Consider the following 115343-nt stretch of genomic DNA (forward strand, 5'->3'; position numbering starts at 1 on the left):
TTGCCTGGGTATTCAGCGACGAAAGCTTTATGAAAGGCGATGCCTTTAAATGGCTTGACTATGGTAAATTACGTTTCAGCTACGGCGCAAACGGTAACCGTACCTCAACTACTACCGCCGATCCATCTATCTCATTAGCTGTATTAGGTGGTATTAAATATCCTACTGCAAACAACTCGGGTACCGTTACCAATAACAGTGGTATTTATGTAAGCACCTTACAAAATGCCCAGTTAAAATGGGAACGTACGGTAGGACCAAACATCGGTTTGGACTTCACCATACTGCACAACAGATTAAGCGGCTCGATAGATGTTTACGACCGTAAAACTACCGACCTGCTGGTAAAACGCAGTATCCTTGACGTTCAGGGTTACAATTCATCAGGTGATTTGGTTGGCGGCGCTAACAACTCAAACCCGTATACTAACATTGGCCAGGTTAACAACAAAGGTTTTGAAATTTCCTTGGATGGCAAGATCATGAAAAGTGAAAACTTTAACTGGAATGCAAGCGGTACTTTCTTTCTTAACCGCAACAAAATTGTTCACCTGTATGGCGCATTTCCGGTTACGGATGCCAATGGCGTTACCACCAATGTTGAAAAAGATGATATCGGTAACGGCTGGTTCATTGGGCATGACATCAACGCAGTTTGGGATTATAAAATCCAGGGCGTTTGGAAAACAACCGAGGCTGATCAGGCTGCTAAATACGGTGCTAAACCAGGCGATTTTAAACTTCAGGACGTAAACGGCGACTTTAAATTCACCAATGATGATAAGCAATTCCTGGGTTCACAAAACCCAAGCTTTAGCTGGTCGTTACGTAACGATTTCAATTTCCTTAAACACTTTGATGTATCGTTCCTGCTGGTATCGAGCATTGGTCAACTGAAACAGTATAACCAGGCTTTAAACAATCCAGGCAGCGTAGGTTTTGCACGTATGAACTCATACGTATTACCTTACTGGACACCTGACAACCAGATTGATGATTATGCCCGCTTAAATTCAGGCTCATCAGGCACTACCATTAACGTTTGGCGCAAAGCTTCGTTTGTAAGGTTGCAAACAGCTTCTATCGGTTACACTTTCAGTCCGCAACTGATCAAACGGCTGGGTATCTCAAGCGCCAAAATATTTGTGAACGCAAGCAATGCCGCTGTGTTTTCAAGCTGGCCGCTTTGGGATCCGCAAAATGGAGGTCCTACGCCAAGATATTTATCAGCCGGGTTTAACGTAGTTTTTTAAAGAAGGGATTTTAATACATGAACAAGATAAACAAAAACATCATGGCTGCGGCTTTAACAGCAGCAACCATATTTATAACCGGAGGCTGTACCAAGCGGGCCGATCTGTATCCGCAGGCACCTTCAAAATTTACACCCGACGTAACTTATACCTCGCCTGCTGCATTTAAGGCTGCTTTGGCTACGCTGAACGTAAGTGTAAGGTTTGAATATTTCGGCGATTCGGCCCCATTACTTACCGAATCGATATTTACTGATGCAGCCGTTGAGGGTACCACCGATAAAACCACACCGGCACAGGATTTGAACGCACGCATCACCCCTACTGCCAACCTAAACAGCGATGACTATAATAAAATTGGCCGCTACTGGAGCGCATGGTACCAGGGCATTCATGATTGTAACGTAATTTTATCGAGGTTAGATAACATCAAATGGCCTTCGGACGCTGACAAAAATTTGGTTAAAGCTACCGCGCTTTTCCACAGGGCGTACCGTTACTATCGTTTAGTGCATGAATTTGGCGATGTACCATTGTTGCTGAAAGAAGAAACTGCGGTAAACACAGGCTACTTCAGCACGCAACGTATAGTGATCCTGAAGCAAATGAAAACCGACCTGGAATTTGCTGTAGCTAACCTTACCGATGCAAATGCTAAAGGTGATATTTCAAAAGGCGGTGCGGCCCATCTTTTAGCTAAGGTTGATCTGGCCCTTGGTTTATTTGATGATGCTATCGCGGCATGTAACGTTGCAATCAATGGCCCGTATCATCTCATGACCAGTCGTTTCGGTATAGTAGCGAGCGACGCTTCAAAAAACATCATCTGGGACCTTCATCGGCCGGAAAACAAAGCATTGGGAACGAATGCCGAAGCTTTATACGTAGTGCTTGACCGCGAAACACTTGACGGTGCAACACCAAATGGATCACAGGTGATGAGGAACTGTGTGCCGATGTGGCATAATGGTACCATCCTTACTCCCGGTGCGCTTAAACCGGGTATCTCAGATAAAGTAACCGAAGAATTCCCGCTTACCTTGTGGTATGGTCGTGGTATTGGCCGTTTACGCGGTACGCCTTACGCTACCAAATACATCTGGACAGATAATACCGACTTAAGGCACGCGCCCGGAAACTGGATGAACATGACCGATCTGGTTTATAATAGCCCCGCTATCAAAACATCCGACCCTACCTGGTACGGCAAACACCTGGAGCAGTACACCGATGCCAATGTAAGCAAACGCTTCCTGAATGGTGCAAAAGATACTATCCGTGCATGGTTTGGTTGGCCGCATTATAAAGTGTTCATCGGCTCGGGCCCTATTGCGCTCGATAAATGGTGGAGCCCGCCACGTGGTACTAATACCGACTGGTACGTTTTCCGTTTAGCTGAAACCTACCTGCTGCGCGCCGAGGCATATGTATGGAAAGGCCAAAATGCACTTGCTATGGATGATATCAATAAGGTAAGGGCACGCGCCAACGCACAATTGTTAACCGATCCGGGTAGCGTAAACATAGGCACTATACTCGACGAGCGCCAAAGGGAACTGTACTGGGAAGAGCCACGTAAAACCGAGCTTACCCGTATAGCTTATATCTTTGCGCAAACAGGTATCCCTGCTTATAACGGAAAAAGCTACAATGTGGCCAATTTCTCAACAAGCAACTTCTTTTATGACAGGATCATGGAGAAGAACGACTTTTATAAAAACCCTAACGTTGTAACCAACTCTGGTAACCATTTCACTATTTCGCCGTACCACGTTTTATGGCCTATCCCGCAAAGCGAGATCGACCTGAACGTAAATGGACATATTAACCAAAGCAAAGGATATTCAGGTTCTGAAACCAATATCCCGCCGCTTGATAAGATCGTTCCTTAATTTAGTTGAATTTGTAACATTTGAGCCGGGCGTTAGTCAATTGACTAATGTCCGGTTTTTTGTTTTTTACGGATTTAAAAGCGTAAAATAATTAGCCGCCGGCACATTTGTGTATCTGATTTTTTCACATATTTAAACATTATTTAAACCTGATATCGAAAAATATGGGCCTGTTCAATATCCTTCGTAACGAACTTATCGACATCATAGAGTGGGTTGATACCACTCAAAACACCCTTGTATGGAAATTTCCGCGCCATGACAACGCCATTAAAATGGGCGCCCGACTGGTTGTGCGCGAGTCGCAGGCGGCCGTTTTCATGAATGAAGGCCGCATTGCCGATGTGTATGCTCCCGGCACCTACGAGCTTCAAACCCAGAACATGCCCCTGTTAACTACCTTAATGAGCTGGAAATATGGCTTTCAAAGCCCGTTTAAGGTTGATGTGTTCTTCGTGAGCCTTCGTCAGTTTACCAATCAAAAATGGGGTACCAAAAACCCGGTAATGATCCGCGACGCTGAGTTTGGCCCCGTACGTTTAAGGGCGTTCGGTTCTTTTAACTTTAAGGTTCAGGACCCAAAGAAATTCATCGCCGAAATCTCTGCTACCAATCCGGATTTCGTTATTGAAGATATCAATGAGCAATTGCGCAACACCGTTGTATCGCGCGGAATGGATGCCGTGGCCGAATCAAAAATAAACGTACTTGACCTGGCAGCCAACTATAACGAAATGGGTAAATTCATAACTGAATCTATCCAGCCCGATTTTGCTGACCTTGGTCTTACCCTGACCAAATTACTGGTTGAAAATATTTCGCTGCCGCCAGAAGTTGAGCAGATGCTTGATAAACGGAGCGAGATGGGCATATTAGGCAACCTTGGCGCTTATGCGCAATTTCAGGCTGCCAATGCCATTGAAAAATCTGCCGAAAATACTATAGGTGGCAACCTGGGTGCTGCCGGTATGGGCCTCGGTGTTGGCGCGGCCATGATGGGCCAGGTTGGTAATATTTTTCAGCAAAACCAGGTAACTCCTAATAACACTGGTGGTGATGTTCCCCCACCTCCTCCCCCTGTTGTTCAATATCATATTGTAAAAGAAGGCAAATCTGACGGGCCGCACTCTTTCAGCGACATCAATGCTATGATTGCCAGCGGAGCATTAAGCAGAGAGAGCATGGTTTGGAAAAAAGGTATGGCTGCCTGGGCTGCCGCATCATCTGTTGAAGAGATTGCAGAACTATTTAACAACGTACCTCCGCCAATTGCCTAACCTGCGATCATTCCTAATCCTATCTTTCTGAAATGAACAACGAGGTTAATCCATCAGCCATAAACAATTCCTTAAACTGTTCGGGCTGTGGCGCATTACTGCACTTTAATCCAGGCACACATAACTTGCTATGCGATTATTGCGGTGTGAGCAATGCCATTGAAAGTGCTCCCGATAGTCGCGACATTTTATCTTATGACTATGAGGAGTTTATTGCCGGTATCGATAACAATAAACAAAGCGCCGATCTTAAAGTAGTAAACTGCAAAAACTGCGGTTCGCAAACCATTCTGGATCAGTTTGTAACTTCAGATAAATGCCCGTTTTGTACTGCCCCACTGGTGTTGGACCTGGAAAGCGGGCAGCAATATGTACCGCCGCATTATATTTTACCCTTTGCCGTTACCCAACAACAAGGGATCGAATTTTTCAAAAAATGGCTTAAAAGCCTGTGGTGGGCTCCCAATGATCTGGCTAAAAAAGTAAGCGACGCATCATCGGCACTTAAAGGCGTTTATGTCCCGCACTGGACTTATGATACCTATACGATAACAGATTACAGCGGCGAGCGTGGCGATTACTACTACACCACCGAAACATATACTGAAACCGTTGACGGTAAATCTCAAACCAGAACCAGACAGGTACGCCATACGGACTGGTCATATGCTTCAGGAAGAGTGGAATGTGATTTTCGCGACCTGATGGTGCCGGCAAGCAAATCATTGCCCGAGAAAACGCTCGATAAACTTGGGCCCTGGAATTTTAATATGCTGGTTAAGTTTGATGAACGCTATATGAGCGGCTTCCGTTCCGAAACCTATCAGTTAGATCCGGAACAGGGTTTTGTTAAAGCTACAGAGCAAACTTCAGGGCCAATACACTCGGCAATTCGGGATGACATTGGCGGAGACGAACAAAGAATAGATAGTACAGACACTCAATATCTTGACAAAGCTATAAAATACCTGATGCTGCCTGTTTGGGTAAGTGCCTATAATTACAATAACAAGGTCTATCAGTTTACGGTTAACGCCAGCACGGGCGAAGTTATTGGCCAGCGACCGATAAGCGCTATTAAGATCATCCTTGCTGTATTGCTTTTAATTGTTTTGATAATAATCGGGGTGATTTTGTATCAGAATGCGCATCCTAACGGTTGATTATTGATTAAAAAAACGCTCATATAAAAAAATCGTCATTGCGAGGTACGAAGCAATCCCCAATTTGCAGGTCCGCTCTGTATAGTTCGCGATTGCTTCGTACCTCGCAATGACGATTCCTATTGAGTAACCAACTCCTTCTCAACCTTTCTAACCCGTTGTTGTTTTACAGCAGGTTTCTTATTCCGCTTTCCCCACCAGATATAAAACCCGGTGATAGGCAAGCTGGCAGATACCATGGCCAGGAAAAACGCTACAACTTTACCGGGGATACCCAGTATAGCCCCAACATGGATATCGTAATTCATACGCCTCAATTTATCGGCAGCACCGGCATCTGCATAACGCCCGGAGTAAGGCCCTGCCGATTTGACAGGCTTAAGCGTATACTGATCAAAATTGTAAATATTGGTCTTGTAATAAGTACCCGAACGCAGGTAAGTTATCACTTCCACCAGATCGGCTTTTTGGCCGGGTAAATTGATATAAAAACCTTCCGGCTTATCTTGCGCGGCAATCTGGTTCCATAGTTTATCAACAGAAGCCATATTGAATGACAGCTTCGAGGTCGTATCTGATACCATGGCGGTTTCTTCGGTCAATGATTTTCCGCCCGATGTAGCCCAGTATATTGATTTACTCACCCATTGAAAACTCCACACCAGGCCTGTTAAGGCTATGATAAGCAGCAACAGCATGCTGTAAAAACCAAACACGTTATGCAGGTCATAATTTACCCGTTTAAAGCTGGCGTTCCATTTTACTTTAAAGCTTTTATCGCGCGTGGCCTTAGTCCACTTTTTGGGCCACCACAATACCAGTCCGGATATTAAAAGCACCACAAATATCAATATGGCTACGCCAATTATCGGTCGACCTATGGGATATGGCAACCATAAGGCACGGTGCCCATGTAGTATAAATCTAAAAAAATCAAAGTCGCCCTTGTTACCCACAAAATCTGTAGTCGTTTTTTTCAATACGCGCCCGCTATAAGGATCTATAAAAACGGTTATCAGCAAACCCGTTTTACGGCTATAGGAAACCGCCGCGGCCGACTGATCGGGTAAACCATAGTTTAATGCAGTAGGTTTCATTCCCGGCACCATTTTAACGGCGATGCCTGTCAGCACTGAAGGCGGCAGCATTTTTTTATTTTGCGGCTGTACGTGTGTCCAGGGTTCAGTTACACTGCGGATCTCTTTTTCAAAAACATAAATGGCGCCTGTAATACTTACAATCACCACAATAATTCCCGAAAAAAGCCCAAGCCACAAATGCAGCCACGCAGAGATTCTTTTAAATAATGAATCGCCTTTCTTTTTTGATTTAACGGCTCGTGCCGGGGTAGCAGTTTTAAGCATATTGAACTAAAAAGGCAGGCCGGAATCCCGGCCTGCAGGTGAATAATTTTTTTAGAAACGATAGCTGATACCAAGACGGTAGTTACGTCCGGCCTCTGCCTGCCAGTAATAATAGGTTGCATATGCCGCGCCGCTGTACAGGTACTTATCAAGCAGGTTATACACGTTAGCGCTTATCTTTATGTGGTCTTTACCCCAAAACAAGCCGCCATCAAACTTGTAATAATCCGGCAATTGCAACTGACCGCTGCTGGCGTTCCATGTCCAGGTGGTACGGTCGCCCTGGTAGGTTGCACCGGCGTAGATACCGCTATTTTTCAGCGCGCCATTTTGTATGGTATAAGTTAATGAAGCATTTATGTTATGCTTGGCGTAGCCGGGCACTTTTGCACCAACAACAGCCGTAGCAGGCAGGTTGGCTGCACCACCGGTTTTAGAGATCTTTGAATCGGTATAAGCATAATTGGCTACTAATGAAAGACCGCTGAAGATCTGTCCGCGGGTATCAAATTCAATACCCTGGGTTTTGGTTTGGCCAACATCTATCACAAAACCTTCGGAGCCTTTGTTATCAGGGTCGGCAGTAAGGGTGTTGTTTTTAAGGATACGATAAGCAGATAAAGTGGTGCTCCAGCTGCCGTCAAACCAGTCGCGTTTAACACCGGCCTCCAGGTTATTGCCGGTAATAGGTTTTGGCAAACTGCCATCGCGGATCAAGGCGCTTTGCGGCACAAACGACTGATCATATAAACCGTAAACGGATGTTTGCCTATCGATATTTACACTTACGCCAAAACGTGGGGTAAATTTTTTCTGATTACGACCAGCAAGATAATTGATCTCTTTTACATAGGTATAACGGCCGGCAAGGGTTACACGTAGTACATTATCAAAAAAGCCGAGCTCATCCTGTCCGTATACACCGGTGTATGACTGGCTCGATAGGTTACCTGCCCCTCGTTGTGCCAAAGGTTTCGATCTGTCAAATACCGGTAAACCCAAAGCAGGCTGGTTATAAACCGGGTTATTGATGTTAAAAGGTTTAGTGTCGCTGTCAATAGCGCCACCTTGTCCCCAATCGGCAATGTATTGTTTGTTGCCCAGGTCAAGACCGCCCAATATGCGGTGACGTACAGCACCTGTCTGCACATCGCCATTTAAAAATACCTGGCCAAATTTCATCACGTTTGATGCATCCCAGATAGATACGCTCCTGATCAGATCGCCATTAGCTTTTACGCTATTTACCCAGGCCGAGCTGCCTTGTTGCTGGTAGTTGAAATAGGCCAACTGCCCGGTTAGTTTCCAGTGCTCATCTATCTGGTGGTTGAGATAAATAAAGGCGCTGTTATCTTTTATATAGGTAGGTGCTATGCCGGGTTCGGTTATGGTAAAATCGCGGGGTTTTATGGCGTAGCCCTGAGTTGCAAAAACATAGTATGACCCAAGGTTTGATAATTTGGCATGCTGATAAGTGTACTCAAATGTTAACGAAGTTTTATCATCAACTTTCCAGGTAAGCACCGGTGCTATGCTGAAGCGATCATTAAACTCGTAATTACGGAACGAGTTTTTGGTTTGATCCATCAGGTTTAATCGATACGAAAGGCTACCCGATTTAGTGGCTTTGCCATCCAGATCTAAAGTGGCGCGGTACAGGTCATAGCTACCCATGGTCATGGTGGCTTCACCGTTAAAATCTCTACCGGTAGGCTTTTTGGTGACCACGTTATAAATACCGCTTGGCTCGCCGTTACTCATCATAAAGCCGGCCGGGCCTTTTACAAATTCAATCCGGTCAACAAAGCTCATGTCTTCACTAAGCGGGCCCCAGTTTGATGTAACGTTCATGCCATTGCGAAATGCCGCAGCACGGCTGCCACGCATATTTACACGGGTATACAGATCGCCCCAGTGCTCCAGTCGGGTTGCACCGCTCACGTTGCGGGTAACACCGTCGCTCATGGAGATCACCTGCTGATCGGAAAGGGTTTGTGATGTAATTACCTGGATGTTTTGAGGCGCTTCCAGCAAAGGTTCGTTCAGCCTGATTGAGTTGGAAGGCACATCGGCCTTATAGCGGCTTTTAGCGCCTGTAATAGCTACCTCTTTTAATATACCGGCATTTTCTTTCAGCATAAAATCAAGGGTTTGAGTACTGCCGGAGGCCACGGTTACAGACTGCTCTTCGGGTGCAAGGCCCACCGCGGAAACCCGGATAATGTAACTGCCCGGTTTGATCTTACCGATGGCATAACGTCCGTCGGCATCAGTAAGGGCGCCATAAGTGGTATTTTTTAATGCTACGGTAATACCAATTGCAGGCTGGCCATCGGCTGTGGTAACCTTACCTTTTATGCTGCCGGCTGCACCATCATCAGCCTTAGCTGAAACGGTTGAAAAAGAAAATAGGATTAATAGAAAGTAAAAATGTTGAAATAATAGTGAAGTAAAGTTTGACCGTTTACTGCAGAGTAAAACAGATTTCATAAATTTGAGTGAAATGATTAATGGATTAAAAGGATCGGTTAACATTAACCCGATGTAAAGTTTGGCGACGGAGCATCGGGATTTTTGTTTTTATAAGAACCGTCAGGGGGGTACGTTGATGTTCATTGCTAACAGGATTTGGCGCAAAGAAACAATTTATTTAGAATTAGTCCAAATAAAATTAAGATTCTTATTGATATTAAACAGATTTACAAAGTCTTATGAACAATTTTACTTACGTGACTTTCATCTGTTAACCCAAACTCGGCAGCTATTTGTTTAAGATTATACCTGCCGCTGGCTATCCGCTGTTTAATTAATTCATTGCGATAGTCACGGATGTAATCACGCAAGGTAACACCGGTATTCCTTTTAAAATAAGGCCCCATATATTCGCCGGCAATATTAAAATTGGCGGCCATTACCGGTAGCTTAAGCAGGCTGGGGTCGTAAATATGTTTATGGATATAACAAAATATGGCCTGCATATCTTTACTGCCGTTACCAGGTTTCTTTAACTCAGGCATATTTCTTTGCAAAACAGCCGATAGCGCAATGATCTGCATCCAAATAAGCTGCTCATTTAAAAACATATCATGCTTTAAGGAAACTATTACATTAAAGATCATTTCAATAGTGTGCCTGTCAGCGTTATTCAATGCAAAGCCCGATAAATGGGTTTCTCTGCTTTTGATGAGGTATTCAAGGTTTTGGACACCATGGTTGGTCTTGTCGCCCGCCTGATGAATATACAGATCGGTAAATTTCAGGTAGATAAACCGCGTGGGCTCATCTATCTCAAAATAATGAGATTCTTCCGGCCCCAGTAAAAACACGTCCCCGGCTTGGTAACTAACAGTTAACCTGTTTATGATGTGCGAGCCTGCCCCTTTTTTGATATAGATTAATTCATAATGGTTATGATTATGTTCGGGATGAGGCCATTTTTCTGTCTCAAAATCAGAAATCAGCACAGGTTCAAATTGCCGGTAACGTTCCATAGCGGAAATATACCATATTATCACAGATAATTACAATTTCGATTTATAGCTTTTTACCCAATTTTGATCAATAAATATTTTTTATCAAACACAAAAAAATGAAAGCTATAAAAAACACAGCTCTTGTTGTCGGCGCTAACGGCGTGATAGGTACTAATCTGATAAATTATCTTGAAGGGCTTAATAATTGGAACATTATAGCATTATCCCGCCGCGGCGGATCAAACAATGAGGATATCCGCTACATAGCAGTGGATTTGCTGGATGAAAACGACTATAAGCAAAAACTCAGTGTATTAACTGACGTTACACACATATTTTACGCCGCCTATCAAGACAAACCCACATGGGCCGAACTGGTACAACCCAACCTTGCTATGCTGATGAATGTTGTTTTAGCAATTGAGCCCATTGCCCATAATCTACAGCACATCAGCCTTATGCAAGGATACAAAGTATATGGCGCACACCTTGGCCCATTCAAAACACCTGCGAAGGAAAGTGACGCAGGGCACATGCCACCCGAATTTAATGTAGATCAGCAAATTTTCCTGGAGAAACTGCAGCAAGGTAAAAAATGGTCATGGTCAGCCATTCGTCCGTCTGTAGTCGGTGGTACGGCCGTAGGTAATCCAATGAACCTGGCCCTGACGATAGCGGTTTATGCTACCATTTCAAAAGAGCTGGGCCTGCCGCTCCGCTTTCCGGGTAAACCGGGCGCTTATGATAAATTGATGGAAATGACGGATGCCGGTTTATTGGCTAAAGCTACCGTTTGGGCCGCCACTACCCCACAGACCGCTAACCAGGCATTTAATATTAACAATGGCGACTTATTTAGATGGAACGAGCTTTGGCCTAAAATTGCGGCCTACTTTAAAATGGAAGTTGCGCCGCCGCTCCAAATGCCCTTGCAAACTATTATGGCAGATAAAGAACCACAATGGAATGCGATCCGGGAAAAATACAACCTCTCGCCACATAGTTACCACCAGCTATCATCATGGGCATTTGGCGACTTTGTATTTTCATGGGATTATGATTTTTTTGCCGACGGCACCAAGGCAAGGCGCATGGGCTTTCATGAATTCATTGATACTGAACAGATGTTCTATAACTTGTTTAATGAACTCAGGGAGAAAAAGATCATACCCTGAATCATAATAAACCGAAGTTTCAAAGGATAATTTCTGCCGGATTAATAACATGTGATAAGTAGTGATGAAAAAAAATGAAAATAAATTTGCGTAACCCACAAGTTACACATACATTTGAGTAACTTAAAAGTTACCTATCATGGCAAAAATCATTCAACACCAATTATTTTACCCTCACCCTCCCGAAGTGGTTTGGGAATTTCTTACCAATCAGGAATTGATAACACAATGGCTCATGCCCGGCAATCTGAAGCCTATACCTGGCCATGAATTTCAACTAAGGGCTAAACCAATGCCGGAAATGGATTTCGACGGAATCTTTTATTGCAAGATCCTGGAAGTGGTGCCATTTGAAAAACTCTCCTATTCATGGAAATTCGGGCCGGGTAATGGTGAATTGAGCAATTCGACAGTAAACTGGATGCTGACTGAAAAAGACAACGGCACCGAGCTTTTACTGGTCCACCGTGATTTTGCAGACTCTGTAAATCCGTTGATGTTTAGCTCGATGGAAAAGGGCTGGTTGGTACTCATTACCAAAATGCTGCAGGTTATAAATACAGAAAAAGATGGAACAGCCCAGGCTTGATGTATTCCAGGTAATTGCCGATCCGAGCAGGAGGCAGATACTGCACCTGCTTTCAAAAGATAGTAGCACAATTAATGCACTGGCCGAAAACTTTGATATGAGCCGCCCGGCCGTTTCAAAGCATATTAAAGTACTTTACAACGCCGGCTTTATCTCCATCCAGGATATCGGCAGGGAAAGGCATTGTGTTTTAAAACAGGACGGCTTTAAAGAACTTAATGAATGGTTAGCCTATTATGATAAGTTCTGGGGCGATAAATTGGACAAACTGGGGGTTTTAATGAACGATAAAATGAATAAGAAATGAAAGATCAGGATTTAACGGTAACCATAACGGTAGACAAATCGCCAAAAGAAGCCTTTGACGCCATCAATAATGTCCGTGGATGGTGGTCGGAAGAAGTTAAAGGCGGTACAGAACAACTTAACGATGAGTTCACCTATAAAGCCCGCGACCTTCATCGCTGCAGCATGAAGTTAATAGAAGTTATCCCCAACCAAAAAGTGGTTTGGCTTGTGCTGGATAATTATTTCAGCTTTACCGAAGACCAAACCGAATGGAAAGGCACCAAAGTAGTTTTTGAAATTTCCGGGCAGAACGGCAAAACGCAAATCCGTTTTACCCATCAGGGTTTAGTTCCGCAGCATGAATGTTACGAGGTTTGTTCAAACGCCTGGACAGGTTATATTACCGGTAGTTTGTACAAACTGATCACCACCGGTAAAGGAGAGCCTAATCCTAAAGAGAGTTAGGTATTCGTTCTGATCCACAGCATTAGGCAGAAACCAGACTTACGAAGTTTCAGAAACTTCGTAAGTCTGCATTTGCTCTGCTATTACTTCTCCCATTTCATCAGATTTTATCGCTGCGGGATATCCAAAAATTCAGGAGATTTACGTTTAAGAAAATTTGCTTATGAATTTAGGATTAGATCAAAAGGTAGCCGTTGTATTGGCGGCAAGTAAAGGATTGGGGAAGGCATCGGCTTTGGCTTTATCTGCAGAAGGGGCTAAAGTCATCATCGGCTCCCGTAATATAACCGAATTGAATTCGGCCGCAGATGAGATCCGGACACAAACCGGCAATGAGGTGATCAGCTTTCCGGTGGATGTTACCGACAGTGGACAATTGACTTCATTTATTAACCAGGCGGGCGGCGTTTACGGCAGGATAGATATCCTTGTCAACAATGCAGGCGGGCCTCCATTTGCCAAGTTTGAGAGTTTTGACGATGTCCAGTGGCAGCAGGCCTATGAGCAAAATATGCTTAGTTTCGTCAGGACATCCAGGTTGGTTTTACCTTTTATGAAAACGGCCGGCTGCGGCCGGATAATCAACATTATTAGTGGCTCAGTAAAGTCTGTATTGGCCAACTCTGTGCTATCTACCGCCATGCGCATGGGTGTAGTAGGCATGGCGAAAATGCTGGCCGATGAATTAGGCCCTTATGAAATTACAGTCAATAATATAGCACCGGGCCTTATTTTAACCGACCGGATCAAACACACGCTACCTCAAAACGTAGATCCGGAGGAAGCAATCAAAGAAAAAACAAAGAGCATCCCGCTTGGACGTATCGGCAAGCCTGAAGAATTTGCAGCACTGGTAGCATTTCTTTCATCCGCCCAGGCAGCCTATATCAGCGGGACAACAATACAGGTAGATGGCGGAGCAAATCGTGCTATCATGTAAGTTTTTATCAGGTCTCTTAAAAGAGATTTAATAACATTTTGCTTTATGCATTTTACTTTCAGCTTCTCAAGACAGTATTATTGTTACATTAACAGTTAAAAACACTATTGCTTTTTAGTTCAATTCCTCGATATTTGGTTTAGCCGCGCATAAGCGCAGGCATTTAACCAGTTTACCTTTAAATCAACAAAAAGCACAGGCATCAACCCCTAATGGCACCTGCGTTTTTGATGAAAAATAACCTGCAAACCAAACTATACCATATGGAAAAATCACGCCGTACCTTTATTAAACAGGCAGCAATGGCCGGGGCCGGGATTATGCTTACGCCCAAAAGCTGGAGCGCCCAAAGTTATAAACGCATCATTGGGGCCAATGACCGGGTCAGGGTTGGCGTAATCGGCTTTTCAGACAGGCACAAAAGCTCGCACGTGCCCAGCTTCATGAACCATTATAAGGAACTCAATTTTGAAGTTGTAGCCGTATCTGATATCTGGAATAAACGGCGTGAGGAAGGTGCTGCCCTATGGAAAGATAAAATGCAGCATGACGTAAAGGCTTACCGCAATAATGAAGAATTGTATGACAGCAAAACGGTTGATGCCGTATTTGTAAGCACCGCTGATTTTCAGCACGCAAGGCATACCATTGAAGCAGTAAAGGCAGGCTGTGATGCCTATGTAGAAAAACCTTTTGCCGAAACCATGGAAGATAACCGGGCTGCGTTAAAGGCGGTAAAGGAAACAGGCAAGATTGTGCAAATTGGGTCGCAGCGCAGAAGTGGCGCTAACTATCATGCCGCCAATGAATTTATCAGCTCCGGAAAATTTGGCCCAATTACGATGGTTGAGCTTACCTGGAACGTGAACCAGCCCGGCCGCTGGCGCAGGCCCGAACTGTTAAGCCAATTGAAGGAGCAGGACACCGATTGGAAGCGTTTTATCATGAACCGCCCTTATGAGGAATTTGATCCGCGTAAATATCTGGAGTTTCGCTTGTTTTGGCCATATTCATCAGGCTTGGCCGGGCAGTGGATGAGCCATCAGATTGATACTGTACACTGGTTTACCGGCTTAAAGCACCCGCGCAGCGTGGTTGCCAATGGCGGTATTTATATGTGGAAAGACGGACGTCGCAATTGGGATACTATATTGGCTGCATTTGATTACGGTCCGCTTAATGATCCAACTACCGGCTTTCAGGTTACCTTTGGCTCGCGGATGCATAATGGCGATGAGCACCCGGCGGAAATTTACTACTCAAACGGTGGCGAGCTTAATCTCATTACCAACACGGTATCCCCCACCGGCGGACTTACCCAAAAAATGGCCGATGCCATGCATATGAAAGCCAACCTGCTGCCTGAGATTAGCCTTGCCAACACCGAAAAGGTAGTAGCATCGGCTAACACCGGCGGCGATATATTAACGTCAAACCACGTTCGCAACTGGATGGAATGCGTGCGCAGCCGTAAACAGCCCAATGCACCTGTCGAAGCCGGTTACAGCCACTCCATAGCCAATATTATGACCAATGCAGCTGTGCATACGGGCTATAAAGCTACTTTTGATGAGGCAACCCAGGAGGTAATGGCTAACGGGAAAGTGTTTAAATATTAAGGCTAAATAATAAAAATCCCCCTTTGAGATCTGTCGTGTGAACACATCTTTTAATCTTATTATTGATAGAAAAATGTCATTTCGACGAGCCAAGGGTGGGATTTGTGCGTTGAGCCGAGGAGAAATCTTCTACGCCCTGTTTTTACAGGTATAGTTGTAGAGCCTGATGTAGAAGATTTCTCTTTCGCTCCACCACTCAGTCCGCCGCTGCTCTATCGAAATGACATTTCTTTAAAGATGTGTCCATGCGATAGCCATTAAGAGTGGAATTGCACATTCCCCCCTCCTTATATAATTAATCTCATACACTAATCAACAAACATCACCCATACATGAAAATATTAAAAAATTGGGCTTGTATTTTTGCCGCTAACACCTTATTTGCTATGACAATACATGCTCAACAGGCCGAGCCGGTAAAATTGGTCAAATCAGCAGAAAATAAAATAGATATACTGATAGGTGGCAAACCTTTTACCACTTTCCTGTTTCCAGATACTTTGGAAAAACCAGTGCTATACCCTTTGCGGTCGGCAAACGGCGCGCTGGTAACCCGCGGCTTTCCACTGGCTCCGCGCCCGGGCGATCCTACCGATCATCCGCACCATATTGGCCTTTGGTTTAATTTTGAAAACCTGAACGGACTTGATTTCTGGAATAACTCCTATGCCATACCTGCCGCTAAAAAGAGCGGCTATGGATGGATCCGAACGGATAAAATTTTGGAGATGAAGGATGGCAAAAAAGGAGTACTGGCCTACCATGCTAACTGGACGGATCAGCAAAAACAGGTAATACTGGAAGAGCAAACCCGTTTTGAATTTAGCGGCAACGCTCAGGAACGAATCATTGATCGTGTAACTACACTTACCGCAGATAAGGATGCTCTTTTTAAAGATGCCAAAGATGGGATGCTTGGCCTGCGCCTGGCCCACGAGCTGCAAATCCCCGACCCTGCCGATCAGAAATTTACCGATGATAAAGGCAATGTAACAATAGTAAAAGGCGGCACCGATAAAGTAGCCAACGGCACCTACCTTACCAGTGAAGGCAAAACAGGTAACGATGCCTGGAGTACCCGCGGAGTTTGGTGCAAAGTATATGGTAAAATAGGGGCCGATTCGGTAAGCGTTGCTATTATTGATCATCCGCAGAACCCTAACTACCCTACTTTTTGGCATGCCCGCGGTTATGGTCTGTTTGCGGCTAATCCACTGGGCGAAAAAATTTTCACCAACGGCAAATCAGAAAAAAACCTTATGTTAAAGAAAGGTGAATCGGTAACATTCAGGTATCGGATCATCATACACAATGGCCCGCAAACCAACAGCGTTGCTCAGTTAAATCAGGCAGCAACGGATTTTCGTTCTTTCAAATAAATTTAATAGGTATTTGCCGGGATATTTCCCATTTTTTAATATCCCGGCAGGCGTCACAATTTTATGCTAAACAAAGGCTTGAGATTTAGATTCTTTCTGCATAATCAAGTAAAGTATCTATCTCAAGGCAGCGGAGGCTGTGTTTTACCTGGTGTTCAAATAGCCTTCGCGGGTTACAAAAAGCTTCAAATCTCCTTATTGTAGTCTGACAAAGATTCAGGCGCGTTACCGAATATATCAGCTATCAGGGTCTTCGCGGATGTAACGTATTTTTTTATAGCTTTGAATTTAATTGGCTAAAACATCCCTATTCTCTTAATAATAATCCAACTATTGTCGATATTCAACGTATACAAAGTTCACTGAAATTTTATATGATTTAAATATAAAAAAACTAATGCAGCCCAGGGACCGCATTACGGCTTAAATAAACAAAACACGGAGTTTTTATCCGTTTTTCAAGTGCTGCCGAACTATCATTTATGAAATCTACATTATTTACGCAAATCCTTAACCTTTCCATATTTTGCTTTTTACTTTCATCGTGTTACCAACCACAGCAGGTTAATCCTAAAAAAATTACAGTTTGCATTCAAAATATAAATGGGAAGTATAAATTGTACCGTAATGGAAAACCGTTTTTCATCAAAGGGGCTTCGGGCTCTACAAACCTGAAACAATTGGCAGCGGCAGGAGGCAATACTATAAGAGTTTGGGACACATTAAACTTAGGCAGCGTCCTGGACTCGGCTCAAGCCAATCATTTAGCAGTAGTAGTGGGTTTGCCAATGCCCTCAAGCGAAAGTCTTGAAGATTTTTATAATACCCCTAAGGCTAATGTTTATGCAGCTAAAATTGCCGGTATAGTTGAGCGGTTCAAAAATCACCCGGCGTTATTGAGTTGGTGCCTGGGTAACGAACTTGCATTTCCTAATAAACCAAAGTACAACCGATTTTATGCAACGTTCAATGGTATCGTCGATATGATTCACGAGAAGGATCCTAATCATCCGGTGACGACGACAATTATGAGCTTCCAAAAGAAAAATATCTTCAATATCAGGCTGCGTACAAAAATCGACTTTATATCATTCAATATTTTCGGTTCTATTCAAACATTGAAAGATGATCTCAAAAATTTCAAGTGGTTTTGGAGTGGACCATTCTTAATTACAGAATGGGGTATCGAAGGTCCCTGGCTTGCAGAAAACCGAAATGCATGGGGAGCTTATATTGAAAGTACAAGTACAAAAAAGGCAGAAGAATACCTTACTAATTACCAAAAGTATATGCCGGCAAATGATCCGGGATTTTTGGGATCGATGGTATTTTATTGGGGACAGAAACAGGAACTGACACCTACGTGGTTCAGTATGTTTGACGAAAACGGTGCCGAAACCGAAGCCGTTCAGGTTATGCGGTACATCTGGACCGGGAAGAAAACAACAAGCGACGCCCCTGCACTAAAATACATGCTGTTAGATGGAAAGGGCGCAAGGGACAATATTTTATTTCAACCTGCCATAACCGTTAACAGCAAAGTATATTTTGAAAGCACTGATACAGCCGGCTTAACATTTAAATGGAAAATATTTCATGAGGACTGGTTTAAACCCAACGGCACTTTTAATGAAAAAAAACCGAAAGAAATAGAGAATTTAATCATCAGGCAACATGGATCCGATTTAAGCTTTAAGGTACCCGGCAAAGAAGGGCCTTATCGGATATTGGTTTATGTGTATAATCAAAAGGGAGTTTTTGCCACTTCCAATACACCTTTTTATGTATTAAAAAATCCATGAAGAACAATTTAATTAAACCGCCCAGCAAATTACAGCTGCTTTATTTAAGGTTGATGATTCTCATCGGCGTGTTCTGCATGCTTTTTTTCACATACAGCCTGTTCAAAAAATCGGTTATTGGTTATAAGCCGCTTTACTGGCTGTTAATGTCGACCTTTATATACACGTTTTTCAAAATATTATATGAGTGGTACCATTACTGGTCAATAAGCGTTCCCACTACCCCGCCACTAACAAAACAATATACGGTAGATATATTTACTACTTTTTGCGCAGGTGAGCCATATGAAATGATTGTTGAAACGCTTACCGCTATTCAGGCTATACATTATCCGCATCAGGCATACCTATGTGACGAAGCCAATGATCCGTATTTAAAGTCAGTGTGTCAGGAACTGGGAGTTCACCATATTACGCGAACTAAAAAGATAAATGCAAAAGCCGGCAACATCAACAATGCATTGGCTCAGTCATCCGGAGAACTGTGCGTTATCCTTGACCCGGATCACGTACCGACACCCGATTTTCTTGATCCGATAGTCGCACATTTCGACAATCCAGAAATTGGTTATGTGCAAATAGTACAAGCTTACTATAACCAGCGAATCGGATGGATAGCTAAAGGCGCGGCACAACAAACCTACCAGTTTTACGGGCCCATGATGATGTGCATGAACAGCTATGGAACCGTTCAGGCCATAGGTGCCAATTGTACTTTCAGGCGCACGGCATTAGAGTCGATTGGCGGCCACGCCGCCGGGCTCGCAGAAGATATGCATACAGCAATGCAGCTGCATGCACACAAATGGAAATCCATTTATGTCCCGGCAGTATTGACAAGGGGGCTCGTTCCGGCTACTCTATCTGCCTATTATAAGCAGCAATTAAAATGGTCGAGAGGGGTTTTTGAGCTCCTGGTTACTTCCTATGTTCAGCTATTTAAAAAATTTACCTGGCGGCAAAAGCTCCACTATGGTCTTTTACCATTGTTTTACTTGTCAGGTTTTGTATTTCTTATTAATTTCCTGATTCCTGTAATATCCCTTTTTATGGATGTGTTTCCGTTAAGGATGGATTTTTCGGATTTTTTGGTTATTAGCGCCCCTTTTATAACCGCAGTTATCCTGATCAGACATTTTGTGCAGCAATGGGTAATGGAAGACAATGAGCGGGGATTTCACGTAGTTGGGGGATTATTGCTTATTGGTACCTGGTGGGTATTTATCTTGGGATTTATTTACACCCTCATCAGAAAGGATGTACCTTATATTGCAACCCCCAAGGATGTTAAGGATGAAAAAAACTTAAGATACAACCTTCCTAATATCGTAGTATTAGCAGTTTCCATTGCCGCTATTGCGTACGGCCTTAATGACGACTGGAGTCCGTTTACGCTTTTCATGGCCGGGATAGTCAGCCTCAATTGCTTGTTCATGATCTTTATGCTAATAGCAAGTTCGGAGCTAAAGTTCCAGGGATACGTGGGTAAGCACGCTACATTATTTAGTATGGTTTCGCAAGTGCAGAATGCCAAAAAACATTTTTGGTTGTTGCGACGAAGAATATACGGCGGTGTAAGGAAATTGAGCCTGATTCTTACAGTATTAGCAGTCTGTTTAAGCATATACGCCTCGCGAAATTCAGATGAAGATTCGGCCAGCGTGGTTAAAGGCCCTTCTTTAATATCTTATCATACTGCTCAAAAAGATCTTCTAACCGATACTGTAACCAATGTGGAAGATGAGGTAAAAGCTCAGGAACAAATATTGGCAAACCCTTCATTTTTCACATCTGTTAAAGGTGTGATCTATTCTAAAGGAAACCACTGGTACAAAAACATAACTCCGCTCACAAAAAAGATCATCATCAACGACTTTGATGACATGAGCCAAGCGGGAGTAAATACTATCAAAATATACGGGCCTAATATCTATGACCGCTCCATTTTTGAAGCTGCGGATAAAAAGAACTTAAAAATACACTATAGTTTCTGGATGCCGGACCCGCCAAACTTTCTAAATGATACCAGCTACTTAAAAGAGCAAACTGCCGTTATTCTTAAAATCGTAAACAAAAACAAATCAAATCCTCAAATTAGTGCCTGGAACCTGGGCAACAATAGCTATCAGCAACTGGCTCAATATTATAAAGGGGCACAACTGCGGCAGGCTCAACAGCATTATATTAGTTTTTTAAAACCTTTGGTAAAGGCAATCAAACAGGCTGACCCAACCAGGCCATTAACAGTCGATCTGTTCTCGTCGTCGTCACTTGGCGCAACTATGAGCTTATTACATGAGCAGATACCCCAAATCGACGCGTTTGGATTGATCATTAGTAATAAGCACGCATTAAAATTTGTTAAAGCAGATCTTAAAGTTCCTTTTTTCTTTAGCAGCGCCGATCCTACGGCCCTTGCGGGCAAAGAACCTTCCGGCGGGGCTTTTTATGCCAATTGGCAGGATCAACAAAGCGGCGTAGCTATTACACTTGACGGTTTAAAAGACATATGGGGCCGAAATAAACCCTACCTGTATAATATAAGCAAACGCTGGCACGGCAATGTGACCGACTATGATTTGCCTCATGTTAAAATATTAAAACCGGCATTAACAACCACTCCCGGCTCCTCGTTGACTTACAACGCCCTCATTTATTCATATAACAAATGGAATATAGCGGGTTATTTAAAAAACGACTTGAAATTTGAATGGTACCTGATCAAAACAGACAACTGGGGCAATGCTACCGACATGAAAAAGTTAGGGGACGGACCGAGTATAAATGTTATAATCCCACAAAACGACGACAGGTACAGAATATATCTCGTTGCTGCCAAAGGTAATAACATGACCGACGACTATACCACTTTAAATACACCTCTTCAAAATTAATTGTTAAGTGAAAAAGACAACCTCTAAAGTTTATATAGCAGTAGGCCTGGGCATATTATTCGCAGCTATACTGCTTCTAACCATGCGTTTTTCTTTTAAGAGTTATTTGGTGAATAGTTACTACCGTAGCAACGAGCAGGTATTAGCTGTATTTGATCCAACCAACTTAAACAAGTCCCAAGCTGTCAAACCTATCTCGTGTTACCGAGGGGTATTAACAAATACCGCGTTATGGTCAAACTATGGAGATTTAGAAACAGCGTTAACTAAGGGAGACGTATTGATCACTTTAGAAACCTGGCTTAAAGGTCCTGATTATGCAAACAATGTTTTAACGGAAGTACTTAAGGGCCGATTTGATAATCAGTTCAATAAATTGGCCGCTATAGTAGCTAAAAGCAACCACAAAGTATTTATTCGCTGGAATCCTGATATGGAAGTGCCTGCCGGTGTTTACCCATGGCAATTTAAATCTCCTGATGATTATATTAATTCATTCAATTATTTTTCAAGAAAAATAAAAACCTACGCTCCAGATGTGCAAATTGTTTGGGGGCCTTCAGGATATCCTGGTGATACTGAATATTGGCCGGGAAACAAAACTGTTGACTATGCGAGCATAACACTTGGCAGTTGGTCTGAACTCACTACTAACTTTTACCCGCATGACCAAACAACCGCTGCCATGTTAAAGCACAAGCTGCACCGCCTGCGATTTATTGGCAAGCCAGTGTTAATTATGGGTAGTGATAAGGGCAAAACGGATTTTCAATACAGTTGGCTAAATGAACAAAAGAATTTAGTTACAACCTACAGCAGTACTATTTATAGCAAAAGCAATTATACAGACAGCATTAAGGCAAAACCCAATCGAACCTCATTAAAGATCGGTGTGTTTGACCCAAACAAACGCCTGCTTAACCAACCGGAAATTAACGTAGAGCACATTTTTACCGATTGGGGCGAACTGGAACGGGGTGATTTTGAGAAAAAATTCACAGAGGCTATTAGTCGCCACCACGAGGTAATTGTAACCATGGAGCCCTGGCGGGATATAACCGGCAAACCCGACACTGCCGTTTTAGAGAGCATATTAAAGGGGCGCTATAACGAACAGATCAAAAAACTATTTGCCATAATTTCTGCTACCAACACCACAGTTTACCTGCGATGGATGCATGAGATGGAAATTCCGATACACCGGTATGCATGGCAAAGTCAGGAGCCGGTTACCTATATCAACGCCTTTAGATATTTTATGCAGTTTAATGGAGGTCCAGGTAAAAATGTCAAAAAGGTATGGGGACCTGCCGGCGATCGTGGTTCTGCTGATTTTTGGCCGGGGAGCGATGTCGTGGATTTTATCAGTATAGCCATTTATGGTTTGCCGGATAAAAACATTACCGACCCGGAGAAACAGGAAGCCTTTAGCACTATATTCAACAGAAAATATTTCAGGATGAGATTTCTTGATAAACCCTTATTTATAACCGAGTTTGGTGTAAAAGGATCAGAAAGCTTCCAGGACAAATGGCTTATTGACGCAGCAAAAACAATAAATGCCAATCCTCACGTATTTGGCGTTTGCTATTTTAATCTGTATGACAATCCTAAAGCCTGGGGCAATATTAAAGCTCCGGATTGGAGTATCAGCCAACAATCCATGATCAAATTTTGTAACCTTCTTAAAAAGTAAGGCATTTGTAAACATCAGGGTACTTTGCGAGTTTAAGTTAATCCACAAAAACATGTTACCGTTTAATTAGCATGGCGTGTTGTTTTGCCCCTCTGGGCAAAGGATATTTCTATAATTTTTCATGCTACAAACCTTTTGCACCTCTGGTGCACCTGTTCTGGGGTAGATCCCGATTAATGCCCATTTATTAAATAATAAAAATCCCCCAGAGGGGAAAAGGTTTGTAGAAATAACACGTTACCCCTTTCCTGAACCCCGGAGGGGTTCAACTCACGCGGATTACTCTGTTGGCAACAGCCATTTGACTACTATTTCGTGGGTTAACTTAAACTCGCAGAGGACCCTGATGGGACATACAAAAACAATTATCTCAAGGACTTAAACGAAGTACGAAGTTCTTCACTAAGCGCCTTAGGCTGCTCCCATGCTGCAAAGTGGCCGCCTTTTTCGAGTTTATTAAAATGTAGAAGATTAGGATAAGCCTTTTTTGTCCAGCTTTCCGGAGCGGCATAGATCTCATCGGGGAATACACTTACCGCAACAGGGATTTTGATACCTTTCGGGTCAAAGAAAACAAGCTTATTTTCCCAGTAAAGCCTGGCCGAAGAAATGGCGGTTTTGGTTAGCCAGTAAAGAGTGATATTATCAACAATATCTTCTTTCGTAAGTCCCTCAGACTGGCCGTTAAAAACACGGGCAATCAACATTTGACTGGCGGCATCGTGATCAAGCATCCATGCAGCAAGCCCAACCGGCGAATCTTCCAATGCATAAAGGGTTTGCGGACGGTTGGCCATTTCAATAGCGTAACCCAAACCATGTGCATAAAAGAAGCTTAACTGATCATAAGCACGTGATTCATCGGCCGAAAGACTGGATGGTTTCGGATCCCCAAATTTTAGTGCTTTTGCAATATCAGCGGGAACAGTAGCAGGCATATTAACATGAATAGCAAGCAATTCAGGCGGTGCTATCAATGCCATCTGCTCGGTAACAGCATCCCCCCAATCGCCACCCTGTGCAACATATTTGGCATACCCCAGTCTTTTCATTAACGTAACCCAGGCACGCGCAATCCTAACCGGGTCCCAACCTGTGCCTGTGGGTTTCCCTGAAAAACCATGACCGGGTAAAGAAGGTATAATTACATCAAAGGCGTCTTCAGCCTTCCCGCCAAAAGCAGTAGGATCGGTAAGCGGGCCTATAACTTTCAGTTGTTCAATAACAGATCCGGGCCAACCGTGAGTAATAATGACTGGCAGGGCATTTTTTTGTTTCGAACGCACGTGAATAAAGTGGATATCTACGCCATCGATATTAGTGATAAACATAGGCAGGGCGTTCAGTTTTGCCTCTATCTTGCGCCAGTCATATTCGTTGGCCCAATAATCGGCGAGTTTATGCATGGTTGATAATTGCACACCCTGCGTTTCATCAGCTACAGTTTCTTTGTCGGGCCACCTGGTAGCTTTAATGCGTTGCTTAAGGTCTGCCAGATCGGCATCAGGAAAATTTACATGAAACGGGCGAACAGCTTCAGAGCCCTGCGTGTTTGCAGAGGCAGTACTTTGGCCCGAAACAGGTGCTGCAAATAAAACCATTGCTGCAATAATGATAGTACCGGCGGTTAGTTCTTTTTTCTTTTCCATGGTGTAGTTTTTAGTGTTATCAGGTTATTGATTCATTTTGAGAAGGAGCACTCAATTCATAATCAACACTTTACTGTAGTAAAACACTGATCTGCCAGTTTTAGCTAACTACCGTGCCATTTAATTAACACACTAATTATCAATCAGTTAAAAACAACCCAGCAGCGTAAAATCACGAAATATCGTAACTATGAAGAAAATCGCGACTTGTCAATCTCCATAAAAGAGCAGTGACACTGATGCAGTGTTTATCGAAGACGAATTTGAAATACTTTGGTAAAAAGAACAGATGATCTAAAAATGAAGGATACTGTAGTTATTTGACAATAAACAAAAAGGCGCTTATGTAAACCCTGTCGGTAGTATAGCCAGCATAGGCCAGGGTTTGGACAAAGTGAACATTAATTAATATGCCTGCTGTCCATAGAATGGCAAAGTATAAATCAGCTATATCACATTAGACGGCGTTAATTCAAATCAGGCAACCTGTGCTTTGCGCGATAGGCATTGGGTGAGCAATTGTAAACCCGCTTAAACTCCCTGAAAAAATAGGTTTTGTTATTGAAGCCTGTCCGGTAAAAGACCTCGGATACTGTAAGATCAGATGTTGTTAGCAGTACGGCACTTTTTTGCAGCCGTACATGCCTGATCAGCTCTGTAGGGCTCATATTGGAGAGCGTTTTTATTTTCCTGTACAACTGAATCTTACTCAGGTTTAATGCGTTTTCCAAAAAGGCGCCGTCAAGCTCCTCCAACAGATTATCTTCTATTATACCTACAACCTTCTCTATAAAATGCTTATCGCTATCCTTAATATCATTAATATCCAATTGGTTAGCCAGTTTGCTGTTGTTAAAAAACAGGTGCAGTTTTTCCCTGTATTCAAGCAGTTTTTGAACCCGCACCAGCAAATGCTCTGTTTGGAAAGGTTTAGGAATATAAGCATCGGCACCCAATTCGTAGCCTTCGGTCTGTTGCTCAACGGTTCCCCTTGCCGATAGGATCACAAATGGAATATGGCAGGATTCGGGCGTGCTTTTAATTACACCGCAAAGCTGCAGACCATCAAAATCGGGCATCATGATATCGCTGATGATCAGGTCGGGCGTAATGCGTTTGATCACCTCCAATGCTTCCTTGCCGGTTGCAGCTTCATATACAATATACTGCTCCTGCAAAATATCTTTAAGCAGGTAACGGATACGCTGCTCATCCTCAACCACCAGGATCATTTTTTTATCTTCCTGCTCAAAGCTTTTAACAAGTGCCTTTTTATTATTCTCGGCTACAGTAACCTGCCTGTCCTTTGCCTGTGCAGGAGTTATCGACTGGAATATATACGACGGCTTTTCAACCTTATCCCCAATCTCGGTTACCAGTTCGTGTTTGCCGGGTATAAAGCTTAACGGCAAGTGCACCTTAAAGGCTATCCACCCGTTATGGCATTGCGCATCAATAGTACCATTGAGCAATGACACCAACTGCCGGGTAAAGGCAAGCCCTACCCCCGAGCTGATCTTGCTTTGCTGACTTCCATCGGCCACAAAAAACCTGTCGAAAAGACGCTGCATTTCATCCCCGGTTAAAGTACAGCCCGAGTTGGCCACTACCATCTCCAATTGATCTGATCCGGCAAGCCTGTTTACAGAAAATATTACTGACTGCCCATCGGTACTGTGCTTAAACGCATTGGACAGCAGGTTGAAAATAATTTTTTCAAGCTTGTCCTTATCAATCCATAAACTAATGTCGGGTTCGATGTAACATGAAAAATCAAGCCTTTTAGGTTCAGAAAGTGGCTCAAACAATTTGGCAATATTGTTAAGTAACCCGGAAACATTCAGGTATGAAAAATGATTTTTTAAAAAGCCTGATTCAGCCTTGCGAAACTCCAGCAATTGCAAAACCAGGTAATGTAACCGCGATGCTTCCTGTTTTACCACTGATAAAAAATAGTTATCCTGCATCGGTTCATCCTGTTTATTTTTATACAGGTACCTTTCAAGCGATCCTAAAATAAGTGTTAGCGGCGTTTGCAGTTCATGGGCTATATTGGTAAAAAAATTGAGCTGCTCCTGGTGCAATTTTTCATCTTTTTGATGCAGCATATGTTCCATATGGAGTTGCTGCCTCATCATGAATTTATTTTTACGGTACCTGAAATACAGGTAGCCGGAACCTGCCAGCACAAGCGCATACAACAGATAAGCCCATGTAGTAAGCCAAAAATATTGCTTTACAGTAATACTGAATGCAGGGATACCCTCCGTCCAGATGCCTTCACCGTTTGTCCATTTAATTAATAACCTGTAGTTCCCGGCTGCTATATTATTGTAAATGATCTTTTCATTATTCCCCATATAATGCCATTCCTTGTCGCTGTTCTCCAAAAAATAAGCATATTGGCATTTTTGCGGGTGCAGGTATGTTATAGGCTGAATATTGAGTTCGAAATAATTATCCTGGGGAGCCAGCTCGTAATGCTGGTTCACTGCCGAACCATTTTTGGTAAGCACGGTGAGCCCGCGTTCGGTTGCAAACTTGCCTGCAAACTGCAACTCAGACAGTAACAGGTGCGGCTGTTCATTATTAATGACAATGCCTCCCGGCAAAAAATAATTAAACCCGTAAATCCCTCCAAAAAACAACATCCCGGCAGGATCTTTCCAAACCGCGTTATCGCTAAACTCATCGCTCTGCAACCCGTCCGACTCTTTAAACTGTACAATCTTTAAACTTTGCGGATTGATCCGGGCCAGTCCTTTGTTGGTACTAATCCAGATATTACCTGCATTGTCTTCGTTAATAGCATGAACGGTGTTATTAGGCAGCCCATCATCAATATACAATTTGTTAAATACCGGTTTTAATTGCTTTGCTGCAAGTTCTTCATCAACCCAGTTTAAACCAAAGCTGGTACCTATCCACAGCTTTTTATGGCTATCCATGTAAAGCGAAAGCACATCATTGTTGGACAGGCTTTTATCATAAGAGAATGCCTTTATAGTCTTAAATTTCCTGAGCTTTTTATCAAACACGCTCAGGCCACCATAACGGCACCCTATCCAGATCCGGTTGTTACTACCTTCGGCAAGACTATAAATTACGTAACTGCCAGGACCTGCATTAGTGCCATCATAGATAAACTTTTCAAGATAACTTAAAGAAACGTGGCCCGCCTTATCAATTTCCAGCTTGAGGTGAACTAATCCTCCTTCGTTTAACCCCAGCCACGCCGATCCGTCCTGGTCATGCAGCACACAATGTACCGAGCCAAATGAAGGATATTTTTGACTGCCTCCTATTTCTTCCCATTTGATAAATCTTTTTAATCGTTGATCATACAGCGTGATGCCCGGCGCATCAGAACCGATGTAAACCATACCGGTTTTATCTTTGGTAATAGAATACACGCAATTATCCAAAAGATCGACATTGGTATGAAAGGATTTGATTGTAGAAAAAGACACGTCGCCTTTGCCAAAGTTTTTGATAGTGACAATGCCGTTGCCTTTAGTGCCCACCCACAATTCATTATCAACCGCACAAAAAGCACGTACCGGGATGTGAAACGACTGCCCGTTATTCTGCTTTTGAATGATGCCAAAATAATTTTCCTTTGGCGTTACTTTTAAAATCCCGTTACCGTCGGTACCTATCCACAATAAATTGGCACCGGCATCCTGTAATGAAGTAATCCTTATATTTTGCAGTACAGGGATTTCGGCCGATAAAAAAGAACATGGTTTAAAATCCGCGTCATATTCGCCAATGCCCTTTGATGCCCAGGCAAAAACATAATGCTGACGGTAATAACTCATAGAACGCACCTCGTGAGGCAGCTTCATTATTTTTTGAGCAGTGAAATTATCCTCAACCCTAAACAAGTCGCCGGTTTTGGACGAATAAAATACCTTCCCGTTAACAAAAAATACGTTATCAATATTATTGATCGATGGAAATTCAACCTGCTTTACAAAACCGGCGGCTGTTTTATTAAAAACCTCAAGAATACCATCGTCCTTCAGGAGCCACAGATTGTTGTGCGTATCAAAAAAGATCTTTATCAGCAAAAAGTTATGTAACCCTTTAATATCAACCTTGCTGAACTTATCCAGCTGCTGATTGTACAGGTCTATCTCATTACCATTGCGACGGGCGGTGTACACAAGCCCATTATTATCAACCGCAATGGTATATCCGTTTGATACCACCTTTTTGCGATTGTAAAAGTAATTGCTGAAATCGCCGGTGCTTTTGTTGAATTTGGAGATGCCTTCAACAGTACCTATCCAAATATTGCGGCTGTTATCGCCGGTTACCTGGTAAATGATGTTACTGGCTATTGAATTTTTGCCGGGCCTGGTGCGTTCATAGTTGAACACGTGAATATTTTTACCATCGTAAAAGTTAAGGCCATCCCAGGTACCAAACCAAATGAGTTGTTCGCTGTCCTGGTAAATAGTGTTGATGCAACTGTTGGAAAGACCGCTGCTATTATCAATCTGCTGATACAAATATTGCGCCTTGCCGGTAATGGCAAATAAAACACAACACCAAAACACTAAAAAAGAGTAAAGTTTCTTCATGCGCAAACACCTTTCAATTCAACCTGCTTAAAAGAAAAACATATTATGAAGTCGCGGGGTATCATAATGGCGACTATTACAATTGGTAAAACAAACTTAACTATTACACAGGCTTTGGAGTAATACTATTTTAACATTAACGCGTGGCATATAAAAAAAACGGCCACTTTTTTGTTACATCAGCACCATCAAAACGGCCACTCAATAAACCACAACCCTATTTCCGTTATACTTATCCCTGAATTGCTTAGGGGTGCATTTTTTCTTCAGCTTAAAGATGCGGTTAAAATTTGCCAGATTGCTGAAACCACAACGGTAGGCTATTTCTCCCACCGAATAACTATTTTCGATCAGCAACCGCGATACATGTCCAAGCCTGATCTGGGTGAGGCAATCCTTAAATGTTAACCCGGTACGCCTTTTCAATATCCTGCTAAAAAGTTTGCCAGGCACTTTAACAGTCTGGGCTGTTTCATTTAGGCTGATTGCCTGCTGATAATTGGCGTTCATGAACGAAAAAACCCGTTCAACAAAATCATCTTCCTGAATTTTTTCTTTAAATAGATTTATTTCGACAGTATTCTGATCGAGCAGGCATTGATACGGAGACAAAGAAAGTTCATGAAGAATTTTCAGCAAGGCAATCACCGAATCAAATCCGCTTTTACCGGATAGTGCCGAAATCATAGGGACGAGTTTGCTAATCGTCTCCGCGCCGAAAACTATACCTTTTGCCGAAGCTTTAAACATAGTTTTTAACATTTGCATCTGTTCCCGGTCAAACATTCCACCGCTTAAAATATCATGCTGAAACTGTATGGTTATCTCCCGGATGTTTTCGCCTCTGCAATTGTGGTTTAGCCAGCCATGCTCCAGGTTAGGCCCAAGCAATACCAACTCGGTATTAGTAATTTCTACCGAATGATTACCAACAACGCGTTTGGCACCGCCAGCGTTTAAGATCAGATTAAGTTCCATTTCATGGTGCCGGTGCACCGGAAAGTCGAACCGCTTTTTATTCCTATCGAAAAGCAGGAAACAATCGCCCGGGGTAAGCGGGGTTATTTCCCTGAAAACTTCATTTGCTTTCATCATTTACGATTAAGATCCGAGCTTCTTTTGATTGCAATCCCAAAGTGCTGATCGTTATATTTTTGCCTGATGACCTGCCGCCGCCTTCTGTTCTGTACTTCCCCGTTTCGGGTGAAAATGACCGGACTGAGAACTTATTAATTGTCGCCGGGATAACCACCTGTGTTGAAATTACCTGATCCGTATTATTGAGCAGGTAAATGAAATATTTATTACCGCATTTCATCCCGTAAGCTTCGGCCTTGCCGGCAGTAACAGGGATTTGTACAAATGAGCCATTACCGGCCTTAAGCATGGCATCACTTATCTCCCGTACACCTTTGAAATAACAGGCCATTTTCTCATCATCAAACAACTCCCACCACCAGCTCATAGGTAATAAAGGGGTTTGGCTGAATAAACCATACCATAAGCCCCGTTTGAAATCAAAATCGGCCTCTTTTGCGTATTTAGGATCAGCATCCTCCCAACGGTATCCGAACTCGCCAACTACACAGGGCTTACCATAGGTTTGAATATAATCAGGGTAGATTGCCGGGATTTTTTCCGTATGCTTATAAATGTGTTTCTGGTTAAAATCAAGATAAGCTAAGGAATTAAGTCCCTGAATATCCCGGTGCGAAATACTTGTTGTAACCATATGATGATAAGGGTCAACATCTTTCAGGTACCGGCTCATATCATCATGCCATTGGGTGATGTATTGATGCGGGATTAAAATACTATCCTCCTTGTTGAAAGCTGCATTATCGACTTCGTTAAAAAACTCGAACGCGGCGATACTGGTGCTATATCCCCAGCGGGCAATCACGTACCTGAGCTTATCTTTATACTTTTCCTTAGCTTTTTGAAGACTAAAGAACTCTGCGGGAGTTTTTGCCGGGCCGCCGTTAATTACGTTATAAGGACTGTTTTTCCAGCCCCCGGCTTCCATCAAATGACCATGCCAATCCAGCGTGAGCATAAAGTACAGGCCTAAAGAATCGGTCATCTGTACCAGTTCATCCATGCGTTTAAGGGCACCTGGATTAAAGTACTCATTGGTATTGCTGTAATGTTTGGTTGAAGAAACCTTTTTCCACTCCAGCGGCAGGTTCCAGTAGCACATCCAGGTGCGGAAAAAGTTAGCCCCGTTTTTTGAAAGCGTAGGTAACAAATGATCATAGGTCCATTTGTCGTTTTCAAACTTTCGTGATTCCCAGGCCACGTTTTCGCCTATTCCCCTAAACAACCTGCCATTGTCAAACTTAAAAGTCCAGGTATTATTTTTATGCAGGAAGCCGGGCTTTGCGGATGCCTGTACATTGAAATTCCCCTCATCTGATTTTAATTCGCCAGCTTTACTTCTGAGATTAAAATGGTAAGTGTATTCACCTGTTTCCTGTGCCGCAAAACGGGCTTTCCAGTTCGACCTTGTGCTATCGCCCTTTTCAAAATAACATGGCAGCACAACAGGCCTTCCTGACGGGCTAACCATTTCCAGATCAACACTAATATCCTGCTGATCATATGGGTTTACAAAAGGAGCAGATAAGCTAATATCCCACTCCGTTTTTTCAAACTCAATAACCTTAGTATTCAGCAAATGATACTGTATTTGCTGCGACTGGGCGGCGCAAGCAAAAAACAACAGCAGGGGGGTTAATATTTTATAATGTAGTTTCATTTATAACATGGGCTTATTTCCAGCCTGGCATTTTATCAAGGGTGATCACATTGGGCGCAGTATGCAGATTTTTGATATCGGCATCGCTATTGTTGCTAAATTCCAGTTCGCTCCAGCCCATAAAAAATGTCCATTTAGGCTGGGCGGTAAGCTGGGCTACGGTGGGTAGTTTCTGGCATTCGCCAATAGCAATGGGTTTCCCGGCTGCAACAGTTACCATGGTGTTGTATTTAGCCTGTGTGTATCCGCTGCCATCGTAAACATCAAGCGCGGCAACGTCATAATAATCAGCACCAGGGTTGTAGGCGTTAACATCATCATTGAGACTGCCAAAATCCTGTACATCCCAAACCCAGATGAGGTTGGTGAGCCCTTTGGTTTTTACCATGTAGTCATGCAACATCTGGTAAAGTTTGCGGGTGCCGGTTGGGCCGGACCTGCCTGCCCACCAAAAGCTGCCCTGGTTCATTTCATGCATGGGCCGCCAAAGCACTTCCACGTTTTTATCTTTTAGTTGCTGCAGGTAAAAGCACACTTCATCAACCAAAGCCTTCCATTTATTGTTCATAGCCGAGCCATCGGTGGTGAGTTCTGTCCATTGGTCGTTGGTAAGTTTGCTGAGTACACCGTTGGCGTCAAAACCGCAGGGCTCGGCAAGGGCCGGATTACAGGAATGCCACATAATGTTAACCAGCGCTCCTTTATTCCACTGGTCGATAGCTTCGTTGATCATCGTTTGCCTGTCGTTAATATTATCCTGCTGAAACAGGAAATCACCGCTCCAAAGGCCGGGGTACTTACCGGTTACACTGTAAACCTTATCCGTCCACACCGCGGGGGTTGCGTTGGGCTCACGGTTATGAATGCCGGCCACCGTTTTGGTACCGGATATTTTATACAGGTAATTAAGCGATTTATATGGTGTAGTAGGGATGGTGACCACAGGCGTATCAACCGGTGGTTTTGTGCCGCCATCACCACCTCCGGGTGTCGCGTCGGTCTTTTTTCCACCGCAGGCAAAGAAAGCGGCCGTAGCAGCCGTGATCAGGATTAAAGATATTTGCATTTTTTTCATAAGGGTTTATATTCAACTCGCGTTTCAATAGTAGTATAGCCCACAGCCATTTACATAGGCCAACAGAGGGGGGTTAACAGGGTTAACATAAATCAGGGCTATTTTAATACAAGTAGTTGACGATCAATTAAATAACACAAAATCAGTGTTAACCCCTAAAACATCTTAAAAGCCGCCGCTCGGCTCCTGCCGAGTGGTTATTATTTCCAGGCCTCTGGCCTGTTTACGGCGGCCAGAGGTCGCTGATTAGTTGCCACTCGGCAGGAGCCGAGCGGCGGCATCTTAGTTTTTGTTTTCTTGGGGATGGTCGATTTTTACTGCTTCTTCACATCAATCCAGAAAACCCTTGGACGTTTCACAAACTTGTCGTAATCCGAATAAATATTATTCCAGTCGTCAACGCCATTTAAAGTAAACTTGAACGCGTTATCGGTTATGGTTTTACTTAGGCCGTTACCCAGGCTGGTTGTACCGGCGCTTTCAAACGTCCCAGTTGATGTAGAACCATCCGCAAAAGTGAACGTGATGGTATTAGCCGAATAATTGTGCAGCCAGGTGCCTTCACCTTTCGGGATTTTGCGGTAAAAACTATTTACATCGGTAACCGGGTTTTGTATGTATTGAAAATTGGCATACTTACCATCTGCACCGGCATCGTTCACTATTTTACCATAGGTATTACCATCGGCAGTTACACCAGTATAGGTGAAGGTAAGCGAGTTATCCAGCTCTGCCGAAGGGCCATCAGTAGCAGGCCAATCCCAGGGTTTATCATCAAGTTTTAAAACCGCACCGCCGCCATACTCGGGGCCGGTACCGCCGTAAACTACCAGGCCATTTATTTTAAACGTACCCAGTAACACTTCTGAAAAAGGTTGCAGAATTACTTTCCATTCCTTCTTTTCGCCGGTTTCGGAGGTTACGGTATAAGTGGCAGTGTTGCCGCTGCCCGAAAAATCAACCTGCGCTCCGGATGCAGGCTGCAGGTTTGATTTGTATGAGGAGATCACCGTTGGTTTTACCTTGCTGAAATCATTGGTTGGTTGTACTAATACACGCACGGTTACCGTCGACGCATCGCGATCTATAACTGCAGGGCCTATTTGTACCAGCCCTGCCCCTACGCTGAATGATTCGATTGCCCGTTCATGGCTTTTGATGCCATTCATCGGGTCTTTTTGGCAGGATGTTGCAAAAAACACCGCCAGTAAAATGATATATGTTAGTTTTTTCATTTTCAGTTTTATTTGATCACTTACCTAAATTGGGGTTCTTGTTTACCTCGGCCTGCGGAATTGGGAAATAGTACGGATCGCCGGTGATGGTTTTACCATAGGTATCCTTCAACACCGATTCCATTTTATGACTGCGGCGAAGATCAAACAGACGATTGCCCTCAAAGCACAGTTCCCATTTACGCTCCTGGATCACCGCGTCCCTAAATTGTGCTACCGACAGCCCCGGCGGCAGATTACCCAAACCGGCCCGGGTACGGATCCGGTTTACAGCAGCATACCCCTCAGCAGTTGGGCCACACGCTTCGGCATAGATCAGCAGCACATCCGAAAAGCGGATAATAGGCGTATTGGCGCTGGTTTGCTGCCCGGTTTGCCAGCCAGAGTCATTGAACTTGTTGCTGAACGGACGGTAATATGAATCGGTAATGCTGAGGTTTTGGGTTGGGCCTTTATTGCCACCTGCATCACCCACATCATAAATTGTGGAGATGATCAGCTGGCTTTTGCGTTTATCATTGGCGTCAAAACTATCGTAAATACCGCTTTCGGTCAGGAATTCGTTAAAGCCACCGGGTACATAAGTGCCATTAGGTAAACGGAAATTAAGGTTAGGCATAAAAAACAGCGGCAGTTTAGAGTACTGGCCCTCATCGGCGCCGCTCCTGTCAACCGAGGCATCAAATAAATGCTCGGGGCCAAGCTTTTTGTTTACATCGTAAATAGCCACCAGATCGGGATCAAGACTGTAAACCGATTGCCCTGTAACAACTTTTGCAGCCCAGGTTTTGGCGTTGTTGTACATATCATCGGCATTGCTTACAAAATCATAGCCCGGCGAACTGCTTGCTTTGGCCGATGCAAGCGTAAGATAAACCTTGGCTAAAATACCTTCGGCACCTACCTGGTTTACGCGGCCAAGCCTTACCGTTTGATCCATCATACCAGCGGCTTTTGTTAAGTCGGCAATGATGAGATCATAAATATCCTTCATGCTTGATTTGGGCAGATTGGTTTGACTGATATCATCAACCGGATCGGTATGCATCGGCACAGCGCCGAATAATCGCACCAGGTTGAAGTAATGCAGTGCCCTCAGTGTATAAGCCTCGCCCAGGATCTCATTTTTGGCGGCATCCGTCATGCCGGTAATAGCAGGCACATATTTGATAACCAGGTTGGCACGGTTAATCCCTACATATGGAAACTGGTAGGCAGGCGCCAGTACGCCGTTGGTTGGTGTAACAGTCAATTGGTCAAGCAGCATTTCGTCGGCACTTTTACCGCTGGCCGCGGCAACATCCTCGGTAGGCAACTCAGTTAGTACAATAAAGTTGCGCGAATAATAGCCCAGATCGGGTAGGATGGAATAAGCGTAAATAAGCGCCGAATTTGCATCCGACTCAGTTTTGTAAAAGTTGGTGGTGGATAAAAAGCCATATGGTTTTTCTTCCAGCTGCTTTTTGCAGGACAACGTCATTGTTGTTGCTGCTAAAGCTATAATGGTGTATTTAAATTTGTTCATGTTGATGATGGCTGTTTAATTAAAAACTAACATTTAACCCCAGCGAATACTGGCGTGGCTTGCGGTAATTACCACCAAACTGTCCGTTTTCGCCTACTTCAGGATCAAAGCTTGGGCTGAAATTGGTGAACGTATACAGGTTGGTACCCGAGAAATAAACCCGCAGATTAGTGATCCCTTTAATTAAATTGGGTTTCAGCGTATAACCTATGTTCAGGTTTTGCAGGCGCAGGTAAGTTCCTTTTTGTACATACCAGTTTGAAGCATAGTAAACACGTGTTGCGTTTACACTTGGATAAAGATTAGTGTGGTTATCAGGAGTCCAGGCTTGCAGTTGCGCACTTGGTGTAAAGGTTTGAAAATTGAATATGTCGTTACCGCTTACGCCGTAAAATTGTGCATACAAATCAAACTGACCGTATTTTAACGAGGTATTAAAGCCATAATAAAACTTAGGATTAGGGTTACCGATAATGTACTCGCCCTGCCCTACCGGGATAGGACCGCCGGCTAAATATTTAATATCGCCTACGGTTGCCGCCGTACCATCAACAGGGTTGGTGCCGCCTGCTGTTTGCACAATGCCATCAAATTTATACCCCAGGAAAACATTGGCAGGCTGCCCGTTAATATAGTAGTTTAATGGTGCACGGATGGCTTCAATGTCCTGCCCGTTAGCTTCTATCTGGTTGCCGCCGCCAATGGCTATTACTTTATTCCTGTTCAGTGCAAAGTTGCCGCCTACGCTCCACGAAAATTTATTCCCCTGAAAGATCTGCGCATTGGCAGCTAACTCCACACCGCGATTATCAATAGTACCGTCATTTACTTCAATCACTGAAAAACCTGATGATAAGGCAACCTGGTTTTGACGAAGCAGGTCGGTAGTGTGTTTGTAGTAGTAATCGGCAGTTAAGGTAAAGCGCTGGTTAAACAAGCCTAAATCCAAACCAATATCCAGCTGCCGGGTGGTTTCCCATTTCAAACTTTTGTTTTGCAAACCGTTAAATACCTTGCTGTTGGTGTTTGAGCCATCGTTATAATACGGCGGACCATAACCTGTTTGGAAACCGCCATCGGTATAATATTTGTAACTGCCCAACGTAGCCAGCGACTGGTACGGGCTGATACCCTGATTACCGGTTAAACCATAGCTGGCGCGGATCTTTAACTCCGAGATCTGGCTGATGTTTTTGATAAAGGCCTCGTCGTTAGCCCTCCAGGCAATTGCTCCCGAAGGGAAGAACGCCCATTTATGGTTTTCACCAAATACCGATGAACCATCGGCCCTCCCAGTGAATGTAAACAGGTATCTATCCAGAAAAGTATAATTTGCCCTGCCTATAAATGATTGCAAAGCTGTTTTGGTAAGTCCGTTGCTGATAAACTGCGTAGTGGCCGATTTCAGGTTTTCGTTTTCCAGTACATCGTTTACAAAACCGTGGCCCTGCAAATCAGATGTGCGTACAGTATTGGTTTCCTGCGTATAACCTGCTACAACATTAATATGATGTTGTTTTCCAATATTCCTGTCGTAGGTTAAATAGTTTTCGTTAATGAGGTGATCGCCATTATAGTTGTTGATATCACCATAACCCTGAAACAGGTAACCGGTTGAGGTGGCATCTCTTGGCTGGTAATTATCATTAACAGCGTTGCCATGGGTATAGCTTAATTGTGTTTTTACATTAAGCCCTTTGATGATTTCCCAGTTAATATAGGCTGTACCCAGCAGATCGATGGTTTTGCTTTTGTTAAGTACCTCGTTGGCTATTTGCAGCGGGTTACCAAAATCATTACTGCCGATATGAAAATAGGTACCATCCGGATTAAATGCCGGGAAAACAATGCTCCTGTCTACAGATAATCCTTGCCCGTAGTTTTGGGTTGAAGTAACAATAAGGTTAGTACCCAGCGTAACGGTGGGTTTAAGCTTTTGCTCCAGGTTTACACGACCGGTATATTTTTTATATCCGTTCTGGATAGCCAGGCCCTGCTCGTTATAATAATTACCGGATATCGAATACCTTGTTTTGTCGTTCCCGCCATCGGCCGAAAGGGTATAATTTTGCGATACCGGGTTACGGTAAACGAGTTTGGCCCAATCAGTATTGTAAGCCCATTTGGGTTTATTAGGATCTATGCCCCTAAGCTCGGCCAATGAAGGATAATACGTACCTCCATAAACCTGACCTATAAACAGCGGGGCAATACCGGCGTTAATGCGGGCCTGGTTGTCAATAGTAGCAGCTTCAACAGGGTCATGAAAAACATCGAGCTTATTGCCCAGGGTTGATACCGTGGTAAGTGTACTTAGGGTGATATGTGCCTGCCCTGTTTTACCTCTTTTGGTAGTTACCAGGATAACACCGTTAGCTCCCCTTGAGCCATAGATAGCTGCCGAAGAGGCATCCTTCAATACATCTATTGATTCGATATCGTCCGGGTTAATTTGTTTCAGGTTACCGGCATCGCCCAAAGGTAATCCGTCAACTACAACCAGCGGATTAGCATCTGCCCTTGAACCCAACCCCCGGATACGGATGGTTGAGCCCGATCCCGGCTGCCCCGATGTGGTCAATACCTGTAAACCCGGTACCTTGCCCTGCAATAATGCGTCAACTGAGGCTGCCGGGGTTTTGATAAGATCACTGCCCTTCAATGATCCTACCGAACCAGTAACATCGCGCTTTTTAGCTGTACCGTAACCAACAACCACAACCTCATTCAGGTCGCGGCGGGCGTTAAGCAGGCTTACATTGATCTTACTTTTTCCTGCCTCAACTTTCACCTCCTGGGTTTGCATCCCCAGAAATTTAAAAATCAGGATATTTCCGTTACCGGATATACTGATCTTAAAGCTCCCCTTTGCATCGGTAGCGGTTTGCGCAGTGCTGCCTTTAACAGCCACTGAAACACCGGGCAGGGTAAAACCCTCCTGATCGGTGACTACACCTGTAACCTCTCTTTGTTTAGCCATGGCCGTAAAGGCGCAAAGCAAAACCATGAGTATACAGGCAAATTTTGCGTAAATAATTTTCCTCATAAAATTTCAATTGGTTTATGAGGCAATGTTAGTTTACAGCATTTTTTAAGCGATACAGTATTGTTTCATAGTAATACACTAATGGCTTAATGAGGAAATAAAGCCGTTTTAATGAGCGCTAAAAGCAGAATGCATAAAGGTGAAAGCCTTTTTGCCCCTGCACAGATGCTTTAGGGGGACGTTCAACAAATCGAAAATCTTCCGGAGCTGTGTCATTATATTAAGAAAATCCCCCAGAGGGAGAACAGGTTTGTAGCACATAATATACCGAGAATAACCGTGCCAGAGGTACGAAACACCGGAGCTGTGTACCTCTGGCACACTAAAAAGTCCAATCTGTGTTTATTTCTACAAACCTTTTGCACCTCTGGTGCAGCCTCTAAAACTCTTAACTTAATGTCATTGCAAGCTGAGCCATCACCCAGTCATTCTTTAAGCACTCTTTATACTAATTTTTGATTGGAGCACCTTAATACCCTAATCCGGTTAAATTGCTGCAGTAAGATGGGAAAGACATTGTAGACCACATTGCCTATCACAATTAATAATGCCAACAGATAATGCCCCTGTACAATCGCAATACCGCTTGTGAGCAGGAAAAATATAAAGCAAATAAAATGAAACCGTTCATACATCATAATGGTGCCGAGATACCTTTGAGGGTCTACGCTTTTTAGCATGCCCCGGTAGGCGGGATTGTTCTTTCTTCCTATGCGGTTTGCGAAATCTCCATGCTGAACAAACTTACGAATAACCCTCACCCCTAAACGCTCATAAATTTTTGTATTATGGCTTAACTGGATCCTGTAGAAAAAACGTTGAGAGAGAAACGCCGGGATAATGCTTAAACCTATAAACAGGTAAAACCAAACAGATAAGCCGTTTGCAACCCAATAAAAAAGCACTGCTGCAAAGCCAAGTATCGTCCAGAAGAAATTAATAAACTGGTTCATTGTTTAATTAGCCCGTATACTAAGATCGTTATTCTAAACTTCAATTTAAACTGTAAGCTTTATAGACAGCTCTACTAATCATTTAAAATGCCCCCGGCCATTTAACTACATAACAAAGTCGTTACAAAAATTCGCTATTTTTCTCTCCCACCTCCAAAACCCTAAGGTTATATTTGTACTACCTGAATTAGAGAGCTTTAATACCCCTACGGACCCTACGTCTGCCAAAGCCTGTCATCGATGGGCTTTTGTATTTTTTATATTACAATTTATTTTTTTGTTAAGATCAATTTAACTTTGAGGCATAAGTTATTTTAATAGGGGTATTAAATAACTAATATTGCGGCCATGCTTCAACAGGAGCATGGCTTTTTTTATGAACTATCTCCTGAAGCCATACTAAGCAATAAACGCAGTATACCTACTTCATTTCCAGCAATCAAAAGAAAAAGCGTAAAAAAACAAAAGCCCCAAAGCGCTCGCCGCCGGGACTTTTTCCTAAACCTTATCACAATGAGACTTAGGAAGTCTCAGATGCGCAAATATGCGGATTTAATCTTTAATTAAACCATTTCTAAACTAAAAAGAACAAGGAAATTACAATAAGCGAAGCGCGGAATAACCAGAAAGTATAAACTGATACCATAACAAAAACAACAATAGGCTTCCTAAAAAAGGCAGCCTATTGTTGTTTGGGGTTATATACAGTTCAGTTACAAAGGATTATTTCAACTCCAATATAATTTGCCTAACTATTTATAATCCGGGTTCTGAATAAGTACCCCGCCGCTCTTGTCAATTTCGGTTTGCGGAAGCGGCCAATGGTAAAACTTATCCTCAAAATGATAATTGATAAGGGAAGATACCACAGCGTTAAGTACCGGCCCTGCAATGTGCCACCTTAACAGGTCGTAATGGCGCAGGCCTTCAAAAGCAAGCTCAACGCGGCGCTCGTGCCTGATACGTGCGCGCATCTGGTCTTTGGTATATCCGGCCGGATAAGCAGGCATGTTTACGCGTGCGCGCAAATCGGCCATTGCTTTATAAACTGTTGCGTCCGGCCCTGAAATTTCATTTTGAGCTTCGGCATACATCAGCATTACCTCGCCTAAACGTAAAATAACTGCATCCTGCTGACTAAGCGTTGAAAAGCCGTAAGGTATGTTATTAGGTTCGAGGAATTTGATAATTCCGTAGCCTGTAGGCCTCAGGTTTGAAGGATGGTGAACCTTGCCGGGGCCAAAATATACCGAATCGGCATATACTGTTTTGGCCAACCTTGGGTCGCGGTTTTTGAACTGATTTTTGGTATCAGTTAGTGGCGAAGTACCATATGGCTGTCCATCAGTACACTCATAGGCGTCTACCATATTTTGCATTGGTGCACAGGCATCCCAGTCACCATAATACATATCCCATGGGGCTGTGTTGTTTGGCGCCAAAAAGTTAACCGAAAACATGATCTCGGTATTGTTTTTCTGGGTAACATCCCTGAAAATATCCTCAAAATTGGTGCTTAGTTTGTACTGGCCCATTAAATCCAAACAAAGGTCCCTTACCTGGGTGAGCATGGTAGCATCAGGGGTGCCGGTGCTTCCAAATGCGGCAAACAATAAAACCCTTGCTTTTAGCGCTTTTGCAGATGACGCGGCCGCATGACCACCATTGGCGTAATAAGCATTGGTGCTCAAGTTAGCAATACCATAATCCAGATCGGCAGTGATTTGGGCAAGTACCTGCGCCGCAGGCACTTTAGGTTGTTTTTGATTACTCAAATCAAGTGGTTGTGTTACCAATGGAACATCGCCGTAAATGCTATATAACTGAAAATAAAGAAAGGCGCGGATAAACCTTACTTCGCCTTCATAAATTTTACGCTGGCTGTCAGAAATATCGGAGCCTTTGTAGTTACCTAAATTTTGCAGAAAAAGGTTTACCCTTGTAATACCCACATAACTATCGTTATAAATAGCGGTTTCGTAACCACCGGTGGTAGGGTTAAAGTTACCTTGCACAAAATCTTTAGCTGCACCCGAATTGAATTGGTTATAGCCATTATCGGTAAACCCGTCCCTAAAGCCCATACCGTAAGAAAATTCTTCGGTTTGAAGCGAGGCGTAAACAGCTGCCAAAGCCGCGTCAAAATCGGCCTTCGTTTTATAGAATGTTGAAGTGGCAATCTGATCGTTAGGGTTAAGATCAAGCGCCTTTTTACATGCGCCTAAAAACAGCGATGTAATTAATATGATGGTTAATATAATTCGATTTTTCATGTGGCTAATTAAAAGGAAACGTTCAAACCAAAAGAGTAGATTTTATTTTGCGGATATTGCACCTGGTCGCCGCTGCCATAACGTTCAGGATCAAGACCTTTAAATTTGGTTATGGTTAACAGGTTATCGCCTGCGAAATAAACCCTTAACCGGTTGATACCTACTTTTTTGGTAAGTTGCGAAGGCAGAGTATAACCAAACACAAGGTTTTTAAGCCTCAAATACGATGCATCCTGCAGGAAGTATGATGACCTGCGACCAATTTTATCGGGTGCGCTTTGGCCAAAATAAAGACGCGGCATAGTAGTAGAAGGGTGCTCAGGTGTCCAGGCATTCAACCAATCGGTTGTTGGCGACGAGCCTTGTACAAATGGAATGGTACCCCAGCCTGACACATAAGATTTAACGCCGTAAACGCCCTGCATCATGGCCGATAAGTCAAAGCCTTTAAAGCTGGCCGATAAGTTAAATGAGTAATTTAATTTAGGGTAAACACCACCAATCACGGTTTTATCATTCTGATCTATTTTACCGTCGCCGTTTACATCTTTATATTTTAAATCGCCCGGTAGTGTGGAGTCAGAAAATTGTTTTGGAGAATTGGCTACCTCTTGTGCCGACTGGAATATGCCGACAACCTGCAGCATATAGAACGAGTTCCATGGGAGCCCATTTTGGTTGATGGTATAATCACCTATTTCGGTTTGACCAAATTTCACCAGCTTGTTGCGGTTATGGTCAACGTTTGCACCTACGTTAAAGGCCAGGCCTCTTAAAGCGCCATCGGTTATTACATTATTGTATGATACACCAAGCTCAATACCCCTGTTGTTAACCGAGCCATCATTGATAGACGGAGCGCCTAAACCTACGGCCGCGGTAACCTGGGCTGTTCTTAAAATATCAGATGTTGTTTTGTTATACCAATCGGCAGTTAAGTTAAAGTTTTTGAAAACCGTTACATCCAAACCAATATCGGTCATGGTAGTGGTTTCCCATTTAATGGCCGGATTGTTCAGGCTTTGCTGGGCTACACCGGTTAACAATGTAGAATTATCAAAAGAATAGTTACCGGTAAAATTCAGCAATGCCTGATAAGGATAATTAACGCCATATCCGTTTATTACTACGTTTTGATTTCCTAACTGTCCCCATGAACCTCTTACTTTGAAATTATCCAGCCAGGTTAAATTCATGGCTTTTACAAAAGGCTCTTCGGTAACGCGCCAGCCCGCTGAAAACGACGGGAATACCCCCCATTTATTTTTACCGGCAAACTTTGAACTTCCGTCATCACGAATATTGCCCTCTAAAAGATAACGTCCTTTATAATCGTAATTTACACGACCGAAATAAGACATCAAGGCCCATTGATTACTGGTTCCGTTTGCGTTTTGAATGTCAGAACCGCCTGCGTTTAACTCCTGCAGATCCAGGTCGGCAAAGTTTTTACGATATCCTGATAGGTATTGATATTTACTTTGTTCAATGCTGTAACCAAATTGCGCTTTAATGTTATGACCATGAAAGTTGTGCGCGTAGTTCAGGTAGCTGAACAGGTTGGTATATACGGTTTGCTCGTCCTGGTCCGTTAAACCTTTACCCAGGTCAAGAGATGTTGCAAATTGATTTGTCCTGAAGTTATACTCATCAAGTGTGGCTTTAAAATCTTTGTACTTGTCCATGTTAAAGTTCACCGCACCTTTGGTATACCACGAGATGTCTTTAGTAAACTGAACCTCAAACCAACCCTGGGCGTTTACAGCATAATCATTAGTAACCCTTCTGAAGTTTTGATCAAGTACAGCTATAGGGTTTTTATTATTGTATTCAAAATCATAAGCCTTATAGGTATACCTTCCGCTGCCATCAGATAAGTAAGGGCCATACGTTGGCGCCTGAGACATAGCTGAAAGGAAGAGATCCATTGAAGAGCCGTCCCATTGTGTTGGTGACGAAGGGTTACCGGCTACAGCACCCCTGGTACCTGATTTTAACAATACGTTGGTACCAAATTTTATATGATCATTGATCTTTGAAGTTAAGTTGATACGTCCGCTATATCGTTTATAATCGAAGCCTCTTTCAATACCATCCTGGTTAACATAGCCAAATGATACATTATAGGTAGTTTTCTCTGTACCGCCGCTAAATGTCAGGTTATGATTTTGTGTTACAGCAGTTCTGAATATCAGGCTTAGCCAATCGGTATTAGGATACTTTACCCTGTCTGTGGCATTACGGTACAGATCGATCTGGTCTTGCGGATAAAGCGACCCCGGGTCTGTTGTTCCGCTATTGATGCGCGCCTGGTTAAACATCTCCATATATTGAGCCGAGTTGGTCACCAGTTTAAACATCTTGGTCGGGCTGTTGTATCCTAAATTACCATCATAAGTAACAGACATTTGCCCGGCTTTACCCTGTTTGGTTGTTACCAATACAACGCCATTAGCTGCCCTTGAACCATATATAGATGCGGATGCGGCGTCTTTCAAAACTGATACATTATCGATATCAGTTGGGTTAAGATCGCTGAAGTTCCCGGGAACACCATCAATCAACACTAACGGATCGGAACCAGCACCACTGAATGTACTGTTACCACGAATACGGATAGATACAGCCTCATTTCCCGGCTCGCCCGAACCTGTGTTGATCTGAACACCTGGTGCCAGGCCTTCGAGCATAGAAGCCGTATTAACAACAGGGCGCTTATTCAATGTTTCGCCGGATACCGATGATACCGCACCTGTAAGGTTCGCTTTCTTTTGCGTACCGTAACCAACCACTACAATTTCATTAAGTGCAGATGTTTGCTCTTTAAGCGTTACATCAATTTTGGTTTGATTACCTACCGGTACCTCCTGGCTAACAAAACCCACAAAGCTGAATACCAATACCGCATTATTGTCATTTACGGTAACGGTATAATTACCATCAATATTGGTTTGTACGCCTGTGTTGGTGCCCTTAACCTTTACTGTAACACCCGGTAAAGACACACCTTTCTGATCTTTTACCGTACCGGTGATGGTTATTGCCTGTACCGGTTTCTTTTCGGCGGGTTTGGGTGTAACTACAATAGTGGTATTATTAATTACATAACTAAAAGGCTGATCACGGAAGCATTGCTGCAATGCTTCTTCCAACCCGGCATCTTTAAGGTCGACATTTACAGGCTGGGCCTTTTTCAGCATTTTGGAATTGTATAACACGCTGTATCCGCTTTGCCTGTGGATATCTTTCAGCGTTTCCACAAGCGAAGCGTTATTTTTATTAAGGCTAATCTTTTGTGCAAAAGTGGTTGAGGCACTTACCTGAAGTATCGAAACCAGACACAAAAAGAACGACAATTTCATGATCAGAAATAATTTTGATACGGCACGGGGTATCTGCCCGCGCTTTAATGCAGTAGAATTTTTGTACATTTGAATGTTAGGTTAAATAACTGGTTGTGAGAAAAATGATCGTTAACTGACCTGATTGCTACCCGTAGCATTGAACCAGGGGCGGTGCGAACGCTCCTGGTTACTTCTTTTTGGGGATAGCATTATATAAGTATGAGGTTACTTCATAATGATAACCCTCCTTCCTTCAATTTTATAGTGGATACTACCGGTAAGCTTGATATTATCAAGCAATTCTTTAATATCTTTATATTTTGATATGGTGCCGCCAAATTCATTTTCCTGAACCTGGGTGTCCTGATATTCAATATCCACGTCATACCAGCGGCTTACCTGCTTCATTATATTTATTATGCTTTGATCATGAAATATAAAAAAGCCGTTTATCCAGGCCATATTGGCTTCTACATCGGCCTTTTGTACTTTTATCGATGAGCCGTTTTGACTTACGGTTCCCTCCTGTCCGGGTAAAAGCATCACAGCAGCACTGCCTTTACTCATTTTAACCGAACCTTCAAGCAAGGTGGTGGTTATGTCGGGATTATCGGTATAAGCATTAATATTGAAATGGGTGCCGAATACCTGCACCTGCGTACCATTAGCCTTAACAATAAATGGGTGGGCTTTATCTTTGGCTACCTCAAAATACGCCTCACCGTTTAATTCAATTTCGCGGTTGGCCCCTGTAAAATACTCAGGGAATTTGATTGACGACGCTGCATTGAGCTGTACTTTGGTGCCATCTTCCAACACTACCTGGTATTGGCCCCCCCGCGGTGTGGTTATGGTATTGATTTGGGGGATGGCTGCCTGCCCCTGTTCGTTTGGCTTTCTGTCAAATTTATAAACCACTAAACCGTTGGCGGCCTTGCTTACTTTTACACCCGCCCCTGCTGCCAGCTGACCGTTTTTCGCGTCGTCAAGCACTATCTTATTGCCGTTTGCCAATGTGAGGTAAGCCTTATTACTTCCGGGTAGTATTTTAGTTCCGTTTTTTGAACTGACGACATCGGCTATATTATTCGTTTTAGCAGGCTGCATGAAAAGTAAACCTGCAAGCACCGCTATACCGACCAGTGCAGCAGCAGCCCACAACCACCTGTAGCTGGTACGCTTAGGCATTAAAACAGTGGTTTCCTGCCTGCTTTCACTTAGCTTTTGCCAGATCCGTGTGCGTACCTCCAGAGGGTCGGTATCATCCTCCGTCCATACGTCATCGGGCAGTTGCATATCGTCACGGTATGCAGCCAGCAATTCTTTCTCGGCAGGAGAACATTCACCATCGAGATACTTTTGGTATAGCGCCAAAAACTCTTCTTTGCTTATCATTAAATATTATGATCTGAGGTTTACAAAAGGTAAGTGTAGATTCTACCACAGTACACACATACTTTTTTGAACTTTCTGTCACTTTCTTTAAAATTTTAAAAATTAGCGCCTCTTTTTATACATTTACCTAACCAATTATATGCTTTACACGTCCTTAACAGATGCCGAGTTGTGGAATGCCGTACGTAATAACGACGAGGTGGCATTTACTGCCCTGTTTGACAGGTACTGGGTAAGGTTGTATAAGCTGGCAAAAGGTTACCTCAAAAACCAGGACACAAGCGAGGAACTGGTGCACGATATTTTCCTGAATATCTGGAACAGGCGCCAAACGCTTGAAATAGAGTCATTCCCAACGTTCATGCTTACGGCTGCACGTTACCAGGTATATAACCGTACGCGGGCTGCAAAACCGCTTACTTTAGTTTTGGGCGATACCCATCCGAAAAACGAACCTTTTCATAACAACGAAGGCGAAGACCATTTAATTGAAATGGAGCTTCAACAGGAATTACAGCAATATTTGATACAGCTGCCAAAGCGATGCCAGGAAATTTTTTATCTGAGCCGGGTGAAAAACCTGTCGAACCAGGAAATAGCCGACAGCTTTGGCGTTTCTAAACGCACCGTCGAAAATCAGATCACGGTAGCATTGAAACACCTGAGAAGTTGTTTAAAATATACTTCTACAGCCGTTATTTTTTTCCGTTTGCTTCTTTTTCGTCACTAAAGCAGCCACCTACAAATGAGGTGGTAGCCGCCTAACTAAAACTCGCGGTCATTCAACTCGCTGCCCGGTAATTTCAGTTTACTCACAAAACGATTGAGATTGAAGCTAAGATTGATCAACAACACGTTGGTTTCGTAGATATAATTGGTGGTAGTATAAAAATCAACACCCGAAGTGGTAATGCGCTGCCTGGCCGAATTAAATATGCCCATATTTTGCCACAGCACAGAGGCCGACAACCTGCCATTCATAAACGTTTTCTTTACAGAAGTATTTGGAATAAAATATTGGGAATCTTCTCCTTGAGCGGTTGGTCGTTTGGATAGATAATTAAAATTAGCTTGCGTGCTCCAGGTTTTACTTAACTGAAAAGCCGTGTTCATGTTCAATGTGTAAGCCCAGCGGCGGTTGTTGACACCAACTGGCTGCCCCAGGATGCGGATATCCCCGCTGATGTGATAGTTAAAGGCATTGCCCCCTACATATAGGTTCCACCATTTTTTTAGCTGAAGATTAGTACCCATTTCAGCACCAATCTGGTTGGCCGAACCTGCATTGGTATAAACACGGTTCAGAATGGTATCTGCATAAACACTGTTAAGGCGTTGGATTGGATTTTTAATATGCTGATAATAGCCCGTAACAAAAAAAGAACCGGCACTAAAACTATGGGTTATCCCCAGCTCAGCCTGATCGATAAATTCGGGAAGCAAATCGGGGTCGCCTTCCTCAAGCGTCTCCGAGTGCTCACGTTCGGGTATGGGATTTAGCTCCAGGTTGGTGGTACGGTTAATCCGTTTACTGTAATCGGCCTTTAGTTTCCAATTGTTATTCAGGCTGTATTGCAGCAATACCGATGGAAACAAATTGGACAGGTTAAGCCGGTGAGGGTTCGCATCATATGAAAGGTTCACTAACCGTGTGGCGTATTCATAGCGCAGGCCACCATTATACTCCCATTGGCCCGATTTACCGGAATACTGACTGTAAACCGAGTTGATAATATTTTTTGCATGCAAACTACCCTGAAATTTGTTTGCATCAGGTTGCGAAGCTGGCGGTGTTACCAAATAATCAAACTTCCCATCCTGCGTATCATAGCGCAGCTGGTAGCCGCTTTCCAGTTTGCCTTTACCTATTGGTACACTATGATCAAGCCTGAAACGGTAGCTGGTAATGGGCCGTTTATAAGGATTGTAAACATATTGAATAGTATCAGCAGTATTTGGATAATACAGGTTACGGTTTTTGGTATTTCCGTACAGATCGGCATGTTCGTAAACCATCCCGGCAGCCAGTGTAGACTTATCGCCAAAAGTATGGGTATAATCAAAATTGGCCAATGCAAAACTTCCCTCCTTGGTTTGCAGGTTTGAGTTATAATATGTGGTATTTTTAATCAGCGCATTGTTGCCCAGGTTTGATGTGGTATTATGATACAGTAGATCGGCTACGCGGTCCTGATAACGGCGCCCCAGGAACAGGCCACCCGAAAAGACATCAGCGGCATTTGGCGTAAAGCTGATGGAAGCCCGGCCAGCATAATTATATTTCTTAAAACTGCGTTCGCCTGTCGATGGAAACCTCGTGATGGTACCTGCTGTAACGTTTTTGGTATAAGCATCTCCCTCACGGTAACCGGCGTTATCGTTCCGGTTATAATTGCCGCTAACAGATGCATCCCATTTACCTTTCCTGTAGTTTAGCGTAATGTCGCTGCCAAAACGTACAGGCTCGCGCGTATTCCCGAAATCGCCGGTACTGGGTAGGCCGCCCTGGGCATTCACTGTTAAAGTTACGCCATCTATGGCTCCTTTTTTTGTGATGATATTGAGCATCCCTCCCCGTCCGTCGGGATCATATTTGGCCGAGGGCGACGTCAGCACCTCGATATTCTCAACTGAATTGGCCGGTATTTGTGATAATACAGTTTGTGCGTCGGTAATAACGGGTTTGCCGTTTACGAGTACCATAAAACTTTCAGATCCGCGCATGCTGATGTTGCCCTCTCCGTTAACTGATACTGAGGGCAAATTTTTGATCACATCAATAGCCGACCCTCCTTTGGCCGCTTCAAACTGCCCGGCCCGGTAAACCTGTTTATCTATCTTGTTAACGGCGTTCGCCTGCTTTCCTTTTACACTCACTTCATTCAGTTGTGTATTTGCCGGTTGCAATTTAAAATCGCCCAGGTTGAGTTGCTGTTCTTCATTTAACCTGAGGTCCGTTTTGATGACATCATGATAACCTATAAAAGCTATTTTTAAACGATAAGCCCCCGCCCTGATCTTATCAATTTCAAAACCTCCGTTGGTTAGGGAAAGTGTTCCTGCAACCAAAACAGAATCGCTCAAACGAAATACTGCCACGCTTGCATACGCTACAGGCCGCAGGGTCTGGCCGTCAATTACCCGCCCCCTAATTCGGGCGGTTTGCGCAGAAAGAAAAATTGTGTAACAAAGCAGTACGGTAAGCAGCAGCAGTTTTTTCATATTTACTGCTGTAAAATTAAAGAGGGTGGCTGCCGCAATACGGTACTATTGCCTCGATATACGGTATATTTAACCTTTAGCAACGAGCAGGTCGCGGTAAACGCCGGGTGTCAGGTTGGTAGCCGCCTTAAAAAACTTAACAAAGTGGGAAGTATCGGTAAACTGAAGGGTATGCGCTATCTCCTTTATCGACCCGTTGGTTGAGGTGAGCAGCGTTTTTGCTTCCAGCAGCAGACGTTCGTTGAGCATGGCTGACGGGCTTTTTCCACAAGCCTCCCGGCAAATCAGGTTAAGCCTGTTGGAGGATATGCCAAGCGTATCGGCATATTCCTGTACCCTGGTTAAACGGATACTATTGGTATACAAGAGGCTCTTAAACTTATAGTACAAAGCATGGGCCGGTGGTCGTGGTGCTTGCCTTGCAAGTGCATCTGTTTTTTCGAGCAATAAACGCAGATAGGCCGTTAAAATCTTAACATCCGCTCCGCGGCGATATTCTTCATTAAATAAAGTTAACAGCGATAGATACCCGGAATCACCGGAGAGATGGATCTGCGTATTCAACTGGTAAATGATAGGCAGAAGATCAGCCGACAATAATTCCTCTTTAAAAAGCAATACAAATCCTTTAGGTATGCGCGTAAAATCCCAGCAATGTGTTTGCCCGGGCTTAAGAAAAAAAATCACCGGATGGCTTACTTCGTAAACGATATCATCTATCAGATGCTCTCCCGCGCCGTCGCTCAAAACAATCAGCTCAAAGTAGCCGGCATGTTTATGAGGCACCGTAGGCTTTATCACCTCTTTAAAAGGACTGATCTTCAATACCTGATCGGCACTGATCTTTGATTTAACCGGTAATATGCTCATATCTGCTCAAAGATAAGCATCATAATTACAGCTATAAGCGAATTTGTAATACAAAACCTGGAATATTGACTATATGATAACCCTCCAGCCTACTCTTAAAAATTTCAGTTCAATGACCATAACTAATATTTTTTCTTATTTTTAAATTCAAAACCGCTAAACCTTTCACAGTGAAAAAAACAATACCCATTTTTTTTATACTATTCGCATTATTTACGGGCTGCACAAAAGAACATTCAGTAAATCCGGCACCCCAAAAATTAGTAACGGTATCACTACATCCTAACTACTTAGTATTGCCACCAAGTAATTGGCAGCAGGTTTTGGGTGGCTCAGCGACATTAAAATTAACGCCACAAAACAGTGACTCTGTAACACTCTCGTCAATATCAACTACTGTAAATTTAAAAGATGTGGCCTCGTATAAGCAACAGGTAGTTGTCGGTACCTATGATGTTACACTTAATACCCAAAGTACAGCAGCAGTTGATACTTTTATAAGGTTTACATCAAAAGCAGATCATGTGCCTATCAATAAAGATGAAACCATAAATCTGGCGGCAACAACAACAGATGCCGTAATTACAATCAGTACTAAACTGATCGACAGCACAGTAACACCAACCTTTAAATCGGGCAACCAAACAACACATAATTTAGCGAAGGCTAATGGTTATTACTTTTTATATGCCAGGGACGCGACGAGCGGCACAATAACTTTTAGCTTAAGCAATGGCTATCAATACATGAAAGACCTCACTGTTAGGGCAATGAACCAGTACGATCTTATACCGGTATCCAATTCATACGGAGAGTTATCGATTAAATCATACCCTTTCAACATAGCTTCATCAACCCAAATCCGCATTAATTAGCCTTATCACATGAAAAAATATTTACTGCCACTTTTTGCCGGATTAATGCTGATCCTGAACAGTTGTAAAAAAAGCCAGGATAACGCCCCTCAAAATGTAGATGTACCCCAAATCTCTATTCAAAGCGTTAACTGCCCTTCATTTGTAAACAGCACCTGGGTTAATGTTTTTGGCGGAAAAGGATTATTCAGGTTTGAACTTTTGAATTCAGATAACACAGTATCCTCAACTGTAAAAGATAGTATAGATTTAACACAGTTAAGTACCTACACTAAGGACTTACCCAAAGGAACTTATAACATCTATCTATCGTCAAAAAACCAAACAAGCGTTGCTGATACGTTTATACGTTTTAACGCCCAAATTACCCGGTTAACGCTTGCCCAAAAACAGACTGCTTCATTAACCGGCACCACAAATGATGCACTCATTACTATCAATAAAAACCTGGTTGCAGCCAATAACACACCTTCGTTTAAGGCAGATTCAATAACATCGCCATTTAAATTTGCACTTATCAATGGCTATTACTACCTGTATGTTAAAGGTGGTATTGCCGGTGCAGTTACTTTTAGCGATAACGCAACCGGGCAAACCGTAACCAAAAGGCTATCAACAATTACGCTGAACCAATATAACCTTGGGGTACAGCATAATAATGGCACATTGCAGGTAATTTTCACTCCCTTTGCGTATAACAGCGTTAACGCCAGCTCAAGCACACTTTTAACGCTGAATATCAATACCAATGATTATTATTTTATAAACAGCAATGTTTATTTCATAGCTACAGACCAAAACGGCAAAGTACTTAATGCAGTAAAATATATAAATGGTACCTCAACCTTCAAATTGCCGTCCTTAACCGCTTTTGAACAGGATAGGTTTAACTTTTTCATTGTAATTAATCCGATAATCAGCGGTTTTAACCCAAGCATAACAGGATACCTTCAGGTAAAAAAAGGAAGTGTTTATACTAACATTACTCAAGGGCTTCCTCAAAAAAACTTTACAATTCTTAAACCTCATTTAAAAAATGTTCCGGTGTTTGATAATATAGCTATGAGCACGGCAACTATTGATCGTTACATAAACAAGCTTTCGGACACGGCCTATCTTCAGCAACTCGTATACCAGGAGGGAAGTAAGCTATGGGTACAAATGCTAAGCAACAACCAGTATTCTTATAATTTTTTAACGATACCCAAAGGCACGGCCGATTTAGATGTAGACCTGCATCAGCTGACACAAACACCACTCGTAAAGCATGTTACAGCACCCGGAAATTACTTCTTTTACAGTATCAATGCTAAACCCGATACTGATTATGCACAAGGCTACAGATTTTATACCATGAGCACTATTGCCAATAGCGGCGACATTTATTATCCGAGGGAAACATTTCCGGAGTACGATATTTATACCGGTTACACAATCGGGCAGTTTCAATACTCCTTTGTTTTGACAGGAAAAACCATCCCCGATCAGGCACCTGGTTTTGATGCATCATTTAGTGTAAGCGGCAATAACCTTACGAATTTTTCATCGACTTGCTCGGGGAAATTTGATTATTACCACGCCAGCTTTTTAAATGTACATGCAGGTGGCAATTTAAATGTTGAACTCTATTCACCATCGGCAGGTAATTGCAACAGCTTTGTACTTCCGGACTTTTCCCAATACCTGAATATGCCAACTTTTAATCCGGCTGCTGAAATATTAACCAATTTTGAACTTGAACAGTACAGCGGGTTTAACGAACAAAACTTCACTTATAAAAATGTGAACCGGATTTTTAGCTTTCGCAATTTTAATTGCAAGTCAGTTTCGAAAGCTTTCAATTAAAAATGAGGGCAAAAAAGCGAAAGAGGAGTGCCGGCACTCCTCTTTCGCTTTTTTTTATACTAATCATCGTCGTCAGCTTTTTGGACAGCTTTTACAAATGCTGCCCGAACCGGCGTTGGTACAATTGCATTTTCGCCTTTAATGGCTCTCCATACCATGTTGTTCATGATCTCGTCGGGTACGCGGTCAACGGCCGAAAAGTCAAGCCCCTTAGCCATTCCGGCAAGCTTGGTACCCTTGGGGTTAAGCTCGTTAAGGTTAATATTGGAGCGGATGCTGTTGAAAGGAGTAGTATCAGCCGTTTTATTAAAACAACGCCACATAGCCGTAGCCGATGCATCATACTGTGTCATAGGCGGTAAACCGAGGATCAGCTCGATGGTACGCAGCATTGACGAGGTAGAATACATGGTATGATCAACAAAGTTGCGTTTTACAAATCCCCCGGCAATGTATGCAGGCGAACGGTGCGCATCAACATGATCGGGGCCGTTCTGGGCATCATCTTCCAGTATAAAAATCACGCTGTTTCCCCAGATAGGGCTTTTGCTGATATGCTCTACTAACCTGCCAACCGCAACGTCATTATCTGCAACATGGGCAAAAGGTGTAGGCCTGCCCGGGCTGGTGCCTTCGGTATGGTCAGACAGCATGCGGATGGTATTTAGCCGTGGCAAGGCATTGTTGTGCATCAGCGAATCAAAGTCATGTTCCCAGGCCTGGTACCGCAGGGTGTCAGGGTCACGCAAATCATGGGTTGGATAGGCCTTTGTAAAATGATCTTTTAATATAGGGATCTGCGGCGTGTTATCGGCATTGATAAACTCGCCGTAGGTGCGAAAGGTCACATTAAACCGGTTGGCCTGATCCCAAATGTATAATTTATTTTTTGCCGTGAGGCCAACTGCACCCGGACCACGGTTGCCATAACTGGTTGGCCAGTTTTTCTCCATGTAATCGGTAGCGTAGGCACCCAGGCTCCAGTTATGACCATCGGCGCTAACTTCGCCATCTACGTAAAAATTGTCGAGCAGCACAAATTTTTCGGCTAATGCGTGGTGGTTGGGCGTAATGCGTTTGCCAAACAATAGCAGGCTGGTGTCACCATTGCCCTTCGGCATATCTGACAGTACCTGATCATACGTCCGGTTTTCCTGGATAACATAAAAAACATATTTTATGGGCGAGGCCGCTCCTACTTTAGCCGGAATGGGATTACCATCTTCACTGCTTGCTGTTGTTTCCTGTTCGCGATGGTAAGGTGTGTTGTGAACTACAGCCTGCGAATAAACCGGCAGTTGTTTGGCTGTTGGTGTCGGGATGATGCTCAAAGTCCCCATTAGTAAGCCGCCGCCAATGTATTCTGTACGTGCAGGCCTGAACGGATCGCCCCCATGTAGTACCACTGTTTGGTTTTTGGCTGCCGGGTTAGGCCCATGCGGATTAGGCAGCGACGAAAAACCTTTGGCATTGGCAACATATAATTTATCATCTATAACGCGCACAACACTCGGGAACCAGCCTGTAGGCACAAAACCAAGCGACTGACTGGCACCCGGCTTTGTAACATCAAATACAGCCAGGCAGTTATTATCGGCATTGGCTATATACAGTGTTTTTCCATCATTGCTCAGCGCTACCGAGTTACTGGTAGTGCCGCTAAGCGGCGTTGGTGATACTGCAGTATTTAGCGTTTCCAGCACCTTTGCTTTGCGCACATCAATTACAGATACCGTATTGTCATTGGCGTTAGCTACGTACAAGTATTTCCCATTGCGCGAAATACACAGGTCATTAGGGTTATCGCCAACCGCAATGGCATTCGTTAGCTTATTTTCTTTGGTATCAAATATGGCCACCTTATCACCTCCCCAAAGACTTATGTACAGCTTTGACATATCAGGCGATAGCAGACAGGTATAAGCCTCAGTACCTAATTTAACCTGCTGAAGGATGTTTTTTGTTTTAAGATCGATAAGGTACAAACTATTATCAAGTTTGGTAACAACGTATAAAATTCCACGTTTATCATCAATAGCCAGGCCGGTAGGCGAAATAGATGCCGAATTGGGCTTTTTACTCCATGCTTCACCCAGTTTTATGGTATCAGCAGCAAGCAGCTTATCATTTGTGATAGCATAACGGATAATCCAGTTATTATCACCACCGGAGGCGTAGAGCGATTGCTCGTCTGCACTGAAAACCAGGCCACCCCAGGCTTTACTGATCAATACTTTATCAAGCTCACGATCTGTACGGGCATCTAACAGTTGAATAGTTTGAACACTCTGGCCGTTATTGGTGACGGCTGCATAATGGTGGCTTTTGCTTACTGCGATATTTAAAGGCAGGTCGCCGAGAGGTAAACTCTTACCTACGGGTGTTAACGACCATCCGTTTGGCAATTTCACCCGCTTATTTTCGATAGTAGCAAGATCCTGAGCCCGAACAAACCTGCTGCAAATAAGTAACAGGGCAATCAGACATAATATTTTTTTTAGCGACATAACTTTTAATTAATTTTTTTCAATTGTCAATACTTGATAAACATATCATACAATTGATGTGCGGGTAAAAGTAGACCACCAATATTAACCTATTATTAAATCATGCCCCCGTACCACCTGCTCTATTGTAACAAAGTCATTGGAATCGGCCGGTACTATCAAATATCGAATTTTTACATTCCAGGCTTATATTATTCCCGGTGATTTTGAAACTGATATAACCTATTTTATTCAATAAACTTTTAGGCTGCAGGCCTGCGATCCGGTTAATTAAAAAAAATTTGCAAAATCAATTTTTATTAGTAAGTTTATACTTACGGTAAGCAAATACTTACTATTTAAACTATGAACAGCAATCTGGCTTTTAACGCATTAGGCGATCCGACCCGGAGGTCGATTTTTGAAAAGTTACAACAAGGTCCTTTATCAGTGGTACATATTGCTGAAGGGATGAGTGTGAGCCGCCCTGCGGTATCACAGCACCTGAAAGTACTGAAAGAAGCAAAGCTGATCAGCCTGAAAACGGTTGGCAATAACAATATTTATGAACTTAATCGTGAAGGGATCATTGCTATGAGAAATTATCTGGATAAGTTCTGGGATGATGCTTTGGCGAATTTCAAGGCACTGGCCGAAAAAACCGAAAAAGAAAACGAACACCTAAACTAATATGATACCCAATATTAAAAAAGAACTATTAATTGCCGCCGGTCAGGAAAGCTGTTTTAAGGTTTTCACCCAAAAAATGGATTTGTGGTGGCCTAAAACACATCATGTGGGAAAATGCGCCATGATAGAAATGGTGCTGGAGCAGGAACAAGGCGGGCGCTGGTACAGCAAACATGAAGACGGCAGCGAAGTAAATGTCGGTACGGTACTAAGCTGGAACCCTTATGATCTGTTGGTACTCAACTGGCAAATTAATGCCAATTTTCAATATGACCCGGGCGTCACAACAGAGGTCGAAGTTCAATTTATTGCTGAAGGCCCTAAAACTACCCGCGTATTGATGGAACACAAAGACCTCCACCGTTTGGGAGAGGGAGGCAAAGCTGTGGAAAGCATGGATGAAGGATGGGGAATGATACTGAACCTTTATAAAAACACTGTTGAATATGAAGCCTAAAATCGCTTTACGTATTGCCGCCATTTTAATGCTGCTGCACACACTGGGCCATACCATAGGTGCGTTGACCTGGAAACAAGCGCCAAATGCCACCATACAGCGCGTGGTTGACGGAATGAACAATAACCATTTCCCCTTTATGGGCAGCTCCGTTAGCCTTGGGCTTTTCTTTGATGGTTACGGTTTCATCATGATTGGCGTATTGCTGTTGCTCACCGCACTGCTTTGGCTTCTTTCGGCCGAACCCAATCGCAGGTTCATCCTGCCCGTCGGTTTATTTCTGCTTTCTATGGGTACTATCGAACTGATCTATTTCTTTCCCTTTGCCGCAGCGTTTTCGCTGCTGGCAGGATTATCAACCATATATGCTTACTTTAAATCACCATTATGGAAACGCTCGAATTAAACACCATCCGAAAAGAAATTATCGTTTCGGCGGCGCAACAGACCGCCTTTGAAGTATTTGTAAACCAAATGGGGCTTTGGTGGCCGGCTTCGGGCCATACCGATGACTGCCCAATGATAAGGGTTGGCCTGGAGCCCAAAGCCGGCGGGCGCTGGGTCGGGTATAACAGAGACGGTGATGAAAGCGAATTGGGCAAAGTTTTGATCTTCGATCCTTACGCCTTGTTTGCGCTTGATTGGCAAACCGATGCCGATCTGCGGTTTGATCCCGATCTGCACACCGAAGTAAGGGTAGAGTTTATCCCGGAAGGCGATAAACAAACGCGCGTAAAACTAACCCACTTTAATGTGGAACGCCTGGGCGAAGCGGCTCGCAGCATTAATGAAGGATGGGGAGGCATTATGGAAGTTTATCAAAACTTCATCACCAACAGTTTCAGCACCACGATTAATATTACCATCAGCCCCGAAGCTGCGCTACAAAAAATAAGCGAGGTGACAAACTGGTGGGGTGTTAACTTTGAAGGCAGTGCAAACAAACAGGGAGACCACTTTGTGATTAAAATGGGGCCGGAGGCCTGGTTTAACTATACAGTTGTCGAGCTTGTGCCCGGCAAAAAAGTAGTGTGGCACGTAGATGACTGCTATATGCCCTGGTACGAAGATAAAACGGAATGGAAGGGTCAAGACATGGTTTTTGAGATTAATGATAACACGCTCACCTTTACACATTTGGGCCTTGTAGCAGGAATTGCCTGTTTTAAAGACTGCGTGCCCGGCTGGACACACTGGATCACCCGCAGCCTGAAATCATATTTTGAAACCGGTAAGGGAGATTTTAAACAAAGATGAATTCGTACAATGCCACTATATCCATCAGCAGCCCATCTGGCGAAGCCTTCCGGAAAATAACAGAGGTACCCAATTGGTGGACAACTGATTTTGAAGGTAAGGCTGCGCAGGTTGGAGACGAATTCATTATCCACCATCCTGGAGCACATTACGCCAAACATCGAGTGATAGTGTCCGAGCCGGGAGTGCAACTCATATGGCTGGTTACCGAAAGCAAACTTAATTGGTTGAGAAACCAGGAGGAATGGACTAACACTAAAATGATATTCAAACTAAAACCCGGCAAACTGCATTTTACCCATGAAGGATTAACCCCTGATAAAGAATCCTATGCACGTTGCTCCCAGGGCTGGAAAGAGGTTATTTTAGAAAAATTATCGACCTACATAGGGATATTCAGTCCTAATCTCTAACCAATACCCTGTTATTAAGAAGTTGTATCATAAAATCAAATTGACGGCCCCGGGTGTTATGTTACCTATAAATTGAACTTTAGCCGATCATATTACAAAAAGGGGGGTTAACACATTTTCGGCCTAAAAAATACTTAAACATCTGATTATAAATATTTTAAGCTAAAATTAACACTAAATTATGTTAACCCTGTTAACCCCCATTTTATTAATAAAGTTAATTAAATAGAAATTATATATCGCTTAAGTATCTAAAAACAAAAAGAGGCTGATCATTATGATACAGCCTCTGGCAAACGATTTGCCGAAACTCAAATACCCACCTATCTGAATCTATTTAGTCATCACAGTCACGCTTTCGGGTTTCAGATCAGTCGACTCTGCCTTAATTATCAACTTGCCCGGTTGCCCGCTTTTTGATTTTATAATAACCAACGCCATACCGCTAAAGGCCTTTCTGCTCTTTGACGGAAATGCTACCAAATCTGAAGGATCCCCGTTATCAGTCGCAACAATTTCGCCCGGCCCTGTGATTGAGAATTGAATATCATTATTTGCTTCAGGAACTAAATTACCTGCTTCATCCAGCACTTTTACTGTTATGAACGAAAGATCATATCCGTCCGCCTTGATTACTTTACGGTCTGCTGTAAGCTCCAATTTTGAAGCAGCGCCAGCAGTTTTGACAGTTTCAGTAGCCCACAATTGTCCGTTTTTATAAGTTACTACTTTAAGTTGTCCGGGTTGATATTTAACGCTATCCCACCTAAACCGGTATTCAAACGCGCCTCTTCTTATACGCCCCTGTGATTTGCCATTCAGGAACAGTTCTGCCTCATCAGCCGAAGAAAAAACATGGACAGGCGTAATTTTCCCCTCTCTTCCTGGCCAGCTCCAATGAGGCAGTATGTGAGCGAATGGAAGATCCGGACGCCAGCGTGACTGGTACAGGTAAAACCTGTCTTTTTTAAACCCAGCAAGATCAATAATACCTGAATAGGAGCTCCGGGAGCTGTAATATGGTGTCGGCTCTCCTATATAGTCCCAGCCCGACCATACAAACTCACCTGCAACAAAAGGATGTTTATCCTGAGACATAAAAACTTTATCCGGCGAGGCACCAAATTGAGCGGTATAAAGCTCATAAGCGCTGACGTACCTGTGATGTGGGTCGCCACCCGAGGTATCATTTACAGGAGCGCTGATCCCTTTTGTAACCGGGTAAATATAGGTACCGCGTGTACTCAGGGTAGATGCTGTTTCACTGCTTACAATCATTTTTTGAGGAAATTTGCTGTGAAATGCCGGATATAAAGGACTTGTCCTGATACCTTTTAACCCCGCATAGGCAGGTGCATCCCTGATTCCTTCACCCTGGTAATTGAGGGAGATAAGGTCGGTTGATTCCGGAAACGGCATATTGGGCCGAGCATAGTTCATGGATGCAGCTGTCGGCCTTGCCGGATCTTCGTCCTTGACAATACCGGCCAGCTTTTTTGCTACATCGGCCCCGGCATCACCGGTATACTGCTCCCCTACCTCGTTGCCGAAACTCCATGTAATAATTGATGGATGATTTTTATCCCTGCGGATAAACGAGCGGATATCTGCTTCATACCATTCCGGGAAAATAAGGTGAAAGTCCAATGGAGTTTTTCCCTGGTTCCAGCAATCAAACACTTCATCAATAACGAGGAAGCCCATTTTATCAGCCATGTCAAGCAACTCGGGTGCCGGCGGATTGTGCGCCAGGCGGATGGCGTTACACCCCAATTCCCTTAACAATTCGAGTTGCCGCTCGGTTGCCCTGGCGTTGAAAGCAACACCAAGTGCGCCAAGGTCGTTATGCTGGTTAACACCCTGGATCCTGATTTGCCGGCCATTAACTATTACTCCTTTAACGGGGTCAAATTTAATATCGCGTATCCCAAACGGTGTTCTGTAAGTATCAACCAACTGTGAACCAACGTAAAGTCGTGTTATTGCAGTATACAGGTTAGGCCTTTGTTGCGGTAACGGCCCCCAAAGCGCCGGATGGCTAAGCACTACCTGTTTTGTTACAGATTGCTTTGCGTGATTGCTAATATGGATCACCGATACCGGAAAATTAACTACCGGCTTTTCTACTCCCGATGCATTATCAGTGTGGTAAATACCAGTAACCACTTTTACCTGCTGATCTTTATTTCCCTTGTTTTCTACATTGACTTTCAACGCCACAGTTGCCGATGATTCGGACACATTGGAGGTTTGGACCGTTGTGCCCCATTGTGCTACCTGCACGGCGTTTGTTTTAGTAAGCCAAACGTTCCGGTAAAGGCCGCTCCCGGGATACCATCTTGACGAATTGGGCGGGTTATCCAACCTGATAGCAATCTGATTAGCGCCACCAAATTTGACATAGGGTGTTAAATCCAACCTGAAAGAATTGTAACCATAGGGCCAGCCGCCAACCAATTTTCCGTTTAACCACACCATGGCGTATGACATGGCGCCATCAATATCAAGGTAGATAGATTTGGATTTGTCGGCAGCCGGGATAGTGATCTTTTTCCTGTACCAGGCAATCCCCTGAACAGGCAATCTGCCCATTCCTCCGCCTACAATGGCATTGGTATCTGTATAAAAAGGCCCCTTTGCAGCCCAGTCATGCGGAAGATCTATATGTTGCCACTGGCGGTCGTCAAAGCCTTCCTGTACAAATGGAAAATTTTCACCGGGATTTCCCGCAGGCCTGAGGTAGTGTTTTGATGCATCTGCAATGAAATCGTTGGCGGATGGCAGGATCCATTTTTTTAACACCTTTTCGGATGTACCCTCAAAATCGGCCTGCGCCGGGCGGCTGTCGGCAACTATATCGTCATGTTTGTTATAAACGGCCGGGCGTTCATCGTATATCAGGTTATCGCCTTTATCATCGTACCGGTAAAACATCCAGCCTTTGTTGATATTGATCCGTTCCCTCCCCGCTGTAAGCTTTTCTTTTTTTTGTTGGGCGATAGCAGGGATCGATATCAAAATCACTAAAAACGAAACAAGCGGCAAGCGCTTTAGCTTTGTCCTGCAAGGGATTTCTTTAAAAAAACTTAATTGTGCGGGTGCAACGGGCTGTTTAAATTTCATATAAAAACCGGACAGAGAAGATTACTCAATTATAAATAAATCAGGGAGAAAAGATCTTCTCTCCCTGATTATTTGTTGATGATGAAAGGTATTCCCCCGATTAATATCCGGGGTTTTGATATGCTTTTTTATCCGCAGCGCTCATGTCCATTCCATCCAGTTGCGACTGAGGAATCGGGCGCAGATAATAAGCCGGCGTAATGGTTCGGCTAACCGTTGAAACTGTGTGATCTTTCCAATCGTTAGGATTTGTAGCGCCTGCAATCTGGAAACTGCTGCTTAGCTCGGTCCATTTTTGCGTACGCACCAAATCAAACCAACGATAGCCTTCTCCAAAGTACTCACGTGTCCTTTCGGCCAAAATATAGTTGATGTCGATCGTTCCCGGAGTAGCTGCGATCATTGCCGCGCTGTTGTCTTCAATTTTGGTTACGTTATTACCATTATCAAAGCGCCACTTGCCGGCACGGGCACGGATAACGTTGATCAAGCCTCTTGCAGTTCCATCATTTGCATAAGTTCCGCTAACGGCCTTAGTTGTGGCTCCCTTAACAGCTGCTTCTGCTGCAATAAAAAACAATTCAGAGAATTTTGCTACAGGAAAAGGACGTGTTAAGCTGGCATTTGGCGATCCAAGGCCACCGTTATTATCGGTACGGTATGGCCCCAGTTTCCAGGTGCCCGGATAGCAGATCCTGCTGAAAGCACTCGGCTCTATCACATAATCAGCTCTTCCGGGTAAAACGCCGGCGCCCACAGTACTGTTGAATTTAGCATTTGAGTAATCTACGCCTCCCACATCTGCATTTAAAAAGCTCAGTACAGGATCATTCTCTGCTACGGGCAGAAAATTGGCGTTGTAAAGAAATGCCGGTACGGCCCCATTAACCTTAACAGCAGCTTCCACAAAATTTGTACGGTACCTGGTCACAAATGTGCCATCGTAACGCGAATCATTTGTCTTATCGGCAAAGGTATTTTTAAATATTGCCTGAGGCGGGGCAAGCATTGTCCACGGGCGGCCAAGTGACTGCACTGCGGCACGCTGAACCGAACTTACAGCAGCCCATGCCGTTGCGGAAGTACTGCTTTTTATGTTGGTATAGTTCCATTGCTCAAACCAGGCGGCAAAGCTATCTGTTCCGAAACCTCCGCCGCTATAGCTAAGATCGCCACCGTTGTAAATACTGCTCGACTGGGTATGATCGGCATATAAAAGCGTTTCGTTATTACGATCATTGGTTGCCAGGCTAACGTCATAAAACGTAGGCTGTAAGCCAAACGGACCAGGGCTTTGAATTGCTGCTGTTGCTGTATCATAGGCGGCCTGGAAATACCATGCAGCATTGTGGCCGGCCGGATCTGTACGTTGCGCATCAGGATAAGTAGGGATGCCATTAGGGTTTTGTAACCACCAGCCGTAAGTTAGATATGCCTTAGCCAAAAACAGGCGTGCTACAGTTTGGGTAACGCCACCTACAACACGGCCCGAGGTTGGTAATTTATCAATAGCTGTCAGCAAATCCGGAAACACTGCTTTGGTATAAACCTCTGGTACGGTATTGCGTTTAGATGTCCGCACCGTAGAGGTATTGAATTTCAGTTCGCCGGCCCCAAGATCAAGCGGTACGCCGCCAAAGGTTTGAACCAGCAGAAAATAATCAAAAGCACGGAAAAACCTGGCTTCTGCGATCAGTGCATCTGAAACGCCAACCGCTGCACCATTTTCAATTACACCGCTGGCGGTATTGATGTTAGGGAATGCAGCGCCCCATAAAATACCGGTATTGCTCGATGCAGGATCAATGGTTCCTACTCCTGAAAAGTCGAGATTTTTCACGTTACCATCGGAGTTTTGGCCCCAGGTTGCTTCATCGGTACTAATCTCGTTCGAATTAAGAAAATAACCATTGCCATACATATAACGCATATGCCCGTAGCACGAGGTGATACCACCTACCACACCAGCCTGTGTTTTGAAATAATCGGGCGTGAAAATTGCACGTGGCTTTTCATCCAGGATTTTTTTACAACCTGTCATGGTAAACATAGTCAGGACAGATAACCTTAATATATTGTTGTATACTCGATTCATTGTTGCATATTTTAAAATGATACATTAAGACCTACCAGATAATTACGTGTATTAGGCGTATTATACCCTACAGTTAACAATCTTCTTTGTCCATATCCATAAGCCACGGCCATATTTCCGCCGTCATTGGCAAATGAATTTGGCTCAGGGTCCATACCTGATTGCTTGTAATAAGGAGAGAAGAATACAAATGGATTTTGAGCGGTTGCATAAACCCTCAATCGCTTCATGCCAATATGGTTCATCCATTTTCCTGAAAAGTTATAGCCCAGGGTAATGGCCCGTATTTTCAGGTACGATCCGTCAAAATAGCCCAGCGTAGATCCGTACTTTGGATTGTTACTGTTTTTAGGGCCGTTAGGATCAGGGAACTGTGCGCCAGGGTTATCAGGTGTCCAGTAATTGATATCAATCTGTCCGCGCCTCCCGTCTTCAAGGTTAAGATAACCATTTGACCCATACAGGGTGCTGTTCAGGATACCGCCGCTTACAAATGCGCCTACTATGGTAAGGTCAATGGCCTTATAAGCAACCCTTGTATTGAAGCCTCCCTGAAATTTAGGATCAGCATCCAGGATCTGTCTATCGGCAGATCCGATGATGCGGCTCGGAGATCCATCGGCATTATAACCGCCGGTATATAATACCTTGATCATTCCAACCTGTCCTCCGCTGCCTTCGTACTGCTTAACGGCAGTAGCCTCATTGGCCTGCCAGATACCTACTTTTTTATAATCGAATATGACGTTTAAAGGATGGCCTACAAAAAGCCAGTTGCTTTCGTCCCTGGTTTGGCCCGATGCCAGGCTCACAACTTTATTAACGTTGCGGTAAAGGTTTACTCCTAAATCCCAGCTCCAGCCATTGTTATTGCTTATGATGGTACCGTTAAGCGAGATCTCAAAACCTTTGTTTTGTGTTGAACCTACGTTGCCGGTATAACTGCTTACGCCTGATGTTGAAGGCAAGCCCACACTTAACAACAGGTTGTTTGTATTGGTAACATAACCTTCAACGGTACCGGAAAGACGGCTGTTGAACAAAGAGAAGTCCAAACCAAGGTTTTTAGTTTTTGAATATTCCCAGCCCAGTTGCGGGTTAGGCAGTACAGTTACGTAATAACCATTGGCGTTTGTGCTGCCAAAGTTATATGGGCGTACACTTAACTGGCCAAGCGTAGCGTAAGGCGCTACCGACTGGTTGGAAGTTTGACCATAACCAGCACGCAATTTCAATGAAGTAACCCAATTAACATCTTTCATGAAAGATTCCCTTGAGATATTCCAGCCTGCTGAAATTGCAGGGTAACTATGCCATTTGTGACCTGCGGCCAGTCGTGACGAGGCATCGCTCCTGAAAGTAGCGCTGAGCATATAACGATCATCATATGAGTACATGATACGCCCCATGTATGACATCAGGCCGCTTTGGGTGTAAGCCTGGTTATTAGGGTCAATGGTAATATCATCATTACTACCGGTTGAGGTTTGGCCCAGGTTATAATACTGAAAAGTATCGCCGGCCAGGTTCCTTCTGCTGATAGACTGATTGTTGTAATTTACCTGCTCAGAAGAGTATAATGCAGTTACATTGATGGTATGTTTCTGCGCAAAAGTTTTATCGTAAAATAACAAGTTTTCAACTGTCCATTGGGTAGTAAGTGAGTTAGTGGTAGATGCAACATTAGGATTTGCCGGATCAGAACTAAAAACACCAACACCAGTATAGCTACCGTTAAAGCTGGTACGGATATTACCGCCCAGGTTCAGGCGATATTTTAATCCCTCAACTCCCGGAATCTTCATTTCGCCATAAAGGGAGTTATAAGAAGCAAATTCTTTTGTCCGATTCGCGTACTGATCGCCAAGTGCATCCATTGTTTTCCTGGTTTGCACCCACTGAATGTCCTGTGGCATGGTAACCACCCTTTTGGTACTTCCATCGGCATTGAAAGGATTTGCCAACGGCGACATGCTTAACACGCCGTACATACCGATGCTGGAGCCATCGGTAATGCTATAGCTGTTGTTAGTAGTAAATCCAACCTTGAACAGTTTACCTATCCCCTGATCAAGAGATCCGCGTAACGAGATACGGTTATATTGAGAAAGCGGCACCGGGGCTTCATCGCGATAATAACCCACACCAAATTTATAGCTTCCTTTATTGGTACCGCCGGTAACACTTACGTCATGATTAGTTACCGCAGCAGGTCTGTAAAACAGGTGTTGCCAATCGGTGTTGGTGTTGCCTGTAGTATCCTCATCTGCGCCAGGGTTTTTGTTCAGCCCAGCCCTTTTTCTCAGTGCAAGATATTTGCCCGACTGCATCATCGGATATTTCAATACGTCCTTAGCGCCGTAATAACCCGAGTATGCTACCTGGGGCTCCTGGCCAGTGCTGCCTTTTTTGGTAGTGATCAAAATAACACCGTTGGCACCACGTGAACCATAAATTGCCGTGGCCGACGCATCCTTGAGGATGTCAACACTTTTGATATCATCAGGACTGATATCGGCAATTGTTCCGCCAAAAGGGATCCCATCCAGCACGATCAACGGATCGTTGGAAGCATTGATGGAACGTGTACCACGAATACGGATTTGCATGGTTGCACCCGGTTTTGTTGAGGTTTGTGCCAGTTCAACGCCTGCTACACGCCCCTGTAAGGCCTGCGCAATATTCGCCGATGGCACTTCGTTAAGTTTTGCTCCGCTGATGGAAGCAACAGAACCGGTAACGGCCTCCTTTCGCTGGCTGCCATATCCCACAACAATAACATCGTTCAGGCTTTTAGGCTCTAATGCCAGTGTTACCGTAACGTTCGTCTGGTTATTTAAAGTAAGGTCCTGAGCAACATAGCCTACTGATGTTATGTGCAAAACGGCATTTCCCGGCGATGAAATCTGGAAACCGCCGTCGGCATCTGTAATTGTGCCGCTTTTAACGCCTTTAACGCGTACGGTGGCCCCGGCAATTCCCTGTCCCCGTTCATCTATCACCCGCCCTTTAACAGGTTTATTTTGGGCATACAGGTTAAAAGAAAAAAAACTTAACAGGGCAATCAAAAAAATTGCAGCCGTCTTTTTAAAAAGGGGCAGGTCAGCACCCCATTCATGTTTTGTGTAAATTTTTACTCGCATAATTCATTTTATAATGGTTAGAAGTGTAGGTTTTAATAAGTCCTTCCTGAAAATCCCCGGTCCTTGACTGGCTGACTTCCGCCTTTGTTTATCAATTGATCATTATATTTTTTTATATTCGAAATTTTCACGCAATCGATTGCAAAACCAAAGCATCAAAAACTCCTTTTTTTTAAAATTTTGATAATTGTTTATAATTATTTAGCTAAGAACCCAGCACCCCTTCTATTCAATTGTAGTAATAAATTACCCCTATTGGCAATCGATTGCTCAATTACGGCAAAATTATAAGAACGCGTAATTATGGCATATATAAGGTTCATAAAGCAATCCATAAGAGGAACTTGGGTTAAAACTTTGTTTAATTGGCGAAGGCAAGATACAACAAAAATTTAATTGTGCAATCGATTGCAATTTTATTTTTATAAATTACACCAATTTTAAGGCCGTAAGGGATTTATTGCCCGATAAAGCATACCATTTTTAAGCCATTTATAACAACATTTAAGAAATCATTAGCCCTTGTTTAGGATGCCAGGACAATCTCCTGAACCGAAACAAGCATACCGGATATAGTAAACTTTAATAAGAGATGATATTTAGAAAAACAATCAGTTTAACGCTGGCAATTTTATCCACCATTGTTTTTAAAAGCGTTGTGATGGCCCAGTCACCGGGGCACCCTCATTTAATAAGTGAGCAAATAACCGCCGGTTATTTTCCTCTCGTTAATGAAACAGGCAGCTCGCTGGTATGGTTAAGTGAAAACGAATGGCCAGGCGTGCGGCTGGCAGTTGGCAGCTTTTTGAAGGACATCCAGGCCGTAACCGGTAAAACCGCGGTTTTGGCAGCATCTCCTAAATCAAAAAGACTGGTAATTGTAGGTACCCTCGGAAAAAATCCGGTTATAGACAAAATGGTAAAAAACGGGCAATTAAACGTTAACGGAGTAGCAGGCAAATGGGAAAGCTACGTAATACAGGCTGTTAACCGGCCTTTTCCGGGAGTTGACCAGGCACTTGTTATTGCCGGCAGCGATAAACGTGGTACAATTTTCGGGGTCTACGATCTTTCGGCCCAGATAGGCGTATCTCCCTGGTACTGGTGGGCAGATGTGCCTCCTGCACATAAAAAAGCAATTTATGTTAACCCACTCAAACATACGGATGGCAGTCCGGCTGTGAAATACCGCGGCATTTTTATCAATGATGAAGCTCCCGCGTTTTCGGGCTGGGCACGTGAAAAATTTGGAGGTATCAATCATCTCGTCTATGAAAGAATGTTTGAGCTTATTTTACGGTTAAAAGGCAATTATCTGTGGCCAGCTATGTGGGGCAGTGCCTTTAATGATGACGACATGCAAAACCCCGTACTTGCCGATGAATATGGCGTTGTTATGGGCACATCCCACCATGAACCGATGGACCGCGCGCAGCAAGAATGGAAGAAATATGGCAAAGGTGAGTGGAATTACGAAAATAACAAGGAGGTGCTGCAATCATTCTGGCGGCAGGGAATTGAAAACATGGGTACCAAAGAAACAGTTGTAACCATTGGCATGCGGGGTGACGGCGATAAACCTATGACCGAGGGCAGCAATATAGCACTGTTAGAAAACATTGTTAAAGACCAGCGAAACATTATAGGAGAAGTACTAAAAAAATCGCCGGAAAGCGTTCCGCAGATGTGGGCCTTATATAAGGAGGTACAAGATTATTATGATAAGGGGATGCGCGTTCCGGATGATGTTACACTTTTATTGTGTGATGATAACTGGGGCAATATCCGTAAACTACCATCATTAACAGCAAAGCCAAGAAAGGGCGGTTATGGCATTTATTACCACTTTGATTATGTTGGCGGCCCAAGAAACTATAAATGGCTAAACACCAACACCATATCAAAAACCTGGGAGCAAATGCACCTGGCCTATACGTATAACGCCAGGCAGATATGGGTTGTAAATGTAGGCGATCTGAAACCCATGGAGTACCCGATCAGCTTTTTCCTGGATTATGCCTGGAACCCCGAAAAATGGTCTGCTTCAAACCTGGGTAGTTATGCGCAACAATGGGCGGCGCAGCAATTTGGCACTCAATATGCCTCCCAAATAGCAGGCATGCTTACACGTTATACCCGTTACAATGCCAGATGTAAGCCGGAACTATTAAATCAAAACACATACAGCTTCTCCAACTATAATGAATTTGGTCGGGTGGTTAGCGATTACAGCAACCTACTGGCCGAAGCAGAGCAAATCAATACAGTTATTGGCAGTGAATATAAAGATGCCTACTTCGAACTTGTACTTCATCCCATACAGGCGTGTGCAAATTTAAATGAGATGTATTTTGAGGCTGCGAAAAACAAATTCTATGCGCAATCAGGAAACTCCACAGCGACCGATCAGGCAGCAGCAAACGTTAAAAAACTATTTGACCGTGACCAGGAAATATCAGACTATTACAATACCAAGCTGGCAAACGGCAAATGGAACCATATGATGGACCAAACGCATATCGGGTATGTATCATGGTTTGATCCGAAGACTAATAAGATGCCTGAATTGTTTAAGGCTGGCGCAGGCTTGGACTCTTTACATAAGTCTACCGATGCGCCATCAGGACTGAATTTGCAGGTTGGCTCCGGCCAAAAAAGCGGGTTCATAGCTATAGAAGCGGAGCATTATAACCGGGCCTTACCGTCAGGGAATGTAACCTGGGTAGTTATTCCTGATTTTGGCAACACGATATCGGGCGTAACGCCCTGGCCGGTAACTGCTCCACGTTTAACCCCGGGAGGAACTTCTTCGCATTTAGAATACGATGTTAATTTGACAGATACCGGTAAAGTAGCAATTACATGCTTCATCTCCCCTACCCTTGATTTTAAAAATGGCAATGGCTTATATTATGCGGTATCGATTGATGATGAGCAACCGCAACGGGTGAACACAGCCCCTAAAGTAGACAGCAGGGATTGGTCAGAAACCGTATCGAACAATATCAGGAAACTAACTACGATACATCATATCAGCCATGCCGGAAAACATACGATTAAATACTGGATGGTTGACCCGGCCGTTGTACTGGAACGGGTTGTGTTAAATACAGGCGGACTTAAACCAAGTTATCTCGGTCCACCCGATTCAGGCAAAAGAACGGACAGGTAAGTTTTCAATTAGCGTAACCACTTATTTTTAATGAGTTACGCTAATTAAAGCGATACTTATTAGGCTCAATTTGTTTTATAACTCCCCTATTCGGAATACTGCGAGTATATGACAATTCAACCACAATACAATCGATTGCATTTTTCGTTCTTTGCTATTATTTTATTTATATATTTATAGCTAAACCGGTAAACCACATTCCCCTAAAAAGCGTGCAAAAAGAGATAACTATTTACGATATCGCGGCGAAACTTAATATTTCGGCTGCAACTGTTAGCAGGGGTCTGAAAGATCATCCAAGGGTTAGCAAGGCAACAAAAAAACTGATTGTGAAAACAGCAGATGAAATGGGTTACCGTTCTAATTCATTTGCAAGCAACCTCCGTAAAAAGCAAAGCAATGTTATTGGGGTAATAGTCCCCCGGCTAAACAGCAACTTTATGGCCGATGTACTTGCCGGCATTGAAAAGGTAGTTAACAATAACAACTATAACCTGTTTATAAGTCAATCGCTTGAAACGATGAAAAAAGAGGCCAGCAACGCAAAAGCGATGCTTAATAACCGGGTAGATGGCTTACTGGTTTCCGTAGCGTATGATACTACCAGCTTCGACCACTTTGAGCCATTTATTAAACGTAATATCCCTGTTATATTTTTCGATCGTGTGTTTGATCATGCATCGTGCCCGCAAATTTACATCGACAATTACAAAGCGGCATATGATATTACCAGCCACCTTATAAAACAAGGATGCAAAAAGATAGTCCATATAGGAGGCAATCAGTTACGTAATGTATACTCAGAACGTTTTGAGGGCTATAAAAAAGCTTTAGAAGAAAACCATATCGGGTTTGACCATAATTTAGTGATCATTAATGACCTTACCAGTGAAGCGGGTGCTGAGACTGCATATGAAATTTTAAAGATGCAGCCGCGCCCCGATGGTTTGTTTGTGGCCAATGACATATGCGCAGTAGGCTGTATGCAGGCCTTAAAAAAAGAAGGGATAAATATCCCTGATGATATAGCAGTTGCCGGATTTAACAATGACCCAACTGCCACTGTAATTGAGCCGGCACTCACAACTGTAAACTACAAAGGCTATGAAATGGGAGAAGCTGCAGCCAAATTAATGATCAATTATTTACTCGGCAAACAGGACCTTCAGCAAACGCACGGGCTTATACTACGATCTGAATTGATTATCCGCGAATCATCCCTTCGGGATAGTCTGTAGTGATCACAAACAATCCCTACGGGTTTATAAGCATGGAGCATTAACGGCTTACCTGGATAAAATCATAGTGGGCAGCAATAATGTAAACCAAACAGCAATGTCTTAATTTGTTTATATAACCCGGATAAATCAAATTTTCCATGTAAAAACTACCCTATGGGCATAAAAAAAGCCCATTTACGTATGTAAATGAGCCTTATAAAAGCGGGTAAGCAATGGGGCTCGAACCCACGACCCCCAGAACCACAATCTGGTGCTCTAACCAACTGAGCTATGCCTACCGTTTCGTTTTCGAGAGTGCAAAAATAGAAATCTCCCGGTTAATTGCAAACTCTTTTTTAAAATTACATTAAGCTTACCCGTTTAATTTAGAATGATTATGGTTAATAAGTATTTTTGTAACTATGGCTGAGCAATTAATAGAACTGAATGTGACTGGTATGCATTGTAATAATTGCGCCATGTCTGTCCATAAATTCCTCGAAAAAAAGGGCTTACATAATATCCTGGTCGATTTTGCCGGCGAAGAGGTAAAATTTTCGACAAACGACGAAGCCAAATTACCCGAAATAAAAAAAGGCATAGAAAATTTAGGATTTAAAGTTGTTGAGGACATCAGCACCCATTCGGTACCGTTTTATGAACGGATAGAAAATAAATTTATCTTCTGCGCCATCTTTACAGCCCCGCTTTTAATGCACATGATATTGCCCTGGCATTTTCTACATCAGCCTATAATCCAGTTGCTGTTATGCCTTCCGGTTTTTGTTGTTGGTTGCGTCCACTTTGGAAAAAGTGCTATCAGTTCACTTAAGGGAGGGATCCCTAATATGGATGTGCTCATTTTTGTGGGCTCATCATCGGCATTTATATATAGCTTTATCGGCACATTACAAAATCTGGGGTCACAATACCAGTTTTATGAAACCTGTGCTACAATAATTACCCTTGTACTGCTGGGCAATGTTTTTGAAAAACGCTCGGTAAGTCAAACTACCTCCGCCGTAAAAGACCTTATCAAATTTCAGGAGGTAAATGCTAACCGGATAATAAATGGAAGCATTAAGGTAATTAATGCCAAAGAAGTTCGTCCGGGAGATACATTGCTGGTTAACCAGGGTGATAAAGTGCCAGTTGACGGCGAGATCCTTTCAGGTCAGGGCTCGGTTGATGAGGCCATGCTTACCGGCGAAAGTATCCCTGTTGAAAAACAGAAATATGACAAGGTTATCGGCGGAACCATACTGATTAGCGGCAATTTCCATATGCTGGCCACCCGTGTTGGTTCAAATACCATCCTCGCTCAAATCATCGACCTGATGAAGAAAGCGCAGGCAGCAAAGCCACCAGTACAAAAACTGGGTGACAGGGTTGCAGCTATATTTGTACCTGCCGTTATACTAATAGCGCTGATTACCTTTATGCTTACCTATTTTATGGGCAGCGCCGGCTTTCAGCATGCTATGATGAATGCAATTGCTGTGCTGGTGATCTCCTGCCCCTGCGCAATGGGCCTGGCCACGCCTACCGCCGTTATGGTTGGTTTAGGCAGGGCCGCAAAAAATGGCATCCTGGTAAAAGGCGGCGATACCATTGAGGCAGTTACTAATACCAAATATGTAGTATTTGATAAAACAGGCACCCTTACCACCGGGAAGTTTATTGTTAATGAAATAAGTATTGAGGACGGCGTCGATATAGAGCATATCAGGGGGATGATCACAGCTATTGAAGAGCGTTCCAATCATCCGATAGCCAAATCGCTTGTAAACGGATTGAAAGGCCTGCCTCAACGAAAGCTCATTTTAAAATCGGTTAAGGAAGAAAAAGGCCTGGGCATGCGGGCCGAAGACGTAGAAGGCAATCATTACTTCTTGGGCACGGCCAAGGCAGGCAATAATGGCTATTTTAACCTGGTGCTTTATAAAAACCAGGTACTGATGGCCCAAATAGCAGTTGACGATCAGATAAAACCCGAAGCTGGAACGCTTATAACCCAGCTTAAACAAATGGGTATTGTTCCTGTGCTGTTAAGTGGCGATAAAAAAGACCGTTGCCTTAGTGTCGCCAAGCAATTAGGCATTACCGAGGTACATGGCGAAAGACTTCCTGAAGAAAAACTGAAGGCGATAGATATCTATAAACAAAAGGGCAAAACCATTATGATTGGCGACGGCATTAATGATGCCCCTGCCCTAACCCACGCCGATGTTGGCGTATCGATGAACGATGCAAGCCAGGTTGCCATTCAGTCGGCCAGTGTGGTACTCCTTAATACCGACCTCCAATCGGTGATCAAGTTTTTACAGATCAGCAGGCATACACTGCTTACCATAAAACAAAATCTATTCTGGGCTTTCGCTTATAACATTATAGCGATTCCTGTAGCCGCCATGGGATTCCTTAATCCCATGGTTGGCGCATTGACCATGGCATTTTCGGATGTAGTGGTCATTGGAAATTCATTGAGGTTGAAGATTAAGAGGGTTGATAGATAATAGGTCATGGTTCATGGCAGCTTTTTAGTCTTATTAGTTTTAGAGGATAGGCTAAAGTTTGTTACTTTTGAAACTTGATATTAATCCGGTTCCTGACTATGATCTATGAACCATCAACCATGAACTATTCTACATGATCGAGATTTTTACAGACGGGGCTTCAAGCGGGAATCCGGGGCCGGGTGGTTATGGGGTGATATTGCGTTCGGGACAACATTACAAAGAGTTATCCGAAGGGTTTCGCAAAACAACCAATAACCGGATGGAGTTACTTGCCGTTATCAAAGGGCTGGAAGCTTTGAAGGCTCCCAATCAGGATGTAATAATCTTTTCCGATTCTAAATACGTTATTGACGCTATCGAAAAACGTTGGGTTAATGGCTGGGTAGCCAAGGGCTTTGTGGGCAAAAAAAACAAAGATCTGTGGATGCGTTATTTAGAGATCAGTAAGCTTCATAAAATTAAATTCACCTGGGTAAGGGGGCATAACGGTCACCCGGAAAACGAGCGTTGCGATCAGTTAGCCGTAGCAGCAGGCAAACGCCCTCCCCTGCTTATCGACTCTGTTTTTGAGGCTGAGAACGCAAGGGCTGGGATGATGTGATTAAATCGCCTATTCACAATCTGTCATTTCGACGAACCTAACACGGAAAGTGCGTGGGCGGTGAGGAGAAATCTTCTACGCCCTGCTTTAAGCCATTATGGTCGCTTTGCAAAACGCATAAGATTCCTCTTTCGACCCAATGCTCAACCCCCTTCGGCTCAATCGAAATGACATTTTTTATTTCCTAACCAGCCAGCTCAATAATTTGCAAATCCTGGATTTTATCACCATCAATATTAAACCTCAACAAAGTACGTACCTTGTGCCAGCCCTGTTTGCCTGCCGCACCGGGATTCATGTGCAGGCAGTTGATCTTTTTATCAAACATCACTTTTAAAATATGCGAATGGCCTGTGATAAATAACTTGGGGGGATTGCTATAAATTTCGGCTTTGATATTTTGGCTGTATCTGCCGGGATAGCCGCCTATGTGGGTCATCCACACATCCACGTCTTCGCATTTAAAACGCAGGTGCTCGGGATAAACTATTCTTACGTCCTTATCATCAATATTACCATAAACGCCTTTTAGGGGCTTAAAGGCGGCCAGTTTATCTGCCAGTTCAATGGTACCAAAATCGCCTGCGTGCCAGATCTCGTTACAGTTTTCAAAGTGTTTAAAAACGGCGTCGTCGAGGTAGCTGTGGGTATCGGAAATTAGGCCTATGCAGGTCATGGGGTAAAGATAGAATTAAAGAGTCAGGAAATTAAGAATCAAGACGAGGCCTCAAAATATTATCAGAAAATCTTTTAACAACTCACAGTACATTTCCGTGTACACTTTTGGTTCGCTGTAAATAATAAACTTATCAGCAGTTAGCGGTTCATCGCTCTTCCCAAAAGCAAGAATTTCCCTGTGCGCTGCGTCCTCCTTAAAAGAGTGTATGGTGATTATTTTTTTCAGGAAAAGTCCATGCTGCTTGATCAGGTCTTTAACTAATTCCGATGTATCTACGGGTAATATTAACCAACCAGTCCCTTGCTCCGTAAGCTGTGTGGCAACTGTTGATACCAATCTCTCAAAAAAACCATCTGCAGCATGCTTGGCCAAATTTGTTTTAATCCCCGGCGATTGCAGGGAGTTAATATAAAACGGGGGATTTGATACGATGAGATCAAATCTCTTTTCAGGATGATCTTCAAAAAATTCCTCAAACCCTTTTGCGTAAAGTGCTAACCTGTTTTTAAATGGCGAATTGCTAAAATTATCCTTAGCCGTTATAGCAGCCTGTTCATCAATTTCAACTGCATCAATAATCGCGTTAGTAAATCGTTGAGCCAGCATCAGGGCTATGACACCTGTTCCGGTGCCTATATCCAGAATGTTTAATGGCTCACCTTCGCCGGCCATAGCGCCGAGCAATACTCCATCGGTATTGATCTTCATGGCACAGCCGGTTTGGTCAACGCTGAATTGTTTAAAACGAAACATCGGGCGAAGTTATCTATTCGTTGGGAATAAACTATATTTCTGCCAAATAACAACATCGGCCCGCTCATTCGCCGCGGGAAGGGCTTTTTCTTTTTCTTGATAAAAAGAAACAAAAATCAAGACAAAAAAATGCTTCCCCCCGCAGGCCATACTCCCAGGCCCGCTTTTTTGTCAGGCCTTTGCCCGCTTTTGTTTTGGGGTTAGTAACAATAATATGTCATTGTGCAGCGTGGCAATCGCTTACTATACAGGGCGGCCATACTTCCGTGCGGTTGCCACGCTGTGCTCGCAATGCCATGGTTTTAAGTCTTGTCTTTTACCTCTTGATTTCTTGCATCTTCCCTTCCCTCCGTCAGCAGGAAAGCTTCGGGCGAAAGCGGGCAGAACAATGGTGGCCTGTGCGGCTGCAGGGGCATAGCAAGTTTTTGCAGAAGCGTTGGGAAAGTGCGAACCGGGGCAAAATAATTGCAGCCCGTGGTTCTGACCGCTTTGCAGGGTAAAGGCCCAAGCAATGGGCACAGGGGCGGGCGGGCGCAAAGAAGCCTCCCTGCTGACTTGACTTTTTGGTTACTTTTGTGTCAAGACAAAAGTAACAGCCCTTCCCGCGGCAATTGAGCGGGACAATGACGATTAATACCAACTAAGGTTATTGAAAAACGAAACAGACCTGTCCTGTGGGTTGCCGAAATAAATTCGGTATGTCGAAATTTAATTATCTATCGCTCGTACAACTCCAGCGGTAAACCATCCGGATCTGCAAAAAAAGTAAAACGTTTATCCGTGCATTCATCTACACGGATAGGTTCAATTTCCACACCAAAAGAAGCTATATGTGCTACGGCTTCATCCAAATCATCAACCTCAAAAGCCAAATGACGCAGACCTGCAGCTTCGGGCCGGGATGGCCTTGCAGGTGGATCGGGAAAAGAAAAAAGCTCGATCTGATAGAGGTCGCCCACTTCCAGATCAAGCTTGTATGATTGTCGTTGTTCACGGTAAACTTCGCGAACTATTTTTAAGCCGAGTACCTCAGTATAAAACTGTTTGGATTTTGCGTAATCCGAACAGATGATAGCAATATGATGTACCCTGTTTAGTTTTAACATTATTCTCCTAAAATACCGTGAAGGATATTATCGTGAACCATTTTCAGATCAATAACATGACCAAAAGCTTCTTCGTCGACAGTTAATGCTCCGTTGGTTACCGTACCTAACAAGGTAAACTCAACTTCGCTGGTAGCCATCACCTCAACAAAACGCTCTTCTTCTTCAGGAGCAACACTTACCACTACCCTGCCCTGTGCTTCGCCAAACAAGAAAGCATCTTTACGGATGCTATCGTCAGAAGCAATCTCGAAACCAAGACCATTAGGCATTGATGACTCTAACAGGGCAATGTATAAACCACCATCAGCAACGTCATGAGCCGATTCAATCACTTTGTGCGCAATCAGTTCCTTAACGGTTTGCTGCATATCGTATTCTTTATCGATATCGAAATACGGTGCAGGTGCTTTAGTTATTTTATGCCATGAGGCAAGGTATTGTGATGAAGCGATATCATTAACCGACTCGCCGATCAGATAGATCTGGTCGCCGGGCTGTTTAAAATCCGCAGTCATGATGTTATCAACGTTGTCCATTACACCCAGCATACCAATAGTTGGCGTAGGGAATACCGAGCCACCATCGGCAGACTGATTATAGAAACTTACATTACCACCGGTAACAGGAGTTTCAAACTTGCGGCAGGCATCGCCCATACCTTTAATGGCGCTTACAAACTGCCAGTAAACTTCCGGAATGTAAGGGTTACCAAAGTTTAAGCAGTTGGTAATAGCCACTGGCTCGCCACCGGCGCAGGTAATATTACGTGCAGCTTCGGCAACGGCAATAGCAGTACCTTTGTATGGGTCGGCATATACGTAGCGCGAGTTACAGTCGGTAGTTAATACGATGGCTTTGTCGGTGTCTTTAACGGCAACAACAGCAGCATCGCATGAGCGGTTAGCAGTCATGGTTTGTACGCCTACCATGCTATCGTACTGATCGGTTACCCAACGTTTTGAAGCAATATTAGGGTGACCAACCAAATGCTCGGCAACCTCAACCAGGTTTGCAGGCTCAGCAACGTCATCGATATTAAATTTCTGGTTTTCGGCAAAGTAAGCAGGCTCGCGGTATTCGCGCTGGTAAACCGGGGCACCGCCACCTAATACCAAGTCATCGGCAGGTACATCGGCAACTTTTTCGCCGTGCATAAAGTATTCTAAACGTTTGGTATCGGTAACTTCACCAATAATAGCGCAGTTCAGGTCCCATTTGTCAAAAATGGCTTCAACCTCTTTTTCTCTGCCTTTATGAACTACGATCAGCATGCGTTCCTGTGATTCAGAAAGCAGGATCTCGTAAGGTTTCATATTGTCCTGTCGGGTTGGTACTTTATCCAGGTCGATCCGCATACCGTGCTCGCCTTTGGCGCTCATTTCAGAGTTTGAGCAGATGATACCGGCAGCGCCCATATCCTGCATACCAACAACAGCACCGGTTTTAATTACCTCAAGGGTAGCTTCCAGTAACAGTTTTTCCTGGAACGGGTCGCCTACCTGTACGGCAGGAAGGTCGTTCACCGAATCTTCAGTAATATCCTTAGAAGCAAAGGCGGCACCATGGATACCATCTTTACCTGTAGCCGAACCAACGATATAAACCGGGTTGCCCACACCGTATGATGTAGCAGAAACGGTTTCGCCTGCCTTAACAATACCAGCCGACATAGCATTAACCAGCGGGTTAACATTATAACAATCGTCGAAAAATAATTCACCGCCTACGGTTGGGATCCCGAAAGCGTTACCATAGTGGCTGATACCTTTAACCACACCTTTAACTAACCATTTTGTTTTGTCGAGACTTAAGTCGCCAAAACGCAGGGAGTTAAGCTGTGCGATAGGCCTTGCGCCCATGGTAAAAATATCGCGATTGATACCGCCCACACCGGTAGCGGCACCCTGATAAGGTTCAAGGGCCGAAGGGTGGTTGTGCGATTCGATCTTAAAGGCACAGCCAATGCCGTCGCCAAGGTCAACAAGACCGGCGTTTTCTTCACCTGCCTTAGCCAGCATCCGCGGACTATCCTTAGGTAAAGTTTTAAGCCAGGTGATTGAATTTTTGTATGAGCAGTGCTCGCTCCACATAACCGAAAAAATAGAAAGCTCGGTAAAGTTGGGCACACGTCCTAATATTTCATTTATACGTACAAATTCTTCGGGTAAAAGGCCCAGATCTTTAGCGGTTTCAACGGTAGTTAATTCCTGGTGCTCCAATGTAATATTGTTTTATTTGAAAGGATGCGCAAAAGTATGAAAAAAGGCGGAAAGGGAAAAGGTTAAAGGCGAAAGGTTTGGGAAACGCTCACATGAGTATCAGATACACTGTAACAAAACGGCTGTCCCAATTTTTTGATTCTCAAAAAAAATAAAAAAATCTCCGGTGTCCTTTTTAAAAAAAATGAGCATGTCCCAAATTTTGAATGTAAAAACGCGGGACACCTTTTTCTTGAAACACTTTGATAATCAAACAATTGACTTTTTGCTTGAAACATAGTTAAATAGCTAATAATCAGAATTTAAAACTTTTGAGGGTATAAATCGGCGTTAAAATTCAGACTTTTACCTGCCGTTTATTTTGCTTGATTTTTTAAGATTTTTGCGATTTTTTTGAAATCAGCGCTTCAGGTTTAAGGGACAACGACAAAATAGCGACACCATTGTTATGGTTTAAATCATTAAATTAAAGTCTTAAACTTTCCTTTTGCTGGCGCGAGTATGCAGGGTGAGGTTGAGATGTGGGGTGCTCGTGACTTTTCTAAATCAGGTAGTGGCTAATCTTATAACTTATAACCTTGATGATAAAAAGTCACGAGTACTCCACGCTTTTGCCAGCGCTGCATACTCGCGCCAGTTGGGGCAGCCTTGCGGCAGCGTTTTAGATTTTTTGCTACCGCAAGGCGGTGCCTTGTGGTCATTGTGCTGTGTCTTGAATTTGCTTGTGGTAGCAGAGTAGTCGTGTTATTTTTTTAAAGAATAACCTGCATAGACCTTTTGTCACTAATCCTCATTATTAATTCGTACATATTGGGTAAAGGAAAAGCAGTACATTAACTACCAAAAGCGTACAATAAGCTACCCGCCTATTTGCTATACTAAATGAAATCATGCCTAAAAGCGATACAATAAATATGGATAAGTAAATAACATACCACATTTTAGATTGATAGATTGAATAGGCTGAAAAAAAATCGCTACCAAAGGGATAATCACTATTTCCGTAAAAAACATTATACAATTCAGCAATATTAAACAGCAAAAAGATAATTGGAATAATATTGATCAGAGCTAACCTCAGTGTTATTTGATTATTCATTTTTCTATATAATTTATAGATCGGTCGGTTGGTGCATTTTTAGATCTCGTATTTTAGATTTGAAGGATACCGAACCTGTAAAAGTACTGTATTATTGTTGCCCAGGAACTTTTCTGCCCCCCTTTGCTGGCGCATGCGTGTCGCGTGTGTTCTGCTTGAAGAGCATACATGCGATAAATAATGACAGCCGGTTATCGTTAGATTAATAATCGTAAACTTAGCATACAAAGGTACGCCTAATTTATAAATAGACTTAGTTTATGAGACACACGCGACACGCGTGCGCCTGCGGAGGGATTAAGTTCCTTCATTGGCATCAGTTATTTACTTATCGTCCGGTTTGATAATTTTTGTTACTTCGTTAATAATATTGTTTGTTTCGGGCGAATCTTTATTATTGATATAGCCTGTTTGTCCGGCTTCGAAAATCGATCTTGAAACCTCACGCATTAATAGGCTACTTTTACTGGCGCGAGTATGTGGGTTGAGGTTGAGCTGTTGGGGGTACTCGTGACATTCCAAATCAAGTAGTGGCTCATATAACCTTGATATAAAAGTCACGAGTATGCCACGCTTTTACCAAAGCTGCATACTCGTTCCAGTTAAAGCTGTTATTTTATTAATGTGTATTTCCCGGTTACTGTACCACTTGGTGTAGTTGTATAATTTATGGTAAAACTTGTACTTGTTATGCCCGTTATATACCATCCGCTGGTACCGATACTATTTGTAGGAGTCCATAGCACGTTGGATGGCGTGAAACCAGGATTGGTAAAACTGACATTAACACTTGCGGCGCCCGTAAAACTGGTTGATGACGGCCCTTGTACTACTGTAGCGTAAGTGGGCGTTATCCACCCCGGAGTGCCGGAAGTATTGCTAAGGAGTTGCCCGGATGTACCGGCAGCAGTTGTAAGAAGCGATTTATCTCCCTGGTAAACTATACCATTCTTTACGCCACCTTTTGGTAAAAGATTTATCAAGCCTGTTTTCACGGTGGTACTGCTGCTCACCAACCCAAATACTTGCGGCGAAGTACTTGAAATCACATATTGGACATCTCCAAAATACCCACTCCCCAGCGTATTGTATTCCCCTACAGTGTCGGCCCTTGCAGTTGTTGTAGTTGCATCATCATCCAAAAGCGTTAATGCATCACTATAAAAGTTCACATTAGATTCAAACCATATGGCCCGGTGCAGATTAGGGGTTACCGCGGCATCTTTCCAGGCATTATTAACAGTTAAGTTTTCCGCAATCGCATTTTTATTCTTCGTTATCTTAATTCCGTACTGGCCCGAATTTTTAGAAGTAATATTCCTCAATACGGTCATCGTATTGGTATCTATCGCCACACCGAGGGTACCACTGGTATCAACAGCAATTTGAGCGGCGTTTATAAAATTGGTGTTATATACATAGAATCCTTTTTCCTGCGAACGTTTTACCGCGACATTATTCAGATATACGCTGCCTGCTCCGGTTACGGTAACACCGTTTTTAGTACCAACAACGCCCCGGCCAGTCAATACGCCGCCATGCCTTACGTTCCCGTTAGCAATAAATATATTTGTTGGCCGATAAGTAACGGAAGATTCTTTCGCGACATAAATTCCGGGGCCGCTCGTACTGTCTATCATAAAATTGGTGATATACACGTCGGAAGTGCCGTTTATTGCAATACCACGGGCGTAAGATTGCTTAAGAATTAAATTTGTTATGGTTGCCCTTTCCAAGGGGAGTTTGCCTGAGGACTGAAAAAAAGCCATTGCATCATCCCCTGTATTTTTAGTTATCAGCCCGTTTAATTGAACATTCTGGCAAGAATAAAAACTACACCCATCGGCCATTGTATTAGTTATCACAATATTGGATACCTGCGGGTTATAGCAGAGATTAAATAATAAACCAACACCTCCGCTTCCATTAACCGTTATATTATTAACTACAATATTTTGCGCCATTCCAACATTAATGGAGTGCAGGTTATTTCTTGTACTGGGGAGAGTCGCAAACTCAACATGGATGTTTTCTAATCGTGCACCCGTGCCGCCCAAAAAGTTAAATCCTCCCTGCGCTTTCTGAAACTGAAAAATGGTGTTAGCCCCACATAACAAATGTCCCTGGTAGTTTTGAATTTTCAGATAGCCTTGCCCTCCGTGCGTAACACTGTCATTAACAATTTTATATACACCCGGAGGAACATAGATATCTGAATTGGGATGATTAATAAATAAAGAATCTAACTTATTATAATTGTCTGCCAGGGATGGACTAACACCATAATCTGTTGCATTCAAAAAATGATTATCAGGCGCCTGGCCGAAAACAGAAACTGATATAAATATTAAAGTTATTACAGCTAATGATTTTAATAAAAAATGGTTTAGGCTTTTCATTGTTTTCATGGTTTATGGTTTATGGATGAGTGAAACTTGTGTAGTACAATGTAAGCAAAAAAAGCAATTAATCAATATTATTTACTATTGACTTGAAATAATATTTATTAACAATACATATAAAAAATACACTTTACATTAATTCAGTGGCGATATAAAGGATGAGGTAGAGATGAGATCCTATCGTGACTTACAGCTTTTGCTGCCGCACCTCATCTGGCGCGCGAATGTAACGCCGGAAAAAAGTGTAGTGTACCCATCACCTTACAGCAACCATGAACAATTGCCATTCCCACAATTAATCACTAATTTTATTCAAACCGATTATAAAACTGAACATAATTACAATGGCCTCCGCCCTGCTGCCGCAAGCGTCCTCGCTTGTGGCCCGCGTTCAGGTCATAAATTTGCATGGCTGTAGAACTTAGCATGATGCCCACAAGCGAGGACGCTTGCGGTAGCGTAAGGCACAAGTGTATAGTTGCTATGCTGGTTACGGTGATGAAGAATTATTAGCATAAGGCAACCCGATAGCATGTACCGGCAAATACAAGTTAAGCCAATGTCAATCTTTATAAAAATCGTATCAACAGCGTTGCTTATCATAAGCACAGCGAGTTCTTTTGCTCAAACCGGCAGCCAATCTCCATCAAACATAAACTCAAAGCAGGTGGTGATCTACCGGTATAATCCGCATCACAAAAAAGACCATAAAGTTAAAGCCATAGCATTTTTGGCGGCTAAGTGTTATTACTTTAAAAAAGTGCCGCATGTTAAAATAGGCAAACCCCTATCAGCCGAAAACGGTAAATACATAGCTGATGCCGCCATGACCAAATTCATGGGTAATTTGACCGCCAAAAACTTCGAAAACATCAACAAGCGGGAGTGTAATTGCGGCGGTATTAGTGAGGAAACGTATGTTATAGAGATAAGCCCCGACGACCGATCTGCGAGCAAAAAGATTTTTTATGTTCCGGTAGTTACTAACTGTCCGGCTAATTCGCTGTGCGCGGTTATTGGCACCATTACAGGGTTCTTTTCAAAACTGAAACAAAAATAACACGAAGCTCCATCGCCCTGTGGATCGCGTTGGATAAAGAACATGCGATACTGCATAAGTTACAAAGCGAGGCTTATTGCAGCCAAATAAAGAACTCACGAATTGATTAAACAAAAAGCCGTCCCCGGCTTCCCATTAAACTAATTAGCTTTTTAAGATTTTGTTGCTCGATAGCTATTGTACAGACGCCTGCAGATGAATAATGCCCGGCATAAGAAAATAAAATGATTTCTTTGTCTTTTTAAAGATTACCAAAATGATACGAACGCTCATCCTGCTATTTTTTATCTGTAACATTTTAATTGTTCAGGCGCAAAAGGTAGTCGAGCCATCGGCAGAAAAGCATCCCGAATGGTCACGGCCATTTCCACCATTTCAAATTGCCGGTAATCTTTATTATGTGGGCACTGCCGATCTGGCTTGTTACCTCATCACCACTTCAGGAGGAAATATCCTGATCAATACCGGACTTGCATCGTCCAAAACACAAATTATAGCAAACATCAAGGCCCTGGGCTTCAGAATTTCGGACACAAAAATTCTTTTAACAAGCCAGGCCCACTTTGATCATATGGGCGCCATGGCGGCGATAAAGAAGGTAACAAAAGCCAAAATGATGGCAGACGAAGGCGACGCAGCGGTGGTAGCCGACGGGGGCCTTTCTGATTATAACCTTAAAGGAGATGTGTGCACATTTACACCTGTAAAGGTAGACCGCATTTTACACAATGGCGATAGTATCACGTTGGGGAATATGAAACTGACCTTACTTCACCATCCTGGCCACACAAAAGGTTCGTGCAGTTATTTGTTTGATGTAAAGGATAGTAAACGAAGCTACAGGGTTTTGATAGCTAATATGCCTACTATAGTTACCGATAAAAAGTTTTCGGCTATTCCCTCTTATCCCGGCATTGCTAACGACTATGCTTATACCTTGAAGGCAATGAAGGGTTTAAAATTTGATATCTGGTTAGCATCCCACGGCATCCAATTTGACCTCCTCAGCAAGCATAAACCCGGCAGCCTTTATAATCCGGCAGTTTTTGCGGCCAAGAAGAATTATTACGATCAGATCGATGAGCTGCAAGCCGAATACGATAAAAAAATAGCGGCAAAATAATTTTCTGGTCGAAGTTTAGCGATAGCGTAACTTCGACCTAAAATAAGTTAAGCTTTCAGCTTAACTTATTCTGTTCAAAAAAATGTCAACTCCCCCTCCCGCAAGCAGGATGCTTGCAGGGTTTTAGGTCCAAGTTATGCTGTCGCTAAACTTGAACCAGTATTAGTAAAAGCTCTTCTCTACCGTCCCAATACCTTCTCCGCCAGTTTAGTACCCTCAACCCTTGCCCGGATCTTTGCAAAAGCAATTTCCCTCGCGGTCGAAGTATCATCGCCAAATGGCGAAAAGCCGCAATCATCGGTAGTGCCGAGCTGCTGAACGGAGATGATCTGTGCCGCTTCGAGGATCAGGTCGCTTACCTCCTCGGCGGTTTCTACTTTGGGGTTAATAACATCGGTAACACCCAGAAACACCCGCTGACCTGCGCCAAGGTTTTCCTTTATCGCATTTAACACCGTTTCCTTGTCCTTTTCGGCAGCATATTCCAGGTAAAAATTACCGGCGTGCAGTTTAAACAACAGCGGGAGCAGCTCGGTATAAGGTATATCGGCGCTGTGGGTAGAATCATGGTCGCCGCCGGGGCAAGTGTGTACGCCTATTTTCTTTTGTTCTTCGGCCGTAAAGCGGTCGAGCACCTGGTTGTTGAGATCAATAAAAGCCGACAACAGTTGCTTGCTCGGGTCTAACTTAATAGCAAGGCGAGCTTCAGTAAAATCAATTTGTACATTGTATGCGCCGCTTTCAAGGCATGAGCGGATATCGTATGCCGCATCATTCACCAAATCGTTCAGGAACTGATCGCGCGAATAGCCATTAATACCCTCCTGCGGATAAAGCAGGCTCATGGCCGAGCAGGAAATAACAGCCTGCTTCACCGGCAAATTGGAGTACTTTTTGGCCCGGTTCAGGTACGAATTTGCAAAAGTGGTATAATGAAACGGCCCTGCGGTTAGCTTTGGCAACTGGCGGGTATGGCCATCGGCAAAGGGGATCACTACACCATCTGCGGCGAAGTTTTTAAAGCCCTGCATAGGGTAAGTAACAAAGCTTGGTTTTGATTGCTCACCATCGCTTATTACGGGCGAACCGGTAGCTTCCAGTTCCATAATAGTTTCGCGGGTAGCCCGATCAAACAGGTTATTTAATTCATCGGCTTTAATTTGTCCGCCGGCAAAAGCGGTCATGGCTTGTTGTAAATAAACCGGGCGCGGAATGCTCCCGATGGGTTCGGTAAGTATTTTCATATATAGGTAAGATTGATTCATAAAGTTAACAAACGAAACCTACGGTAAAGCATTAAGGATAAATAAATTATGATAACTTAATACATCTTACATCAATATCAGTTCCAATCATCCTTCCTAATCCGCATCTTATCAATTTACAAGATGCAATCATCAATTTCTAAAACTAACAGCTTCAATATTCACTATTTTGTTGTCATTAAATCAATAACTGAAATGAAAACATCACACTGCCTTATCTTATTCCTTTTAATATTTTGCGGTTGCTGTTCACGTCAAAGTGATAACCTTGCCAGCGATAAAATCGCGCTTGAGAAAACCAAAGCCGCTTTTGCTGATGCTTTTACGCGCAGCGATGTGAAAGCATTAGTAGCCTTGCACCATCCCGATATTGTTAAATATTTTGGTGGCAGCAATGTGGTTACCGGCAGGGCCGAATTGGCTAAAGGATTAACTGCCATGTTCCGTACCGCCAGAATGGAATTAATTCAGAACCAGGTTGAAAGCACCACCTTCAACGGCAACACCATCATCGAAACCTGCATCTTCGCCTTCAGAAGTACTCCAATAAATGGTGGCAAACCCTCAATTGGCCGCGGAAGGGCAATGACTGTTTTTGTTAGATATAAGGATAGCCCTTATGGTTGGGTATCTATAAGAGAGATGGCACAGGCTGCTCCGGAGGTTACGAAATAAATCTCAATTTAGTGAGATTTTCTTCGTCTGCGCATTTCGCTTAAAGACATCGTTTTGTCTTCTGCAATGTCCCAATACCTAATGACAAAAGTTTTAGCATCAACTTCATACCATTCATAAGTTCGTAACTGAAACCCAAGATTCTCACTTATTGATACACGGTAATAATTATGCTCTTTAGTAGGCGTATCTTGAATTAGCGCCTTTAATAACCCTGGAATTTTATGTGTTTTTCGATATTGATTTGCCTGCTGCACCTCGGGCAACGCATTGATAAGCTTCAGTACCTTTCGTTCTGTAGCATTTGTCGCTGCTCCATATTCCTGCCCGTAAGCGGAATCAAAAAATAACACCATAACTACCACTAAGATTAAAATCTTCATAAACATTCAGCTTAATTAAAGATAGCTGATTTTCGTTATCTGTACTGCAAATGTGATGATTCCAACAATTTTGAACAATTTACATTCACGTAAAAACCGCACATTCAAAACGTGATTTAACGCATTGTTTTTCAATAATTTATATCGAATTTTATTTCATATCAGCGGCCGACCGCCATACAGACTTATATACCGGCAAGCGGTTTGCATCATGCATACGCAATTGTCCAAATACCACACTTATTACAGTTTTTTAAGGCGAAACAAATGAAACCACGTGATCATAGTTTTTGGCCGTTTACACCAAAGGTGAGTATCATTACGGCCGTTGCAGTTTTGTTAATACTGTTGTTTATCACCAGTATGCTGCGTGCTTACACAGGTTGGCCGCCCGACTCATCTAACAACACTGTTTTAATCGGCATTTTTGTTCTTAGCCTGCTGCCCATCGTACTTGCAATTCTTAACGTGGTTATTGAACGGGGCGGCAGCATAGGCTATGGCGATCTCAAGATCGATTTTTCAAAAATTCAGCAGCTATCAAATTCGGGCTTTACCGTACCTGCCAATATCGGGGTACGCGGTCAGTATGTTGCCGATAGCGGCACTTCTAATATTCTGGAAACTTTGCGCGCAGCCACCTCTTCGGGCGTTGCCGTGATTGATCTTGAAGATGGCCATGCCTGGTGGGAAACCCGGCTGTTAGTTTTATTGGCTGGTGCCGATCGCCTTAAAAAACCTGATAAAATTGTTTTTACAGCAACTGATGAAGTCAGACAACAAATTTATTTAGGCTGGGCCCGGCCCGGCGACCTGTTGGAACAGTTATTAAAAGAAGACCCGCGATATTTAAAAAGTTTTTATGCTTCCCGTGCAGCAGCGGCACAATGGGCCTTGTTAGGTCCGTTAGAGCCCTTGCCACCTACCAGTTATTATGCAATTCCGCCGGCTCCCCCCTGGATGCAAGGTGCCCTTGCCTTAAACCACAGCTGGATGGCATTTTCAACTACCACAGGCCTACCCAATGAACTCCTGTCCGAACAACTTTTACAACATGAACTTGGCGAAACTATTGAAAATAAAGGCGATGCCAAACACATCAGCATTATTCACCTCGATGAAGTATTTAAACCAGTGCTTATAAAAAAACAGATCGATAAAAACTGGAGTAACGAAGAGCAAACAAATGCCCTGTTTACCAACGAAGAACCTTTTATTGTGATAACAGAAAGCGGAAAATATTCGGCAATAGTTTCAACCCAGGCTTTGTATAACGGGATATTAAAAGGCATTACGGATAACAAACGATAAGGCATTTAAAACGCAATAAAACCCGGCGGCATATTTCATTGAAGAAACTGTTATTTTAGCCTCCGATGAAAACCCCCATTCTTAAAAGAACAAATAGTGATAATCCCGATTTCAGGCTGCTTATTACAGAACTTGACGCCGATTTACGCCTTCGCAATGGCGAAATGATGGATTTTTACGACCATCATAATGTTATCGAAAAAAACAACACGGTAATTTTAGCTTATATAGATGATAAGCCAGCCGGTTGCGGATGTTTTAAACCTTTCGATACGGGATCGATAGAAGTTAAAAGAATGTTTGTTCGACCAGATGCAAGAGGAAATGGCATTAGCAAAATGGTTTTAACCGAACTGGAAACCTGGGCCCGGGAGCTGGGGTTTAAATCTGCGGTGCTTGAAAGTGCCGGCAAACAGGTAGAAGCGCATAGCTTATACCTAAAATCGGGTTATGAACGGATACCTAATTACGGACAATATGAGGGCTTACCTTATAGTTTCTGCTTCAAAAAAACGTTGTAATGTTCACAGCCTTAGTTTAAAATAATCTGCGGAAGATCGTACCGTTTAGACATATCATCTATAAAAAGCTTTTCAATTAAGGTATTCAGATACTTTGCATCAGCTTCGGCCATGGGGAAATTCATGTTATAAAGTTCAAAAGGCGTATTGTCAATCTGTTTATAGGAACCAAAACTGCACAATACACAACCCGGGCAGTTTTTGTACAAACTATGGCTGATGATAAGCCTGCTTTGCAGCCGTTTGATTACATACCTTGTTTTAAACAAACCATAATTGTGCTGGTAACTAACCGACCGCGTATTAATGATTAGGTTTTCACATCCGCAAAAATTCCACAATGAATATTTTATCAGTGATATAAAAAGCAACAGGAAACAGATAGTCATCTGCGGAATTTGCCAGATTATACCTAAACCAATAATTGTTAAAATAAATAAATTACCTAAAACCAGCACCACTTTTCCCCAAAGCGGGTTACTTACGTTTACAGAAACATAAACGCATTCGCTATTGCTGTAAATTTCAGATTTAGGCTTATTCATTGCTTTTGTAACCGGTATTGCTAATATACAAAAAAAGCCCCGCGTAAACGGGGCCTAAACACAGTTAGCAACAATTTATAACACACACCTAATTAAAAACATAACACCAATTATTATTTATTCTTCTGTCGCTAACTGAAAGCTTATTGGGATACTGTACCTAACCCTTACGTTCTGCCCATTTTGTACGCCGGGTTTCCAGGCTTTGGCCAGCTTCAATACACGGGTTGCCTCTTCATCAAAACCATAACCAGCCCCACGGTCAACCTTAATATTGGAAAGCGAGCCGTCTTTTTCAATAATAAAGCTCATAAATACCCTGCCCGAAACACCGGCATCTTGCGCGGCACCCGGAAAACGCAGGTTTTTTTGCAAAAATTTAGCCCAGGCGGCCGCTCCCCCAATAGGTTCGGGCATAACTTCAAGCCCATCTATTGTATGAACGCCATCATCTACTTTAGGAGCGGTACCAGTTCCGCCGGGAGTGCCGTCATCTTGCTTTATTACATTACCCGTACCTGTAACTCCTTCCGAATCTTTAGAACCTATAGCAACATTTTTCAGTTCTTCCATTGTTGGCGGCTCTGTCGGAGGATTTGTCGGAACTATATGCGGAGTTGTAAGACCTTTAGTTTCAACAGGAGCAGCGGCTTTTTGCGGCTGTGCTGCGGCAGGTGGATCAGGTTGTTTTGGTTTAGCTTCTACAGGGGGCTTAGGTATTGAAGGATCAAGTTTCACTTCAATCATCCGGCGGTTATCCACCGGTTTTGGCTTTGCCTTAAAAATAATAGCTGCTGCCGATAAAAGTGCTACTGCAGCAAAGGCAATACTCATAGACTTAGTCATGGTGCGCCCATAGTTTTGTCTTAATTCATAAGCGCCATAATTTTTGTTGCGATGGTCAAATACAAGGTCGAGCCACTCGGCATTGTACAAATCAAATTTGGTGATAAGCATAGTTTCAGAATTAAATTTTACTAATAACGAATACACTTATATTATATTTTGCAAAAAGTAGAAAATATTCAAAATAATTTCGCCTAATTTTTCATCAGATTTTCATCTCCAATAAAAAACCATCAAAACAACGATAACCATTAAAAAAATGGCTAAAAATCATTTATTAGTTAATAACAAAACAAAATTCATCACAAAAACACCACTTAATTCATAATTTTACTACACAAAACATCAAAAATTTAAAATATTTTAAAAAAAATCACATTTATTTTAATTTTTTATTACTTTTAGATATGGTTAACAGGCTTTACAAACTTATTGCCTTATTTTTTCTACTCTTTAGCGGATTCCAAGCATCTGCAAAGGGTGGATTATACCATTACTACCATAAAACAACAAAAAAAACCACTGTATCTGCTACAATACCGCATCACAATCCTTTTTTAGAGTTTGTATTAAATAATGTACCGGCTCCGGTTATTAATGTACAGCAACACAGGGGTGCACATTCATTACAGGCGTTTGTGGCAACGCCCGGCAGTTACACAATTAGATTTAAGTACCTTGATTTTACTTGCGGACTGGATACAAGCAAACTATCTCAATTTCGCAAGCTCATCCTTTTCCCGTTTCACGACTTTTGGTAGGCAAAAAACAATAAACCAACCCTCATGCTCTGATTAAGCATGCAGGATTTATTGTTTTTTAAAAAAATTTAGTTTTAATGCTGTCCGGTATTTTTGATTGGATACCGGGCAGTATTATTCAAACTTTCATTTTTTCCTCCCTTTAAACCCGAAACATGAAAAAATTCATACCATTTGGCATACTTTTAATTGTAATTGTATTAGCCCTTATATACCCTTCAGTTACCCTTACAACCGTTAAAGACAGCAAAATTGACACCGGCGACACCGCCTGGTTATTAGTAAGTACCGCCCTTGTATTAATCATGACCCCCGGTTTGGCATTTTTTTACGGCGGCATGGTGAGCAAAAAAAACGTACTATCAACCATGCTGCAAAGCTTTGTTTGCATGGGCGTAATTACAGTTATATGGGTAATATTTGGCTTTAGCCTTGCCTTCGGCGAAGATGAGTTTGGCGGCTTTATCGGCAACCCCGGCACATTCTTTATGATGAAAGGAACACTAGGCAATGCCACCTGGGAACTTGCCCCAACTATCCCATTGATCCTGTTCGCCATGTTCCAGTTAAAATTCGCGGTGATTACCCCGGCCCTTATTACCGGCGCATTTGCCGAAAGGATCCGCTTTAACTCATACGTAATTTTCCTTTGCCTGTTTATGGTATTCATATATGCGCCCTTAGCTCACGCCACCTGGCATCCAAAAGGCTTCCTTTTCGGAAAAGGTGTACTTGACTTTGCCGGCGGAACCGTGGTACACATGAGTGCAGGCTGGGCAGCTTTGGCATCAGCAATATATTTAAAAGGCCGTAACGAAACCTCGCACAACCCTGCCCGTATCAGCTATGTATTATTAGGTACAGGCTTATTATGGTTCGGCTGGTTTGGCTTTAACGCCGGCTCGGCATTAGGATCAGGCACATTGGCGGCAACCGCTTTGGCAACTACAACTACAGCATCAGCTGCAGCTGCTATGGCCTGGATGTTTTTTGATATCCTTCGCGGTAAAAAGCCAGGCGTATTAGGGGCTTGTATCGGCGCTGTTGTAGGCCTTGTAGCTATCACTCCGGCAGCGGGCTTTGTAACTATCCCTCACTCATTAATTATCGGTATCGTAGCAGCTGTAGTGAGCAACCTGGTTGTGATCTGGAGAACCAAAACCAGCATCGACGATACGCTCGACGTATTCCCTTGCCATGGCGTGGGCGGTATGGTAGGCATGCTCTTAACCGGCGTTTTTGCGCACCAAAATGTAAACGCCGCCAACACAACCGGCAATGGCTTATTTTACGGCGAAACACATCTTTTCTTAGTTCACTTAATTACATTGATTGGCGTATCAGCCTTTGCTTTCATCGGCTCATTCATTTTATTAAAGATCACCGACATGATCAGCACATTACGTGTAACACCCGAAGAAGAGCTTGCAGGCCTTGATATCAGCCAGCACGACGAGGAACTGTAACCAGACCCTACCCCATACCTGATTAAACCCAATTAACAACATAAAAAATAAGCCGCACCTTGTAAAGGTGCGGCTCTTTTATTTTCAGTTTAAATTTCAGTTGAGAAGCTTTACGTAGAGACGCATCACATGCGTCTCCCGCAGGATAAGCCGCTTTGCAAGTCATTAAGTCCAGGAATTTGCATGCGGGAGACGCACGTAATGCGTCTCTACATTTTTAAACAGTTAAACAACAGCTTCTTAGCAAAAATCCACTACCAATCCTTAGTAGAAATTTTATTTACTTTTTTGGGCTCCTGCTTTTTAACCAGCGATGAAACTTTAAGCATATACAACTTTAGTTTATCCCCCACTTGCTTGCTATTGGCCAACACCTGATCTAAGCAGGCATTAAAATCAGCTCTTGATAATTTTGCCGATGCCTTTTCGAGCGGAACATCACCGCCAGGCACTGGCTCTGAAGATCCGTATCGGTTACGCTGGTAAGGCTGATAAACAAAATCGGTAAGCCAAAACCGGTATTTTGAATCTTTTACCTCAATTCTTAACGTATAGCTCAACGACCCGCCATCGCTATTACTTACCAGTCCTTTTTTTGAAACCATATAACTGCCCGCGGCCGTTAGCGAATAAGCAGCTTTATCACTTTTTGAAAGCGCGAGCGTTTTTTTAGGATATGCTGTAGTTAAAAAATACAAGCCGCGGTTATACAAGGTATCTGCATTAGCCCCCGGCTGATCAACAAGCTTATAGTAAATATATTTATCCCGCTCATCAAACGATAAAGAATCCTTTTGAGCAAATACCATCCCCGAATAAAGGATAGCAGCCAGGGCAAGCAGCAAATTTTTCATATACAAATATAAAAAGCCGTTCCGGGTTTATCCGGAACGGCTCGTGATAAAAATAGATTAAATTATATTTTTTTAGAACGCGTAAACAGCAGCTACAGCAAACTGACCGGCTGATTTTGAAGGATCGCCGGAGTGATTCAGGAATGAAGTAGATGAGCCGTGATCTAACCTGATTTCAGGAATGAAAGTAAGCGGACCTGATTTGATATTTGCAGTAAAGGTAAACGCTTTAACATTTTGTCCCGGAGGAGGGCCTAAAGTTACTAAATCACCTTTTTTAGTTTTAAAGTACTCGCCCCTTAAACCTAATGTTACTGTTTTTGACACTGCTAACTGCGGATATAAAGCAACACCGCTAAAGCCGCCGCCATCATGCGGAGCCGAATAAGTAGCGCCGTTTAAGCCCAATTTAAAGGCATCAGTAATTTGATAAGCAGTTGTCAAATCAACTTCGGTACCCGATGTGCTTCCGGTAGCAAGGTTAAGATAAGCAGTCCATCCTTTTACAGGAGATACAAACAATTGCGAACCGAACGTATTAACTTTTTTTGTTGAAGTGTAATTGTTCCAGGTATCGTTAAAGATGCCGGCCATTAAACTTACTTTATCGCTAAATGCATAAGTTAATTTAACACCAGGATTTTGGAACGGACCATTGGTAAACAGGTACGAAGTAGAGTAGTTAAAGTTACCTACCGGACTAATCACTTCATAACCAATAAATGTTGCCATATAACCACCGGTAAGGTTTAATTTATCGGTTAGATCATATGATACATACAAGTTTTGAATGTGAAATGAATCACCATTAGGACCATTTGGAATTGACTGGGCCTGACCACGCGGACCAAACGAAAGCTCACCAACAAAAGCTGCTTTTCCAACTTTTTTCTTTAAACCCAGGTCAATCATACCTATCGACACTGAATTATGATCACTTGCAAAACTGGTAGGGATTTGTGAACCCTTATCAGAAAAATCATACTTATAATAGGTATCTACCGAACCGTAGATCACCAAAGGGGCATCCGAAGTTGTTTTAACAGTATCCTGGGCCTTAACCGTAAAGGCCGCAATTGAAAATAATGAGAAGAGTAAAAATACTTTTTTCATGATAACGATTTAATTGTGAATTGATAAACTATTTGTTAATTGTTGTTTTTTGGGATAATTACGATGTTATTATTTGATTATCAACACCTTGCAATTAAAAGGATCATTTATGTGTCGGCATAAAAAATCCCTGTACGGTTGGCAACGTTCATTTAAAGTTTTAAGTCATCAGTTTTTAGTGCCAAGTCAAAAAAATGAACTTTTGACTTTAAACTCAGTACTACTGACTTAGTACTACCACTCTCCAACCGCACAAGGCATTAATATCTCTGTTTAAGCTGTTAAGCTTATATATGATCAGGCTTCAGAGGCAACTTTAGCACCTTTATCAAAAAGACCGCTTAAGCTGATTTCATCGTCCTGAACAGGGTAAACTTCAATACCGTGATCGAATACGTCGATACCACCTGCACCTGTTTCACCATGCTCTTCGATACGCAATTTCCATGGATGACCTAATTTGTTGATCACAAACATCATCACGAATGTTATTACAAACACTGCAAGTGTAATGGTCAAGCTACCGATCAGCTGCGCTTTGAATACATCAAAACCACCGCCGTAAAACAAACCGGCTACCGGAGCAGAATTATCAGCACCGGTTGGGCCTGTGGCACCATACTGACCTGATGCAAATAAGCCTAATGATAAAGTACCCCAGATACCGCAAAGACCGTGTACCGATACTGCACCAACCGGATCATCGATACGGAACCACTCGATCAGGTAAACACCTGCAAATATTACAAAGCCGGCAACTACACCCAACAGGATAGCACCCAGCGGGCTTACCCAGTAACAAGGGCAGGTAATTGCAACAAGGCCACCTAAAAATCCATTAATTGTAAAGGCCAAATCAAATTTTCCTTTAGTTGGGCCAAACCATAAAGCGGCAAGCATAGCTGCAAAACCACCGGCACAGGCTGCAAGCGTAGTATTAGCAGCAACACGGCCAATACCCTGCATATCCATTGCTGATAATGTTGAACCAGGGTTAAAACCATACCAACCAAACCAAAGTATAAAACCACCTACAGCAGCAACCAATAAGTTGTGACCAGGAGGCAAACCGCCTTTTTCTTTATCGTCGCGGGCAAATATACGGCCTAAGCGCGGGCCTAATACCATTGCACCTGCCAGCGAAGCAACACCACCAATAGTGTGTACCACTGTTGAACCTGCAAAGTCACGGAAAGGCTGAGCGCTTATTGATTTGAAGAAACCAGAAGTTCCCATTGTAGCAAGGAAACCATCCGGTCCCCAGGCCCAGTGACCGATAATAGGATAGATAAAGCCGGTAATACCGATACTGTAAAGAATATCGCCACGGAAGCTGGTACGACCGATCATTGCACCTGACACGATAGTTGAGCAGGTATCAGCAAAAGCGTACTGGAAAATCCAGTGTGCCAATACCGGAATACCGGTTGAACCGTAAGTTTCAGGAGTATTTTGAAGGAAGAACCAGTTTGTAATGGTTTTGCCGTCGGCACCTAAACCGCCCCAGCCAATAAAACCATTACCATTGCCAAACATAAAGGCATAACCTACGGCGTAAAATAGCAAACCACAAAGACAAGTATCAAAAATACATTCCATCAGCACGTTCACTGTTTCGCGCTTGCGGGCAAAACCAGCTTCGAGCATAACGAAACCCGCCTGCATACCAAATACCAAAAAGGCAGCAACCAGTGTCCAAACAGTATTAACTGTGTTAATTAATGCTGTTTCATGGGCGGTGTATGTTTCGGCAGCGTTAGCTTTTGTACCAAATACACCTGGCAAAACCATCATTGCGGCAAATACCAGCAATAAGCCAATCATTTTCCCTGTAAAAATGGTTGCTCCCAGCGCCCATTTTTCACGTGTCAGCTGTCGGACTGCACTTAGGAAGTTGTGTTTTGTAGAACCTACTTTCATCGTTTAATTTAGTTTGATTGTTTTTTAAAAATTAATTAGTTTGATTGTTGTATTAAATTTAGTTTGATTGCTATTCTTAGTTACGAAACCTCATTTTTTTCTTACCCTTCTATTTCGACTAAAAACTTTTTAATTTTTTATAAAAAGCATAATAATTGGTGTGTTTTCGTAAATTATTTTCTGAAATTAGGTAGTATTTTTAAGAATAACAAATTATTAATGATAAATTAATGGTAAAAAATCAAAAAATTATGAAAATCGCAAAAAGAAGGCTTTTAAAATGCCATTTTTTGATTATTTAAAAATACTATTTTCAATATAAATTCATTTTACTCATTAAAAAAATCAAAAAATTTGATTTTTAACGTTTAAAACAACAATTAACCAGAATTAAGACAAAAAATTACGTTAAAAACGTCGAAAAAATAAGATTTTATCGATTTCAGGTGAAATTATCCGAACAATTAGGACTTTTCTCTAAATTATCTCAGTTTTTTAATGATTAGGTGGTATGTTATATTTCACTTAATTTTACCCCGTATTTTAAAAGGATAGTTATAATTTTGAACACTAACCTTTATTTAAACCTCATAAAATATGTCCAATATCCGTTTTAAAGCCTTACAGGATGTACTTTCAAGAACTATCCCTGAAGTAAAACCGCCTTCACCAAAAATTTCAGACTATTTTGGGTCGAACGTTTTTGACAAAAAGAAGATGAAGGAATATCTTTCATCAGAGGCCTACCAGGGAATAGTAAATTCAATTGAAAAAGGAGAGCCAATTCCGCGCGACCTGGCCGAACAGATAGCTTCGGCAATGAAAGCCTGGGCTTTAGGTAAAGGTGCAACTCATTATACACACTGGTTTCAACCGCTTACCGGCACCACTGCCGAAAAGCATGATGCCTTTTTTGAACCTACTGCCGACGGCGGTGCTATTGAACGCTTTTCGGGCGATGCCCTTGCACAGCAGGAGCCTGATGCTTCAAGCTTCCCAAGCGGTGGTATCCGCAATACATTTGAGGCCCGCGGTTATACCGCCTGGGACCCTTCTTCGCCTGCCTTTTTAATGGCGCGTACATTATGTATCCCAACTGTGTTCGTATCGTACACCGGCGAGGCGCTTGATTATAAAGTGCCTTTATTAAAAGCACTGAACGTGCTTGACAAAGCAGCCGTTGATGTTTGCCACTATTTTGATAAAGGCATTGAAAAAGTAAATGCTTCATTAGGCCTCGAACAGGAATATTTTTTGGTTGATATTGCCTTATTTAATGCACGTCCTGATCTTTATTTAACCGGGCGCACCTTATTCGGCCATATATCTGCAAAAAACCAGCAACTGGAAGATCATTACTTTGGCTCGATACCCGAACGTGTGTATGCCTATATGCAGGATATGGAAGCCGAAGCGCTGCAATTAGGCATCCCGCTTAAAACCCGCCACAATGAGGTTGCGCCATCTCAATTTGAATGCGCACCTATATATGAAGAGATCAACCTTGCCATTGACCATAACCAATTGCTAATGGATTTGATGGACCGTGTAGCCAAGCGCCATAACTTTAAAGTGCTGCTGCATGAAAAACCTTATGCGGGCATCAATGGTTCGGGCAAGCACAACAACTGGTCGCTCATAACCAATACCGGCAAAAACCTGTTATCCCCAGGCAAAACGCCTAAAAACAACCTCATGTTCCTAACCTTTTTTGTGAATACCATAAAAGCAGTTTACGAACATGCCGACCTGTTAAGGGCATCTATTGCATCGGTTAATAACGACCACCGTTTGGGTGCCAATGAAGCGCCGCCCGCTATTATTTCGATATTTCTGGGCAGCCAGCTTAACGATGTACTGGATGAGATTGAAACATCGCGTATCAGCAAAAAAATCAAGGAAGAAAACCTGTTATGGCAGGGCATTCCTAAGATCCCGCAAATTTTGCCCGATAATACCGATCGCAACCGTACCTCGCCTTTTGCCTTTACGGGTAATAAGTTTGAGCTGCGTGCTGTAGGTTCATCAGCCAACTCGGCCAGCCCAATGACGATTCTTAACCTTATTGTTGCCGATCAGCTTAAGAAATTTAAATATGATGTAGATAAACTGATGAAAAAAGGCGAGAAAAAAGATCTTGCTTTATTAATGGTGATCAAAAAATACATCAAAGAGTCAAAAAGCATCCGCTTTGAAGGAAATGGTTACAGCGAAGAATGGGAAAAAGAAGCAGCATTAAGGGGTTTGCCAAATATTAAAACCACACCAAAGGCACTGGATGCCTTACTAAGCGACAAATCAGAAAACCTGTTTGCCGAAACCGGTGTATTTACTGTGCGTGAAGCTCATGCACGCCACGAAATCCTGCTGGATGCTTTCTATAAAAAACTACAGATAGAAGCCCGCGTAATTGGCGAGATGGTAATGAACATCATCATTCCTGCCGCGGTTTCCTATCAAAGCAAGCTGATTGAAAATGTAAAAGGTTTAAAAGATATCGGTTTAGATGAATCAACTTATGCTTCACAGCTTGATATTATTAACAGGATCTCGGAGCATGTAAATTTCATTAAAACCAATACCGAGCAAATGGTTAATGAACGTAAAAAGGCTAATGTTATCGACGATATCCGCCAGCGTGCCATTGATTATGATGAAAAGGTAAAATCTTTCTTCCAGCCTATCCGCTACCACGTTGACAAGCTTGAGCAATTAATTGATGACCGTTTATGGCCATTGCCTAAATTCAGAGAACTGTTGTTCATTAAATAGGTAAGATTACTCATTTATACAATGCCACTAATTTTAGAGTTAGTGGCATTTTTTTATTAGGGGATTTTTTTCATCAGGCAAAAACAACTCAAAAAGCATTGTCATTTCGACGAACAGTGGGCAGGATGGAGAAAGAGGGTGAGGAGAAATCTTGTACACCCTGTATTGAGGCTTTGCAGGGCGTACAAGATTTCTCTTTCGCCCCACGCCCACTAATTCCCAACCGGCTCCATCGAAATGACATTTTGCAAATTAAATCTAAGCAAACAAATCACTCGCCTTGTGCTGTTCTATAAGCACTGCCCGGTATTTACTTAGCAAAGCCGATTTGGATATAAAACCTATAAAAACTTCATCTTTTACCACCGGTAACTGCCAAACATCAATAGCATCAAAGGTATCCATAACGCTGCTGGCCGGTTGCTCATAGTCTATTACCGTCGGCGGCTCTATCATAATATCTGCTATCAGGCTATCAGCTATCTCCCTATTAAATAATCGGCGGCGGATATCATCTATCAGCACCACTCCTTCCAGGCTGCCATCATCTTTCAGTACGGGGAAAATATTAGCATCCGTTTTGGCTAATACTTTATAAAAATCGGTTACCGTCATTGATTTATCTACAGCGGTGTATTTACGATTGATAACGCTGTCAAGTGATATCGCATTCAACATGCCGTAATCCTGGCCTGGCTGGATATTGTTTTCATGAATCAGATGGCTCCAATACATATTATGGGGCGATGAATAGCGAGATATAATATAAGATATAGCCGATACGATCATCAGCGGAATAAACAGTACATACCCCCCTGTAATTTCGGCAATCAGGAATATGGCCGTAAGTGGTGCATGCAACACACCGGCCAGCGCGCCGGCCATCCCCACAGCAATAAAGTTTACTGTATTTAAATGAATTAACCCGGTTTGATTAACGCCAAAGGCCACCAACAAACCAAGAAAAGCCCCGGTAAACATAGTTGGCGCAAAAGTACCGCCATTACCGCCGGCACCAATAGTGATCCCCGCGGCAATGATTTTCATAAATACCAACGCTGCTATAAACAGCAGCATAACAAGCGGCTGATCAAGCCACTCACTAAATAAAGTTTCTTCCTTTAAAACATGGATATTACCATTTAAAATGGCCGTAAGATAATGATAGCCCTCGCCAAACAACTGCGGAAATACCACAATCATCAACCCAAGGATCACGCCGCCGGCAATGGCCCTCACATAACGGTTTTGCTTTTTGAATATGCCGCTCTCTAATTTGCCGCCTACCTTGGCTATATAAATGGCAACCCACCCACTTAATACGCCAAGGGCTACATAAAAGGGCAAAGCATTCATTACCCAACCTTCGGTAACCAGGTGAAACAACTGCCCCGAGTATAATGCCTTTGAAACCACTACACCTGTAGCTGAGGCTATTAATAAAGGAATAAATGTTGGGATGGTGATCTCCCCTATCAATATCTCGAGCGAAAATAAAACACCCGCTATAGGGCTATTGAATACCGCTGCTATACCTGCCGATGATCCAGCTGCTAATAATACCGTTTTTTCATAGGGCGTGAGCTTAAAAAACTTACCCACGTTTGAGCCGATAGCTGTGCCTGTACAAACAATAGGCGCCTCCAACCCCGCAGATCCACCGAAACCTACAGTTAATGAACTTGTGATCAGGTGCGAATAAATATTGTTGACCTTAATGTTCGAGCGGTTCTTTTTGATATTGATGAGGATCTTGCCTATGCCTTTTTCAATTTTATCGCGGTTTATCAGGTGCTGATAAGCTACCGTACCCAAAATGCCAATTGCAGGTAAAAACACATAGGCTATATGATAATACAGGTGCGATGATATATTGTGGCTCAGTTCTTCCATTAAATGCACTAAAAACTTAAGGGCTACTGCTGCCAGTCCGCCTACAAAGCCTACAAAAACGCTGCAATAAATTAAAAAGTTACGTTGGCTGTTACGCTTTAGCCGCCAGCGGTTTATTTTGTAGGAAAGTGTTTTTAACATAACAGAAGTAAATACTAATCCTGCCGATGAAGTATTATCAGCGCGAATTGTTTTTCGATTAACCTAAAACAGACTAAGGATGTGTATTAGTCTATTTTCTTACAAAGAAACACAATTTCCAACAGTTTATATTCATTAAACTCAATTGGAGCATATTTACATTACCTAATTAGTTATTAAACTTACCCAAAGTCAATTATATGTCTTTAAGAAATCAGCAAATCGAACATTGGTTTAATCGAAAATATGAAGTAAAGCCTAAAGCCGGTTTTAGAAAATGGTTAAAAAAACAGCGAAACCGAAAAATAAGGCAAACACCTAAAATTGAAGTTCCCAATATTAAGTACGATGGATGGGAATATTAAAAGCGCGATTTAATTAAAACTCATTTTACTTTATACAGAAAGCCCATTCGTTCAATTTAACCTAATAGCCTTATATTTGCCCATGATTTCTTCGCAAAGATATGATCAGCGTGGCGTATCAGCCTCCAAAGATGACGTTCATAATGCCATAAAAAACATCGACAAAGGCATTTTCCCAAAAGCATTCTGCAAAATAGTACCCGATATTTTAACCGGCGACCAAGAATACTGTAACATTATGCATGCCGACGGTGCTGGTACAAAATCGTCACTGGCTTATACTTACTGGAAAGAAACCGGTGATATATCCGTTTGGCGCGGTATAGCCCAGGATGCCATTATCATGAACCTGGACGATCTGCTTTGCGTTGGTGCCACAGATAACATCTTGCTGTCATCAACCATTGGCCGTAACAAAAACCTGATCCCGGGCGAAGTTATTGCAGCTATTATTAACGGTACTGAAGAAATTTTGGCCGAATTGCGTGAAGCCGGTATCGGCATCTACTCAACCGGCGGCGAAACCGCTGATGTGGGCGACCTGGTACGTACCATCATTGTTGATTCGACAGTTACCTGTCGTATGAAACGCGAAGATGTGATCTCAAACCACCGCATTGAACCCGGTGATGTAATTGTAGGCCTTGCATCATACGGACAAGCTACCTACGAAAAAGAATACAACGGCGGCATGGGCTCAAACGGCCTTACATCTGCCCGTCATGATGTGTTTAATAAAACCATTGCCGAAAAATTCCCGGAGAGCTATGACGCGGCTATTCCTTATGAGCTAATCTTCTCAGGAAGTAAAAACCTTACCGATGCTATTGATATCGGAAATGGGCAAACCGTAACTGCCGGTAAGCTTGTTTTAAGCGCTACCCGTACCTACGCTCCAATCATTAAACAAATACTGGATGGCTACCGCAGCCGGGTGCATGGCATGGTACATTGCAGCGGCGGTGCTCAAACCAAAGTATTGCACTTTGTGGAAGGCCTTCATATTATAAAAGACAACCTGTTCCCTGTACCTCCGCTGTTCAAGCTCATCCATGAGGAATCAAAAACCAGCTGGCAGGAAATGTACAAGGTATTTAATATGGGGCACCGTATGGAGCTTTACGTACCTGAGGCTATTGCTGCAGACCTGATCAGCATTTCAAAAAGCTTTGGAGTTGACGCGCAGATCATTGGCAGGGTTGAAAAAGCTGATACCAAGAAGGTAACCGTAACATCTGAATTTGGGGTATTTGAATACGAATAAATAGTTTACGATTTGCTATTAAAAGGCGCTTTAGATAATCCTAAGCGCCTTTGTTGTTTTGCCGCATGACATTTTCCGGGGCAGCTTGAAAACAATCCAAAAACAGGTTTATGTAGAGAGCATAATTGCGTCTTTCGCAGGACAAGCCACTTTGTATGAAAGCTGGCGAACTTGCATATCTAACCTGCATGCGGGAGACGCTATTATGCGTCTCTACGATCAAAAACAGCCATATTTAAACAACGGAAAAATCCTAAAACAAAAAAGTCCCGGCCAATTGGCCGGGACTTTTTTGTTTTATCTTATTGTTATAAGTTATTCTTAGTTAAAGATATACCTTACACCAATCTGTGCCTGGAAGCGAGAGAAGGTGCTGATATCATTTTGGAATGACTTAGTAACAGGGATTGCATTGTTTGCATCAAGATAAGGGAATGAATACTGAGCTTTGCCAGTAGTAGCATCTTTACCCATATACCTTAACACTGTAGTTGCACCGTTGTTGAAACCGCTGTAAGAAACCTGGTATAAGCCCCAGTTACGGTTCAATAAGTTGGTGAAGTTGATCACGTCGAAAGTGAACTCCAAAGTGTTTTTGGTTTTACCAGCCTGGATCATGAAGTCCTGAGCAAAGTGTAAATCTAACCTTTTGTAGGTTGGTAATATAGCGCCGTTACGTTGAGCGAACTGACCTCTGTGTGCACTTAAATATGAATCCTGGTTGATGAAGTTATTCAACTGGTTCCAGATTTGAGCTGGAGTACGGGTATCAACAGTACCGTTAGCAGCAGTTGGAGCAGCAACTAATGTAATGTCGCCCTGATTTTTAGGGATGAACATCAAGTCGTTGGTAGCACCGTCGCCGTTAGGGTCGTTAGCAGTGATGTAAGAGATAGCACCGCTGTTAGCAGCTTCAAATACTAAACCAACAGTAGTAGCTAAGTTTTTAGCGTATTGTTTACGGTAAGATACTGTAGCAATGATACGGTTTGGCTGTACGTATGAGCTGTTTGAGATATTATCGGCGTTAGGGTTACCGGCAACATACCTGGTGCTCCAGATAGTGCTTGCAGTTGAACCACCGTCGTTAACATCTTTCGATTTGGTGTAAGTATACGCAAAGCTTGCAGCGAAACCATTGGTGAAGCTCTTCTGTAACTGACCGGTAATGAAGTATGAAAAACCTTTTGAAGTATTTCTCATGTAATATAAACCGGTGATAGCCGGGTTCTGTGCCGTAGCTGCAGATGCAGCAGGGGTAGTGTTTTTAGAATCGTAACGGATCTGACCTTCAGGACCAGCAAAAGTGCTGTAACCGTCAGACAGAACAAGATTTTGGTGATAAATAGCACGGATATCTTTAGTGTAAGCACCTTCGATAGTACCGATGATACCGCCAGGTAATTTCTGGTCAACAGCTAAGTTTGTTCTCCAGATTTTTGGATATTTCAGGTTCGGATCAGCAACGTCTAACTCGTATGAAGTAGCAGCTACTGCATTTGCAGGCCTGTTTTTGTTAACGTTTGGATCAAATACTAACTGACCGGCGTTAGCAGGAGTAGCATTTGCTTTGGTGATGGTGTATGAGCCGAACAATAAACCGTTGTTTGAAGCCTGGTTTGAGATCCATACAAATGGTACAGAACCTGTAAATAAACCAGAACCACCACGGATCTGAGTTGACTGGTCACCATTAACATCCCAGTTAAAGCCTACACGAGGTGATAACTGAACCCTGTTTTTTGGCAATTTAGAAACGTCAACCTGAGTACCACCCTGGAAAGTTAAAGCCGCAGCATTGCTATTAGCAGCTAAAGTAGTAGGGAATACATCATAATCAGCCCTTAAGCCGTAAGTTAACCTGAAGTTATCAGTTACGTGTACTTTATCCTGTACGTAAGCACTATAGATAGAAGCTTTAATTTTAGCAAACGGGAATGAATTACCTACTGCAGAGTAACGTAAAGTATAAGCCTGTGCAGGCAAACCGTTTATGAAATCTGAAGCTGAGTTATAGGTATATAAACCATTGTAATCTGGAGCGAAACCGTTAGTGTAGCTCTGGATCTGGTTACTTGTACCGATAGTGATCTCATGTTTACCAGAGAAGATAGTTAAATCGTCTGAAAACTGGAAGATGTTTGTATTTAACAAGTTACCGGCTGTGTAAAGCTCAGAACCAAAGCTGGTTGCTGTTGCGTTTGCAGCAGTTACTACGTTACCATTAGCATCGCTTGTGCCGTTGCCGATATCAACCATAGGGATAGTTGAGCTGCCAAGGAAGTTACGGAAATCTCTTAAAGCAGAGTAGCCAACAGTAAATTTGTTTGAAATTTTATTGCTGAAACGGGTATCCAACTCAACAATACCAATGTTAAAGTTATTGTTAATAGTATAACCTGAACCGTAGAAAGGTAATGTGTTAGTACCAGGAGCACGGGTTGTACCGTAACCAACGCCACCATTGGTGATACCTGAGTTACTTGCAGGCTGATCTTTAAATGATTTTAAGTAAAAATACTTAGCACTTAAAGTGTTGTTTTTGTCGATGTTCCAATCAATTTTTGCAGTCAATTTATTGCTTGACGTACGGTAGTTGTAACCCTGGTAAACACCTGGATCATAACCATAAGTAGCCAATTTTTGTTTGATTGCATCAAGTGTAGAAGCTTGTACCTGTGATACGTTAGCACCACTTGCACCTGAACCGCCGGCTACATAAACAGCTGAAGGTGGTTGAGTGATTCTTTCCTGCTCGCCAGATACGAATAAGAATAATTTATTTTTGATGATCGGGCCACCTACAGCAACACCATCTGTATGGTAGTTTACATCAGTTACGTTAAGGTTGGTTGGGCCAACATGGTAACCTTGTAATTTTGAACCACGGGCGTAGTAGTAAGCAGTACCTTTAACCTGGTTAGTACCTGATTTTACAACAGTGTTAACACCGGCACCGGTAAAGTTACCCTGACGTACGTCGTAAGGAGCAATATCAACCTGGATCTGGTCAATCGCATCCAATGAAATTGGCTGTGAACTGGTTTGACCACCCAAGGTACCTGATAAACCAAATGAGTTGTTGAACAATGCACCGTCAACAGTAATGTTGTTGAAAGTACTTGAACGACCGCCAAATGATAAACCGTTAGCAGAAGGGGTTAATTTAGTGAAATCAGATAATGAACGTGCGATAGTTGGCAGGTTTTCAATTTGCTGACGGCTAACAGTTTCGCGTGCACCGGTACGTGAAGAGTTGATCACTTTACCTGATGTACCTCTTACAGTTACTTCTTTTAATGAAGTAGTGTTGTCGGCAAGCTGAGCAGAGATCTTTTGATCCTGGCCAATGTTAAGGTTAATACCTTCCTGAACGAAATTAGCGTAACCAATAAAAGTTACTTTGAAAGTGTAGGGGCCACCTACCCTTAAGTTAGGGATGTTGTAACGGCCATCGGCACGGGTTACAGTCGAATACACAGTACCGGTTGGCGTGTGCACCATTGTTACGGTTGCACCGGGGATAGCACCTTTAGCATCGGTAACGGTACCGTTGATGCTGGCGGTGGTTACACCCTGAGCTAATACGTTCTTACCAGTGAAGAACGAAAAGCCGATGAGAAGTAATAAAAGAAGGTAATGCTTCCTCATAAATTGCTTTTTTAATTATACGTTTAATTAATTGGCGCAAAGATAATTAATGCCCCGATTACTAATGTTAAGTTAACGTTAACAATCGTTATATATTTATCAACATTTTACATCATAAATACAAAAACCATAAAACTATAGCCACAAACAATGAAAATATGGTAAATAATATGGTTTAAATCATATGTAAACTCAACGGTTAAACAGCCGGAGCATATTTTATGACAGAGCGCAGATATAAATATCCCGGGACAGACTATATATACCAGCGGTACATTTTTGGTTTCAGCCCTTTTTACTTAGATTTGGCCTTCGAAAAAAAATAGGGCCTGCGGAAAAACCACAAAAATCCGCGCAGCTTATTTACCTTTGAAACGAAATTAAAGTATATCAATAATAATATGGATTACGATGTAATTGTTATTGGGTCTGGTCCGGGTGGCTATGTTGCTGCTATCCGCGCTTCCCAGCTTGGTTTAAAAACCGCCATTGTCGAAAAAGAATCATTAGGCGGTATCTGTTTGAACTGGGGTTGTATCCCAACCAAGGCTTTGTTAAAAAGCGCCCAGGTTTTTGAATACCTTAACCACAGTACCGATTATGGTATTAAAATTAACGGCGCCGGCGAGGTTGATTTTGCCTCAGTTGTTAAGAGAAGCCGTAACGTTGCCGATGGCATGAGCAAAGGCGTTCAGTTTTTGATGAAGAAAAACAAGATAGATGTTCTTGTTGGCTTTGGTAAGTTAAAAAGCAAAGGCTTTGTAGAAGTTAAAGCTGCTGATGGTTCGGCTAAAACCTACAGTGCAAAACATATTATATTAGCTACCGGCGGCCGCTCACGCGAATTACCTAACCTTAAACAGGACGGCAAAAAAGTTATCGGTTACCGCCAGGCTATGGTATTGCCTCAGCAACCTAAATCAATGATTGTGGTTGGCTCAGGCGCTATCGGTATCGAGTTTGCTTATTTCTATAATGCAATAGGTACTAAAGTTACCGTTGTTGAGTATCTTGATAACATTGTTCCGCTTGAGGACGAGGACGTATCAAAAGCATTAAATCGTATCCTTAAAAAACAAGGCATCAACATCATGACCAGCTCAAATGTTGAAGCTGTTGATACCAGCGGCGAGCTGTGCAAAGTAACTGTAAAAACAGCTACAGGTACCGAAACACTTGAAGCGGAGATCGTATTATCTGCAGTAGGCATTGCTACCAATCTTGAAGGCATTGGCCTCGAAGAAAACGGCGTTAAAACCGATCGTGGTAAAGTATTGGTTGATGATTTTTACCGCACCAACGTTGAAGGCGTTTATGCCATAGGTGATATCGTTAAAGGCCAGGCCCTTGCTCACGTAGCATCTGCCGAAGGTATTATCTGCGTTGAAAAAATTGCCGGTCAAAACCCGCACCCGCTTGATTATAATAACATCCCCGGTTGTACTTATTGCTCGCCTGAGATTGCTTCTGTTGGTTATACCGAAAAAGCAGCTAAAGAAGCCGGTTACGAACTTAAAGTTGGCAAGTTCCCATTCTCAGCCTCAGGTAAGGCAAGTGCTGCCGGTGCTAAAGATGGTTTCGTAAAAGTGATATTTGATGCCAAATATGGCGAGTTCTTAGGTGCTCACATGATTGGCTACAATGTTACAGAAATGATTGCCGAAGTAGTTACTGCCCGCAAGCTGGAAGCTACCGGTCATGAGATCATCAAATCGGTACACCCTCACCCAACCATGAGCGAAGCCGTAATGGAAGCAGCCGCCGAAGCTTACGGCGAGTGTATCCACTTGTAGATTTTAGTTCATAGATCATGGTTCATAGTTCATAGATCATGGTTAATAGCCTATAGCTGCAACACATATTTAAAGCCTTAAATTAAATGTATAGCATTTAGTTTGAGGCTTTTTACGTTTATAACGTCATCAAGCGAAAGTCATCTTAAAAATAATATCCTAATTTAGCCTTGCGTGTACTAAAGGGCCTTTATGCATCAAAGACCATGAACTATTAACCATGATCTATGAACAAAAATAAACCACGAACTAACAACTAAAATGAAACTACACACCATCGATACCGGCTTTTTTAAATTAGATGGCGGCGCTATGTTTGGCGTTGTTCCGAAAACCATCTGGAACAAAACCAACCCTGCCGATGAAAATAACCTTTGTACCTGGGCCATGCGCTGTCTGCTGGTTGAACACGAAAACCGGCTGATATTAGTTGATACAGGCATTGGTAACAAACAAAGCGAAAAATTCTTCAGCCATTATTATCTTCATGGCAACGCCAGTTTGGACAGCTCGCTGGCTTCCCTTGGCTTTCACAGGAATGATATTACCGATGTATTTTTAACCCACCTTCACTTTGATCATGTGGGCGGGGCCGTTGTACGAGATGGCGAAAGCTTGTTACCTGCTTTTAAAAATGCAACCTACTGGAGTAACCCCAAACACTGGGACTGGGCAGTAAACCCTAATGACCGCGAAAAGGCTTCTTTTTTTACGGAGAATATCATCCCCATACAGGAAAGCGGCCAGCTCAAATTTGTTGATGCCGAAGACGGTATTAACTTCATGAAGGATTTTGATATCCGTTTTGTATCCGGCCACACCGAATCCATGATGCTGCCGCTCATTAATTATAAAGGCAAACAGATCCTGTACATGGCTGATCTGCTGCCATCCATTGGCCACCTGCCTATCCCTTACGTCATGGCCTATGATATGTTCCCGCTGCAAACGCTTGCCGAGAAAAAGCTCTTTTTAAATGAAGCTCTGGAAAAAGAATACGTATTATATTTTGAGCATGACCCCGTTAATGAATGCTGCACGCTACAACAAACGGAAAAAGGCATCAGGGTTAAAGATATGTTTAAGCTTAGCGACCTGTAACCGTTGATTGGTTTTGATTTCGATGATTCCGTTGATTCTTTAACTCATAAAACACAAAAGGCATCCCCTCGCGGGATGCCTTTGTTCATTGATCGGTTTAGGTTAAAAGCCTCGTCAATTATATCAGTGCGGTTGAATCATAAAGCCGGATACTATCACAGCAACCAATCGATAATCTCCAACCCCTGATCACGTTAAAGAAAGGTTTAGGTATAAAGAACGCTCTTTCTTTGGCCGGGGGCAGTAAAAAACTCCCCCTTAGCCGCAAATTTCTTCAATAAAAAGGTTTAGGATTTTGAAATCATATGTACTCTCCCTCAAAAATCTCTAATCACAAACCTTAACCATGATGCATAATTTGCAGGGATTACATAATCAGCCAGCAAATTTTTATGCATCAGGATATTTTAATTATTCGCCTTTAGTGCTGGCGTCGCCTTTGCCCTGGTTTTCGATCTGCAATTTTTTAAGCATTTCGGTACCTATCAAGGCGTCAATCATACCGCCGCTGCCACCCTCTTTACCACTCACCAATATCTCAGGCACTAACCTGATGCCTGCAGCAGCTAAAGCTTCGGCTACACGCACTATGGCATATTGTTCGGTACCCATCGCTTCGGTTTTTTGTTTCGTAACCTCGGCTTCTGATAAACCTATGGCTTTGATCTTGGCACCTTCGGCCAAACCGTTCACTTCAGTGGCATTCGCATCAGCTTTGGCATTCACTGTTTTTGCTTCGGCATCGGCTTTGGCTATCGTGATCCTTACCTCGGCATCGGCTTTGGCGTTGATGGTTTTAGCTTCGGCCTCACCTTTTGACGCAGCTACCCTTGAAGCGGCCATCTGGGTGTTGATCTCAACCTGGCGGGTTGATTTCACTACTTCAGGCTGCATATCGGCACCGGCACGTGCACTTTCAAACTCTTTACGTTCAATCTGCGCATGGCGCTGGATCTCATAAGTAACCTTTTCCTCTTCGGCCAGTTTACGGTCGGTAAGGGTTTTCATCAACGCGGCTGGCGGTACGATGTCACCTATCAGGGTATCTACACCAATTACGTTGTAGGTTTCCAGTACACGCCCAATGTGCTCGCGGGCATCGGTTTGCCTTTGGATACGATTGGCCAGGAAGCCGATTACATCACTTTTTTGGGCAGAGTTACGGAAGTAGTTGGCAATGGTTGGTTCCAGTACCTGTGATACCAGGTTTTTCATTTTGCCAAACCTTGCTATCACTTTTGGCGCTTCATTACGTGGCACGTGGATGATCTGTGACACATCGAGGTTGAAAGTAAAACCATCGCTTGACCTTACTGTAATAGTACACAGGTTCTTGTCCAACTCGTGCGATTCGGTACGGCTATCGGCCCAGTTTAGTACGATATTGGTTGTAGGCACAATTTCAACCGCATGAGTGTAGATGTTTACCGGGTGCTTACCAGGGTCAAGCGGCTCATCCCAAACACCTTTTTCGTTGCGTTTTACAATGTTACCATGCTTAAAGTTATCGCCGCTGGTATCTTTACCTTCCGGGCCCACAAAGGAGTTAACAACGCCCACGTAACCAATTGGTATATAGATCATATCTACCTGTTCAACACTCACAAACCAAGGGTTAAGGTAATATGTACCTGCCAGTATTACATCCTCCTGCAAACCTTTACGGCCGCCTGCATTAATGAAAGCTATCGGGTCCTGGTAGTTTTTATGTCCATGTACCGATTCGCCGGCTATCTCACCTTTATTCAGCGGTTCACCATCCAAAGTGGTAATAATACCTACCTTATTTTCGTGAATCTGCGTAATTGGCACCATCTCTATATCAAACAAAAAGGCGTTGATACGATAGCTACCCGGAGTAAGAAAAGCTGCCTGCGGACCTTTCTGACCATTATTATCCAAAAAGGCAATAGCATCCTGAAACTTATCGCATTCAACCGGTTTACCCAATACACGGCCGGTATCAAATGCAGCACCGTCTTTAGCCTTTACGAGGCCCAATTTGCCTTGCTCAATAATGGTAAAAGGCTGCATTACAATGATATATTGCCATGGCCACATTTTCCAGTATAAACCAGGAGCAAGAGCTTTGGCCTGCATACCAGCTTCGCCCTGGGTGGCAATGATACGGCCATCGGGCAGGCGGCTGTTACCCGTAAGGGCAAACTTTTTGATCACCAAACCAATACGGTCGTCTGGAACGATAACCATGCCGCAAAACACGCGCAAAACAAATTTGTACATCAGCAATAACACTATGACGGGTATAACCCACCACAGACTAACAATTAGATTGTCCATTTTTTTAAAGATTGTTTTTGATTTTTTTATTAACGGAACCCTTAAGGTGCGGGCCCTCACAATACTTATAGCTTACCTGGAAGAGTACCTTGGCTATATAGTGTCATTAAGACAGTTGCAGTTATGCTTTGTTACGAAAAATCTTAAAAATATTTTACGCCCAACGTCAAATCCATGTAATTAATTGATACACAGAAAGTAAATTTTAAGACAATTTTTATAAAAACTTTTAACAATACGCATAGTTAAACAGATACAGGTTATTTAACGAAAACTTATCTTATAAAGCCATGAACACTACTAATAATATCAAAAAAGAAGGTAGCAAGGCGGATACTACTAAAACGGAAGGGCAAAAAGCCAAAGAGCTCAAAACAGAAGGCCCGCTAAGTGAAAAGGACGAAGTAAAGCAGGCCGAAGAGCGTACCAGGAAAGGCACAAAGAAATAGTCTTAGTCGGAAGTCCGAGGTCGGAAGTCCACAAGTCCTGATTCTGTTTCCCTCTTCTCTATACTTTGAACTTAAGACTTACGGCTTCAGACTAAAGACTTAGCGTCGCTTTCAATTTCAAAAGCAATTGTATAGTTTTATCCAAACATTTTATGTTATGATAAAACAAGGCTTTTTATTGCTTGCCATAGTTACACTTTTTATAACGTCATGTAAACCTACGGTTTCGGTTGCTACACTTACCGGTAAATGGAAATACATAAAAATTGAACACCCTAATGCCAGTCCGCCCGATACCGTAAAACAAGCCGAGTTGGATGCAAACGTGCCCTACATCCAGTTTACGCCCGAAATGAAGTTCCTGATAGTTTGGGGAGGCAAGTTTTTGTCGCACGGTAGTTTTACGCTTAACGGCAGTAATATGAATATAACAGAGAAGCTGCCTGATGGCAAGACCCGCGATTTTGTTTTTTACGTTTCGGAACTTACCGAAACCAAGATAGTTTTTGAAAGCACCGGCCCGGATGGTTCAAAAGTTACCGCTTTACGGGCGAGTAAGTTTTAATTAGGAAAATTGCATAACTTGCATATGGGCCACAAGGCAAAACCTTACGGTAGCGCTTGGTTTAAATCATGCTAATCCTTCAATCCTAAAAATCAAGGTTTAATGAGCCGCAACAACATCACCGCTGGCCTCAACCTTGTGTTTAATAAAACGCTTGCCAATAAAAACAATTAAAAGCGCCAAAATTGATGAACTAACCATAACAGCCGCCATAGGCAGCGAGCTATGTTGTTTTATTACCGAGATGCCAATGGATGATAACGCCCCCACAGCCATCTGAGATGCACCTAATATTGCCGAAGCAGAACCTGCATTTTTTGTGAACGGCGCGAGTGATAATGCAGACGTGTTTGGCGCGCTGATACCAATACAACATAATACACCAAATATCATAGCTATAGTCCCCCCTATTCCAAACCAGTGATGTAATGATCCTATAAAAAACACCATTGAGATAATTACCATTAAAATCAAGGCCGCTCCAATCATCTGCTCGCTTTTGTATTTCTTTATCAATAAGCTATTCAACTGGCTTGAACCAATAAAGCCCACCGAAAGCCCGGCAAAGATCCATCCAAACTGAGTTCCGCTTACTTTAAAGCCGTCAATAAACACAATGGGCGATGCCGAAACGTAGGCAAACAAACCTGCAAATGCAAACGCCCCGCCTATGGCATAAGTTACAAACTGTGTATCTTTTAAAACAGTTATAAAATGCCCTATTATCGGCCCGGGTTTTAAGGAATACGAAGGATCGGGCTGATAGCTTTCGGGCAGCCAGAATATTACCGACACCAATATAAGCACCGCTATAATAGTTAACACCAGGAAAATGATCTGCCATTCAAAAGCGGCCGCAATGTAACTACCGGCCGTAGGGGCCAGCATGGGCGATGCGCCAAGTACCAATATCAGCAATGAAAATACTTTAGCATTATCCTCAACCGGAAACAGATCGCGCACCATAGCCATAGCTGCCACACTTGCCGCACAGCTGCCCACCGCCTGAAAAAAACGAAGCACAATAAGCATTTCAAGCGATGAGGAAAAGAAGCATCCCATTGATGATACGATATAGAGGCCCAGCCCCCAGTATAGTGGATTTTTACGGCCAAACCTGTCAAGCAAAGGCCCGTAAAGCAGCTGCCCCGCAGCAATGCCAACGAAATAGCTCGATAAGGATAGCGCTACCTCATCGGTACTGGTATGCATGTACTTAGCTATTGCCGTAAAGCCCGGCAGGTACATATCAATAGAAAAAGGGCCAAGGGCCGTTAAGGACCCTAATATGAGGATCAGTACAATATATTTTTGTTTGGTCATATTTTTGTTGATGGTTCATGGATCATAGTTCATGGACCATAGCAATATTGGATTACAGTATGTAGTGGTTTTCAACGTTCAGGCAATCATTCACAGGCTCCGCACTATGAACTATGATCCATGAACTACAGCCCCTAAAACGCCTCGCCTAAATTAAGACTTATTGACGAGAAGTTTTTGCTCACCCCATAATCAAGGCTGATATTGGTGCCGGCTTTTTTATTGAACTTAAACCGCAGCCCCGTGCCACCGGCCGGGTGCCAGTATACAAAAGCATGATTTCCGGGCTCGGTAACTGAGTTCACGTTTGCGAATACCACAAAGCCTAATAAGCCATTGCGGGTAATATCACGACGATATTCTGTTTCAAAATAAGCAAGCCTATCGCCCCGGTACCGGCTTTGAGGAAATCCCCTGCCCGATCGCTGGTAGGGCTCCCAGCCAAGACTGGGCAGGTTGAGATATGGAGTACGTGGTGTAAGCGTTGTCCAGAAGAAAGCCCATAAAGCCAGCACGTTTTTA

The 115343-nt window shown here is 43.0% G+C and carries 78 protein-coding genes and 1 tRNA gene (2 of these 79 only partly in view); 40 read left to right on the forward strand and 39 right to left on the reverse strand.

Annotation, left to right across the window (positions count from 1 at the left end; genetic code table 11):
- From AC59JO_RS23860 to AC59JO_RS23875, 4 genes are all read left to right on the forward strand, one after another.
- Positions 1-1253, forward strand: the end of a protein-coding gene (locus tag AC59JO_RS23860; protein ID WP_413666937.1) for a SusC/RagA family TonB-linked outer membrane protein. The gene continues 1915 nt to the left of window position 1, outside the view; only the last 1253 of its 3168 coding nucleotides appear in the window; its start codon lies beyond the left edge, outside the window; its stop codon occupies positions 1251-1253.
- 17 nt (positions 1254-1270) lie between these two features.
- Positions 1271-3145, forward strand: a complete 1875-nt coding sequence (locus tag AC59JO_RS23865) for a RagB/SusD family nutrient uptake outer membrane protein (RefSeq protein ID WP_413666936.1) — start codon at positions 1271-1273, stop codon at positions 3143-3145.
- 164 nt (positions 3146-3309) lie between these two features.
- On the forward strand, positions 3310-4422 hold the full coding sequence (locus AC59JO_RS23870) for an SPFH domain-containing protein (RefSeq protein WP_413666935.1): 1113 nt from the start codon (positions 3310-3312) through the stop codon (positions 4420-4422).
- 32 nt (positions 4423-4454) lie between these two features.
- Positions 4455-5585 (forward strand): zinc finger domain-containing protein, encoded by a 1131-nt coding sequence (locus AC59JO_RS23875; RefSeq protein WP_413666934.1) that lies wholly within the window; start codon positions 4455-4457, stop codon positions 5583-5585.
- A gap of 119 nt (positions 5586-5704) precedes the next feature.
- Here AC59JO_RS23875 and AC59JO_RS23880 read toward each other — a convergent pair whose 3' ends face one another.
- The 3 genes from AC59JO_RS23880 to AC59JO_RS23890 all read right to left on the reverse strand — a co-directional run bounded on the left by AC59JO_RS23880 (position 5705) and on the right by AC59JO_RS23890 (position 10440).
- A complete protein-coding gene (locus tag AC59JO_RS23880; protein WP_497308502.1) occupies positions 5705-6949 on the reverse strand; it encodes a PepSY-associated TM helix domain-containing protein in 1245 nt (414 codons plus the stop codon).
- Between the two features lie 51 nt (positions 6950-7000).
- Positions 7001-9439 (reverse strand): TonB-dependent siderophore receptor, encoded by a 2439-nt coding sequence (locus AC59JO_RS23885; RefSeq protein ID WP_497308504.1) that lies wholly within the window; start codon positions 9437-9439, stop codon positions 7001-7003.
- Between the two features lie 209 nt (positions 9440-9648).
- Positions 9649-10440 (reverse strand): AraC family transcriptional regulator, encoded by a 792-nt coding sequence (locus tag AC59JO_RS23890; protein WP_497308506.1) that lies wholly within the window; start codon positions 10438-10440, stop codon positions 9649-9651.
- 98 nt (positions 10441-10538) lie between these two features.
- Between AC59JO_RS23890 and AC59JO_RS23895 the strand changes: the two genes are divergently transcribed.
- The 10 genes from AC59JO_RS23895 (at position 10539) to AC59JO_RS23940 (ending at position 23269) form a co-directional block, all read left to right on the forward strand.
- Positions 10539-11597 carry an SDR family oxidoreductase gene (locus AC59JO_RS23895; protein WP_497308508.1) on the forward strand — a complete coding sequence of 353 codons (1059 nt, stop codon included), beginning with the start codon at positions 10539-10541 and terminating at the stop codon, positions 11595-11597.
- 139 nt (positions 11598-11736) lie between these two features.
- Positions 11737-12186 carry an SRPBCC family protein gene (locus AC59JO_RS23900; RefSeq protein ID WP_497308510.1) on the forward strand — a complete coding sequence of 150 codons (450 nt, stop codon included), beginning with the start codon at positions 11737-11739 and terminating at the stop codon, positions 12184-12186.
- Positions 12167-12493 (forward strand): ArsR/SmtB family transcription factor, encoded by a 327-nt coding sequence (locus AC59JO_RS23905; RefSeq protein ID WP_413666928.1) that lies wholly within the window; start codon positions 12167-12169, stop codon positions 12491-12493. The genes AC59JO_RS23900 and AC59JO_RS23905 overlap by 20 nt, the downstream gene beginning before the upstream one ends.
- On the forward strand, positions 12490-12939 hold the full coding sequence (locus tag AC59JO_RS23910) for an SRPBCC family protein (protein WP_497308512.1): 450 nt from the start codon (positions 12490-12492) through the stop codon (positions 12937-12939). Before AC59JO_RS23905 ends, AC59JO_RS23910 begins: the two co-directional genes overlap by 4 nt.
- A gap of 163 nt (positions 12940-13102) precedes the next feature.
- A complete protein-coding gene (locus AC59JO_RS23915) occupies positions 13103-13879 on the forward strand; it encodes an SDR family oxidoreductase (protein WP_413666926.1) in 777 nt (258 codons plus the stop codon).
- Between the two features lie 263 nt (positions 13880-14142).
- Positions 14143-15498, forward strand: a complete 1356-nt coding sequence (locus AC59JO_RS23920) for a Gfo/Idh/MocA family protein (RefSeq protein WP_497308665.1) — start codon at positions 14143-14145, stop codon at positions 15496-15498.
- Positions 15499-15830: 332 nt separating this feature from the next.
- Positions 15831-16877, forward strand: coding sequence for a DUF6807 domain-containing protein (locus AC59JO_RS23925; RefSeq protein ID WP_413666925.1), 1047 nt, complete (start codon positions 15831-15833; stop codon positions 16875-16877).
- Between the two features lie 482 nt (positions 16878-17359).
- Positions 17360-18679, forward strand: a complete 1320-nt coding sequence (locus tag AC59JO_RS23930; RefSeq protein ID WP_413666924.1) for a glycoside hydrolase family 2 TIM barrel-domain containing protein — start codon at positions 17360-17362, stop codon at positions 18677-18679.
- Positions 18676-21573: a glycosyltransferase family 2 protein gene (locus AC59JO_RS23935; protein ID WP_497308515.1), complete on the forward strand. Its 2898-nt coding sequence runs from the start codon at positions 18676-18678 to the stop codon at positions 21571-21573. Before AC59JO_RS23930 ends, AC59JO_RS23935 begins: the two co-directional genes overlap by 4 nt.
- Positions 21574-21580: 7 nt before the next feature.
- Positions 21581-23269 (forward strand): glycoside hydrolase family 26 protein, encoded by a 1689-nt coding sequence (locus AC59JO_RS23940; RefSeq protein WP_497308517.1) that lies wholly within the window; start codon positions 21581-21583, stop codon positions 23267-23269.
- Between the two features lie 365 nt (positions 23270-23634).
- Here the strand turns inward: AC59JO_RS23940 and AC59JO_RS23945 are convergent, their stop codons facing one another.
- From AC59JO_RS23945 to AC59JO_RS24000, 12 genes are all read right to left on the reverse strand, one after another.
- Positions 23635-24918: an epoxide hydrolase family protein gene (locus AC59JO_RS23945; RefSeq protein WP_497308519.1), complete on the reverse strand. Its 1284-nt coding sequence runs from the start codon at positions 24916-24918 to the stop codon at positions 23635-23637.
- A gap of 467 nt (positions 24919-25385) precedes the next feature.
- Positions 25386-29507 (reverse strand): hybrid sensor histidine kinase/response regulator transcription factor, encoded by a 4122-nt coding sequence (locus tag AC59JO_RS23950; RefSeq protein ID WP_497308521.1) that lies wholly within the window; start codon positions 29505-29507, stop codon positions 25386-25388.
- A gap of 201 nt (positions 29508-29708) precedes the next feature.
- The gene (locus AC59JO_RS23955) at positions 29709-30599 is read right to left on the reverse strand and encodes an AraC family transcriptional regulator (RefSeq protein WP_497308523.1); all 891 of its coding nucleotides are present in this window, start codon (positions 30597-30599) and stop codon (positions 29709-29711) included.
- Positions 30586-32265, reverse strand: a complete 1680-nt coding sequence (locus AC59JO_RS23960) for a DUF5060 domain-containing protein (protein ID WP_497308525.1) — start codon at positions 32263-32265, stop codon at positions 30586-30588. The genes AC59JO_RS23955 and AC59JO_RS23960 overlap by 14 nt, the downstream gene beginning before the upstream one ends.
- 13 nt (positions 32266-32278) lie before the next feature.
- Complete coding sequence (locus AC59JO_RS23965) at positions 32279-33331, reverse strand: glycoside hydrolase family 26 protein (RefSeq protein WP_497308527.1); 1053 nt, start codon at positions 33329-33331, stop codon at positions 32279-32281.
- Between the two features lie 323 nt (positions 33332-33654).
- Positions 33655-34575 (reverse strand): SGBP N-terminal domain-containing protein, encoded by a 921-nt coding sequence (locus tag AC59JO_RS23970; protein ID WP_497308529.1) that lies wholly within the window; start codon positions 34573-34575, stop codon positions 33655-33657.
- 16 nt (positions 34576-34591) lie between these two features.
- Positions 34592-36100 (reverse strand): RagB/SusD family nutrient uptake outer membrane protein, encoded by a 1509-nt coding sequence (locus tag AC59JO_RS23975; protein ID WP_497308530.1) that lies wholly within the window; start codon positions 36098-36100, stop codon positions 34592-34594.
- Between the two features lie 19 nt (positions 36101-36119).
- Complete coding sequence (locus AC59JO_RS23980) at positions 36120-39146, reverse strand: SusC/RagA family TonB-linked outer membrane protein (protein WP_497308532.1); 3027 nt, start codon at positions 39144-39146, stop codon at positions 36120-36122.
- 443 nt (positions 39147-39589) lie between these two features.
- Positions 39590-40099: a glycosyl-4,4'-diaponeurosporenoate acyltransferase CrtO family protein gene (locus tag AC59JO_RS23985; RefSeq protein ID WP_413666919.1), complete on the reverse strand. Its 510-nt coding sequence runs from the start codon at positions 40097-40099 to the stop codon at positions 39590-39592.
- Between the two features lie 752 nt (positions 40100-40851).
- Entirely contained in the window at positions 40852-42372 is a 1521-nt protein-coding gene (locus AC59JO_RS23990) for a RagB/SusD family nutrient uptake outer membrane protein (RefSeq protein WP_497308534.1), read from the reverse strand.
- Positions 42373-42380: 8 nt separating this feature from the next.
- Positions 42381-45803 carry a TonB-dependent receptor gene (locus AC59JO_RS23995; RefSeq protein ID WP_497308536.1) on the reverse strand — a complete coding sequence of 1141 codons (3423 nt, stop codon included), beginning with the start codon at positions 45801-45803 and terminating at the stop codon, positions 42381-42383.
- Between the two features lie 138 nt (positions 45804-45941).
- The gene (locus tag AC59JO_RS24000; RefSeq protein WP_413666916.1) at positions 45942-47111 is read right to left on the reverse strand and encodes a FecR family protein; all 1170 of its coding nucleotides are present in this window, start codon (positions 47109-47111) and stop codon (positions 45942-45944) included.
- A 139-nt stretch (positions 47112-47250) separates the two neighbouring features.
- Between AC59JO_RS24000 and AC59JO_RS24005 the strand changes: the two genes are divergently transcribed.
- Positions 47251-47841 carry an RNA polymerase sigma factor gene (locus tag AC59JO_RS24005; RefSeq protein ID WP_497308539.1) on the forward strand — a complete coding sequence of 197 codons (591 nt, stop codon included), beginning with the start codon at positions 47251-47253 and terminating at the stop codon, positions 47839-47841.
- A 35-nt stretch (positions 47842-47876) separates the two neighbouring features.
- Here the strand turns inward: AC59JO_RS24005 and AC59JO_RS24010 are convergent, their stop codons facing one another.
- The gene (locus tag AC59JO_RS24010; protein ID WP_497308541.1) at positions 47877-50333 is read right to left on the reverse strand and encodes a TonB-dependent receptor; all 2457 of its coding nucleotides are present in this window, start codon (positions 50331-50333) and stop codon (positions 47877-47879) included.
- Positions 50334-50402: 69 nt separating this feature from the next.
- A complete protein-coding gene (locus AC59JO_RS24015) occupies positions 50403-51203 on the reverse strand; it encodes a helix-turn-helix domain-containing protein (protein WP_497308543.1) in 801 nt (266 codons plus the stop codon).
- Between the two features lie 170 nt (positions 51204-51373).
- Between AC59JO_RS24015 and AC59JO_RS24020 the strand changes: the two genes are divergently transcribed.
- Together AC59JO_RS24020 and AC59JO_RS24025 are read left to right on the forward strand one after the other, a co-directional pair.
- Entirely contained in the window at positions 51374-52078 is a 705-nt protein-coding gene (locus tag AC59JO_RS24020) for a hypothetical protein (RefSeq protein WP_497308545.1), read from the forward strand.
- Positions 52079-52087: 9 nt separating this feature from the next.
- Complete coding sequence (locus AC59JO_RS24025; protein ID WP_497308547.1) at positions 52088-53923, forward strand: hypothetical protein; 1836 nt, start codon at positions 52088-52090, stop codon at positions 53921-53923.
- Positions 53924-53982: 59 nt separating this feature from the next.
- Here AC59JO_RS24025 and AC59JO_RS24030 read toward each other — a convergent pair whose 3' ends face one another.
- Complete coding sequence (locus AC59JO_RS24030) at positions 53983-56430, reverse strand: bifunctional YncE family protein/alkaline phosphatase family protein (protein ID WP_497308549.1); 2448 nt, start codon at positions 56428-56430, stop codon at positions 53983-53985.
- Positions 56431-56775: 345 nt separating this feature from the next.
- Here AC59JO_RS24030 and AC59JO_RS24035 point away from each other — a divergent pair, with 345 nt between their 5' ends.
- Genes AC59JO_RS24035 through AC59JO_RS24055 form a run of 5 tightly spaced genes read left to right on the forward strand, consistent with a single transcriptional unit; the run spans position 56776 to position 59226 of the window.
- Positions 56776-57099, forward strand: coding sequence for an ArsR/SmtB family transcription factor (locus AC59JO_RS24035; RefSeq protein ID WP_091214294.1), 324 nt, complete (start codon positions 56776-56778; stop codon positions 57097-57099).
- Between the two features lies 1 nt (position 57100).
- Complete coding sequence (locus AC59JO_RS24040) at positions 57101-57556, forward strand: SRPBCC family protein (protein ID WP_497308551.1); 456 nt, start codon at positions 57101-57103, stop codon at positions 57554-57556.
- Entirely contained in the window at positions 57546-57962 is a 417-nt protein-coding gene (locus AC59JO_RS24045) for an LIC_13387 family protein (RefSeq protein WP_497308553.1), read from the forward strand. Before AC59JO_RS24040 ends, AC59JO_RS24045 begins: the two co-directional genes overlap by 11 nt.
- Complete coding sequence (locus AC59JO_RS24050) at positions 57944-58813, forward strand: SRPBCC domain-containing protein (RefSeq protein ID WP_497308555.1); 870 nt, start codon at positions 57944-57946, stop codon at positions 58811-58813. The genes AC59JO_RS24045 and AC59JO_RS24050 overlap by 19 nt, the downstream gene beginning before the upstream one ends.
- Positions 58810-59226, forward strand: a complete 417-nt coding sequence (locus tag AC59JO_RS24055; RefSeq protein WP_497308557.1) for an SRPBCC family protein — start codon at positions 58810-58812, stop codon at positions 59224-59226. The genes AC59JO_RS24050 and AC59JO_RS24055 overlap by 4 nt, the downstream gene beginning before the upstream one ends.
- Positions 59227-59559: 333 nt before the next feature.
- Here the strand turns inward: AC59JO_RS24055 and galB are convergent, their stop codons facing one another.
- The 3 genes from galB to AC59JO_RS24070 form a co-directional block, all read right to left on the reverse strand.
- Positions 59560-62349: a beta-galactosidase GalB gene (gene galB, locus AC59JO_RS24060; protein ID WP_497308559.1), complete on the reverse strand. Its 2790-nt coding sequence runs from the start codon at positions 62347-62349 to the stop codon at positions 59560-59562.
- Positions 62350-62449: 100 nt separating this feature from the next.
- Positions 62450-64444: a RagB/SusD family nutrient uptake outer membrane protein gene (locus AC59JO_RS24065; RefSeq protein ID WP_497308561.1), complete on the reverse strand. Its 1995-nt coding sequence runs from the start codon at positions 64442-64444 to the stop codon at positions 62450-62452.
- A gap of 11 nt (positions 64445-64455) precedes the next feature.
- The gene (locus AC59JO_RS24070; RefSeq protein ID WP_497308563.1) at positions 64456-67587 is read right to left on the reverse strand and encodes a SusC/RagA family TonB-linked outer membrane protein; all 3132 of its coding nucleotides are present in this window, start codon (positions 67585-67587) and stop codon (positions 64456-64458) included.
- Positions 67588-68179: 592 nt separating this feature from the next.
- On the opposite strand from AC59JO_RS24070, the gene AC59JO_RS24075 reads away from it, so the two are divergent.
- Together AC59JO_RS24075 and AC59JO_RS24080 are read left to right on the forward strand one after the other, a co-directional pair.
- Positions 68180-70759, forward strand: coding sequence for a glycosyl hydrolase 115 family protein (locus AC59JO_RS24075; RefSeq protein ID WP_497308565.1), 2580 nt, complete (start codon positions 68180-68182; stop codon positions 70757-70759).
- A gap of 212 nt (positions 70760-70971) precedes the next feature.
- On the forward strand, positions 70972-71997 hold the full coding sequence (locus AC59JO_RS24080) for a LacI family DNA-binding transcriptional regulator (RefSeq protein ID WP_497308567.1): 1026 nt from the start codon (positions 70972-70974) through the stop codon (positions 71995-71997).
- 207 nt (positions 71998-72204) lie between these two features.
- Here AC59JO_RS24080 and AC59JO_RS24085 read toward each other — a convergent pair.
- Positions 72205-72278, reverse strand: a tRNA-His gene (locus AC59JO_RS24085).
- Positions 72279-72401: 123 nt separating this feature from the next.
- On the opposite strand from AC59JO_RS24085, the gene AC59JO_RS24090 reads away from it, so the two are divergent.
- A complete protein-coding gene (locus AC59JO_RS24090) occupies positions 72402-74495 on the forward strand; it encodes a heavy metal translocating P-type ATPase (RefSeq protein WP_497308569.1) in 2094 nt (697 codons plus the stop codon).
- A 133-nt stretch (positions 74496-74628) separates the two neighbouring features.
- The gene (rnhA, locus tag AC59JO_RS24095; protein WP_413666869.1) at positions 74629-75099 is read left to right on the forward strand and encodes a ribonuclease HI; all 471 of its coding nucleotides are present in this window, start codon (positions 74629-74631) and stop codon (positions 75097-75099) included.
- Positions 75100-75283: 184 nt separating this feature from the next.
- Here the strand turns inward: rnhA and AC59JO_RS24100 are convergent, their stop codons facing one another.
- The 5 genes from AC59JO_RS24100 to AC59JO_RS24120 all read right to left on the reverse strand — a co-directional run bounded on the left by AC59JO_RS24100 (position 75284) and on the right by AC59JO_RS24120 (position 83366).
- Positions 75284-75775 (reverse strand): metallophosphoesterase family protein, encoded by a 492-nt coding sequence (locus tag AC59JO_RS24100; protein WP_497308571.1) that lies wholly within the window; start codon positions 75773-75775, stop codon positions 75284-75286.
- A gap of 51 nt (positions 75776-75826) precedes the next feature.
- Positions 75827-76531: a tRNA1(Val) (adenine(37)-N6)-methyltransferase gene (locus tag AC59JO_RS24105; RefSeq protein WP_413666867.1), complete on the reverse strand. Its 705-nt coding sequence runs from the start codon at positions 76529-76531 to the stop codon at positions 75827-75829.
- Positions 76532-77247: 716 nt separating this feature from the next.
- Positions 77248-77637 carry an SMU1112c/YaeR family gloxylase I-like metalloprotein gene (gloA2, locus tag AC59JO_RS24110; RefSeq protein WP_413666866.1) on the reverse strand — a complete coding sequence of 130 codons (390 nt, stop codon included), beginning with the start codon at positions 77635-77637 and terminating at the stop codon, positions 77248-77250.
- Positions 77637-79859 carry a phosphoribosylformylglycinamidine synthase subunit PurL gene (purL, locus tag AC59JO_RS24115; protein WP_497308574.1) on the reverse strand — a complete coding sequence of 741 codons (2223 nt, stop codon included), beginning with the start codon at positions 79857-79859 and terminating at the stop codon, positions 77637-77639. The genes gloA2 and purL overlap by 1 nt, the downstream gene beginning before the upstream one ends.
- A 1710-nt stretch (positions 79860-81569) precedes the next feature.
- Positions 81570-83366, reverse strand: a complete 1797-nt coding sequence (locus AC59JO_RS24120) for an autotransporter outer membrane beta-barrel domain-containing protein (RefSeq protein WP_497308576.1) — start codon at positions 83364-83366, stop codon at positions 81570-81572.
- A 163-nt stretch (positions 83367-83529) separates the two neighbouring features.
- Here AC59JO_RS24120 and AC59JO_RS24125 point away from each other — a divergent pair, with 163 nt between their 5' ends.
- From AC59JO_RS24125 to bla, 3 genes are all read left to right on the forward strand, one after another.
- Entirely contained in the window at positions 83530-83778 is a 249-nt protein-coding gene (locus AC59JO_RS24125) for a hypothetical protein (protein ID WP_497308578.1), read from the forward strand.
- A 141-nt stretch (positions 83779-83919) separates the two neighbouring features.
- The gene (locus AC59JO_RS24130) at positions 83920-84420 is read left to right on the forward strand and encodes a hypothetical protein (protein WP_497308580.1); all 501 of its coding nucleotides are present in this window, start codon (positions 83920-83922) and stop codon (positions 84418-84420) included.
- 259 nt (positions 84421-84679) lie between these two features.
- Positions 84680-85543, forward strand: coding sequence for a subclass B3 metallo-beta-lactamase (gene bla, locus AC59JO_RS24135; protein ID WP_497308667.1), 864 nt, complete (start codon positions 84680-84682; stop codon positions 85541-85543).
- 179 nt (positions 85544-85722) lie between these two features.
- Here bla and AC59JO_RS24140 read toward each other — a convergent pair whose 3' ends face one another.
- Positions 85723-86787, reverse strand: a complete 1065-nt coding sequence (locus AC59JO_RS24140) for a cobalamin-independent methionine synthase II family protein (protein ID WP_497308582.1) — start codon at positions 86785-86787, stop codon at positions 85723-85725.
- Positions 86788-87003: 216 nt separating this feature from the next.
- Here AC59JO_RS24140 and AC59JO_RS24145 point away from each other — a divergent pair, with 216 nt between their 5' ends.
- On the forward strand, positions 87004-87483 hold the full coding sequence (locus AC59JO_RS24145) for a YybH family protein (RefSeq protein WP_497308584.1): 480 nt from the start codon (positions 87004-87006) through the stop codon (positions 87481-87483).
- An 8-nt stretch (positions 87484-87491) separates the two neighbouring features.
- On the opposite strand, the gene AC59JO_RS24150 is transcribed toward AC59JO_RS24145, so the two are convergent.
- The gene (locus tag AC59JO_RS24150) at positions 87492-87866 is read right to left on the reverse strand and encodes a hypothetical protein (protein ID WP_413666856.1); all 375 of its coding nucleotides are present in this window, start codon (positions 87864-87866) and stop codon (positions 87492-87494) included.
- Between the two features lie 267 nt (positions 87867-88133).
- Here AC59JO_RS24150 and AC59JO_RS24155 point away from each other — a divergent pair, with 267 nt between their 5' ends.
- Complete coding sequence (locus tag AC59JO_RS24155; RefSeq protein WP_413666855.1) at positions 88134-89177, forward strand: hypothetical protein; 1044 nt, start codon at positions 88134-88136, stop codon at positions 89175-89177.
- 65 nt (positions 89178-89242) lie between these two features.
- Positions 89243-89698, forward strand: a complete 456-nt coding sequence (locus AC59JO_RS24160) for a GNAT family N-acetyltransferase (protein ID WP_497308586.1) — start codon at positions 89243-89245, stop codon at positions 89696-89698.
- A gap of 11 nt (positions 89699-89709) precedes the next feature.
- Here the strand turns inward: AC59JO_RS24160 and AC59JO_RS24165 are convergent, their stop codons facing one another.
- Together AC59JO_RS24165 and AC59JO_RS24170 are read right to left on the reverse strand one after the other, a co-directional pair.
- Entirely contained in the window at positions 89710-90243 is a 534-nt protein-coding gene (locus tag AC59JO_RS24165) for a hypothetical protein (protein ID WP_497308588.1), read from the reverse strand.
- A gap of 117 nt (positions 90244-90360) precedes the next feature.
- Complete coding sequence (locus AC59JO_RS24170) at positions 90361-91200, reverse strand: energy transducer TonB (RefSeq protein ID WP_413666852.1); 840 nt, start codon at positions 91198-91200, stop codon at positions 90361-90363.
- 805 nt (positions 91201-92005) lie between these two features.
- On the opposite strand from AC59JO_RS24170, the gene AC59JO_RS24175 reads away from it, so the two are divergent.
- A complete protein-coding gene (locus tag AC59JO_RS24175; RefSeq protein WP_413666851.1) occupies positions 92006-93316 on the forward strand; it encodes an ammonium transporter in 1311 nt (436 codons plus the stop codon).
- A 254-nt stretch (positions 93317-93570) separates the two neighbouring features.
- Here the strand turns inward: AC59JO_RS24175 and AC59JO_RS24180 are convergent, their stop codons facing one another.
- The 3 genes from AC59JO_RS24180 to AC59JO_RS24190 form a co-directional block, all read right to left on the reverse strand.
- Entirely contained in the window at positions 93571-94170 is a 600-nt protein-coding gene (locus tag AC59JO_RS24180; RefSeq protein ID WP_497308590.1) for a DUF4468 domain-containing protein, read from the reverse strand.
- Between the two features lie 72 nt (positions 94171-94242).
- Complete coding sequence (locus tag AC59JO_RS24185; protein WP_413666849.1) at positions 94243-95283, reverse strand: porin; 1041 nt, start codon at positions 95281-95283, stop codon at positions 94243-94245.
- A gap of 297 nt (positions 95284-95580) precedes the next feature.
- Positions 95581-97203 carry an ammonium transporter gene (locus AC59JO_RS24190; protein WP_413666848.1) on the reverse strand — a complete coding sequence of 541 codons (1623 nt, stop codon included), beginning with the start codon at positions 97201-97203 and terminating at the stop codon, positions 95581-95583.
- Between the two features lie 597 nt (positions 97204-97800).
- On the opposite strand from AC59JO_RS24190, the gene AC59JO_RS24195 reads away from it, so the two are divergent.
- Positions 97801-99975, forward strand: coding sequence for a glutamine synthetase III family protein (locus tag AC59JO_RS24195; protein WP_413666847.1), 2175 nt, complete (start codon positions 97801-97803; stop codon positions 99973-99975).
- Positions 99976-100233: 258 nt separating this feature from the next.
- Here AC59JO_RS24195 and AC59JO_RS24200 read toward each other — a convergent pair whose 3' ends face one another.
- Complete coding sequence (locus tag AC59JO_RS24200) at positions 100234-102009, reverse strand: chloride channel protein (RefSeq protein ID WP_497308593.1); 1776 nt, start codon at positions 102007-102009, stop codon at positions 100234-100236.
- Positions 102010-102209: 200 nt separating this feature from the next.
- On the opposite strand from AC59JO_RS24200, the gene AC59JO_RS24205 reads away from it, so the two are divergent.
- Both AC59JO_RS24205 and AC59JO_RS24210 read left to right on the forward strand, forming a co-directional pair.
- Positions 102210-102374, forward strand: coding sequence for a hypothetical protein (locus AC59JO_RS24205; protein ID WP_413666845.1), 165 nt, complete (start codon positions 102210-102212; stop codon positions 102372-102374).
- A gap of 82 nt (positions 102375-102456) precedes the next feature.
- Complete coding sequence (locus AC59JO_RS24210) at positions 102457-103638, forward strand: AIR synthase related protein (RefSeq protein ID WP_413671149.1); 1182 nt, start codon at positions 102457-102459, stop codon at positions 103636-103638.
- Between the two features lie 321 nt (positions 103639-103959).
- Here the strand turns inward: AC59JO_RS24210 and AC59JO_RS24215 are convergent, their stop codons facing one another.
- A complete protein-coding gene (locus AC59JO_RS24215) occupies positions 103960-107289 on the reverse strand; it encodes a TonB-dependent receptor (RefSeq protein ID WP_413666844.1) in 3330 nt (1109 codons plus the stop codon).
- A gap of 401 nt (positions 107290-107690) precedes the next feature.
- On the opposite strand from AC59JO_RS24215, the gene lpdA reads away from it, so the two are divergent.
- Together lpdA and AC59JO_RS24225 are read left to right on the forward strand one after the other, a co-directional pair.
- Positions 107691-109082 carry a dihydrolipoyl dehydrogenase gene (gene lpdA / locus AC59JO_RS24220; RefSeq protein WP_497308596.1) on the forward strand — a complete coding sequence of 464 codons (1392 nt, stop codon included), beginning with the start codon at positions 107691-107693 and terminating at the stop codon, positions 109080-109082.
- A 261-nt stretch (positions 109083-109343) separates the two neighbouring features.
- Positions 109344-110183: an MBL fold metallo-hydrolase gene (locus AC59JO_RS24225; RefSeq protein ID WP_413666842.1), complete on the forward strand. Its 840-nt coding sequence runs from the start codon at positions 109344-109346 to the stop codon at positions 110181-110183.
- Between the two features lie 411 nt (positions 110184-110594).
- Here AC59JO_RS24225 and AC59JO_RS24230 read toward each other — a convergent pair whose 3' ends face one another.
- Complete coding sequence (locus AC59JO_RS24230; protein ID WP_497308598.1) at positions 110595-112484, reverse strand: SPFH domain-containing protein; 1890 nt, start codon at positions 112482-112484, stop codon at positions 110595-110597.
- A gap of 290 nt (positions 112485-112774) precedes the next feature.
- Here AC59JO_RS24230 and AC59JO_RS24235 point away from each other — a divergent pair, with 290 nt between their 5' ends.
- Together AC59JO_RS24235 and AC59JO_RS24240 are read left to right on the forward strand one after the other, a co-directional pair.
- Positions 112775-112933, forward strand: coding sequence for a hypothetical protein (locus AC59JO_RS24235; protein ID WP_413666840.1), 159 nt, complete (start codon positions 112775-112777; stop codon positions 112931-112933).
- A 157-nt stretch (positions 112934-113090) separates the two neighbouring features.
- Positions 113091-113498: a hypothetical protein gene (locus tag AC59JO_RS24240; protein WP_413666839.1), complete on the forward strand. Its 408-nt coding sequence runs from the start codon at positions 113091-113093 to the stop codon at positions 113496-113498.
- Positions 113499-113597: 99 nt separating this feature from the next.
- On the opposite strand, the gene AC59JO_RS24245 is transcribed toward AC59JO_RS24240, so the two are convergent.
- Together AC59JO_RS24245 and AC59JO_RS24250 are read right to left on the reverse strand one after the other, a co-directional pair.
- Positions 113598-114821 (reverse strand): multidrug effflux MFS transporter, encoded by a 1224-nt coding sequence (locus tag AC59JO_RS24245; RefSeq protein WP_413666838.1) that lies wholly within the window; start codon positions 114819-114821, stop codon positions 113598-113600.
- Between the two features lie 134 nt (positions 114822-114955).
- Positions 114956-115343 carry the 3' portion of a BamA/TamA family outer membrane protein gene (locus tag AC59JO_RS24250; protein ID WP_413666837.1) on the reverse strand. The gene runs 827 nt beyond the window's last position, so the window shows 388 of its 1215 coding nt (coding positions 828-1215); its start codon lies beyond the right edge, outside the window; the stop codon is at positions 114956-114958.

Source organism: Mucilaginibacter sp. A5337, from assembly GCF_059690695.1.

What these genes read in the sequence shown, in the direction of transcription:
- AC59JO_RS23865 (WP_413666936.1), top strand. Translation starts at nt 1,271, where the DNA reads ATGAACAAGATAAACAAAAACATCATGGCTGCGGCTTTAACAGCAGCA.
- AC59JO_RS23870 (WP_413666935.1), top strand. Translation starts at nt 3,310, where the DNA reads ATGGGCCTGTTCAATATCCTTCGTAACGAACTTATCGACATCATAGAG.
- AC59JO_RS23875 (WP_413666934.1), top strand. Translation starts at nt 4,455, where the DNA reads ATGAACAACGAGGTTAATCCATCAGCCATAAACAATTCCTTAAACTGT.
- AC59JO_RS23880 (WP_497308502.1), bottom strand. Translation starts at nt 6,949, where the DNA reads ATGCTTAAAACTGCTACCCCGGCACGAGCCGTTAAATCAAAAAAGAAA.
- AC59JO_RS23885 (WP_497308504.1), bottom strand. Translation starts at nt 9,439, where the DNA reads ATGAAATCTGTTTTACTCTGCAGTAAACGGTCAAACTTTACTTCACTA.
- AC59JO_RS23890 (WP_497308506.1), bottom strand. Translation starts at nt 10,440, where the DNA reads ATGGAACGTTACCGGCAATTTGAACCTGTGCTGATTTCTGATTTTGAG.
- AC59JO_RS23895 (WP_497308508.1), top strand. Translation starts at nt 10,539, where the DNA reads ATGAAAGCTATAAAAAACACAGCTCTTGTTGTCGGCGCTAACGGCGTG.
- AC59JO_RS23900 (WP_497308510.1), top strand. Translation starts at nt 11,737, where the DNA reads ATGGCAAAAATCATTCAACACCAATTATTTTACCCTCACCCTCCCGAA.
- AC59JO_RS23905 (WP_413666928.1), top strand. Translation starts at nt 12,167, where the DNA reads ATGGAACAGCCCAGGCTTGATGTATTCCAGGTAATTGCCGATCCGAGC.
- AC59JO_RS23910 (WP_497308512.1), top strand. Translation starts at nt 12,490, where the DNA reads ATGAAAGATCAGGATTTAACGGTAACCATAACGGTAGACAAATCGCCA.
- AC59JO_RS23915 (WP_413666926.1), top strand. Translation starts at nt 13,103, where the DNA reads ATGAATTTAGGATTAGATCAAAAGGTAGCCGTTGTATTGGCGGCAAGT.
- AC59JO_RS23920 (WP_497308665.1), top strand. Translation starts at nt 14,143, where the DNA reads ATGGAAAAATCACGCCGTACCTTTATTAAACAGGCAGCAATGGCCGGG.
- AC59JO_RS23925 (WP_413666925.1), top strand. Translation starts at nt 15,831, where the DNA reads ATGAAAATATTAAAAAATTGGGCTTGTATTTTTGCCGCTAACACCTTA.
- AC59JO_RS23930 (WP_413666924.1), top strand. Translation starts at nt 17,360, where the DNA reads ATGAAATCTACATTATTTACGCAAATCCTTAACCTTTCCATATTTTGC.
- AC59JO_RS23935 (WP_497308515.1), top strand. Translation starts at nt 18,676, where the DNA reads ATGAAGAACAATTTAATTAAACCGCCCAGCAAATTACAGCTGCTTTAT.
- AC59JO_RS23945 (WP_497308519.1), bottom strand. Translation starts at nt 24,918, where the DNA reads ATGGAAAAGAAAAAAGAACTAACCGCCGGTACTATCATTATTGCAGCA.
- AC59JO_RS23950 (WP_497308521.1), bottom strand. Translation starts at nt 29,507, where the DNA reads ATGAAGAAACTTTACTCTTTTTTAGTGTTTTGGTGTTGTGTTTTATTT.
- AC59JO_RS23955 (WP_497308523.1), bottom strand. Translation starts at nt 30,599, where the DNA reads ATGAAAGCAAATGAAGTTTTCAGGGAAATAACCCCGCTTACCCCGGGC.
- AC59JO_RS23960 (WP_497308525.1), bottom strand. Translation starts at nt 32,265, where the DNA reads ATGAAACTACATTATAAAATATTAACCCCCCTGCTGTTGTTTTTTGCT.
- AC59JO_RS23965 (WP_497308527.1), bottom strand. Translation starts at nt 33,331, where the DNA reads ATGCAAATATCTTTAATCCTGATCACGGCTGCTACGGCCGCTTTCTTT.
- AC59JO_RS23970 (WP_497308529.1), bottom strand. Translation starts at nt 34,575, where the DNA reads ATGAAAAAACTAACATATATCATTTTACTGGCGGTGTTTTTTGCAACA.
- AC59JO_RS23975 (WP_497308530.1), bottom strand. Translation starts at nt 36,100, where the DNA reads ATGAACAAATTTAAATACACCATTATAGCTTTAGCAGCAACAACAATG.
- AC59JO_RS23980 (WP_497308532.1), bottom strand. Translation starts at nt 39,146, where the DNA reads ATGAGGAAAATTATTTACGCAAAATTTGCCTGTATACTCATGGTTTTG.
- AC59JO_RS23985 (WP_413666919.1), bottom strand. Translation starts at nt 40,099, where the DNA reads ATGAACCAGTTTATTAATTTCTTCTGGACGATACTTGGCTTTGCAGCA.
- AC59JO_RS23990 (WP_497308534.1), bottom strand. Translation starts at nt 42,372, where the DNA reads ATGAAAAATCGAATTATATTAACCATCATATTAATTACATCGCTGTTT.
- AC59JO_RS23995 (WP_497308536.1), bottom strand. Translation starts at nt 45,803, where the DNA reads ATGTACAAAAATTCTACTGCATTAAAGCGCGGGCAGATACCCCGTGCC.
- AC59JO_RS24000 (WP_413666916.1), bottom strand. Translation starts at nt 47,111, where the DNA reads ATGATAAGCAAAGAAGAGTTTTTGGCGCTATACCAAAAGTATCTCGAT.
- AC59JO_RS24005 (WP_497308539.1), top strand. Translation starts at nt 47,251, where the DNA reads ATGCTTTACACGTCCTTAACAGATGCCGAGTTGTGGAATGCCGTACGT.
- AC59JO_RS24010 (WP_497308541.1), bottom strand. Translation starts at nt 50,333, where the DNA reads ATGAAAAAACTGCTGCTGCTTACCGTACTGCTTTGTTACACAATTTTT.
- AC59JO_RS24015 (WP_497308543.1), bottom strand. Translation starts at nt 51,203, where the DNA reads ATGAGCATATTACCGGTTAAATCAAAGATCAGTGCCGATCAGGTATTG.
- AC59JO_RS24025 (WP_497308547.1), top strand. Translation starts at nt 52,088, where the DNA reads ATGAAAAAATATTTACTGCCACTTTTTGCCGGATTAATGCTGATCCTG.
- AC59JO_RS24030 (WP_497308549.1), bottom strand. Translation starts at nt 56,430, where the DNA reads ATGTCGCTAAAAAAAATATTATGTCTGATTGCCCTGTTACTTATTTGC.
- AC59JO_RS24035 (WP_091214294.1), top strand. Translation starts at nt 56,776, where the DNA reads ATGAACAGCAATCTGGCTTTTAACGCATTAGGCGATCCGACCCGGAGG.
- AC59JO_RS24040 (WP_497308551.1), top strand. Translation starts at nt 57,101, where the DNA reads ATGATACCCAATATTAAAAAAGAACTATTAATTGCCGCCGGTCAGGAA.
- AC59JO_RS24045 (WP_497308553.1), top strand. Translation starts at nt 57,546, where the DNA reads ATGAAGCCTAAAATCGCTTTACGTATTGCCGCCATTTTAATGCTGCTG.
- AC59JO_RS24050 (WP_497308555.1), top strand. Translation starts at nt 57,944, where the DNA reads ATGGAAACGCTCGAATTAAACACCATCCGAAAAGAAATTATCGTTTCG.
- AC59JO_RS24055 (WP_497308557.1), top strand. Translation starts at nt 58,810, where the DNA reads ATGAATTCGTACAATGCCACTATATCCATCAGCAGCCCATCTGGCGAA.
- galB (WP_497308559.1), bottom strand. Translation starts at nt 62,349, where the DNA reads ATGAAATTTAAACAGCCCGTTGCACCCGCACAATTAAGTTTTTTTAAA.
- AC59JO_RS24065 (WP_497308561.1), bottom strand. Translation starts at nt 64,444, where the DNA reads ATGAATCGAGTATACAACAATATATTAAGGTTATCTGTCCTGACTATG.
- AC59JO_RS24070 (WP_497308563.1), bottom strand. Translation starts at nt 67,587, where the DNA reads ATGCGAGTAAAAATTTACACAAAACATGAATGGGGTGCTGACCTGCCC.
- AC59JO_RS24075 (WP_497308565.1), top strand. Translation starts at nt 68,180, where the DNA reads ATGATATTTAGAAAAACAATCAGTTTAACGCTGGCAATTTTATCCACC.
- AC59JO_RS24090 (WP_497308569.1), top strand. Translation starts at nt 72,402, where the DNA reads ATGGCTGAGCAATTAATAGAACTGAATGTGACTGGTATGCATTGTAAT.
- rnhA (WP_413666869.1), top strand. Translation starts at nt 74,629, where the DNA reads ATGATCGAGATTTTTACAGACGGGGCTTCAAGCGGGAATCCGGGGCCG.
- AC59JO_RS24100 (WP_497308571.1), bottom strand. Translation starts at nt 75,775, where the DNA reads ATGACCTGCATAGGCCTAATTTCCGATACCCACAGCTACCTCGACGAC.
- AC59JO_RS24105 (WP_413666867.1), bottom strand. Translation starts at nt 76,531, where the DNA reads ATGTTTCGTTTTAAACAATTCAGCGTTGACCAAACCGGCTGTGCCATG.
- gloA2 (WP_413666866.1), bottom strand. Translation starts at nt 77,637, where the DNA reads ATGTTAAAACTAAACAGGGTACATCATATTGCTATCATCTGTTCGGAT.
- AC59JO_RS24120 (WP_497308576.1), bottom strand. Translation starts at nt 83,366, where the DNA reads ATGAAAACAATGAAAAGCCTAAACCATTTTTTATTAAAATCATTAGCT.
- AC59JO_RS24125 (WP_497308578.1), top strand. Translation starts at nt 83,530, where the DNA reads ATGAGATCCTATCGTGACTTACAGCTTTTGCTGCCGCACCTCATCTGG.
- AC59JO_RS24130 (WP_497308580.1), top strand. Translation starts at nt 83,920, where the DNA reads ATGTCAATCTTTATAAAAATCGTATCAACAGCGTTGCTTATCATAAGC.
- AC59JO_RS24140 (WP_497308582.1), bottom strand. Translation starts at nt 86,787, where the DNA reads ATGAAAATACTTACCGAACCCATCGGGAGCATTCCGCGCCCGGTTTAT.
- AC59JO_RS24145 (WP_497308584.1), top strand. Translation starts at nt 87,004, where the DNA reads ATGAAAACATCACACTGCCTTATCTTATTCCTTTTAATATTTTGCGGT.
- AC59JO_RS24150 (WP_413666856.1), bottom strand. Translation starts at nt 87,866, where the DNA reads ATGAAGATTTTAATCTTAGTGGTAGTTATGGTGTTATTTTTTGATTCC.
- AC59JO_RS24155 (WP_413666855.1), top strand. Translation starts at nt 88,134, where the DNA reads ATGAAACCACGTGATCATAGTTTTTGGCCGTTTACACCAAAGGTGAGT.
- AC59JO_RS24160 (WP_497308586.1), top strand. Translation starts at nt 89,243, where the DNA reads ATGAAAACCCCCATTCTTAAAAGAACAAATAGTGATAATCCCGATTTC.
- AC59JO_RS24165 (WP_497308588.1), bottom strand. Translation starts at nt 90,243, where the DNA reads ATGAATAAGCCTAAATCTGAAATTTACAGCAATAGCGAATGCGTTTAT.
- AC59JO_RS24170 (WP_413666852.1), bottom strand. Translation starts at nt 91,200, where the DNA reads ATGCTTATCACCAAATTTGATTTGTACAATGCCGAGTGGCTCGACCTT.
- AC59JO_RS24175 (WP_413666851.1), top strand. Translation starts at nt 92,006, where the DNA reads ATGAAAAAATTCATACCATTTGGCATACTTTTAATTGTAATTGTATTA.
- AC59JO_RS24180 (WP_497308590.1), bottom strand. Translation starts at nt 94,170, where the DNA reads ATGAAAAATTTGCTGCTTGCCCTGGCTGCTATCCTTTATTCGGGGATG.
- AC59JO_RS24185 (WP_413666849.1), bottom strand. Translation starts at nt 95,283, where the DNA reads ATGAAAAAAGTATTTTTACTCTTCTCATTATTTTCAATTGCGGCCTTT.
- AC59JO_RS24190 (WP_413666848.1), bottom strand. Translation starts at nt 97,203, where the DNA reads ATGAAAGTAGGTTCTACAAAACACAACTTCCTAAGTGCAGTCCGACAG.
- AC59JO_RS24195 (WP_413666847.1), top strand. Translation starts at nt 97,801, where the DNA reads ATGTCCAATATCCGTTTTAAAGCCTTACAGGATGTACTTTCAAGAACT.
- AC59JO_RS24200 (WP_497308593.1), bottom strand. Translation starts at nt 102,009, where the DNA reads ATGTTAAAAACACTTTCCTACAAAATAAACCGCTGGCGGCTAAAGCGT.
- AC59JO_RS24205 (WP_413666845.1), top strand. Translation starts at nt 102,210, where the DNA reads ATGTCTTTAAGAAATCAGCAAATCGAACATTGGTTTAATCGAAAATAT.
- AC59JO_RS24210 (WP_413671149.1), top strand. Translation starts at nt 102,457, where the DNA reads ATGATTTCTTCGCAAAGATATGATCAGCGTGGCGTATCAGCCTCCAAA.
- AC59JO_RS24215 (WP_413666844.1), bottom strand. Translation starts at nt 107,289, where the DNA reads ATGAGGAAGCATTACCTTCTTTTATTACTTCTCATCGGCTTTTCGTTC.
- lpdA (WP_497308596.1), top strand. Translation starts at nt 107,691, where the DNA reads ATGGATTACGATGTAATTGTTATTGGGTCTGGTCCGGGTGGCTATGTT.
- AC59JO_RS24225 (WP_413666842.1), top strand. Translation starts at nt 109,344, where the DNA reads ATGAAACTACACACCATCGATACCGGCTTTTTTAAATTAGATGGCGGC.
- AC59JO_RS24230 (WP_497308598.1), bottom strand. Translation starts at nt 112,484, where the DNA reads ATGGACAATCTAATTGTTAGTCTGTGGTGGGTTATACCCGTCATAGTG.
- AC59JO_RS24235 (WP_413666840.1), top strand. Translation starts at nt 112,775, where the DNA reads ATGAACACTACTAATAATATCAAAAAAGAAGGTAGCAAGGCGGATACT.
- AC59JO_RS24240 (WP_413666839.1), top strand. Translation starts at nt 113,091, where the DNA reads ATGATAAAACAAGGCTTTTTATTGCTTGCCATAGTTACACTTTTTATA.
- AC59JO_RS24245 (WP_413666838.1), bottom strand. Translation starts at nt 114,821, where the DNA reads ATGACCAAACAAAAATATATTGTACTGATCCTCATATTAGGGTCCTTA.